This window comes from Ralstonia pickettii (genome assembly GCF_000607165.1).
Lineage (GTDB): Bacteria > Pseudomonadota > Gammaproteobacteria > Burkholderiales > Burkholderiaceae > Ralstonia > Ralstonia holmesii.
In genome coordinates, this window is record NZ_JFZG01000003.1 from 224793 (window position 1) to 340135 (window position 115343).

General features: G+C 63.1%; 92 protein-coding genes, 1 tRNA gene and 1 pseudogene (1 of these 94 only partly in view). 57 read left to right on the top strand and 37 right to left on the bottom strand.

What is annotated here, in order from left to right; translation table 11 throughout:
• Window positions 1-6: 6 nt before the first annotated feature.
• Window positions 7-564 carry a MerR family transcriptional regulator gene (locus BG83_RS0101745; RefSeq protein WP_024975107.1) on the top strand — a complete coding sequence of 186 codons (558 nt, stop codon included), beginning with the start codon at window positions 7-9 and terminating at the stop codon, window positions 562-564.
• Window positions 467-937: a carboxymuconolactone decarboxylase family protein gene (locus BG83_RS27545; protein ID WP_037031488.1), complete on the top strand. Its 471-nt coding sequence runs from the start codon at window positions 467-469 to the stop codon at window positions 935-937. Before BG83_RS0101745 ends, BG83_RS27545 begins: the two co-directional genes overlap by 98 nt.
• On the opposite strand, the gene BG83_RS0101755 is transcribed toward BG83_RS27545, so the two are convergent.
• Window positions 877-2193 carry a hemolysin family protein gene (locus BG83_RS0101755; protein ID WP_024975109.1) on the bottom strand — a complete coding sequence of 439 codons (1317 nt, stop codon included), beginning with the start codon at window positions 2191-2193 and terminating at the stop codon, window positions 877-879. The genes BG83_RS27545 and BG83_RS0101755 overlap by 61 nt on opposite strands.
• Window positions 2194-2677: 484 nt before the next feature.
• Here BG83_RS0101755 and BG83_RS0101760 point away from each other — a divergent pair, with 484 nt between their 5' ends.
• The 7 genes and pseudogenes from BG83_RS0101760 to pelG all read left to right on the top strand — a co-directional run bounded on the left by BG83_RS0101760 (window position 2678) and on the right by pelG (window position 15634).
• Window positions 2678-5515, top strand: a complete 2838-nt coding sequence (locus tag BG83_RS0101760) for a bifunctional glycoside hydrolase 114/ polysaccharide deacetylase family protein (RefSeq protein WP_051541433.1) — start codon at window positions 2678-2680, stop codon at window positions 5513-5515.
• The gene (locus tag BG83_RS0101765; RefSeq protein WP_024975111.1) at window positions 5502-9533 is read left to right on the top strand and encodes a tetratricopeptide repeat protein; all 4032 of its coding nucleotides are present in this window, start codon (window positions 5502-5504) and stop codon (window positions 9531-9533) included. Before BG83_RS0101760 ends, BG83_RS0101765 begins: the two co-directional genes overlap by 14 nt.
• Window positions 9534-9602: 69 nt before the next feature.
• Window positions 9603-10163, top strand: a pseudogene (locus BG83_RS27550) (penicillin-binding protein activator LpoB).
• Window positions 10163-11638 carry a PelD GGDEF domain-containing protein gene (locus BG83_RS0101775; RefSeq protein ID WP_024975112.1) on the top strand — a complete coding sequence of 492 codons (1476 nt, stop codon included), beginning with the start codon at window positions 10163-10165 and terminating at the stop codon, window positions 11636-11638. The pseudogene BG83_RS27550 and the gene BG83_RS0101775 overlap by 1 nt, the downstream one beginning before the upstream one ends.
• Before the next feature lie 29 nt (window positions 11639-11667).
• Window positions 11668-12654: a tetratricopeptide repeat protein gene (locus BG83_RS0101780; protein ID WP_024975113.1), complete on the top strand. Its 987-nt coding sequence runs from the start codon at window positions 11668-11670 to the stop codon at window positions 12652-12654.
• The gene (gene pelF, locus BG83_RS0101785; protein WP_024975114.1) at window positions 12651-14264 is read left to right on the top strand and encodes a GT4 family glycosyltransferase PelF; all 1614 of its coding nucleotides are present in this window, start codon (window positions 12651-12653) and stop codon (window positions 14262-14264) included. The genes BG83_RS0101780 and pelF overlap by 4 nt, the downstream gene beginning before the upstream one ends.
• Window positions 14264-15634: an exopolysaccharide Pel transporter PelG gene (gene pelG, locus BG83_RS0101790; RefSeq protein WP_024975115.1), complete on the top strand. Its 1371-nt coding sequence runs from the start codon at window positions 14264-14266 to the stop codon at window positions 15632-15634. The genes pelF and pelG overlap by 1 nt, the downstream gene beginning before the upstream one ends.
• 278 nt (window positions 15635-15912) lie before the next feature.
• On the opposite strand, the gene BG83_RS0101795 is transcribed toward pelG, so the two are convergent.
• Entirely contained in the window at window positions 15913-16656 is a 744-nt protein-coding gene (locus BG83_RS0101795; RefSeq protein WP_024975116.1) for an SDR family oxidoreductase, read from the bottom strand.
• A 182-nt stretch (window positions 16657-16838) separates the two neighbouring features.
• Entirely contained in the window at window positions 16839-17738 is a 900-nt protein-coding gene (locus BG83_RS0101800; RefSeq protein WP_024975117.1) for a LysR family transcriptional regulator, read from the bottom strand.
• A gap of 184 nt (window positions 17739-17922) precedes the next feature.
• Between BG83_RS0101800 and BG83_RS0101805 the strand changes: the two genes are divergently transcribed.
• From BG83_RS0101805 to BG83_RS0101820, 4 genes are all read left to right on the top strand, one after another.
• Window positions 17923-18384, top strand: coding sequence for a cupin domain-containing protein (locus tag BG83_RS0101805; protein WP_024975118.1), 462 nt, complete (start codon window positions 17923-17925; stop codon window positions 18382-18384).
• A gap of 37 nt (window positions 18385-18421) precedes the next feature.
• Complete coding sequence (locus tag BG83_RS0101810) at window positions 18422-18775, top strand: cyclophilin-like fold protein (protein ID WP_024975119.1); 354 nt, start codon at window positions 18422-18424, stop codon at window positions 18773-18775.
• Window positions 18776-19400: 625 nt separating this feature from the next.
• Window positions 19401-20669 (top strand): D-amino acid dehydrogenase, encoded by a 1269-nt coding sequence (locus BG83_RS0101815; protein ID WP_024975120.1) that lies wholly within the window; start codon window positions 19401-19403, stop codon window positions 20667-20669.
• 112 nt (window positions 20670-20781) lie between these two features.
• The gene (locus BG83_RS0101820) at window positions 20782-21705 is read left to right on the top strand and encodes a glutamate/aspartate ABC transporter substrate-binding protein (RefSeq protein WP_024975121.1); all 924 of its coding nucleotides are present in this window, start codon (window positions 20782-20784) and stop codon (window positions 21703-21705) included.
• A 183-nt stretch (window positions 21706-21888) separates the two neighbouring features.
• Here the strand turns inward: BG83_RS0101820 and BG83_RS0101825 are convergent, their stop codons facing one another.
• From BG83_RS0101825 to BG83_RS0101850, 6 genes are all read right to left on the bottom strand, one after another.
• Complete coding sequence (locus BG83_RS0101825; RefSeq protein WP_024975122.1) at window positions 21889-22638, bottom strand: amino acid ABC transporter ATP-binding protein; 750 nt, start codon at window positions 22636-22638, stop codon at window positions 21889-21891.
• A gap of 21 nt (window positions 22639-22659) precedes the next feature.
• The gene (locus tag BG83_RS27555) at window positions 22660-23343 is read right to left on the bottom strand and encodes an amino acid ABC transporter permease (RefSeq protein ID WP_037031491.1); all 684 of its coding nucleotides are present in this window, start codon (window positions 23341-23343) and stop codon (window positions 22660-22662) included.
• A gap of 2 nt (window positions 23344-23345) precedes the next feature.
• Window positions 23346-24041, bottom strand: coding sequence for an amino acid ABC transporter permease (locus BG83_RS0101835; RefSeq protein WP_024975123.1), 696 nt, complete (start codon window positions 24039-24041; stop codon window positions 23346-23348).
• Between the two features lie 48 nt (window positions 24042-24089).
• Complete coding sequence (locus BG83_RS0101840; RefSeq protein ID WP_024975124.1) at window positions 24090-24935, bottom strand: ABC transporter substrate-binding protein; 846 nt, start codon at window positions 24933-24935, stop codon at window positions 24090-24092.
• Between the two features lie 386 nt (window positions 24936-25321).
• Complete coding sequence (locus BG83_RS0101845) at window positions 25322-25900, bottom strand: hypothetical protein (protein WP_024975125.1); 579 nt, start codon at window positions 25898-25900, stop codon at window positions 25322-25324.
• 90 nt (window positions 25901-25990) lie between these two features.
• Window positions 25991-26782, bottom strand: a complete 792-nt coding sequence (locus BG83_RS0101850; RefSeq protein ID WP_024975126.1) for an IclR family transcriptional regulator — start codon at window positions 26780-26782, stop codon at window positions 25991-25993.
• A gap of 319 nt (window positions 26783-27101) precedes the next feature.
• On the opposite strand from BG83_RS0101850, the gene BG83_RS0101855 reads away from it, so the two are divergent.
• Genes BG83_RS0101855 through pcaC form a run of 6 tightly spaced genes read left to right on the top strand, consistent with a single transcriptional unit; the run spans window position 27102 to window position 32276 of the window.
• Entirely contained in the window at window positions 27102-27797 is a 696-nt protein-coding gene (locus BG83_RS0101855; protein ID WP_419177587.1) for a 3-oxoacid CoA-transferase subunit A, read from the top strand.
• The gene (locus tag BG83_RS0101860) at window positions 27794-28456 is read left to right on the top strand and encodes a CoA transferase subunit B (RefSeq protein WP_024975128.1); all 663 of its coding nucleotides are present in this window, start codon (window positions 27794-27796) and stop codon (window positions 28454-28456) included. The genes BG83_RS0101855 and BG83_RS0101860 overlap by 4 nt, the downstream gene beginning before the upstream one ends.
• 22 nt (window positions 28457-28478) lie before the next feature.
• A complete protein-coding gene (gene pcaF, locus BG83_RS0101865; RefSeq protein WP_024975129.1) occupies window positions 28479-29681 on the top strand; it encodes a 3-oxoadipyl-CoA thiolase in 1203 nt (400 codons plus the stop codon).
• Between the two features lie 7 nt (window positions 29682-29688).
• Window positions 29689-31050, top strand: coding sequence for a 3-carboxy-cis,cis-muconate cycloisomerase (locus BG83_RS0101870; RefSeq protein WP_024975130.1), 1362 nt, complete (start codon window positions 29689-29691; stop codon window positions 31048-31050).
• 22 nt (window positions 31051-31072) lie between these two features.
• Window positions 31073-31885 (top strand): 3-oxoadipate enol-lactonase, encoded by an 813-nt coding sequence (pcaD, locus tag BG83_RS0101875; protein ID WP_024975131.1) that lies wholly within the window; start codon window positions 31073-31075, stop codon window positions 31883-31885.
• Window positions 31878-32276, top strand: a complete 399-nt coding sequence (gene pcaC / locus BG83_RS0101880; RefSeq protein WP_024975132.1) for a 4-carboxymuconolactone decarboxylase — start codon at window positions 31878-31880, stop codon at window positions 32274-32276. Before pcaD ends, pcaC begins: the two co-directional genes overlap by 8 nt.
• 114 nt (window positions 32277-32390) lie before the next feature.
• On the opposite strand, the gene BG83_RS0101885 is transcribed toward pcaC, so the two are convergent.
• From BG83_RS0101885 to BG83_RS0101905, 6 genes are all read right to left on the bottom strand, one after another.
• Window positions 32391-33059, bottom strand: a complete 669-nt coding sequence (locus BG83_RS0101885; RefSeq protein ID WP_024975133.1) for a response regulator transcription factor — start codon at window positions 33057-33059, stop codon at window positions 32391-32393.
• A 324-nt stretch (window positions 33060-33383) separates the two neighbouring features.
• Window positions 33384-34496 (bottom strand): fimbrial protein, encoded by a 1113-nt coding sequence (locus BG83_RS28495; RefSeq protein ID WP_080693637.1) that lies wholly within the window; start codon window positions 34494-34496, stop codon window positions 33384-33386.
• A gap of 72 nt (window positions 34497-34568) precedes the next feature.
• Window positions 34569-37286 carry a fimbria/pilus outer membrane usher protein gene (locus tag BG83_RS0101890; protein WP_080693638.1) on the bottom strand — a complete coding sequence of 906 codons (2718 nt, stop codon included), beginning with the start codon at window positions 37284-37286 and terminating at the stop codon, window positions 34569-34571.
• A 476-nt stretch (window positions 37287-37762) separates the two neighbouring features.
• Window positions 37763-38506 (bottom strand): molecular chaperone, encoded by a 744-nt coding sequence (locus BG83_RS0101895; RefSeq protein WP_024975135.1) that lies wholly within the window; start codon window positions 38504-38506, stop codon window positions 37763-37765.
• A 51-nt stretch (window positions 38507-38557) separates the two neighbouring features.
• Window positions 38558-39094 (bottom strand): fimbrial protein, encoded by a 537-nt coding sequence (locus tag BG83_RS0101900; RefSeq protein ID WP_024975136.1) that lies wholly within the window; start codon window positions 39092-39094, stop codon window positions 38558-38560.
• A gap of 825 nt (window positions 39095-39919) precedes the next feature.
• The gene (locus tag BG83_RS0101905; protein WP_024975137.1) at window positions 39920-40897 is read right to left on the bottom strand and encodes a LysR family transcriptional regulator; all 978 of its coding nucleotides are present in this window, start codon (window positions 40895-40897) and stop codon (window positions 39920-39922) included.
• Between the two features lie 117 nt (window positions 40898-41014).
• Here BG83_RS0101905 and pobA point away from each other — a divergent pair, with 117 nt between their 5' ends.
• On the top strand, window positions 41015-42241 hold the full coding sequence (gene pobA, locus BG83_RS0101910) for a 4-hydroxybenzoate 3-monooxygenase (protein WP_024975138.1): 1227 nt from the start codon (window positions 41015-41017) through the stop codon (window positions 42239-42241).
• Here pobA and BG83_RS0101915 read toward each other — a convergent pair.
• Window positions 42219-43322 carry an endo alpha-1,4 polygalactosaminidase gene (locus tag BG83_RS0101915; protein ID WP_024975139.1) on the bottom strand — a complete coding sequence of 368 codons (1104 nt, stop codon included), beginning with the start codon at window positions 43320-43322 and terminating at the stop codon, window positions 42219-42221. The two genes, pobA and BG83_RS0101915, sit on opposite strands and share 23 nt — an antisense overlap.
• A 314-nt stretch (window positions 43323-43636) precedes the next feature.
• On the opposite strand from BG83_RS0101915, the gene BG83_RS0101920 reads away from it, so the two are divergent.
• The 3 genes from BG83_RS0101920 to BG83_RS0101930 all read left to right on the top strand — a co-directional run bounded on the left by BG83_RS0101920 (window position 43637) and on the right by BG83_RS0101930 (window position 45965).
• Window positions 43637-43930, top strand: a complete 294-nt coding sequence (locus BG83_RS0101920) for a hypothetical protein (protein ID WP_004631110.1) — start codon at window positions 43637-43639, stop codon at window positions 43928-43930.
• A 347-nt stretch (window positions 43931-44277) separates the two neighbouring features.
• A complete protein-coding gene (gene infA, locus BG83_RS0101925; protein ID WP_004631109.1) occupies window positions 44278-44496 on the top strand; it encodes a translation initiation factor IF-1 in 219 nt (72 codons plus the stop codon).
• Between the two features lie 473 nt (window positions 44497-44969).
• A complete protein-coding gene (locus tag BG83_RS0101930) occupies window positions 44970-45965 on the top strand; it encodes a hypothetical protein (RefSeq protein ID WP_024975140.1) in 996 nt (331 codons plus the stop codon).
• A 130-nt stretch (window positions 45966-46095) separates the two neighbouring features.
• Here BG83_RS0101930 and galU read toward each other — a convergent pair whose 3' ends face one another.
• Both galU and BG83_RS0101940 read right to left on the bottom strand, forming a co-directional pair.
• Complete coding sequence (gene galU / locus BG83_RS27560; protein ID WP_037031495.1) at window positions 46096-46968, bottom strand: UTP--glucose-1-phosphate uridylyltransferase GalU; 873 nt, start codon at window positions 46966-46968, stop codon at window positions 46096-46098.
• Between the two features lie 33 nt (window positions 46969-47001).
• Complete coding sequence (locus BG83_RS0101940) at window positions 47002-49878, bottom strand: valine--tRNA ligase (protein ID WP_024975141.1); 2877 nt, start codon at window positions 49876-49878, stop codon at window positions 47002-47004.
• 150 nt (window positions 49879-50028) lie between these two features.
• Between BG83_RS0101940 and BG83_RS0101945 the strand changes: the two genes are divergently transcribed.
• Window positions 50029-52389 carry a UvrD-helicase domain-containing protein gene (locus BG83_RS0101945; protein WP_024975142.1) on the top strand — a complete coding sequence of 787 codons (2361 nt, stop codon included), beginning with the start codon at window positions 50029-50031 and terminating at the stop codon, window positions 52387-52389.
• Between the two features lie 25 nt (window positions 52390-52414).
• Here the strand turns inward: BG83_RS0101945 and BG83_RS0101950 are convergent, their stop codons facing one another.
• The 4 genes from BG83_RS0101950 to BG83_RS0101965 form a co-directional block, all read right to left on the bottom strand.
• Complete coding sequence (locus tag BG83_RS0101950; RefSeq protein WP_024975143.1) at window positions 52415-53212, bottom strand: BPSS1780 family membrane protein; 798 nt, start codon at window positions 53210-53212, stop codon at window positions 52415-52417.
• Window positions 53203-54207, bottom strand: coding sequence for a homoserine kinase (locus BG83_RS0101955; RefSeq protein ID WP_024975144.1), 1005 nt, complete (start codon window positions 54205-54207; stop codon window positions 53203-53205). The genes BG83_RS0101950 and BG83_RS0101955 overlap by 10 nt, the downstream gene beginning before the upstream one ends.
• Before the next feature lie 85 nt (window positions 54208-54292).
• Entirely contained in the window at window positions 54293-54721 is a 429-nt protein-coding gene (locus tag BG83_RS0101960) for a hypothetical protein (protein ID WP_024975145.1), read from the bottom strand.
• A gap of 94 nt (window positions 54722-54815) precedes the next feature.
• Window positions 54816-55769: a TIGR00730 family Rossman fold protein gene (locus BG83_RS0101965; RefSeq protein WP_024975146.1), complete on the bottom strand. Its 954-nt coding sequence runs from the start codon at window positions 55767-55769 to the stop codon at window positions 54816-54818.
• Window positions 55770-55773: 4 nt separating this feature from the next.
• Here BG83_RS0101965 and polA point away from each other — a divergent pair, with 4 nt between their 5' ends.
• The 4 genes from polA (at window position 55774) to BG83_RS0101985 (ending at window position 62071) form a co-directional block, all read left to right on the top strand.
• Window positions 55774-58587 (top strand): DNA polymerase I, encoded by a 2814-nt coding sequence (polA, locus tag BG83_RS0101970; RefSeq protein ID WP_024975147.1) that lies wholly within the window; start codon window positions 55774-55776, stop codon window positions 58585-58587.
• A gap of 207 nt (window positions 58588-58794) precedes the next feature.
• Complete coding sequence (locus tag BG83_RS0101975; protein WP_024975148.1) at window positions 58795-60129, top strand: NAD(P)/FAD-dependent oxidoreductase; 1335 nt, start codon at window positions 58795-58797, stop codon at window positions 60127-60129.
• A 108-nt stretch (window positions 60130-60237) separates the two neighbouring features.
• Window positions 60238-61116 carry a dienelactone hydrolase family protein gene (locus tag BG83_RS0101980; protein ID WP_024975149.1) on the top strand — a complete coding sequence of 293 codons (879 nt, stop codon included), beginning with the start codon at window positions 60238-60240 and terminating at the stop codon, window positions 61114-61116.
• A 148-nt stretch (window positions 61117-61264) separates the two neighbouring features.
• Entirely contained in the window at window positions 61265-62071 is an 807-nt protein-coding gene (locus BG83_RS0101985; protein ID WP_024975150.1) for a ZIP family metal transporter, read from the top strand.
• A 70-nt stretch (window positions 62072-62141) separates the two neighbouring features.
• On the opposite strand, the gene BG83_RS0101990 is transcribed toward BG83_RS0101985, so the two are convergent.
• The 3 genes from BG83_RS0101990 to BG83_RS0102000 form a co-directional block, all read right to left on the bottom strand.
• Window positions 62142-63029, bottom strand: coding sequence for a sulfurtransferase (locus BG83_RS0101990; RefSeq protein ID WP_024975151.1), 888 nt, complete (start codon window positions 63027-63029; stop codon window positions 62142-62144).
• Between the two features lie 21 nt (window positions 63030-63050).
• The gene (locus BG83_RS0101995) at window positions 63051-64040 is read right to left on the bottom strand and encodes a DMT family transporter (RefSeq protein ID WP_024975152.1); all 990 of its coding nucleotides are present in this window, start codon (window positions 64038-64040) and stop codon (window positions 63051-63053) included.
• Window positions 64041-64140: 100 nt separating this feature from the next.
• Entirely contained in the window at window positions 64141-65238 is a 1098-nt protein-coding gene (locus BG83_RS0102000) for an aromatic ring-hydroxylating oxygenase subunit alpha (protein WP_024975153.1), read from the bottom strand.
• Window positions 65239-65652: 414 nt separating this feature from the next.
• Here BG83_RS0102000 and BG83_RS0102005 point away from each other — a divergent pair, with 414 nt between their 5' ends.
• The 4 genes from BG83_RS0102005 to folE2 all read left to right on the top strand — a co-directional run bounded on the left by BG83_RS0102005 (window position 65653) and on the right by folE2 (window position 69861).
• Window positions 65653-65940 carry an exodeoxyribonuclease VII small subunit gene (locus tag BG83_RS0102005; protein ID WP_024975154.1) on the top strand — a complete coding sequence of 96 codons (288 nt, stop codon included), beginning with the start codon at window positions 65653-65655 and terminating at the stop codon, window positions 65938-65940.
• Window positions 65937-66836, top strand: a complete 900-nt coding sequence (locus tag BG83_RS0102010) for a polyprenyl synthetase family protein (RefSeq protein ID WP_024975155.1) — start codon at window positions 65937-65939, stop codon at window positions 66834-66836. Before BG83_RS0102005 ends, BG83_RS0102010 begins: the two co-directional genes overlap by 4 nt.
• Before the next feature lie 56 nt (window positions 66837-66892).
• Entirely contained in the window at window positions 66893-68803 is a 1911-nt protein-coding gene (dxs, locus tag BG83_RS0102015) for a 1-deoxy-D-xylulose-5-phosphate synthase (RefSeq protein ID WP_024975156.1), read from the top strand.
• A gap of 251 nt (window positions 68804-69054) precedes the next feature.
• Entirely contained in the window at window positions 69055-69861 is an 807-nt protein-coding gene (gene folE2, locus BG83_RS0102020) for a GTP cyclohydrolase FolE2 (protein ID WP_024975157.1), read from the top strand.
• 46 nt (window positions 69862-69907) lie between these two features.
• On the opposite strand, the gene tsaD is transcribed toward folE2, so the two are convergent.
• Window positions 69908-70951 carry a tRNA (adenosine(37)-N6)-threonylcarbamoyltransferase complex transferase subunit TsaD gene (tsaD, locus tag BG83_RS0102025; RefSeq protein ID WP_024975158.1) on the bottom strand — a complete coding sequence of 348 codons (1044 nt, stop codon included), beginning with the start codon at window positions 70949-70951 and terminating at the stop codon, window positions 69908-69910.
• Window positions 70952-71046: 95 nt separating this feature from the next.
• Between tsaD and BG83_RS0102030 the strand changes: the two genes are divergently transcribed.
• The 3 genes from BG83_RS0102030 to dnaG all read left to right on the top strand — a co-directional run bounded on the left by BG83_RS0102030 (window position 71047) and on the right by dnaG (window position 74704).
• Entirely contained in the window at window positions 71047-72270 is a 1224-nt protein-coding gene (locus tag BG83_RS0102030) for an NAD(P)/FAD-dependent oxidoreductase (RefSeq protein WP_024975159.1), read from the top strand.
• Window positions 72271-72402: 132 nt separating this feature from the next.
• Window positions 72403-72852: a GatB/YqeY domain-containing protein gene (locus BG83_RS0102035; RefSeq protein ID WP_024975160.1), complete on the top strand. Its 450-nt coding sequence runs from the start codon at window positions 72403-72405 to the stop codon at window positions 72850-72852.
• Between the two features lie 40 nt (window positions 72853-72892).
• Complete coding sequence (gene dnaG / locus BG83_RS0102040) at window positions 72893-74704, top strand: DNA primase (protein WP_024975161.1); 1812 nt, start codon at window positions 72893-72895, stop codon at window positions 74702-74704.
• Window positions 74705-74812: 108 nt separating this feature from the next.
• Here dnaG and BG83_RS29785 read toward each other — a convergent pair whose 3' ends face one another.
• Window positions 74813-75193 carry a hypothetical protein gene (locus BG83_RS29785; RefSeq protein ID WP_235193144.1) on the bottom strand — a complete coding sequence of 127 codons (381 nt, stop codon included), beginning with the start codon at window positions 75191-75193 and terminating at the stop codon, window positions 74813-74815.
• On the opposite strand from BG83_RS29785, the gene rpoD reads away from it, so the two are divergent.
• The 7 genes from rpoD to BG83_RS0102075 all read left to right on the top strand — a co-directional run bounded on the left by rpoD (window position 75186) and on the right by BG83_RS0102075 (window position 84120).
• Complete coding sequence (rpoD, locus tag BG83_RS0102045; RefSeq protein ID WP_235193145.1) at window positions 75186-77510, top strand: RNA polymerase sigma factor RpoD; 2325 nt, start codon at window positions 75186-75188, stop codon at window positions 77508-77510. The two genes, BG83_RS29785 and rpoD, sit on opposite strands and share 8 nt — an antisense overlap.
• Window positions 77511-77618: 108 nt before the next feature.
• Window positions 77619-77703 (top strand) — tRNA-Ile (locus tag BG83_RS0102050).
• A 743-nt stretch (window positions 77704-78446) separates the two neighbouring features.
• Complete coding sequence (locus tag BG83_RS0102055; protein WP_024975163.1) at window positions 78447-80042, top strand: DUF2957 domain-containing protein; 1596 nt, start codon at window positions 78447-78449, stop codon at window positions 80040-80042.
• A gap of 90 nt (window positions 80043-80132) precedes the next feature.
• The gene (locus tag BG83_RS0102060) at window positions 80133-81392 is read left to right on the top strand and encodes a DUF2957 domain-containing protein (RefSeq protein ID WP_024975164.1); all 1260 of its coding nucleotides are present in this window, start codon (window positions 80133-80135) and stop codon (window positions 81390-81392) included.
• A gap of 74 nt (window positions 81393-81466) precedes the next feature.
• Window positions 81467-82291, top strand: a complete 825-nt coding sequence (locus BG83_RS0102065) for an OmpW/AlkL family protein (RefSeq protein ID WP_024975165.1) — start codon at window positions 81467-81469, stop codon at window positions 82289-82291.
• 112 nt (window positions 82292-82403) lie between these two features.
• The gene (locus BG83_RS0102070) at window positions 82404-82895 is read left to right on the top strand and encodes a hypothetical protein (RefSeq protein ID WP_024975166.1); all 492 of its coding nucleotides are present in this window, start codon (window positions 82404-82406) and stop codon (window positions 82893-82895) included.
• A 211-nt stretch (window positions 82896-83106) separates the two neighbouring features.
• Window positions 83107-84120 (top strand): MBL fold metallo-hydrolase, encoded by a 1014-nt coding sequence (locus BG83_RS0102075; protein ID WP_024975167.1) that lies wholly within the window; start codon window positions 83107-83109, stop codon window positions 84118-84120.
• A gap of 15 nt (window positions 84121-84135) precedes the next feature.
• Here the strand turns inward: BG83_RS0102075 and BG83_RS0102080 are convergent, their stop codons facing one another.
• From BG83_RS0102080 to BG83_RS0102090, 3 genes are read right to left on the bottom strand one after another with little or no spacing between them, the layout of a single operon-like run.
• Window positions 84136-85413 carry a branched-chain amino acid ABC transporter substrate-binding protein gene (locus BG83_RS0102080; protein ID WP_024975168.1) on the bottom strand — a complete coding sequence of 426 codons (1278 nt, stop codon included), beginning with the start codon at window positions 85411-85413 and terminating at the stop codon, window positions 84136-84138.
• Window positions 85414-85438: 25 nt separating this feature from the next.
• Window positions 85439-88762 (bottom strand): acetyl-CoA carboxylase family protein, encoded by a 3324-nt coding sequence (locus BG83_RS0102085; protein ID WP_024975169.1) that lies wholly within the window; start codon window positions 88760-88762, stop codon window positions 85439-85441.
• A 14-nt stretch (window positions 88763-88776) separates the two neighbouring features.
• Window positions 88777-90480, bottom strand: coding sequence for an AMP-binding protein (locus tag BG83_RS0102090; RefSeq protein WP_024975170.1), 1704 nt, complete (start codon window positions 90478-90480; stop codon window positions 88777-88779).
• A 201-nt stretch (window positions 90481-90681) separates the two neighbouring features.
• Between BG83_RS0102090 and BG83_RS0102095 the strand changes: the two genes are divergently transcribed.
• Window positions 90682-91392: a TetR/AcrR family transcriptional regulator gene (locus BG83_RS0102095; protein ID WP_024975171.1), complete on the top strand. Its 711-nt coding sequence runs from the start codon at window positions 90682-90684 to the stop codon at window positions 91390-91392.
• Here the strand turns inward: BG83_RS0102095 and BG83_RS0102100 are convergent.
• Complete coding sequence (locus BG83_RS0102100; protein ID WP_024975172.1) at window positions 91376-92191, bottom strand: MBL fold metallo-hydrolase; 816 nt, start codon at window positions 92189-92191, stop codon at window positions 91376-91378. The genes BG83_RS0102095 and BG83_RS0102100 overlap by 17 nt on opposite strands.
• A gap of 251 nt (window positions 92192-92442) precedes the next feature.
• Between BG83_RS0102100 and BG83_RS0102105 the strand changes: the two genes are divergently transcribed.
• Window positions 92443-93924 (top strand): DEAD/DEAH box helicase, encoded by a 1482-nt coding sequence (locus tag BG83_RS0102105; RefSeq protein WP_419177588.1) that lies wholly within the window; start codon window positions 92443-92445, stop codon window positions 93922-93924.
• Window positions 93925-93972: 48 nt separating this feature from the next.
• On the opposite strand, the gene gluQRS is transcribed toward BG83_RS0102105, so the two are convergent.
• Together gluQRS and BG83_RS0102115 are read right to left on the bottom strand one after the other, a co-directional pair.
• Entirely contained in the window at window positions 93973-94908 is a 936-nt protein-coding gene (gluQRS, locus tag BG83_RS0102110) for a tRNA glutamyl-Q(34) synthetase GluQRS (protein WP_024975174.1), read from the bottom strand.
• Between the two features lie 62 nt (window positions 94909-94970).
• Complete coding sequence (locus BG83_RS0102115) at window positions 94971-95873, bottom strand: LysR family transcriptional regulator (RefSeq protein ID WP_024975175.1); 903 nt, start codon at window positions 95871-95873, stop codon at window positions 94971-94973.
• Between the two features lie 106 nt (window positions 95874-95979).
• Here BG83_RS0102115 and BG83_RS0102120 point away from each other — a divergent pair, with 106 nt between their 5' ends.
• Both BG83_RS0102120 and BG83_RS0102125 read left to right on the top strand, forming a co-directional pair.
• Window positions 95980-96678, top strand: a complete 699-nt coding sequence (locus tag BG83_RS0102120; protein WP_024975176.1) for a pirin family protein — start codon at window positions 95980-95982, stop codon at window positions 96676-96678.
• Between the two features lie 76 nt (window positions 96679-96754).
• Complete coding sequence (locus tag BG83_RS0102125) at window positions 96755-97327, top strand: flavodoxin family protein (protein WP_004631035.1); 573 nt, start codon at window positions 96755-96757, stop codon at window positions 97325-97327.
• Between the two features lie 61 nt (window positions 97328-97388).
• On the opposite strand, the gene BG83_RS30025 is transcribed toward BG83_RS0102125, so the two are convergent.
• Window positions 97389-97514, bottom strand: a complete 126-nt coding sequence (locus BG83_RS30025) for a hypothetical protein (RefSeq protein WP_268747321.1) — start codon at window positions 97512-97514, stop codon at window positions 97389-97391.
• On the bottom strand, window positions 97511-98359 hold the full coding sequence (locus BG83_RS0102135; RefSeq protein WP_024975177.1) for a sulfurtransferase: 849 nt from the start codon (window positions 98357-98359) through the stop codon (window positions 97511-97513). Before BG83_RS0102135 ends, BG83_RS30025 begins: the two co-directional genes overlap by 4 nt.
• Before the next feature lie 150 nt (window positions 98360-98509).
• Between BG83_RS0102135 and dnaE the strand changes: the two genes are divergently transcribed.
• From dnaE to BG83_RS0102160, 5 genes are all read left to right on the top strand, one after another.
• Window positions 98510-102028, top strand: a complete 3519-nt coding sequence (dnaE, locus tag BG83_RS0102140; protein ID WP_024975178.1) for a DNA polymerase III subunit alpha — start codon at window positions 98510-98512, stop codon at window positions 102026-102028.
• 83 nt (window positions 102029-102111) lie between these two features.
• Window positions 102112-103179 (top strand): glycosyltransferase family 4 protein, encoded by a 1068-nt coding sequence (locus tag BG83_RS0102145; protein WP_024975179.1) that lies wholly within the window; start codon window positions 102112-102114, stop codon window positions 103177-103179.
• A complete protein-coding gene (locus BG83_RS0102150; protein WP_024975180.1) occupies window positions 103176-104456 on the top strand; it encodes an O-antigen ligase family protein in 1281 nt (426 codons plus the stop codon). Before BG83_RS0102145 ends, BG83_RS0102150 begins: the two co-directional genes overlap by 4 nt.
• Window positions 104457-104468: 12 nt before the next feature.
• A complete protein-coding gene (locus BG83_RS0102155; protein ID WP_024975181.1) occupies window positions 104469-105242 on the top strand; it encodes a glycosyltransferase family 2 protein in 774 nt (257 codons plus the stop codon).
• A complete protein-coding gene (locus BG83_RS0102160) occupies window positions 105229-106071 on the top strand; it encodes a glycosyltransferase family 2 protein (protein ID WP_024975182.1) in 843 nt (280 codons plus the stop codon). Before BG83_RS0102155 ends, BG83_RS0102160 begins: the two co-directional genes overlap by 14 nt.
• Before the next feature lie 15 nt (window positions 106072-106086).
• Here the strand turns inward: BG83_RS0102160 and BG83_RS0102165 are convergent, their stop codons facing one another.
• Window positions 106087-106869 (bottom strand): glycosyltransferase family 25 protein, encoded by a 783-nt coding sequence (locus BG83_RS0102165; RefSeq protein WP_024975183.1) that lies wholly within the window; start codon window positions 106867-106869, stop codon window positions 106087-106089.
• Window positions 106870-107102: 233 nt separating this feature from the next.
• On the opposite strand from BG83_RS0102165, the gene msbA reads away from it, so the two are divergent.
• Both msbA and BG83_RS0102175 read left to right on the top strand, forming a co-directional pair.
• Complete coding sequence (gene msbA, locus BG83_RS0102170) at window positions 107103-108827, top strand: lipid A export permease/ATP-binding protein MsbA (RefSeq protein WP_024975184.1); 1725 nt, start codon at window positions 107103-107105, stop codon at window positions 108825-108827.
• Between the two features lie 51 nt (window positions 108828-108878).
• Window positions 108879-109475: a peroxidase-related enzyme gene (locus tag BG83_RS0102175; protein WP_024975185.1), complete on the top strand. Its 597-nt coding sequence runs from the start codon at window positions 108879-108881 to the stop codon at window positions 109473-109475.
• A gap of 13 nt (window positions 109476-109488) precedes the next feature.
• Here the strand turns inward: BG83_RS0102175 and BG83_RS0102180 are convergent, their stop codons facing one another.
• Window positions 109489-110388: a LysR family transcriptional regulator gene (locus BG83_RS0102180; RefSeq protein ID WP_024975186.1), complete on the bottom strand. Its 900-nt coding sequence runs from the start codon at window positions 110386-110388 to the stop codon at window positions 109489-109491.
• Window positions 110389-110481: 93 nt separating this feature from the next.
• Between BG83_RS0102180 and mdlC the strand changes: the two genes are divergently transcribed.
• From mdlC to BG83_RS0102200, 4 genes are all read left to right on the top strand, one after another.
• Window positions 110482-112071 (top strand): benzoylformate decarboxylase, encoded by a 1590-nt coding sequence (gene mdlC, locus BG83_RS0102185; RefSeq protein ID WP_024975187.1) that lies wholly within the window; start codon window positions 110482-110484, stop codon window positions 112069-112071.
• A gap of 32 nt (window positions 112072-112103) precedes the next feature.
• On the top strand, window positions 112104-113555 hold the full coding sequence (locus BG83_RS0102190; RefSeq protein WP_024975188.1) for an aldehyde dehydrogenase: 1452 nt from the start codon (window positions 112104-112106) through the stop codon (window positions 113553-113555).
• A 6-nt stretch (window positions 113556-113561) separates the two neighbouring features.
• A complete protein-coding gene (locus BG83_RS0102195; protein WP_024975189.1) occupies window positions 113562-114503 on the top strand; it encodes a ketopantoate reductase family protein in 942 nt (313 codons plus the stop codon).
• Window positions 114504-114617: 114 nt separating this feature from the next.
• A protein-coding gene (locus BG83_RS0102200) for an MFS transporter (protein ID WP_051541436.1) crosses the window boundary here: on the top strand, window positions 114618-115343 show its 5' portion. It continues 666 nt past the right edge of the window; the window shows 726 of its 1392 coding nt (coding positions 1-726); it begins with the start codon at window positions 114618-114620; its stop codon lies beyond the right edge, outside the window.

The window sequence follows — 115343 nt, forward strand, 5'->3', positions numbered from 1 at the left end:
CCGTTCATGACCACATTCCTGACCATCGCCCAAGTTGCAGAAGCCAGCGGCCTGTCGACGCATACGCTGCGCTATTACGAGCGCATCGGCCTGCTCGACAGCGTGCAGCGACGCGATAACGGCCATCGTGTCTTCCGCACCGAAGACATGAGGTGGCTTGAGTTCCTGCTGCGCCTGCGCGATACCGGCATGCCGATCGCGCAGATGCAGGAGTACGCTGCGCTGCGGCGGCAGGGCGATAGTCTGGAGAGTGTGTCGGCGCGCCAACGCCTGCTGGAATCGCATGCCGCGGCGCTGGAAGCGGAGCTGCGCGCACGGGCCGAAACGCTGGCCGTGCTGCGCGTCAAACTCGTCGTCTACGACGGCATCCGGGCTCGGATTGCAGCCGTGGAAAACGCGTCAGGCTCCGCTTCCTCATCTTCCAAATCGAAACACCAGCCGAAACGCCAACCGAACGAGGACGCGCATGACACCGAACACGCACACAGCACAAGCCGCAAACCACGCCAACCTGCAGGACGACCGTTACGCACGCGGCTGGCAAAAGCTGAAGGAAGTCGATGATGTGGCTGGCGAACGCGTGGTCGAGGCCATGGCCGACATCTCGCCCGACCTCGGCCGCTACATCGTCGAATTCGGGTTTGGGGATGTTTACTGCCGCCCGGGCCTGACGCTGCGCGAGCGCGAGATCGCCACCATTGCCGCGCTCACGGCGCTGGGCAACGCGGCACCGCAGTTGAAGGTGCACATTGCGGCGGGGCTCAACGTCGGGCTCACGCGCACGGAGATCACCGAGACGATCCTGCAGATGGCGCTATACGCGGGCTTTCCGGCGGCGCTCAACGGTATGTTTGCCGCCAAGGAAGTCTTTGCCGCTCACGACGCCGAGGGCGCGGCCCCTGCCGGCGGATCGATGCGCCGCGAAACCAGCAACTGATCGATCCGGTGGTTGTCGATATCGAGCACTTCAATATGCAGTGGCCCGATGTCGACGGTTTCGCTCTTCTTGGGAATGCGCTTGAGCGCGTAGATGACTAGCCCGGCGAGGGTTTCGACGTGGTGTTCGCCGGGCAGGTCGTCGAGGTCGAAGGCGCGTTTGACGTCGCCCAGCGGCGTGACACCGTCGATCAGGCATGAGCCGTCATCGCGGCGCACGATCTGCTCGTCTTCGCCCAGGTACAGGATGTCGCCCATCACCGCGCCGACAATGTCGTCGAGTGTCACCACACCCACCACCAGCCCGTATTCGTTGACCACCGCGCCAAAGCGCTCGTGCATCTCGCGAAAGCGCGTGAGCGCCTGCGACAGGTTGAGCGTGTCGGGCAGCACCAGCAGATTCTTGTCGTAATGTTTGCTGATGTTGCGGATCACGGCGGACGACTCCTCCGACAGGATCTGCTGCAGGATGTCCTTGGACGCGATGAAGCCGAGCACCGAGTCGATGTCTTCGCGGCAGACGAGGTATTCCGCGTGCGGCTGCGCAATGATCTTCATCTTGATCGACTCCACCGGTTCGTCCACCGTGAAGTAGATCACCTCGTCGCGCACGGTCATCACTGAGGTGATCGTGCGTGATTCCAGCTCGAACACGTTTTCGATCATGGCCAGTTCGTGCTTGCGCAGCACGCCGGCTTGCGCACCTGCGCCCACCATGGCGGCGATGTCTTCGGTGGTGATCTGGTCGACACGGTGCGTCGGCACACCAAACAGCTTGAGGAACATGTCGGCTGCCCCATTGAACAGCCACACCACCGGCCTCAGCGCGCGCAGGCACGAGTGCATCGGGCCGATGATCGACATCGCGCAGCGCTCGGGGTAAAGCACGGCCAGGCGCTTGGGCAGCAGGTCGGCAAAAAGAATGAATAGCCCCGTCACGATGATGAAGCCAACGATGCTGCCGATCCGTTCAGCGCGGGCGGCCGGCAGCCAGTCACTCAACCACGCGGCCAACGGCCCCGAGATCTGGCTGTCGCCGATGACACCGGCCAGGATGGCCACCGCATTCACCCCGATCTGCACCACGGTGAAGAAGTTGCCGGGCATGTCCTTGAGTTGCAGCACGCGCAAGGCGCGGGTGTCCCCGTCGTCTGCCAGGGTTTGCAGGCGCGTGCGCCGCGAGGCCGTGAGGGCGATTTCGGAAGCAGAAAAAAAGGCGCTGATCAGGATCAGCAGGGCAAGGATGAGGGCGGACATGGTGGCGGGGGCCGTCGCGGCAAGTCGCGTCGTTGCGCAGCGACAACTGCACGGTCGCGTGGAATGTGGCTTCGAATGATCATGGTGCAGCCCCGATCGCTTTGTCAAACCACGGCGTGCGCGGGTGATCTCAAACAATTGTTTATGTCCGAGGAGGATAGACGGCCATCCAAAATGTGGTTTGCCGTGTACCCACGCCATCGGCGATACTTCACCTTCGGACACATTGTCTCGGTATGCCTTGCGGGGCCTGCGTTTGCGGGCGGCAGCCGTGAAGAAAAACAGCGGTTCCGGACGGCGTCATCACAGGCGCCGATCTTCAGTGCCGGCGCAGATCGGCCTAATTGATGCACATAGTTGCATAGCGGAGTGCCAGTTCATGTGGGTTCTCAGCCGTTTACAGCGGCGCACCGGGGGGAAACGGGGGAATACGGCGGGGACGATCGCACGGTTGGCTGGGCTTTTTGTCGCAGCCGCCGTATCGATGCCTTGTGTGACGCTTGCTCAACAAGCGCCTGCCACCACCGGCTCCGGTGCGTCAGGGGTAACAGCTTCAGTTCCGGTTAACGCGCCGAACATCGCGTGGTTCTACGGCGACAAGCCGCCCGTGGCGCAGTTGCGCGCCTTCGACGCGGTCGTTGTGGAGCCAGACCACGGGTTCGATCCATCGCAGTTCAAGACGCCCAAGACGCAGTGGTACGCCTACGTGAGCGTGGGCGAGGTCACGCCCCAGCGCAGTTGGTACAAGGACTTGCCCAAGGCCTGGCTGTTGGGCCGCAATGCGGCGTGGGCCTCGCGCGTGGTGGATCAGGCCCAGCCCGAGTGGCCGGCGTTTTATGTCGATCACGTCATCAAGCCGCTGTGGGAGAAGGGCTACCGTGGCTTCTTTCTCGATACGCTCGACTCGTATCAGTTGGTGGCCAAGGACGACGCCTCGCGAGCGGCGCAGGAAGCCGGCATGGTGCGTGTGATTCGCGCGATCAAGGCGCGCTATCCGGACGCCAAGCTGATCTTCAACCGCGGGTTTGAGATCCTGCCGCAGGTGCACGACCAGGCGTATGCGGTGGCGTTTGAATCGCTGTATCGCGGCTGGGACCAGGGCAGCAAGCAGTACAAGGAAGTGAGCGACGCGGACCGCGAATGGCTGATGGGCCATGTACGCAAGATTCGCGACGATTACCACCTGCCCGTCATCGCCATCGATTACTGCCCGCCCACCGACCGTGCCTGCGCACGCGAAACGGCCAAACGTATCAAGGCGCAGGGCGTGGTGCCCTACGTGACCGATCCAGACCTGTCGACCATTGGCGTGGGGCGCATCGAGGTGTTGCCGCGCAAGGTGTTGATCCTGCAGGACCGCGACCCGCGTACCACCATTGACACCAGCGAGGGCGTGCGCTTCGTGGCCACGCCACTCAACTTTCTCGGCTACGACGTCGAGTACGCCGACATCAACAAGCCGCTGCCCGCTTCAGTACCACCCGACAGCTACGCCGGCGTGGTGGTGTGGGTGAACACCAGTCCGGTCAAGCAGGTGGCGGCGCTGTCGTCGTGGGTGCGGCAACGTATTCATGACGGCGTGCACATCGCCTTCCTGAACCAGTTTGGCCTGCCGGTGGATGGCAGCATGGCCGACATGTTCAAGCTGCACCTTGTGCGTGGGCGTGCCAGCGGGCCGCTGTCGGTGGTGTCGCAAGACAAGATGATGGGTTTTGAGATGGCGCCGCAACCGGAGCGCCGCGAAGCCCAGCCGATTCAGGTGAGCGCGAACGGGCAGTCGCTGCTGCGGCTGAAGTCGGGCAACTTTGAGTTTGATGCCGCTGCCATTACCGATTGGGGCGGCTACGTACTGAATCCGTACGCGGTGTTCTCCATGGACACCGTTGAGCAGGCGCGTTGGGTTGTCCAGCCGATCGAGTTCCTGCGCCGCGCACTGGCGCTGCCAGACATGCCGATCCCCGACGTGACCTCTGAAAACGGCCGCCGACTCATGCTCGTGCATGTGGATGGCGACGGCTTTGCCTCGCGCGCCGAGTTTCCCGGCCCCGAATATTCCGGCGAGGTGCTGCTGCAGGACGTGTGGGAGAAGTACCGCATCCCGACAACGCTGTCGGTCATCGAGGGCGAGGTGGGCGCAAGCGGCCTTTACCCCAAGCTGACGCCGCGTCTGGAAACGATTGCGCGCCAGATGTTCGCGCTGCCGTACGTTGAACTGGGCACGCATACCTATTCGCACCCGTTCGATTGGAGCCGCACCGTGCCCGGCGCGGCCGCTGATCGGGCCAAGGAAGGCCCGGGTGCGGACAAGGGCGGTGGCGACACCGCATTCACGCTGTCCATTCCGGGCTACAAGTTCAGCCTCGACCGCGAGATAGCGGGCTCCATCAACTACATCAACGAGCGCCTGGCCCCGCCCGGCAAGCGCGTGAAGCTCCTGCAGTGGTCGGGCGACTGCCAGCCGCCCGAGATTGCCGTGCGCATGGCCTGGGACGCGGGCGTTCTCAATCTGAACGGCGGCGATACCACCATCACACGCAGCTCGCCATCGTGGACGGAGATTGCACCGCTGGGCATCGACAAGGGCCCAGGGGCTTACCAAGTGTTTGCGCCAAACCAGAACGAGAACGTCTACACAAACGATTGGACCGGGCCGTTCTATGGTTTCGATCGCCTGATTGAAACGCTGCAGTTGACGGACACTCCGTATCGCTTCAAGCCGATCAACATCTACTACCACATGTATTCGGGCACCAAGCTTGCGTCACTCAAGGCCTTGAAGAAGGTCTATGACTACGCGTTGTCGCAGCCCGTGTTCCCGATCTATTCGACCGAATATGTGGTCAAGGTGCTGGACTTCCGCAACATGGCCATCGCCCGAGAAGTCGGTGACGGCAACACCTGGGTGGTGCGCGGTGATGGCGATCTGCGCGAACTGCGCTGGATGGCGCGCGGTACGCCGCGCCTGGCGGATGCGCAGGGGGTGGTTGGGTATGACAAGGCGGCCGGCGGTATCTATATCCATCTTGATGACGGCGCCGCACGCTTTACGCTCGCACCTGAGGCGGAGTCGGCCAAGCCAGCGTACATTGCAGAAGCCGCTGCCTTTGTACGCAATTTCGCACGAAACGGTAATGAGTTGAGTTTCGAGGCGGGCGGCTATTACAAGCCGTTTGTTCGTCTGGCCAACGCAGGTGCTTGCCGCGTGAAGGTCAACGGCAACCCAGCGCGCACGGCCCGCGCACAAGACAACACCGTGCGCGTTGATCTGACAGGAGCTGCTGCGCAAACCGTGACCTACCAACGTATCGATGTGGTCTGCTGACCTGACTCCGCGTGAACGGCTGCTGCCAGCCTGGCTGATCGGTACCCTGGGTGCGCTGATCGGGCTGGCGCTCGCCTTGATGTTTCCCCGCGAACGTTTGGAGGCTCGCCTGCTGGAGGGCGGTAAGGTCGATGCGCTGTCGGTGGCCTACCTGGAAGCCTGGCTGCGCGTGCGCCCGAACGACGGCGAGTTCTTGAGCGTGCTGGCTGCCCAGTACGTGCGCACGGGCCGCCTGGCAGAAGCCGAAGCCATGGTCGCTCGCATGCGCGCGCTGCGCGACAAGACGCTCGACCGTGAAGCGCTGCTGCTTGATATCGCCATCCGAGAGCAACGCGCCTACGCGCTGCAACCGAAGGATCCGCAGCGCGCCGCCATGCTGGTCGACCTGCGTGGTCTGCTCAAGCAGGCGCTGGACTATCGCTGGACTGCGGCCGAGCTGGAGATTCTCGCCGCCAAGTCGCGTGCCTTGGATCAGGGCGCGATTGCCATCCAGTTCTATCAACGCCTGGCTAAACAGGACGTGGCGCGCGCCGCGCAATGGCAGGCGCGTACTGCTGAGATTGCGCTGGGCGTGGGCGAATACCGCGCCGCTGCCGCCGCCAACTTTGCCGCGCAGGCCACCGCCAAGTCGCTCGACGAACAGCGCCGCTACTTCATCGCCGGGTTGAAGGCCCTGCAGGCTGGCAACCTGCTCGACGACGCCATGACAGAAGCGCAACGCCGTGTTGGCCCGCTGATCGACGATACCGAAACGCTGCGCTTTCTCACGCGCCTGGCGATGGCATGTAACCGGCCGGATCTGGCAGACCAATACGCGCGGCGCCTGCTGCGGCTGTCGTGGCATCAGGCGGGCGAGGGCATTGCCTTGGCCTCCGGTGTCGCCCGGCATGACTGGGCATTCGCCGGCCGGCCGGAACCGCTGCCAAGCCCTGCAGACCTGGTGTTCATGGATGGCCCAGAAGGCCTGGCGCGTCGGCAGCGCCACACTGCGCGCATTCGCCCGGTGGCGGATAAGCAGAGCAAGGCTGACGATGCGGCTTCGTCCTCACAACCGTCGGGCGCACAGGCCATCGCACGCGGGATCGCCCCGTTCAATGCGGAAGACTACGATCTCGCATTCCAGGTTTTCATGGGCAGCGGCAATCTGAACGACGCCATGCGCGTGGCCGAGGCCGCCGTGCGTCAACGCCCCGATCTGAAAATCTGGACCGAACGTGCCGCGCAGGTGGCCGAGTGGAACCGCCAACCGATGGCGGCGTTGAACTACTGGCTCGCGTACGCGCAATCCACGGGGGACGATGCGGCCTGGCAGCATGTGCTGCGTCTGGCGCCTGCGCTCCACGAAGACCACGCCTATCTGGCCGGGCTGCGCTACCAGGCAAGCCGCACCCCGGGCGACATGAAGTTGCTCGACCAGGTCATCGCGGCGTACGAGCGTCTGGGCGAACCCGTGGAAGGGCTGGCGTATCTGAACAGCATCGCGCACGGGTCGCATCGTCAGGTGGTGCTGGAGCGCTATGCCAATCTGGCCGAGCGCGCCGGCAAAGACGATCAGGCTTACGACACCTACGTGCGTCTGCAAAAGGAGTTCGGCCCCAACGCGCAGTACGCGCTCAAGCTGGCGAACATCCTGTACGTGCGCGGGCAGTTTGCGCAGGCGCTTGCCGCCATGCAGGCTGCAGACAAGGCGGCCTTGCCAACCGATGACCTGTATTGGCGGACTTTCGCCCAGCTCGCGCGCCTGAACCAGCGTGATGATCTGTCGCGTGAGGCGTATCGGCAGTTGCTGATCGGCGGCAAGGCTGAGCCAGACGATCTGACAACGATGATCGATTTCTACGACGCCAGCCCCATCGATGCTGGCCGTCTGGCCGAACTCGCTTTCCGCAAAGATGGCACGATGGTTCACCTGCAGCAGGCCATCTACTACTACACGCGTGCGCGCGCCTTCCGCCGCATCGACGGGTTGCTGGCCTCGCTCACACCAGAACAGCGCAAAGCGGCCGAGCAATCCGCCGGCGTGCTGGGCGCGCGGGCCGAGTATTTCCGCCAGAGCGGCCAGTGGGATGCCGCCATGCGTGACCTGCGGCGCGCAGTCTCGCTGCCGGATGCGGGCAGCGATGTGAAGGCGGCCTTCCTGTGGGGCCTGCTGGATTCCGGACAGAACGCCGAGCTCAAGCGCGCATTGGCGCTTTGGCGTAGCGAGGCCGAAAACGATTCCGCGTACTGGGGTGCCTACGCTGCCGCCGGCCTGCAGTTGTTTGACGCCAACCTGGCGCTGCGCTTCCTGGGCCGCCAGGGCAAGTCGATGCAGACCGATCCGCTCTGGTTGCTGGCCTATGCCGATGCACGCGAAATGGCCGGTCAGGCCGATGCTGCCTGGGCGCTGCGCCGCGAGGCGTGGTGGTTGCTGTGGCGCGCTGAAGATACGCCAGGCAGCGACAAGACCAAGCTGCCAATTGGCCGCCGTGTAGGCACGCGCGTCACGGTGGGGGATGGCGATGCGGCGCCGCTGGAAGAAGATGCGCGCACCGAATTGCGTGCCCGGCGCGTCTCACTGGCTCAAACATTCGGGTCTGGCGACTTGGCGCAGCGTCTGTTGATCGAGCTGCTGCGCGATGATCGCCGCGCGACGAAGCAGGCCCGCGAAGGTGGCCGCTCGGCGATGGCTAAGTCCGAGCTGGGCGATATCGACACGTTGCCGCCGGAGCCGCCGCAGACCCCCACCGACAAACGCAAGCAGGCCCGCGTGAGCGATCAGCTCGTTTCCGCCGTGGCCAAGGAAGCGGCGCTGGGCTGGGCGCTCTCGCGGGAGGCGAATGATCTGGCGCGCGCGTGGTTGCTGCAGCAGTACACGCGCCGCATGACGCGCCCGGCCTATGCCGAGATCTCCATTGCCCTGGCCGAGCACGATCTGCAGACGCTCAACCGGCTGCTTGACGATACGCCTGACCGCATTCCGCTCTACAACCGCATCGATGCCAACGTGATGACGGACCGCCTCGGTGAGGCGCAGCGTCTGTCGTTTGAAGGGCTGACCACCGCACCCGATGACGAGCAACTGCACGAACGTGTGCAGGAGACGCTGCTGACCAATGCACAGGCGCTGGAGCCGCGCGAGACGTGGTTCAAGCAGGCGCCGCTGACGTACTTCGAGAGCAGCGCTGCCGCCGGTATCCGCCTGACCGATCACTACAGCATGCTCGTGCGCGCCACCCAGCGGAACCAGCGCTCGACCGACGATACGCAGTTGACCGGCGTGCCTGCGCAGGATCGGCAGGTGGATTGGATCTCGCAGTACCAGACGCAGAACACGCAGTGGAAGGGCACGGTGGGTTGGCGCCAGGGGCTGGGCTCGCTTTACGCCTTCCGGCTGGACGGCCTGCTGGGGCAGGTCGGGCCGGTGGGCACGGAGCTTTCGATCGGTCGCAACCAGCCGGCCAATGAAACGCCGCAACTGCGTGTGGGCGGCGTGAAGGATCTGTTCTCGATTGGCAACAACTGGCGCCTGACGCAAAACGAGTACGTGCGCGCCCGCGTGGAAGGCGACCGCTTCTACGGGCAGGACCGCTCGTTCCTGGGCAGCGGCATGGTGTTCGATGGCGAAATCGGGCACCGCTTCCGGGTGGAATATCCGGACTACACGATCCGCGTGGTTGGTACCGTCGCACGCTACAACGCGACGGGCACGGTCAGCCCATTGATGGCTCGCCTGCTTCCTTCGGGTGCCGCGCCGGACGTTGACCAGATCATGCCGCGCTCGTTCAACCAGTTCGGCATGCTGTTTGGTTTCGGCACGGATTATCTGGACCGCTACACGCGCGCCTGGCGGCCCTTTATGGATGCGGGCATGCTGCATGACAACCGCGAAGGGTGGGGCGTGCAGGCCCAGCTTGGCGTGGCAGGCAGCGTGTTTGGCAACGACCATCTGGCGCTGTACATCGAGCACCAGTCGATTACGCGCGCGGGGACATCGCCGCTGACAGAGATCGGCCTGCGCTACCGCTGGCTCTACTGACAAGCAAGAAAAAAGCAACGGGGAAAGAACGAGATGAAGCACACAACGGAAGACTCCAGGGAGAACGCGATGACACCCTTGATCAACAAGATGCATGCCGGCCGCCGGCGCTGGCTGGCCGTGGCAGCGGGCGTTGGTGCGGCGCTTGTGTTGTCCGCCTGCGCGGTGGTCGACAGCGCGCGTGCGCCGGCAACCAGCGCGTCTGATGCGTGGGTGGTCCTGCCCATCGCCAACTACACCGAAACGCCGCAGGCCGGCCTGCGTGCGGAGACGATTGCGGCCAGCATCCTCAAGGCGCGCGGCTTCTCCAACCTCAAGCAGTAACCAGCCAACCTGAACAGCGAGTCGCTGTTCGAGCCCGCCGAGCGCGAGGCCGTGGCGCGCGCACTGGATTGGGCACGTGGCGAGAAGGCCCGCTATGCCCTGACCGGCGCCGTGGATGAATGGCGCTACAAGGTCGGTGTGGATGGCGAGCCCGCGGTCGGCATCACGCTGCAAGTGATTGACGTGCAGACCGGCAACGTGATCTGGAGCGCGGCCGGTAGCCGCACCGGCTGGAGCCGCGATGCCGTGTCGGCGGTGGCGCAGAAGCTGCTGCGCGAGCTGCTCTCGCCGCTGGGCCGGGGCTGATGAAGACCGAGTCGGCAGGTTCCGCTCAATCGGCCGGCCGCGCCGCCGCCGATGGGCGCGGCCAGGGTGGAAGAACTGAGCGCCGGCGCAACGCGCAGGGGATTGGCGCGTCGACTTGGTATGGGCGCATGATTGCGCCCGCCGTGTCCAGCCCGAGCGCTGTGCTGGAAACGCTGGGTACGGTGGTGGTGGCCATTGGCGTCGTCTGGCTGTTCGCGCCGGACAACCCGCTGCTGCTCGGCTACGGCTTTCCGTGGATCTGGCTGGTGCCGCTCATCCTGGCGCTGCGCTACGGCACGCTGCTCGGCGCGCTTGCCGCGCTGGTGGTGCTGGGCGCCTGGGCCGTGTTCTACGGACAGACGGCCCAGGCCGGCAGCTTCCCGCGCATGTACTTCCTGGGCGGGCTGATGCTTGTGTTGGTCGGCGGGCAGTACGGCGATATCTGGGGCGCGCGGTTGTCGCGTGCCCGCACCGTCAACGGTTACCTGAACGACCGGCTGGCGGCGCTCACCAAAAACCACTTCCTGCTGCGCCTCTCGCACGAGCGCCTGGAAAACGACCTGCTGGCCAAGCCGACCACGCTGCGCGACACGCTCACGCAGTTGCGCAATATCGCGCTGGCCGCACGTGAACACGGCCTGGGTGACAACCAGCCTGACGTGGCGCAACTGCCCGGCGCCGAGCCCTTCCTGCAATGGACGGCGCAGGCCTGCCAACTGGAAGTGGCGGCCATGGTGCGCGTGACGGGCAACCGCGTCGACACCGAACCGGTGGCCCGCGTGGGCACGCCGTTCGACATCGTTGCCGATGATCCGTTGATCCGCCATTGCATCGACACCCACACGCTGGGCCACCCGCAGGCGCCCGAGCTGCGGAATGTGAACAACCCCGAAGACGGCTCGCGCTACGTGGCGTGCGCGCCGGTGCTCTCGGGGGCGGATGAGCTGATCGGCCTGGTGGTCGTACATCAGATGCCGTTCCTCTCGCTGTCGTACGAGAACCTGCAGTTCCTGCTCGTGCTGCTTGGCTACTACGCCGACGGCGTGCGCCATCTCACCGTCAGCTCCGAGATCCTGGATCTCGTGCCCGACGCGCCGTACGAGTTCGCGCTCGATCTCGGCCGGCTGGCACGCCTGCATCGCGATACCGGTATCGATTCGTCGGTGGTGGCGCTCATCTTCGATCAGGACGAGACCAGCGATGCGCTGTTCGAGAGCGTGGTGCGCAGCCGCCGTGCGCTCGACGTTGTCTGGCAGTCAAGCGGCAAGAACCGCCGCGCCATCATCACGCTGATGCCGCTGTCGGGCGCGGGTGCCGTGTCGGCCTATCTGGTGCGCATTGAAGACAGCCTGCGCGCGCAGTTTGGCGTGGATTTCGAGGGCGGGCACATCAGCGTGCAGACGTTGCATGTGACCGGCGAGCATCCGGGCGAAGCGCTGCAGCGCTTCCTCGCGCGCTGCCATCTCGATGCATAGGGGCGGCCAGGCCATGCTGCGGATTGACCATGTTTAAGCTCACGCTCGGCGGCATCTCGGCGCAGATCGCGGCAGTGGTGATGGCACTGCATGCTGGCAACAGCCTTGCGCTGCTGCTGTCGTGCCTGATGCTGCAGGGCACCGCCGCCGCACTGATCGGCCTGGCTGCGTGGCGCTTGCTGCCGCGCCGTTATCGCGTGCCGTTCGTGTGGACGTATGGCTACCTGACGGCGCTGTGCTTTTTTGTGCCGGTGGCGGGCGTCCTGCTGGTGCTGGGCAGCCTGCTGCTCGCCAAGCTGTTTCCCAAGCCCGAAGACGACAAGGACATCGCCGATGTTGGGCTGCCGGTGTTCGTGGCGCATTTGATCTCACGCGTGACGCATGGCGGCGGAGCGCGGCTGCGTGCGCAACTCAGCAATGAGCGCGCACCGGTACAAAGCCGCATGACCGCACTGGTGGCCATGCAGTCGATGCCCACGCGCACTGCCAGCCCCGTGCTGCGCGACCTGCTGGCCGATCCGGTGGACGATATCCGCCTGCTGGCCTACGGCATGCTCGACAACGCCGAGAAGGTGCTCACGCAAAAGATCCTGGCCGAGCTGCCGCGCCTGGAAGAAGCCACCACGCCCGAGGCGCGCTACGACATCAACAAGCGCCTGGCCGACCTGTATTGGGAACTGATCTACCAGAACCTCGTGCAGGGCGACGTGTACCGCTACACCGCCGAGCAGGTCGAGCGCTACGCCAGCGCCGCGCTCGACATCCAGCCCGACAACGCCGCGCTGTGGTACATGCGCGGCCGCCTTGCACTGTCGCGCCGCGAGCCCGATGTGGCCGAGTCCCATCTGCGCCGCGCTGAATCCCTCGGCTTCCAGCGTGACCGCCTGCTGCCCCCGCTGGCCGAAGCCTGCTACCTGCGCCGCGACTATGCCGGCGCGCGTGCGGCGCTGGCGCAGTTCTCCAGCCGTTCTCCGCTGCCGTTGCTGCGCCCGCTGTTGCGCTACTGGACATCATGAGCAACGACCACTTTCCGCGCGCCCAGTCCGCCGACGTTGCGCTGCTGCTCGAAGGGACCTTTCCCTACGTGAGCGGCGGGGTGTCGAGCTGGGTCAACCAGATGATCCGGGCGTTTCCGGACATCCGCTTTGCCATCGTCTTCATCGGCAGCCGCCGTGAGGATTACGGCAAGCCCGTCTACGCCATTCCCGACAACGTGGTGCACCTGGAGTGCCACTACCTGTACGACTTTCCGCCGCCGCCACTGGTGCAGGCCAGCGGCGGCGATGCCGCAGCGTTCGAGCGCTCGCGCAAGCTGCACGATGCGCTGCGCAATCCGGCAAACAAGGAAGAGACGGCCGAGTTGATCCGCGCCTCGATTGCCGACCTGCGCGACGATGGCCCGCTGGCCGAGGAACAGTTCCTCTACAGCCACCGCGCGTGGGACATGATGACGGACTACTACCGGCGCTACTGCACCGACCCGTCGTTCACGGACTACTTCTGGACCGTGCGCATCATGCACAAGCCGCTGTGGCAGCTCGTGCGCATTGCCGAAAACCTCATCCCGGTGAAGGTGTTCCACACCATCTCGACCGGCTATGCAGGCTTCCTGGGCGCGCTGCTGCGCTACAGGCGAGGGCGTCCGCTGCTGGTGTCCGAGCACGGTATCTACACCAAGGAACGGAAGATCGACCTGTTCCAGAGCCAGTGGATTCGTGACAACCGCAGCATCTTCGAGAAGGACATTGCGCAGATCAGCTACTTCCGCGATCTGTGGGTGCGCTTTTTTGAAACCATGGGCCGGGTCTGCTATGACGCGGCTGAAGACATCGTCGCGCTGTATGAAGGTAATCGGCAGCGCCAGGTCATTGACGGCGCGCCGGCCGAGAAGACGCGCAGCATCCCCAACGGCATCAACCTGCCGCGCCTGGCTGCGTTGCGCGAGAAGCGGCAAGCCAGCGTACCGCGCGTGATGTGCCTGATCGGCCGGGTGGTGCCGATCAAAGACGTGAAGACGTTCATTCGCGCCATGCTGACCATCACGCGCGAGATGCCCGATGCGGAAGGCTGGATTGCCGGCCCGGAAGACGAAGATCCGGAATACGCGCAGGAATGCCACAGCCTGGCTGAAAGCCTCGGCCTGGGCGACCGCATCAAGTTCCTGGGCTTCCAGAAGATCGACGACATCCTGCCGAAAGTGGGCGTGCTGGTGCTGAGTTCCATCAGTGAGGCGCTGCCGCTGGTGGTGCTGGAAGGGTTTGCCGCGGGCGTGCCGTCAGTCACGACGGATGTGGGTTCGTGCCGGCAACTGCTGTTCGGCCTGGAGGGCGAAGACGCGGCACTGGGCGCGGCTGGCGCCGTGGTGCGCATTGCCGACCCGGCTGCCCTGGCTGCCGAAGTGCTCACGCTGCTGCGCGATGAAACGCGCTGGCATGCGGCCCAGGCTGCTGGCATTGCCCGCGTCGAGCGCTATTACACGCAAGAGATGATGGTCGGCAGCTACCGCGAGCTGTATACGCGCCTGGAGACGTTGCCCGATCTGAGTACCGAGCACGGTGCGAAGGCCGCCGCCGCGGCCTGCCCGCACCACGCCCAGCAGAACAAGCCCCATGAGGGAGCCCGCTGATGGCCGGCATTGGTTTTGAGCTGCGCAAGATGCTCAAGCGCGACAGCCTGCTCGGGCTGATGCGCGCGTACACCTACGCCGGCATCATCAGCTCCGGGCCGTGGATTCTCTCCATCGTCGGGATTCTGCTGATCGGTATCCTGAGCCTGCCGTTCGTGATTCCCGGCTCGCTCATCACGCAGTTCCAGGTGTCGGTCACCTACCTGATTGCGGTCAGCCTGATCCTCACGGGGCCGCTGCAGCTTGCCTTCACGCGCTTTACGTCCGACCGCCTGTTCGAGAAGCGCGATGACCTGATCCTGCCCAACTACCACGCCGTGTCGCTCGTGATGACGCTGGTCGCGGGCGGGCTTGGGCTGCTCGTCATCGTGTTTGCGTTTCCGCAGCAGTCAGCCATCTACCGGCTGCTGATGCTGGCCGGTTTCGTGGTCATGGCCAACATCTGGATCGCAGTGATCTTCTTGTCGGGCATGAAGCAGTACAAGGCGATCGTGTGGATCTTTCTGGTCGGCTACACGCTCACCGTGCTGCTGGCGCTGCTGTTTAACCGGTTCGGGTTGGAAGGGCTGCTGCTGGGGTTCGTGACGGGGCAGCTCTTCTTGCTGATCGGCATGGCCGCGCTCATCTACCGCAACTTCAGCGGTCGGCGCTTCCTGTCGTTCGAGGTGTTCGACAAGCGGTTTGCGTATCCGTCGCTCATGTTGATCGGGCTGCTCTACAACCTCGGCATCTGGCTCGACAAGTTCATGTTCTGGTACGCACCGGGCACGGGGCAGCAGGTGATCGGGCCGCTGCACGCCTCGGTCATCTACGACATTCCGGTGTTCCTGGCGTACCTCGGCATCATCCCCGGCATGGCCGTGTTCCTGGTTCGTATCGAGACGGACTTTGTCGAGTACTACGACGCCTTCTATGACGCCGTGCGTGGCGGGGCATCGCTTGAGCACATCGAGGACATGCGCAACACGATGGTGCAGACCATTCGCGCCGGCCTGTACGAGATCGTGAAGATTCAGGCGATGGCCGCGCTGGTCCTGTTTGCCGTGGGCGCTGCGGTGCTGCGGGCGTTGCAGATTTCCGAGCTGTATCTGCCGCTGCTGTATGTCGACACCATTGCCGCCAGCTTGCAGGTGGTGTTTCTGGGCGTGGTGAATATCTTCTTCTACCTGGACCGGCGCCGCGTTGTGCTGGCGTTGACGGCCGCGTTCGTTGCGCTCAACGGCGTGTTGACGTGGATTACGTTGCAGCTCGGGCCGGCCTGGTACGGATACGGATTTGCCGTGTCACTGCTCTTGGTCGTGATGGCGAGCCTGGTGATCCTGGACCGGAAGCTGGATCGGCTGGAGTACGAGACGTTTATGTTGCAGTAAGGTCTGCCGACAGCCTCTGCTGGCATCCGGAGCCCCGCCCGCGACACCTCAACCCCCGTTCACGACCCTTCAAGCCTCGCGCACCGCGCCCCAAGCGCCAGCCGCGAGGCTTTTTGCTTGGCGGTTGCTGCTTTTTGCAGCGACCCCATGATGCTTTTTGCTCGGCCATTGGGACTTGAAGTGCTGAGCGCCGGGCTCTTCGCTCCATGGTTGGGGCTTCGAACTCGGCAACCGGCGCTTTTTGGTCGAAAGTTTGGAGCTCAGAACGCTGTTTCGTCTTACCAGGGTTGCGTGGTGGGCCCCACAGTGAACTCGCTCACCGTCGTGTCCGCCGGCTGCTCGATCGCGAACGCCACCACGCTGGCGATACGATCTGGAGAAATGCCGTGAGTCTCGTACAGCGCGTGCATGCCGGTCGAAGTAGCCTTGTCGCTGATCGTATTCAGCAGTTCGGTGTGGATTGCGGCAGGGTAGATGGTGGCGGTACGGATGTGCGTGCCCTCCATGGCCGACTCGATGCGCAGCACCTCCATGAAGTCGCGCACGAACCACTTCGTGCCGCCGTACACAGCGCTGCCTGGGTAAGCCTTGAGCCCCGCGACCGACGACGTGGCGATCACTTGCCCCGCTTTCTGGGCGGTAAAGGTGGGCAGTACCGCCGCCACGCCATTGAGCACGCCCTTGATGTTGATGTCGACCATCTCGTGCCAGTCGTCTGTTTTCAGCGCCGACAGGGGTGAACTCGGCATGATCCCCGCGTTCAGGAAGATCACGTCGACCTTTCCGAAGGTTTCCTTAGCCAGTTTGACGATGGCATCGTTGTCGGCCTGTTTCGTGACGTCGAGCACTTGGTAGGCGACCTCGCCACCGGCGGCGCGGATTTCGTCGGCCAGCGCCTCGAGCTTGTCCTGCCGCCGTGCGCCCAGCACGACCTTCGCTCCCCTGGACGCCAGGAGCTTGGCGGTGGCCGCGCCGATGCCCGACGAGGCGCCCGTGATGATGATGACTTTGCCTTCCACGATTCCTTGCTCCTGATGTGAGACCTCGGGCTCCATCCCAAGGCTAACCAGCAGGTTACGGCCGCAGGGCACTCAGGACTAGACGCCGCAGATCGCATGGCCTTATCGAGGTGGCCCATGAATCATGCGCAATCATTGTTGCGCGGCGATCAATGGCCGAACGCTGCGCGGCGCGTGGCGCCGAATCAGCCCGGCACCGCCGGACTGCGCAGGGCTTCGATTACCAGCTTGAGTGCGCGAGATGACTCGCGTCGGCTCGGGTAGTAGACATGCCAACCCGGCCAGGTCGGCCAGTGGTCCTCCATCACCCATGCCAAGCGCCCCGCGTCGACGTGGGGCTTGAGCGCATCCTCGGGCACGAACACCAGGCCGCAGCCGTCGATGGCGGCCTGAATCATCTGGTAGGCCCCGCTGAAGGTGGCCTGTCCGTCCACCTTGACGGCCAAGCCCTTGCCGTCGTCTACCAACTCCCAGGCGTAGACGGCGCCGTTGCTCAGCCGCAGCGTGATGCACTGGTGTCGGGCCAGGTCGTCGATGGTTCGTGGCGTTCCATGCTTGGCCAGGTACGCCGGTGAAGCCGCAATCGCCGCGCGCATGTTCGGGCTGATGCGTACAGCGACCATATCCTTTGCCACCTGGTCGCCCATGCGCACGCCGACGTCGAAGCGCTCAGTGACGACGTCCACCAATCGGTAGTCGGTAGCGATCTCGATTCTCAGGTCGGGATAGCTCTCGAGCAACGGCCGCAGCCGGGGCCACAGGTATAGGTCGGCCGCGATGTCGATCGCGGTGATGCGGATGGTGCCGGCAGGCTTGTCGCGGTATTCGCGCACGGCCGCGAGGTCGGCGGCGATCTCCTCGAGCTTGGGCCTCACGCTCTGCAGCAACTGTTCACCGGCTTCGGTCGGCGCCACGCTTCGCGTCGTGCGCGTCAGCAGCCGCACGCCCAGCCGTGTTTCCAGTCCTCTGACGGTATGGCTCAGAGTGGACTGCGACAGCCCAAGCTTGGCAGCGGCTTTGGTGAAGCTGCGCTCCTGCGCAACAGCGAGGAATGCGTACAGGTCGTTGAGGTTCTCGCTGTCCATTGATCGAAACGAGCCATAAGTCCATGCCGATTGTGCAGTCTAGTGCTGAATGGGCATGGCCGCTACAGTCGTTCCAAGGCCCGGAAGGGCGAAACAACGACCCGTAATCGCGGGCGGTATTGACGCGGGTGAACCGGCCGTGCGCCCCTGCCTTCGTCAGACCTCATGCCCGAGGAGTATCGATATGCACGACCCAATCACCACCAATGCTGGCTCGCCGGCCTCGGACGGGCAGACCCGTCAGCCAACCATTCAGGTCACCCCCGTCGGCGCGCGACCCTCGGCCCTCGGCGCGGCTGGACTCTTCACCGGCACCGTCGTGGTGGACGGGATGTTCGGGCCGAACTCACACTCACCGGGGTCTGGCGCTTTGGTCACCTTCACACCCGGCGCCCGCACAGCCTGGCATGCGCACCCCGTGGGTCAGATCCTGATCGTCACCGCCGGCCAGGGTTGGATCCAGGCTTGGGGCGAGGACCGGCGCGCCCTCCAACCTGGCGACGTTGCATGGGTTCCGCCGGGTGTGAAGCATTGGCATGGCGCCTCGGCCACTCATGCCATGGCGCACATCGCCATCCAAGAAGTGCGTGACGGATCGGCTGCCCAGTGGATGGAGCAGGTCGACGACCACCAGTACGCGGCGTGATATGGCCGGGCCTGCAATGCAGTCTGGAATGGCGCCCATGAGGATCCGCTTTCGGTTTTCTGCTGACGCGTTCACCGTCACCCTGATCGACCAGCCAGCGGCGTACGAGTTGGTATCCATGCTGCCGCTGCAACTGGAGGTGAGCGACTTCGGCTCGGCAGAAAAGATCGCCTACTTGCCCCACGAACTCACTGTGGATAGCGCGCCGGCGGGTACAGACGCCGATGCGGGCGACTTGGCTTACTACGCCCCGTGGGGCAACCTGGCCCTGTTCTACAAGACGGCGCCCTACGCGCGGGGACTGGTTCGCCTCGGGAGCATCGACAGCGCGATCGGCAAACTTGGCCAGCAGCGTGAAGGCGTCGTGACCATTGAGCTGATCGACGAGTGACCCATTCCGACGGGTGAATTTGGCCGCAGCGGCATGGCCCGGACCATGCGCGAGGCGCGCCATTGCTTGTATGCGTTTGCGACCGTCAGCTTTCGGTACGGCGATATCTGGACAGCGCGTGCCCCTTGAATGGCGGACGCGGCCTTTGGTGGAAAGGGTGCCTGCCTGCCGATATTGGTAGCCGCAACTGACATTGAGGGCGAAAGCCGCAATTCTTCCTTCGGCGTGCCGATCCGCTTCGCATCCCGCTTAAGCTGACTTGCGCACGGACCGCGGCCCACTGCCGGTTTGTCCGTTCCTGCCCTGGATGGCGCCTCTTGAATCTTTGTGTCAGCCGGCGGAAACAAGAAGGAGGCTGTCTGAGCGCAGCGAGTTTGTCTCCTTCCCCGCACGGTTACAGAAATTCAAGGGGAAGTCGCCATCTCGGGCGCGCCTTTCTTTGCTTACTTTCTTTGGCAAGACAAAGAAAGTGAGTCAGCCCCGGCAGGGGATGAAACAAGGGATGGACCACCAAGTCCAAAAAAAACCATAGCCCCACAACATCCCCCGCAACAACTCCGCATTTGCCCAACCACCGCTGGGCTCCTTAAGCTGCACCCGACATTTCAAATCTCGCAGCTTCTTCATGCAAATAGCAGTAGTCGGCGCCGGCATCATCGGCATCAGCACGGCCTATGCGCTGGCTCAGGAAGGCCATCAAGTCACCCTGGTCGAGCGGCATTCGGGCCCGGGCGAGGGCACCAGTTATGCCAACGGTGGTCAGTTGAGCTACAGCTATGTGGCGCCGCTGGCGGGCCCCGGTGTGCTTTCCCATGTGCCAGGCTGGCTGCTGCGCCGCGATTCGCCGCTGCGGCTGAAACCGTCGCTGGACCCGGCATTGCTGCGCTGGGGGCTGCGCTTTATCGCGGCCTGCAATCGTGATCGTGCCGATCGCACCACGCGTGAGTTGCTCGCACTGTCGTTCTACAGCCGCGCCCGCATGGAAGCGCTGCGGGAGGCGCTGCCGGATCTGGCATTCAGCTTTGCCCGGCGCGGCAAGCTGGTGGTGCATCGCGATGCTGCGGCGTTTGAATCTGCCCGCGCGCAGGTCGGCTATCAGGCCACGCTTGGGTGTGAGCAGCATGCGTTGTCTGCCGATGAGGCGGTCGCCCACGAGCCCGCGCTTGCCGGCGTGCGCGACCAGATTGTCGGCGCCATCTACACGCCAGACGAAGACGTGGCCGATTGCCACCAACTCTGCGTCGGCTTGTTCAACCGGCTGCGCGCGATGCCGAACGTGATGCTGCGCTTCAATACCGGTGTGGAAGCGTTGTGGACCGAAGGGCGCCGTGTGCGCGGCCTCAAACTGGACGATGGCGAGCAAGTTGCCGCCGATGCGGTGGTGATGGCTGCGGGCGTGACCAGCGCCAGCCTGCTCAGCCCATTGCGCATCGACCCGGGCCTGTATCCGCTGAAGGGTTACAGCATCAGCCTGCCGCTGGGCGAGGGCGATGTTGCCCCGGTGATCAGCGTGACGGATGCCGCGCGCAAGATCGTCTATGCACGCATCGGGCAGACCCTGCGTGTGGCGGGCATGGCTGATCTGGTGGGTTGGTCAACGGCGCTGGACACGCGCCGCGCGCAGACGCTGTATGACGAAACGCGCGCGCTGTTTCCGGGCGCCATGCGGGCGAATGATGCGGGTGCCGATGCCGCACCCTGGGCTGGCATGCGCCCTGCGACGCCAACGGGCGTGCCCGTGGTGGGCGCATCGCCGGTGGAAGGGTTGTGGTTGAACGTGGGCCACGGCGCACTCGGCTTTACGCTGGCGCTGGGCAGCGCAGGCTTGCTGACCGATCTGATTGCCGGCCGCAAGCCCGCGATTTCCCCAGTGCCGTATGCGCTGGCCGCGTGACACAAGAACGAGATTCAAAAGACCGAGCGCGCAGGCCCGATGATACGTATCTGGCCCGCGCCAATTGGTAACCCAAGTAGTCTGGAGCGAACACACCCATAGGAGGGGAAGCATGAAGACCTTGCATTCGACCAAACGTATTCTGTCCGGCCTGACACTGGCTGCGGCCGGCGCGCTGGTAGTGCTGTCGACCGGCGCGCAGGCGCAGTCGAACGACACGCTGGCCAAGATCAAGCAATCGGGCGTGATCTCGGTGGGCTATCGTGAGTCGTCGATTCCGTTCTCGTATCAGGCTGACGCGAATACCATCACCGGCTATTCGCAAGAGATCTCCAACATGATCATCGCGGGTGTGGAAAAGACGGTGGGCAAGAAGCTGCAGGTCAAGCTCACGCCGATCACGTCGCAGAACCGCATTTCGCTGCTGCAGAACGGCACGATCGACTTCGAGTGCGGCTCGACCACCAACAACCTTGAGCGCCAGAAGCAGGTGGCGTTCTCGAACAACATCTTCATCTACGGCATGCTGATGCTGGTGAAGAAGGACTCGGGCATCAAGGACTTTCCCGACCTGAAGGGCAAGACCGTGGTGACCACCGCGGGCACGACCGAAGACCGCATCCTGCAGAAGATGAACGGTGAAGCCAAGGATGCCGACAAGATGAACCTGATCCTCGCGAAGGATCATGGCCAGGCGTTCCTGACGCTGGAATCGGGCCGCGCTGTGGCCTTCGTGATGGATGAGCCGCTGCTGTATGGGGAGCGCACCAAGGCCAAGAACCAGGCTGACTGGGTTGTCACGGGCAAGCCGCTGCAGACCGAAACCTACGCTTGCATGATGCGCAAGGACGATCCGGCGTTCAAGAAAGTGGCCGACGACGTGATTGCCGACCTGATGAAGTCGGGCAAGGCGAACGATCTGTACAAGAAGTGGTTCCTGTCGCCGATTCCGCCGAAGGGCCTGAACCTGAACTACCCGATGACGGCCGGCATGAAGGAGCTGTACGCACACCCGAACGACAAGGCCATTCAATAACCCTGCCCACGATCCTACTGCGCGGTCCGATCTTGGCCCTGTGATGCTCGCCGTACCCATGTACGGCTGCGCTTCTCGGGCCAACCTCGGACCGCTCGCTACGGATCGTGAACAGGGTTAAGCAAACGGCAAAGAAAAGCGGGGGACATCGTCCCCCCTATTTTTTCTGCGCGCCGCCTTGGTTCAGGCCGGTTCGCTCCAGGGCGAGCGGATGTCGGCCAGGAAGCGTTGTGCGCGCGGGTGTTGCGGGCGCTGGAAGAAGTCTTCCGGCGTGGCGCGCTCCAGCACCTGGCCTTGGTCCATGAACAGGACGCGGTCTGCCACCTCGCGTGCGAAACCCATCTCGTGCGTGACGCAGACCATGGTCATGCCATCGCGGGCGAGGTCCTTCATCACCAGCAGCACCTCGTTCACCATTTCCGGGTCCAGCGCGGAGGTCGGCTCGTCGAACAGCATGACGGGCGGCTTCATGGCCAGGGCACGCGCGATGGCCACGCGCTGCTGCTGGCCGCCCGACAGCTCGCCGGGGTAGGCGCCGGCCTTGTGCGGCAGCCCCACGCGTTCGAGCAGACGCATCGCAAAGTCCTTTGCTTCCTGCGGCGCCATGCGCTTGAGTTGCACAGGCGCCAGCGTGCAGTTCTGCATGACGGTCAAGTGCGGAAACAGGTTGAACTGCTGGAACACGAAGCCGATGCCGCTGCGCAGTACGTTGACGTCCACGCCTGGCGCATGGACTTCGTGCCCGTTCACGACGATCCGGCCTTTCTGAATGGCTTCGAGCCGGTTCAACGTTCGGATGAGCGTCGACTTGCCAGAGCCCGACGGCCCGCAGACCACCACCACCTCACCCTTGGCAACGGTTTCGTTGATGTCGACCAGCGCGTGGTAGTCGCCGTACCACTTGTCGACGTGTTCGATCGTGATCATGTTCATGGTTTTGTGTTCCATCAGACCCTAACGCGTGCGCGCTGCAAGGCGGCGCTCCAGATAGAACGCCACGCGTGTCAGGCTGAAGCACATGATGAAGTAGCTGATGCCGAGCAGGCCGTACACCTCGGCGGACTTGACCATCACAGCGGTGCTGATCTGCCCAGCCACGAACGACACCTCGGGCAGGCTGATGATGTAGCCCAGCGAGGTTTCCTTGATGGTCGAGACAAGCTGGTTGACGAGCGACGGCAGCATGTTGCGCAGCGCCTGCGGCAGGATCACCCGCCGCATTGCCTGCATGTACGACAGACCGAGCGATCGGGCACTCTCCATTTGCCCGCGCGGCAACGCCTGGATGCCCGCGCGCACGATCTCCGCCAGATACGCACCGTCGAAAATCACCAGCGCGGTCAGCATGGTGCTGAACTGATCCGTGCGCTGGCCGGTGACGGAGGGCAGCAGGAAATACGCCCAGAAGATCACCATCAGCAGCGGCGTACCGCGCACGATATAGACCAGTGCGGTGGCAGGCCAGCGCAGCGCGGCGATCGGGCTCACGCGGCAGAGGCCCAGGATGATGCCCATCGGCAGTGCCAGCACGAGGCCGGCGGACGCCAGCAGGAACGTCAGCGCCAGCCCGCCCAGCGGCCCGTTCGGGTACTGGCCGATCAGGTAATAGATACCGTAGGTTTGAATGAGATCGAGCATGGCTACAGCGTCCGCACGGGGTAGCGATGCTGATACCAGGCAGAGAACACCGTGATCGCAATCGAGATGGTCAGATAGGCGGCGGTGGCAAACGCAAACGCTTCAAAGCCGCGGAAGGTGGCGGACTCCACCTGCTGTGCCTGGTACATCAGCTCGGCCACGCCGATGACCATGGCGATGCTCGAGTTCTTCCACAGGTTCAACGTTTGGCTGACCAGCGGTGGAACCGTCACGCGCAGCGATTGCGGCAGCACCACCAGGCGCATGGCCTGCAGGAATGAGAGCCCGAGCGCGCGGCTGGCTTCAAGCTGTTCCTTAGGGATCGAGCGGATGCCGCTGCGGATGTCCTCCGCCATGTAAGCGGCTGTGTAGAGCACGAGCGCAATGACGGCGCTCGCGGCCTCGTAGTTCATGCTGTAGAGCCAGTCCCGGATGAACTCTGGCAGCATCTGCGGCGCGCCGAAATACCAGAACAGCATGTGGGCGAGCAGCGGCACGTTGCGGATGGCTTCGACGAAAGTCTGGCCGATGCCGCGTAGCGGTGCGGCGGGCGCCAGGCGTAGCAGCGCCACCACGATGGCAAGCGGCAGCGCCAGCACGAAGGCCAGTACAGAGAGCTTGATCGACAGGAAGAAACCGCTGACGAGCCATTGGTGATACTGCCCAGAGAGCAGCATCGACAAATCAAAATGGGGCATGGAGATTCACCGCCCAGAACGGCGTCTGGGCGGCCCGACCTTTAACGATTAATCGATCTTGTCGGTGGAAATCTTGAAGGTGCGCTGCGGGAAGGCCATCTTTGTGTTCGGGCCGAACCACTTGTCGAACAGCTTCTGCGCCTCGCCGCTCTTTTCCATGCCGAGCAGCACGTCGTCGACCTGCTTCTTGAAGGCGGGCTCGCCCTTGCGGATGCCCAGTGCGAGGTGTTCGGTCGACAGGTTTTGCGGCAGGAGCGCGTAGTCCTTCGCTGCCGGACCCATCTTGGCCATGTTGCCGATCAGCGTGGTTTCGTCGTTCACGTAGGCGACGCCCTTGCCTTGCTGCAGGGCCAGCAGCGCCTGCGGGCTGTTGTCGAACGAGACAACGTCGGCGTTCTTGATGGTCTTGGCAATGTTGGCTTCCATGGTCGAACCCTTGACTGTCAGGAGCTTCTTGCCATCAAGCTGGGCGAGCGACGTGATGCCGCTGCTCTTCTTCACCATCGCCTTCTGGCCGGTGATGAAGGTCGACACCGAGAAGTCGATCTGCGCTTCGCGTTCCTTGTTGTGCGTGAGCGAGGCGGCCAGCAGATCGACGCGGCCTTGCTGCAGTTCAGGCAGGCGCGCGGCCACAGCCAATTGCTTGAGCACGGGCTTGACGCCCAGGCTCTTGGCGATGGCGTCGCACATGTCGACGTCATAGCCGACGATCTCGCGGCTCATCGGGTCTTTCAGGAAGCTGAATGGCTCGTCGGTGCCGAGCACGCCGCAGACAAGCTCGCCTTTCTTCTTGATGTCGGAAATTTGATCAGCGTGCGCGGTGGTGGCGACCAGGGTTGCCGCGGCCAGGATGGCGGCACCCGCAAATTGCGTCAGATGTCGGTTTGTTTTCATCGGATTTCCTCCTTGACGACTTGGGTGGTGAACAGCGTGCGAATCGGAATCGGGATCGCCCGCGAGCATACCGGCGTATGCGCGGTTTGCATGCGCGGACTTCGGATAACCATATGACGGCGAGCGGAATGCCCGCCCCAGGCTTGCGTGGAACGCCCAACTATAGTCCTTGCCGAAGTGGCACAGACCAGTTGTGGCAAGCAGGGCGGGGGTGCAGTGCACAGGCGGGACGTTGGGGATGCCGGGTTGCGCGCGTGCAGCCCGGTAAGGCTGGCACAGCAAGGCAGGGGGCCGGCAGACGTTGGATCAAATGAGACTTTGTCTGCCATTAATGACATGGCAGCCGACTGCGCTCCATCAGGGGATTCCCGGGGCAGAGCGTGGGCTTAGAGCGTGCCGCAGATCGATTCGTTGATGGGCACGTCGCCCACGGTCTCGTGATCGTTGCCGCGATAGCGGTAGACCAGGCTCAGGCCGAGGCGCGTGAGGATGCGCACGTCGCCGTTGTTGCAGATGTTCTTCTGCAGGATCGGCACGAAATTCAGCCGAAAGCCCTGCGATGCGGCCGAGTGCGCTGCGTAGTTGGTCAGCGTGATGACGAAGACGAGGTTTTTCTTCTGCGCCAGCGAGCATTGCGCCAGCGAGGTCTCGCGGTCGAGCGGGACCGGGGTGAAGCGGTTGATTTCGGCGCAGGCCTGGGCAAGGGCACGGTCTGCATTGCGGGCGGGGCCCGTGAGGGCCGGCACGCCGGCGGCGGCCGTGCTGCGACCCGTGGCGGCGCCCACCAGCATGCGGGCCAGCGGCGTCAATTCCTGCATGGCCGTCGCCAGCGTGGTCGATTGGGCCCACACAGGGCTGGACAGCAACGGCAGGGCAAGCGCCAGGATGCACGAAGCACGCGCCCGGCGTTGGCGGCCTTTCACATCCAGACCGGTGTGAATGGCGGTGTGTTGAGTCACAGACATCCTCTTTGCCCACGGAGCCACAATTTTATTGAAAAAACTGTCGGGATGCGAGGCGCGCAGCGCACTGGGCGCTGCCGCCTTTAACTCAGGTCAGGTCCGTACCCGCACCATGGCAGAAATGCGCTCGGCCGCCTGCTGCAGCGGACCAAGAAACTGCTTCGTCATCTGTTTGCCGGAAGTCCGGTTGGCCTGTCCGCTGATATTCATCGCGGCGATGATATCGCCTGCCCGATTGCGGATTGGCGCCGACAGCGAAATCAGCCCTTCCTCAAGCTCCTGGTCGACCAGCGCCCAACCCTGTTGGCGCACGCCGGTAATGATCTCCTTCAGTGCATCGACGTCTGTAATGGTGCGCTGCGTGCGTGCCCGCCGGTCCGACTCGCGCAGTGCAATGTCGAGCTGATCCTCGGGCAGGCCCGACAGCAGCACGCGGCCCATCGACGTACAGAACGCCGGCAGGCGGCTACCGACCGACAGGTTCAGCGCGATGATCTTCTGCGTCGGCACGCGCAGCACGTAGACGATTTCCGTCCCATCCAATACCGAGGCAGAGCAACTTTCGTGCACTGTCTGCACGAGTTCCTCCATCACCGGCTCGGCCAGGTTCCAGAACGGCATCGAGGTGAGGTAGGCGAACCCGAGATCCAGGATCTTGGGCGTGAGGCGGAAGAGGCGGCCTTCAAAGCTGACATAACCCAGGCTGACCAGCGTGAGCAGGATGCGGCGGGCGCCCGCGCGGGTCAGGCCAGTGGCCTCGGCGACTTCGGAGAGCGTTTGCTCGGGGCGTTCGGCATTGAACGCGCGAATGACCGACAGCCCCCGTGCAAAGGACTGGACGTAGGAATCGCTGGGTTTTTCGGTGGGCAGTTCGGTAGCAGACATGCAAAGAAAGGCGAAAGCGGCGCAGTGGCCTCAAGACTACTGGCATTGCCCCGGTTTCGCTACTCGAACGGCTGATCGGTATGCGTACGCCTTGACACGCTCGGGAATGGAGGCGTAGATTAGTTCTTGGATCGAACGTGAGTTCGTATAGCGAACAAATGCGGGTAAGCCAACGTGGGCCGGACAGCAAAGGCCTGTGTCGATCCAATCGCCAAACAGGAGACTCGCAGGCCGCCCGGTTGCGGCTCGGCCATGTCCGGCCCCAGCGATGCTCCGAACCGCGCCAGCCATCGAGAATGTGCGGCGCCCTTGCCGGAGAATGCACGTGATCAACAAGCTTTGTCCGTCTGTGGAGGCCGCCCTGGCCGATATCCCGGACGGTGCCACCATCATGATTGGCGGGTTCGGTACCGCCGGCATGCCATCGGAACTCATCGACGGGCTCATCGCGCATGGCGCGCGTGAACTGACCATCATCAACAACAACGCCGGCAATGGCGAGACGGGCCTGGCGGCGCTGCTCAAGGCGCGCCGCGTGCGCAAGATCGTCTGCTCGTTCCCGCGCCAAGCCGATTCGTATGTGTTCGATGCGCTCTACCGCGCCGGCGAAATCGAACTGGAGCTCGTGCCGCAAGGCAACCTGGCCGAGCGCATCCGCGCCGCGGGCGCCGGCATCGGCGGTTTTTTCTGCCCGACCGCCTATGGCACGCAATTGGCCGAAGGCAAGGAAACGCGCATCATCGACGGCAAGCCGTACGTGTTCGAGCTGCCGCTGACCGCTGACTACGCCCTCATCAAGGCCCTGCGCGCAGACCGCTGGGGCAACCTCGTTTATCGTAAGACGGCACGCAACTTCGGGCCGGTGATGGCGATGGCGGCCAAGTGCACCATTGCGCAGGTCAGCGAGACGGTGGAGCTTGGCGAGCTGGACCCGGAGCACATCGTCACGCCGGGCATTTTTGTGAAGCGCGTCGTGCAACTCGGCAACGCTGCGCAAGCCAAGGAGGCCGCATGAGCGCCGAAACTACCGCCAAGGTTCAGCGCTGGACGCGCGACCAGATCGCTACACGTGTGGCGCGTGATATTCCCGATGGCTCGGTCGTCAACCTGGGCATCGGCTTGCCGACGCTGGTGGCCAATCAGTTGCCGGCCGACCGCGAAATCATCCTGCACACCGAGAACGGCCTGTTGGGCATGGGCCCCGCGCCCGCGCCCGGGCAAGAAGACGAAGACCTCATCAACGCCGGCAAGCAGCCGGTCACCATCAAGCCCGGTGCATCGTTCTTCCATCACGCCGATTCGTTTGCCATGATGCGAGGCGGCCATCTCGACTATTGCGTGCTCGGCGCCTTCCAGGTGTCAGCCACGGGCGACCTGGCCAATTGGCACACCGGCGCACCCGATGCAATTCCTGCCGTGGGCGGAGCGATGGATCTGGCCATTGGTGCCAAGCGCGTCTTCGTCATGATGGAGCACCAGACCAAGCAGGGCGAAAGCAAGATCGTGCCGTCGTGCACGTACCCGCTGACGGGCATCGGCTGTGTCGATACCATCTACACCGACCTCGCCGTGATCGACATCACGCCCGAGGGGCTGGTGGTGCGGGAGATGGCCGACGGCCTCGATTTCGATACGCTGCAGACGATGACGGCGGCGCCGTTGCGTCGTGCCTAGAACTATTGGAGACAGAACAATCATGACCGAAGCCTTTATCTGCGACGCCATCCGGACCCCCATCGGCCGCTACGGCGGCAGCCTGTCTGCCGTGCGTGCGGATGATCTTGGCGCGGTGCCGCTCAAGGCGCTGATGGCGCGCAACCCGCAGGTCGACTGGTCGGCCATCGACGACGTGATTTTCGGCTGCGCCAACCAGGCCGGCGAAGACAACCGCAACGTGGCGCGCATGTCGCTGCTGCTGGCCGGGTTGCCGGACAGCGTGCCGGGTTCGACCATCAACCGCCTGTGCGGCTCGGGCATGGACGCGACCGGCACCGCTGCGCGCGCCATCCGCTCGGGTGAGACCTCGCTGATGATCGCGGGCGGCGTGGAGAGCATGAGCCGCGCGCCGTTCGTGATGGGCAAGGCCGCGAGCGCCTTCTCGCGCGATGCCGCCATCTACGACACCACCATCGGCTGGCGTTTCGTCAACCCGTTGATGAAGGCGCAATATGGTGTCGACTCGATGCCCGAAACCGCCGAGAACGTCGCCACCGACTACAAGGTCAACCGCGAAGACCAAGACCGCTTCGCGCTGCGCAGCCAGGCCAGCGCCGCGCGTGCGCAGGAAGACGGCACGCTCGCGCAGGAAATTACGCCCGTGACGATCCCGCAGAAGAAGGGCGACGCCATCGTGGTGGACCGGGATGAGCATCCTCGCGCGACGAGCATGGAAGCGCTCGCCAAGCTCAAGGGTGTGGTGCGTCCGGACGGCACCGTGACCGCCGGCAACGCTTCGGGCGTCAACGATGGCGCCTGTGCGCTGCTCCTCGCCAACGAAGACTCCGCCAAGCGCTTTGGCCTAACCCCGCGTGCGCGCATCGTCGGCATGGCGACCGCTGGCGTGCCACCGCGCGTGATGGGCATTGGCCCGGCACCGGCGTCGCAGAAGCTGCTCAAGCAGTTGGGCCTGACGATTGATCAGATGGACGTGATCGAACTGAACGAAGCCTTTGCTGCGCAGGGTTTGGCTGTGACGCGTCAACTGGGCCTGCGTGATGACGACCCGCGCGTCAACCCGAATGGCGGCGCCATCGCACTGGGCCACCCGCTCGGCATGAGCGGCGCACGCCTGGTGACGACGGCGATGTATCAGCTGCAACGCACGGGCGGACGCTATGCGCTGTGCACGATGTGCATCGGCGTGGGCCAGGGCATTGCGCTGGTGATCGAACGCGTTTGATACGACGATGACCAGCGGACTGCTCGATCGCGCATTCTCCACACCGGCCATGTTGGCGGTGTGGTCCGATGCGGCCACGGTGCGCGCGATGCTCGATGTGGAGGCCGCGCTCGCGCAGGCCGAGGGCGCGGTTGGCGTGATTCCGGCGCAAGCCGTTGCGCCGATTCGCGCGGTGTGCGCCAACGTCACGTTGGACTTGGACGCGCTGGGCACCGCCGCTGCCAGCGCTGGCAACCTGGCGATCCCACTGGTCAAGCAACTGACCGCCGCCGTCGCGCAGCACGATGAACACGCCGCGCGCTACGTGCATTGGGGCGCGACCAGCCAGGACATCATCGATACCGGTCTGATGCTGCAGTGGCGGCAATCGGCGGAGTTGATCGAAGCGGATTTGCAGAAGCTGGCGGACGCGCTGGCCGCGTTGGCGCAACGTCATCGCAATACGCCGATGGTGGCGCGCACGTGGTTGCAGCAAGCCCTGCCGACCACGTTCGGGCGCAAGGTTGCGGGCTGGCTGGACGCGGTGCATCGCGCGCAGGATCGCTTTGCCGCGCTGTGCGCGCATGTGCCCGCGCTGCAGTTTGGCGGCGCGGCGGGCACGCTTGCCAGCCTGAGCGAACATGCACGTGCCGTTGCTCAAACGCTGGCGCACGAACTTGATCTGCCGCTGCCTGCGCTGTCGTGGCACGGCGAGCAAGATCGAATCGCCGATATTGGCGCGACGCTTGCGCTGCTGACCGGCACGCTGGGTCACTGCGCGCGCGACCTGTCGCTAATGACGCAGACGGAGGTCGGCGAGGTTGCCGAGCCGTCCGGTGCGGGCAAGGGCGGATCTTCCACCATGCCGCATAAACGCAACCCGGTCGGTTGCGCGACGGTGCTTGCTGCGGCCACGCGCATGCCGGGGTTGGCGAGCACGCTGCTGTCTGCGTTGCCGCAGGAGCACGAACGCGCGCTCGGCGGTTGGCAGGCGCAATGGGCGACGTTGCGTGAGATGACCTGTCTTGCCGCCGGCGCGCTCGATCGCATGTGCGAGATTGTTGAAGGTTTGCATGTTGACGCCGCTCGCATGCGCGCGAATCTCGACCTCACGCACGGCCTGATCCTCGGTGAAGCCGTGATGCTGGCGCTCGGCGCAGATCTTGGTCGCCTGCAAGCACACCATGTGGTCGAAGCTGCCAGTCGCAAAGCCTTACAAGAGAGCAAAACGCTGTATGACGTGCTGGCCCAGGACGCCGACGTCCTGCGCATCTGGGGCACGGCCACGCCGCAACGGCTGAGCGCGCTGCTCGATCCCAATCATTACCTGGGCGATGCGGGCGCCGCAGTCGACCGCGTGCTTGCCGAACACGCTCGCCGCCATCCCTGAACACACATTCCACGGAGACACCATGCCCTGGCTTGAACACGACAATGTCCGCCTGTATCACGAATTCGATGATGGGCCCGCCACGGGTAAGCCGGTGCTGGTGCTGTCGAACTCCCTGGGCACGAACCTGGGCATGTGGGAGCCGCAGCTCGAAGCGCTGCGTCAGCACTTCCGCCTGTTGCGCTATGACCAGCGTGGCCACGGCCAGTCGAGCGTGCCCGACGCGCCGTTTGGCGTCGCCCAACTCGGCGGGGATGTGCTTGCACTGCTCGATCACTACAACATTGAGCTTGCGCTGTTCTGCGGCCTGTCGATGGGCGGCCTGACTGGCCTGTGGCTGGCCGCGTATCACGGCGAGCGCTTCCCGCGCATGGTGGTGACGAACACCGCCGCGCTGATCGGCACGCAGCAGAGCTGGAACACGCGCGTCGCGCAGGTCGAAGAGGGCGGTATGGCCAGCATTACGGAAACGGTGCTGGAGCGCTGGTTCACGCAGGGCTACCGCGATGCCAACGCAAGCCGCGTCGACATCGTCAAGGCGATGTTGCTGTCCACGCCGGACGCCGGCTACAACGGCAACTGCGGCGCGATTCGCGATGCGGATCTGCGTGCGCAACTGCCGAGCATCCGTGTGCCGATGCTGGTAATTGGCGGCACGCACGATATCTCCACGCCCGCCGCGCAGACCAAGCTCATTGCAGACGGCGTGCCGGGTGCGCAATACATCGAACTCTCCGCTGGCCACCTCTCCAACTGGGAGCAGGCTGACGGCTACACCGAAGCGCTGGTCAGCTTCTTGACGACGGGCGTTGCGCGCGAGGTCGCGCATGGATGATCGTGAACGCTACGCTGCGGGCATGGAAGTGCGGCGCGCTGTGCTTGGCGATGCGCACGTCGACCGTGCCAACGCCGCACAAACCGAGTTGACCGCGCCGTTCCAGGATCTCATCACGCGCTATGCCTGGGGCGAAATCTGGACGCGCCCTGGTTTGCCGCGCCACACGCGCAGTCTGCTGACGATTGCCATGATGGTCGCCCTCGGCCGCGACGGTGAGCTGCGTCTGCATCTGCGTGCCGCTGCCAACAACGGCGTCACGCGCGACGAGATTCAGGAAACGCTGCTGCAGACCGCCATCTACTGTGGCGTGCCGGCAGCCAACCATGCGTTCCATCTGGCGCAGACGGTGTTTGCGGAGATGGATGCCGAGGGCGCTGCCAGCAATTGATGCCGGTCGCCTTGGTGCGCGCTATGTAGTCCATCCAGAATCGCATCGCCGACGGCGCGCTTGACGATTGTCGGAGTGCGTCCGTCTGTGGGGCCCAGCGCGTGCAGGCGTGTCTTAGTTTGTCGCTGGAGGCTCGGCGTTGACGAACGGCCCGAGGGAATCCGCGTATTTGATCAAGTCGGCGTCACGCGTGATGCCGAGCTTGCGCATTGCCGCCAGTTTCTGTGCACTGATGGTCTTCTTGCTTCGATGCAGTTTCTCAGCGATTTCCGTCACCTTATAACCCTCGCGGAAGAGCCGGACGATCTCCGACTCTCGTTTCGACAGCGCGCTGCCGGAGCCAATATCCGCTTGGGTGACGAGTGAAGCGATCGCTGGCGACAGATAGCTGCCGTTAGCGTAAGCCGCGTGCACGGCGGCGACCATGTGTGAAATCGAGTCGGATTTGCTTGCGATGCAGTGCACGCCAAGCAGCTGCAGCGCGCGAAACACCGGGGGAGAACTGAGCATCGTGACCGTTACGATCCGCAATTGCGGGTAGCGTCGCCTGAGGAAGGCGATCAATGCTTGGCCGTCGCCGTACTGCCCCGCAGCCGCGGGCATCACGTAGTCGAGCATCAGCACGTCGCAAGGTGTGGTGTCCAGCTGGTTGACCAGGGCTTTGGCGTCCGACACCACCGCAACGACATCGATCGTGGGCATGCGGCTCAAACCATGCGCTATACCGTGCCCCGTCACTGGGTGATCGTCCGCGACGATCACACGAACCGAAAATTCATCCATCGCATCCTCGCCCCATCGAAGCTGGCACCAAGGGACGCCGTCTTGCGTCTGATGCGTACGGATTGTATCTCAATATATTTTCTATTCCGGAGGTTGCAGCCGTTTTAGGCGAGGTTCAAATCTAAAAATTTCGCTAATTGTTTCAAAACACGTAGCGCCTACAATTCGCATCGGGACGGGGCACTCAGCGTCATGGAAGGCGGTCCGTTTGCGCGGTGCGGCCCCGGATTTCGATGTGTATGTCTTCGGTCTCCAGCAATAGCCGGTCTGCTGTCGGAATCAGGAAATATCAATCAGGAAAAGATATATCCTCGATTTTCAGTGCTACTGATACGTCATTGTAAATTGCAAGAAGGTATTGGCCGGTCCCGGCGTAACGACGCTGCCAGTCTGATAATAGGCGGCGAGCAGAGGAATGGAAAAATTACCGCCACTTGAACTGTAGCTGGTGAAGGGAATTGGTTGACTCAGCTGAAGCCGCGTGCCATAGCTGTTCATCAACTGTAGTCCGACGCCGGTGGCGGTGGATGGCACCAATGCCACCACCGAATTGGCTGAATCCAAAATCGGAGTTACGGGGTCGATCTGGTACGAAACAGTTTTGATTCCGCTAGGGCAGTTGAGCAACGAGATGTTGAAGAGCTTTAGTGCCGCTTTACTTCCAATGCTAGTAAATAGCTTGGTCTGAACCGTACCCATAGCGACAGTGACATTCGGTGTTGAGCACGTTTGTGGGACGATCAACGTACTGCCGTTCTGATAATAATTTGGCGACCAAGTTCCGCCCAATTGACTTTGATGGTGCTGCGGAACCATATTCACTATTCTCTCTGACGTAATGTATCCGCCAGCCTGAATGGAGTCGTTCAGCTTAACGTAGGCAAAGGCAATCTGGCCACCATCGGGTTGGGTATTTCCATTGCAGGAATATGATGCAATATATGGGTAGATTTGACTATCAGCGCCAATAAATTTCGACCATGAAGTCCAGCCGCAGTTATTGGCATAGAGGCGAACGGATACGGCTAAACCGATTCCTTGTACGTTCGTTGTATAAACTCTGGCGCTTCCTTGCGTGCCTCCCGGGTCGGCTATCCGCATTCCTGTGTCGGTTCCCGAGCCGATGTACAGGACCCCTGCTCCCGAAGAGTTGATGTTCGTCGTATTGCATTTGAAGGCGGATGATTGCGACGGGCCCAATATCCAGCCGGTCAAGTTGGTGCCCGCTACAGCATCACGTGGGACTGAAATTGTGGCGGGCATACTTAACGTACTGGTGACGCCACCACCGCTGCATGTTGCCGCCGCCTGAGCGTTCATGCTCCAGAAGGCGGTGGTCATCCCAATGGCAAAATAGATAGCTTTTGCCAGGTTGGATGGATGTGTATAAGTTTTATGCAGATGCGAATTGCGTGATAGTTGCGCGGTCATTTTCATTGATTTCCACTTTTTCCAATCGATGCGATGTCGGCGGTGCGAGCGTATTCGGGTCGCGTTGGCATTGATTGCTTATCTTCTGGTTTTAGCGCCCGATTTCAGCGCCGCTGCTGCAATCGTCGGCAACTCGCATTTGACGCTCAGGCGCAAAGGGAGACTGTCCGGAAGTGGCGAGGCGGGGACGGCATAACCAAAGCTGCAGCGCTGGTCGGATCGCTCGCCCCATTTGGCTGTGAGCGTGCCTGAGTCGGCGGGCACGCGCGCATAGATCTGTCCGCCCTGGCCGACTGCACCAACGCTGCTGCCCGAGGGGTCAATCACATCAGCACCAAAGGGCAGCGGCTTGCCGTCAGGCAGGGTCGCATGCGCGAGCAAGGTACGTCCCCTGACGGTTTGATAGTGCAGCATGACGACGGACCCGAGATGTGGCGCCACCTTCTGCGACGTTTCCTTGATTTCGACGTCCGCTGGCGATCCCTTCGGATCGATTTCGACAGTGTTGAGGCTGTATGGCGTCAGGTACGGGACGATTGCATAGCCATGCCGGTCAACGCGTACACCCGGCGCATTCGTTAACGAGGCGCCTTTGGCACCCCGCGCCTCAACGATGGCGATCGTGTCGCCCAGCGACTGGCCCAACGTAATGCCGCCGGGGTGCGCCACGATAGAGCCCATCGCGCCGACGGACATTTGCCGGAAGTGCGAGCCTGTGCTGGCGCCGGCGCGCAGCTCCGTGAAGGGAGCGCGATATTGCAGGTTCGCGCCGCCACCAACGGCGGTGCCGGTGTTCGCACTATTGTTGGCGTCAAGGTGAAGGTTGTAGCTCAGCTGATTGAGATCGCCTGCCGTGCCGTTAAAGCTGGTTTGGGCTTGTGTGTTGCCCCGCGTATCGTGCGTCAAGTTGGTCGATACCGTGGCGATGGTGCGGCTGACACGGCCGAGGGGAATTGTGACGCCGACATAGAACTGGGAATACTGTCGACCGTCGTTGCCGCTGCGCATGCGCGACACGCTAAGGTTGTACGAGATGCTGCGCCAGCTGTTGGTATAGCCAATCTGAAACTGGACGTCGCTGCTGGGTCGGTTCCAGTAGTTCTGCGCTGAAGCGGAGACATACAGGTTGCCGCGACGGTCTCCAAGCGGCTGGTTGGCGGACACCAGGAAGCGGCTGCGCGCTTGCCAAACCGCGCTCGTGTCTTCGCCGGCGCGCGCGTAACTGCGCAGGCGCGCGGCGTCCTGCAAGCTTAGGTATCCGCTGGTCGAGTAGCGGTAGGCGGCTACTGTCAGGTTCGTGCTGGTCTGCTCGAGCAGCTTGCTATAACCGACACGATAGCTTTGCCCGCGCATCGATGATGCGCCCGGTACGGAGGTCTGGGCCGCAGTCGCATCTACCGAGATCGCGCCCGCCTTCGTGTTGATGGCGATGCCTGCCTGCGTTGCACCGTAGCCCTGCGCACCGAGCAGCCCGCCGTACAGTGTTATCTGGTCGGTGATGCCACGCTGCATGATGCCCTGCGCAAAGTAGGGGGCCTTGCCACGCAGGCTCGAGTCACGCAACTGGCCGACCGTCAACGCGTAGCGGGTGACTCCTGGGCGCAGTAGCTGAGAAACGGATGCGTACGGCACACTGAAAGTATTCCGGCGGCCATCGGCTTCCTGGACGGTGACATCAAGGTTGCCGCCATATCCTGTGGCGTACAGGTCATCAAGGACAAATGGCCCGGGCGCAACGGTCGTCTCATAGATGATGTTGCCGTTCTGGCGCACCGTTACCTTCGCGTTGGTCTGTGCCACTCCACGCACAATAGGTGCATAGCCGCGCTTTGATTCCGGCAGCATGCGGTCATCGCTGGCAATCTGCACGCCACGGAAACCCACGCTGTCGAACAACTCACCACTAGTAAAGCTCTCGCCGAGCGTGATGCGTGATCGCAGGCGTTTCAAGTCCCGCTGGACGTAAGTCGCTACGTTTTGCCACTGCATGCGGCTGCCGCCGCTGCCGGAATCCTGCCAGCTCAGCGACGAATTGGAGCGCAGTTGCCAGCCGGCCACATTGACGCCGGTGTTCAATCCCAGGAAGCCCTGAGTCTGCGCGGTACCGTAAGAGTCGGTGCTGTAGAGGTTCGCGTTGTAATCGATAAAGCCGGCATTCACACCACGATCCCAATATTTGGGATCGACATACCCGCGTGGTGTGCGGCGCATGTCAGCCTGCGGTACGGTGATGATCAAGCGGAGGTCCGCCGCATCGAAGCTGGCGGTCGCATTTGGCAAGAGCGCTTCCAGACGTTCGCACGCATTTGCCGCGGCGAGCGGTTTGAGCGCGTCCGGAGAGAGGCTTGCCACGTTCGCCCCATAACGCTCCAGCATCGCCGGCGTAAAGCACGGCTGCGCTGGTTCGCCGGCATGCGCCCGCAGCGTGATGTCCTCGCTGGTGACCCAATTTCCATTGACGTACACGTCGGCGCGGTAGACGCCGGGCATCGTTTGGCCGCCACGCTCGAACCGGGATAGATCGACGGCGTTGTCACGCCGACCTTTAAGGAACGTAGGATTGAAGATCACATCCCCGTCTGTCGGGGCGTTCGAGTCCTGCGCGGCGCCGTCAAGCTGGGCGGGTGCTTTGCCTTCCCCGTAGTCTGTTGGAGTGCTCGCTGTCCGTAGCTCCCTTGCATTCGACGCAGCCGCAAAACCGCCCATCAGTAGCGCCGCGATAAGCGCGCTTGCTGGGCGGACAGGTACCCCGTGTGCGGAAGCCGGCCGATGACGGTTGGTACGAGTTGCGGACATGGGAAATCTCTTTGTAAAGATTTATAAAGATGGCGTGTGTCGATAAAATCTATTCACGCGCTCATCACCGATGGGGATTGAATTTAAATTGACGAATTCGAATAAATTCGGCGATGTTATGTTGAAAATGTTTTTATTTTTGGATAGTATTTTTCTTAAAACTCAGCGTGCCTATATGCGATTATTTGCGCAGGCTGCGTCGGCGAATCCCGTCGGGGTTCAAGCGAATTGGTAGAAAAATTCGTATGTGGAATACCAGACGTCAGGACGAGCAGTGTGTCGTCAGTCAGCGGTACATTTTTGAGAACGGCTCCCACTTCCCGGATGTTTCGAGGGGATGCGGTTTGGCATTGGCAGAGGCGATTCGATGCGTTCCGAGGCTTTCTGATCGCGTATCGATATCGCCTGCTCCTCAGCAGGGGGGCCTGACTACGGGCGATATGGCGTGGCAGGCCTCCCATATCTTCGCCAGCCCTTTAAGGCATGATCTGCGTTTGATGCGGTACGCCGGCACCGTAATCGTTCATCGACGTGTAATGCAGTTCCAGCGGGCCTGTGGGCAACGTTGCCAAGCTCTTCAAGGCGAAACGAAAAGTGGCGTTAGGCGCAACCATTCCCACACCGCCTTCCTCTGTCCGTCCGTCGTGCTGCAATCGGACTTCAGTCAGCGACACATGGTATGGGCTGGTGTTCTGGCATTCGAGCGTATAGGCGCCGGAACTCTCGCGTATCAGCTTCCATGTGAGCTGTTCAGCGGCGCTATCCGGATCGCCGTGTAGACCGCTGGGCCGGAAAAAAATCTTGATGCGCGTGCGGAACGCGACTTGCAATTGATTGTGCTCGTCACCAGGGCGTGCACTGGGCGGAATATCCAGGACATTCAAATAGAACACGGATTCGCGGTCAACTGGCAGGGGCTCTTTCAGATAAACCAGACGGAGCGTCTGGCCCTTGCCCGGTTCGACGCGCGCGAGCGGGGGGGTCAGCATGAACGGCGCAGCGCTCTCTTCGGGCGATTCGTTGGCATTGCCGCTATCGATCCAAGCCTGCATCAGAGCGGGGCGATCTCCCTCGTTGGTGAGTTTGACGCTCACTTCACGCTGTTCGGCCGGGTAGATGACTCGCGTCCCGGAAATGACGACGTTGGCGTGGGCGCTTGCCGAAAGCAATGCACCGAGTAAATAAAGGGCCGCAAGAGAATGGCGCGTTAAAAAGTTCATGGTTTGAAATCGGTGTTTAAATGGCCGCGCAATAGCGCGGCCATCTGACGCTTAGTTGTAGTTCATCGAGAACGTGACCTGCGACGTCACTTGGCCCGCGTTAGCGGCTGCCTTGGCCGCCAGGTATTGCGCGTAGTACTGCATCGTTGCGGAACCATCCGTGATCGTTACCGTTTGCGAATTGGCATTGGTGGTGATGTTGATCGGCTGGTATTTGTCGTTCAGCAACTGAACTTGTGCATTGGAGCCACCGGCGGTCTGGTTGACCAGTGCGCCGGTAGCCGAATCGACCGTCGAACCGATCTCGAAGTGCGTTTGCGCAGATGCTCCCGAGCATGAGGTCAGGTTCAGTTGGAACGGCGTAACACCGGCGGTCGAGCCGACCGCGCGCAGTGCGGTGACCGACAGCGTCGGCAGCGTGACGTTGACGTTGGTTTGCGTGCCGCTGTCGTTGCCGTTGATCTTGCAGGTGGACCCGACCAGCTGGCCGGTGAACGAGATGGTGCCGTCAGTGGCGGAGGCTTGGGCCGAGGTGAGCGCCATGCCGAGAACAGCAGCGATGGAGAGTGAGAGTTTTGCCATTTTCATCTTGATTTTCCTTTGTAAAGAGTGTCTCGCTTTAAAGCGAGAAATGTGAGTGTTGATGGGTGCCGTAGAGATGAATATTCGAATGAATATATTCCCTATTTTTTATATTCTATGATTGCCCTCCAGACGAAATGCTGATTTGTTTTCCCCGTAGTCGTCGATGACGTCGCTGGGGCTCCATCGGCATAAGCGAAAAACATTGAGCCTAACGGAATTGCCTCAAATTTTTGAGCGAGAAAATGCGCTCTAGACGCCTAAATCGGGCGGCTAGATAAACAATCGGTTTAAATGGTGCTGAGCGGGTTATGTTAGGAACAACTTGCGGCTCGCGATATAGGACGAGCACCTGACCTGGGACTTCTTCCATAGGACGAATGCCTGACTGGTAGTTTTCCGCATGGGTCGAACGCTGGATCTATGGCTTGTTCAACGGCGCTGATCCAGCGTGAGATGTCGTTGTTGCACGAGACCGGCCGGTGGCCAGTGAGGCTGGCGCGAGATGGCCAACGGATCAACGCGTTGAAAGACGTGGTTCAAATGCGAAGGCCATGCGGGCCTTCGGATTGCCTCCAGCAGTTGCGATGAACGGCTGGCAACGGGCCGCAGATGTGCCTGGGCGTGTACTGCGAGATGGGACCGAGCCCCCGTGGGTGGACGAGGGCCGCGCACCATGGCGTGATCCGGTGCACAAAGAGGCCGGGCGCCTGGCCCATCAGGACAGGGTGCCGGACTTCATGCACCGCGGTCTACGACGAGGGCGCTCCCAGGCCTTAAAACGCATCGAGTGATCGTGTTGTGAACAACTGCGCAGATAACCTTCCTTGTCTATCTGGTGTGCTTGCGCTTGGCTGGAGCATGGCCGGGTTCGCGCCATTCGTCCGCTTCGTCGTTGAACAGCGACGTCACGAGGGCCCGGAGCCACTGACTGCGCGAGTCGTTATGAAACTTCCGGTGCCAGTGCTGCTTGAGATCGAAGCTGGGCAGTTCCAGGGGCGGCTCCATCACGCGGATGTTGGCGTGCGATTGCATGAACGACAGGCCCACCGCGTGCGGCACCGTCGCAATCAAGTCCGTGCGCGCCAGGATGAACGGAATGCTCATGAAATGCGGTGTAAGCAGCGACGGCTTACGTCGGATGCGCTTGCGTTCCAGAAACCGCTCGTACAGTTCCTGACTGCGCCCCTCGGCGCGCACCACGGCGTGCCCGTATTCCAGGAACTGCGCCATCGACAGCTTCGTATTGGCGCCGCGCGTGACAGGATGATCGGCGCGCACGATGCATGTGAAGTAGTGGGTAAACAGCCGCTGCTGGAAGAAGTTGTTCTTCTTCAAGTCGGGGAAGTAACCCACAGCCAGGTCGAGCGAACCGGTCTCAAGTGCGCGTTCGATCTGCGCCGGCGGTAGAGATACGGATTGCACCGACGCCCGCGGCGCCTGCCGCGCCATCGCCTCGACAATGCGCGGCAAAAACACCATCTCGCCCACGTCCGACAACGAGATCGAGAACGTGTGCGTGGTCGTGGCCGGATCGAACGCGCTGGTTTCCAGAATGCCCTGCTGCACACGCGCCAGCACATCGCGTGCTGCAGGAATGAGCGCCAGCGCTCGCGGCGTCGGCTCCATGCCGCGCGAGGTGCGTACGAACAGCGGGTCGTCAAACGCAGCACGCAGCTTTCCCAGCGCGGTGCTCACGCCAGGCTGGCTCATACCAAGCTGTTGCGCGGCCATGCTCACGCTGCGCGCGTCGTGCAGCGCCAGCAGGATCGGCAACAGGTTCAGGTCAAAGTCGGGCAGGGTAGACATGGCGGACGCACTATATGAATTGGCGATAAAGTTTATCGTCAATATTGCATTGTGCGATATCAAGGTGAGCACCAACAATGGTTGCCAGAACGATTCCAAATCCATCCGGAGACAACCATGCGCACCCAGGTCGCCATCATTGGCGCGGGCCCGGCAGGCCTTCTGCTCGGGCAGCTTCTGCACCGCAACGGCATCGACGCCGTCATCCTCGAAACCAAGAGCCGCGCCTACGTTGAAGAGCGCATCCGCGCCGGCGTGCTGGAGCAAGGCACGGTCGACGTGCTCAACGAAGCGGGTGTGGGCATGCGGATGCGCCGCGAAGGACTGGTGCACCATGGCATCGATCTGCTGTTTGGTGGCAAGCGCCATCGCATCGACCTGACCGCTATGTCGGGCGGCCGCTCGATCACCGTGTATGGGCAGCACGAGGTGGTAAAGGATCTGATTGCAGCGCGCGTGGAGCAGGGCGCACCGCTGCTGTTCGATGTGAGCGATGTGTCGGTGCACGACATCGAGTCGGCCACGCCTTCGGTGCAGTTCGTCCACGATGGCGTGCCGCAGACACTGCAATGCGATTACATCGCCGGATGCGATGGCTTTCACGGCATCTGCCGGCAAGCGATTCCGGCGCAGCGGCAAGCGGTGTTCGAGCGCGTGTATCCGTTTGCCTGGCTTGGCATCCTGGCGGAAGCCGAGCCCGCTGCGGAAGAGCTGATCTACGCGAGCCACGATCGCGGCTTTGCGCTGTTCAGCATGCGCTCACCCAAGATCACGCGGCTTTACCTGCAATGCAAGCCCGATGAAAACCTGGCCGAATGGTCCGATGTGCGCATCTGGGATGAACTCCACACGCGTCTGGAGAACAACGACGGCTGGCGCCTGAAGGAAGGTCTGATCCTGCAGAAGAGCGTCACGCCGATGCGTAGCTTTGTCTGCGAGACGATGCAGTACGGCCGCCTGTTCCTGGCGGGTGACGCCGCGCACATCGTGCCGCCCACCGGCGCGAAAGGCATGAACCTGGCTGTGGCTGACGTTCGCGTGCTGGCCCAGGCGCTCACCGCGCGCTACAAGCAGGACGACACCGCCCAGCTTGCAAGCTACTCCGAACGCTGCTTGCAACGCGTCTGGCGCGCCGAGCATTTCTCGTGGTGGATGACGTCGATGCTGCATCGCTTTGACGACCACACGCCGTTCATGCAAAGGCTGCAGCGCGCCGAGCTGGACTACGTGACCAGCTCGCCTGCCGGCGCCCGCGTGCTGGCCGAAAACTACGTCGGCCTGCCGTTTGCCGATACGTCTGCCGGTGCGTCGTTGAGCGTGGTCAGTAGTTCCAGGGCGGCGTAGTCGTCGGCTTGGACAGTGCGATGCGGGAGACCAGCGGGTGGAAGCCCAGCCCGCGCGAGGCCGTGTAGACCTTCTGCGCGTTGGCGGTCTTCAACGCGTAGTCGATCGTAAAGACGGGCACGTTCCCGGCACAGTATTTCTGCAGTTGGTCGATCGTCCATTGCGTGTCATCTGCACTGGCGGCCTTGTCGCCGCCGGAGGCGCTACCCCAAGCGGCGCCGGAACTGCCGCCGAACCACGTGTCTTCCTGCGAGATACCATCGATTGTTGCCAGCAGCGTTGATCCACCGCCGTCGTCAATCAATGAGGGTGCGTTTTGCTGGATCACCGCGAACTGTGGATTGATGGCGCGGCCCGCCGCACGGATCTTGGCGATGAAATCGATCATGGCCTGCGCTGGGTCGATGCCAGCCGCTTGGGCCGCGTCTGCCACAGAAGGCTCGGCGTACGCCTCGACCCAATCCAGATAGACGCCGTCGAACCCTTCGCGCGCCAGTTGCGCGACGGCGCCGTTTGGCCCGAGCCAGAGCGCTTGCCAGCGCGGGTCCCAGAACGCAACGGGGTAGTCACCGGCCCAGCCATCGGGGTCGGCCTTGATGATGAAGTCGGGCGTGCCGGGGCCGTCAGCTGTCGGTGCCTTCCAACTCGACGCCCAATAGGTGCGGAAGTCTTCGGCCTCGCCAATGTCTATGTAGGCGAGCACTTTGCGCGCGGAGCCGTCGGGCTTGGTGCGCAGGCGCGCCACCATGTCGACGGTGTTGAAGTTTTCCAGCCCCTTGATGGTGTTGTTGGCCTCGATCACCAGCATGTCGTACGGCTGCGCGTCCAGCGCGTCAATCTGCGCGCTGGTGGTCATGCCCTGCAACTGATACATCCACGTCTGCACTCCTGCCAGCGGCGAGGTGCCGTTGACTCCGCAAACGCGTGTGGTTGTTGCGGCGGCAATCGTTTTCGACTGGGCGTTCGCCGCATTGGACGCTGCGCTGGCTTGCGGGCTCAATGACGAACCACCATCGCCGCCACCACAGGCAGACAGCGTCAGCCCGGCACACGCCAGGGCAATCGGAGAGATCAGGCGCATTGTCACTCTTGAAAGGATTGGGAGGCGGTGCCGTGCTCCGAGCGTGCATATCCGTTTGAATGCCACGGCAGGCACCAATCAATCCAAGCTAGCACAATCGGATCGCGCCGCACCGTGCGGCGGGGGCGTGACGTTCTGAAACTTCTTTAGACCAGCGTTCGTCGTCGCTTCCGACCTCTTTGCCATGGCCGATGATTGGTCTGCGCATGCTGTGCCGTGCCCGAAGTCAAACGTTGCCGTCGCTTTCATCGCCATGCAAAACGCACGGGTGTATAGTCGGACAGCACTCGACGTTCAAGAAGGGGGCATTTCAGATGGACACTTCGCCGGCGGGCCAATACAAAGGCTTCGACATTTATCCGTTGGCTTTCCAACATGAACGCACGGCACGCTGGCCCGAGGCCAGGGAAGATCGCAGCTACAACGCAGCCGTGATGATCTGTCGGGCGGGGGAGTCGCCCGAACCCGGGCAGACCCAGGTCTTCCGCCTCTCGGGGGACCGGCAATTCAGCAATGTGGGTGCTGCGCGCATCGCAGCGCTGCGCTTTGCTGAGAGCATCATCGATGGTGACGTGCCTGAACTGTCGCTTCCCGCCGACGGCGCCTGAACCCGCAGAACCTGCCCGTGGTAGAATAGCAGGCGAATCCGGCTCGCCGCCGGGCCAATCATGGTCGGTGGCGGCTGAGTCCAGCACCGGGGAATACCCCGCGCCGAGTCGGGCGGCGCGCATCTGCGACCGCCACCCATCCTCGCTCTCGCTTGCACGAAACGGCGCGCGCCATTGGCGGGCGCGATTTGTGTTTCGTGCAGCTCGGTACCCCCCAAGCCCGCTGTCCGGGCAGATGATCGCGGCGTGCCGCTGCATGCTCCTCATGGCGTGTGGCGTGGTTCGGGTGGGTCATCACAACATTGCAACCATCGGCGCAGCCGCGTGCTGCATACAAAGGAACGAGTTTGGCCAAGGAAGAACTGATTGAATTTGAAGGGGTGGTGTCTGAAGCGCTACCCGACAATCGTTTTCGCGTGCAGTTGGAAAACGGCGTGGAAATCTGGGCTTATGCATCGGGCAAGATGCAGAAGCACCGCATCCGCATTCTCGCGGGCGACCGCGTGAAGCTGGAAATGTCGCCGTACGACCTCACGAAGGGTCGCATCAACTACCGGCACAAGTAAAAAACGGCTGTGCCGCCAAGACGTCCATCCCGTGGGCGTTTCGAAGAAACCGCGTGTCTGCCCGACTCGCGGTTTTTTTATTATTGCTGCGTAAGCAGTGTTAAATTTCGTTGATCTGCCGACAACATCCGGTATCATGCCGCTTGGCTGCCAACGGGGGGAACACAGTTGGCGGTCAACTGAAGTGCAGGGCTTGTCATATTTTTCAAGCCGCGTGCTGCCCTCGGGTGAGCTCGCGCCAGCTGTACCAGTCCACTCATAAGCGCACGGCCGTTGATCGATTCATCGACTCAGCAGGACCTCTAATCGCGCATCCATTCGCCGACCGGGGCGTCATCTGACGCTCGCACCCGTTCGGTGTTCAGTGTGTCAAAGGAGTCACACCACATCGGGATACCGCACAGGTAGGACGGCGCTTGTCCATCGCAGTACTGGGCGTAACGTTTTTGCGTCCGAGGGAATAGAAAATCACAATGTTGGAAACCAAGAAAGCAGCACAGAGGGCGGCGCGCATGAGCCTGCGCGCTTTGGTGGGTCTGGCGGCGGCAACAACGCTGACAGGCCTGGGAATACAAAATGCCTCGGCGCAGGCCACGCGCCCGAAGGCCCCCATCTATGGCGTCACGCTTGACGACGTCAGCAGCATCAACGCGATCGTGGCCTCGCTCACGCACCTGCCGTACAAGCCGACCGTGCGCGTGGTCTTTGACCCGGGTACATCGGCAGCCGACTATTACGCACCGCTGGTCAAGCTTCATCAAGTTGCCTACGTGATGGGCGAAGTGATGGATTCGTACTATTTCCCGGTCGACCCGACCACTTACAGCGCACGCACCAACGAGTTGGTGAGCACGCTGAAGGATGTCGTGGACGTATGGGAGATCGCCAATGAAATCAACGGCGAATGGTTGCGTGCCAATCCGAGCGGTCCGACCGCGACGGCAACGTCGCAGGAGCAGCAGATCGGTCAGATGGTCGGCAATGCCTACGACATCGTCAAGGGCGCGGGTGGCCTGGTGTCGGTGACGATGTACTACAACGACGATGGCAAGGGCACCAACTGCTACGAACTGTCGATGGACTCATGGCGTACCTGGGCGACCAACTTCCTGCCCTCCCGTGTGCTGCAAGGCGCGGACTACGCATTGTTCAGCTACTACCCGTACCAGGACTGCCCAGGTTTGAATCCGTCGTGGGCAAACGATTTCAAGTTGCTTGAAAGCATCTTCCCGGTCGCGAAGGTGGGGTTTGGTGAGATCGGTACGTCCAGTACGTCGGCGCCGCTGTCGGTGCAGCAGAATCTGATCAAGTCGTACTACCCGATGGGTACCACCCAGATGGCAGCCGACCCGCGCTTCATCGGTGGCTACTTCTGGTGGAACTACGTTGAGCAGATGCTGCCGTACAGCACCAGTTCGTACTGGAGCTTGCTGAACAACACCATCAAACCGCTGACGGCACCGCAATAAGAAGAGGCTGCAGCCTCTCCTCGCAAAAGGGTGGGACTCCGCGCCGGACGGACGGGACACGATCCGGCAACAAAAAACCCGCGCAGCGTGAGCTGACGCGGGTTTTTTCTATGGCGACGCGCGTATTAGCTCAGCCGCGTGCAGCCAGATAGGCGCGGAAGTCGTCAGCGACTTCCTTGTGCTTGAGCGCGAGTTCCACCGTTGCCTTCAGGTAGCCCAGCTTGCTGCCGCAGTCGTAGCGCACGCCTTTGTAGCGATAGGCTAGCACCTGCTCTGCGGACAGCAGCGACTGGATGGCGTCCGTCAGTTGCAGTTCACCGCCCGCGCCAGGCTTGAGGTTGCGGATGTGTTCGAAAATGCGCGGCGTGAGGATGTAGCGGCCGACCACGCCGAGGTTGGACGGAGCGTTCTCGGGTGCCGGCTTTTCGATGATGCCCGACATCTTGATGACGCTGCCGTCTTCTTCCCACGGGCGCCCATCGACCACACCGTACGAGCGGCTCTGCTCCCGGTCGATCTCTTCCACGCCGATCACCGAGCAGTTGTAGTGTTCGTACAGGTCGACCATCTGCTTCATGACGGGCGGGTCGCCGTCCAGCAGGTCGTCAGCCAGGATGACTGCGAAGGGCGCGTCGCCGACGAGCTTCTCAGCACATTGCACGGCATGGCCCAAGCCCAGCGCTTCAGGCTGGCGCACGTAGAAGCAATCCACATGCGACGGCTTGATGGAGCGCACGACCTCGAGCAGCGCGGTCTTGTGCTTGGCTTCAAGTTCTGCTTCCAGCTCGTAAGCCTTGTCAAAGTGATCTTCGATGGCGCGCTTGCTGCGGCCCGTGACGAAGATCATCTCGGTGATGCCGGCGGCCATGGCTTCTTCCACGGCGTACTGGATCAGCGGCTTGTCCACGACCGGCAGCATTTCCTTCGGGCTGGCCTTGGTGGCTGGCAGAAAGCGGGTTCCGAGCCCCGCGACGGGGAAAACGGCTTTGGTGACGCGTTGCATCGTGGTTTCCTTGATATCGATTGTTCTGGGCGCTCAGGCAGTCTGTACCGGCAGCCGTGCAATCTGGGCTTCCAGCTTGGCGAGCGTGGCTTTGAAATCCGTCACACGCTTTTGTTCCTGTTCCACCACGGCGGCCGGCGCGCGGGCAACGAACGATTCGTTGCCGAGCTTGGCTTCGCACTTGGTGATCTCGCCGCGCAGGCGGTCGATTTCCTTCGACAGACGCGCATGCTCGGCGGCCACGTCGATCTCGATCTTCAGCAGCAGCTTGTTTTCGCCGACGATGGCGACCGGTGCGCCGGCGCCGTCCTGCTCCATGGCAGCGGCATCCGTGTAGACCTTCACTTCAGAAAGCTTGCCCAGCGCTTGCACGTACGGCGCCGCCACCTGCAGGAACTCGGCTTCGCCATTGGCGTAGAGCGGCACGCGTTGCGCGGGGGAGATGTTCATCTCGCCGCGAAGATTGCGGCAGGCGTCCACCAGTGCCTTCAACTGCTGAACCCATTGCTCGGCCTGCTCGTCGATCTTGGACAGCACGGCGCGCGGGTATTCCTGCAGCGCGAGGCTTTCGGTGCCATCGCCCTTGGCGCGGCCGGCCATCGGCGCAACCTTCTGCCAGAGTTCTTCGGTAATGAACGGAATGATCGGATGGGCGAGGCGCAGCACCGTTTCCAGCACACGCAGCAGCGTGCGGCGCGTGGCGCGCTGCTGAGCCGGCGTGCCGGTCTGGATCTGCACCTTGGCGAGTTCCAGGTACCAGTCGCAGTATTCGTCCCAGACGAACTTGTAGATGGCGTTGGCGATGTTGTCGAAGCGGTAGTCGGCAAAGCCTTTTTCCACTTCGGTTTCCACGCGCTGCAGCAGCGAGACGATCCAGCGGTCGGCCTGCGAGAAGTGCAGCGTGCCTTCAGGGCCGCAATCACCGACGCATTCCTGCATGCCGCAGTCCTGGCCTTCAGTGTTCATCAGCACGAAGCGCGTGGCGTTCCAGAGTTTGTTGCAGAAGTTGCGATAGCCCTCGCAGCGGCCCGGGTCAAAGTTGATGCTGCGGCCAAGCGTGGCGAGCGAGGCGAACGTGAAGCGCAGCGCGTCGGCACCGAATGCGGGAATGCCTTCGGGGAATTCCTTGCGTGTGCGCTTCTCGACCTTGGGCGCGTCCTTCGGGCGGCGCAGGCCGGTCGTGCGCTTGGCGAGCAGCGGCTCCAGCGCGATGCCGTCGATCAGATCCACCGGGTCGAGCGTGTTGCCCTCGGACTTACTCATCTTCTTGCCTTCCGAGTCGCGCACGAGGCCGTGCACGTAGACGGTGTGGAAGGGCACTTCGCCGGTGAAGTGCAGGGTCATCATGACCATGCGCGCCACCCAGAAGAAGATGATGTCGTAGCCCGTGACCAGAACGGTGGACGGCAGGAAGTGCTTCAGTTCCGGCGTGTCAGCCGGCCAGCCCAGCGATGAGAACGGCACCAGCGCGGACGAGAACCATGTGTCCAGCACGTCGTCGTCACGCGTGAGCGTGCCGGTGTAGCCCTTGGCCGCCGCTTGGGCTTTGGCTTCCTCTTCCGTGCGGCCGACGTATACGTTGCCGGCTTCGTCGTACCACGCCGGAATTTGGTGACCCCACCACAGTTGACGCGAGATGCACCAGTCCTGGATGTTATTCAGCCACTGGTTGTACGTATTGACCCACTGCTCGGGCACGAGCTTGATCTTCCCGCTCTGTACGGCATCGAGCGCCACTTCGGCGATGGAGCGGCCCGGGAAGCGCGTGCCCTCCGGCGCCGGTTTGCTCATGGCAACGAACCACTGATCCGTCAGCATCGGTTCGATGACGACACCGGTACGGTCGCCACGCGGCACCATCAGCGTGTGCTTCTTGACTTCAGCCAGCAGGCCCTGCGCTTCGAGATCCTCGACCATCTTCTTGCGCGCGTCGAAGCGGTCCATGCCGGCATAGGCAGCCGGCGCATCGGCAACGATCTTCGCGTCGAGCGTCAGGATCGACAGCTGTGGCAGCTTGTGGCGCAGGCCCACGGCGTAGTCGTTGAAGTCGTGGCCCGGGGTGACCTTGACCACGCCGGTGCCGAACGCGCGGTCTACGTATTCGTCTGCAATCACCGGGATCTTGCGGTCGGTCAGCGGCAGGTGAACGAACTTGCCGATGAGGTGGGCGTAGCGCTCATCCTCGGGGTGCACCATCACGGCCGTGTCGCCGAGCATTGTCTCGGGGCGGGTGGTGGCAACCGTCAGGTGGGTCAAGCCGCGCACGGCGTCCGGTTCGGCCAGCGGATAGCGGATGTGCCACAGCGAGCCTTCTTCCTCTTCGCTCACCACTTCCAGGTCGGATACGGCGGTGCCGAGCACCGGGTCCCAGTTGACGAGGCGCTTGCCGCGGTAAATCAGGCCCTGCTCATACAAACGCACGAAGACGTCGCTGACCGCGCGCGACATCTTCGGGTCCATCGTGAAGTATTCGCGCTCCCAGTCGATCGAGGCACCCATGCGGCGCACCTGGCGCGTGATGGTCGAGCCCGATTGCTCCTTCCATTCCCAGATCTTCTCGACGAACTTCTCGCGGCCCATGTCGTGGCGCGACACGCCTTGGGCATCCAGCTGGCGCTCGACGACGATCTGCGTGGCGATGCCGGCGTGGTCGGTGCCCGGTACCCACAGCGTATTGGCGCCGGCCATGCGCGCGTGGCGCGTCAGGCCGTCCATGATGGTCTGGTTGAACGCGTGGCCCATGTGCAGCGTGCCCGTCACGTTCGGCGGCGGGAGCTGGATACAGAAGTCGGGCTTGCCGGCTTCGAGCGTCGCGCGGGAGACGCCCATCGCTTCCCAAGCCGCGCTCCACTTCTGCTCGATGGTGGCGGGTTCGAAACTCTTGGCGAGGGACTGGTTTTGATCGGTCATGCTGACGGGGCGCTATGGGCGCAAAAAGACGTTTGGCCCAGGAAAATGGCGGGCGAAAGCTTGGAATTATACGGCGTGTCGATGTGCGGCACGGGCGAAGCCGTGAATGCGGCCGGTATAATTTCAGGATTCTGCCGAGGCTCCTCCCGCATGTCCGACCTGCTCGCCAATCTGAACCCCGAACAACGCGCTGCCATCACGCTTCCCGATGAATCGGCGCTGATCCTGGCGGGGGCGGGCAGCGGCAAGACGCGTGTGTTGACCACCCGCATCGCGTGGCTGATCCAGAGCGCGCGGGTCTCGCCGGCAGGTGTGCTGGCCGTCACGTTTACGAACAAGGCGGCCAAGGAAATGACGGCCCGCCTGCAGGCCATGCTGCCGATCAACACGCGCGCCATGTGGATCGGCACGTTCCACGGTCTGTGCAACCGGTTGCTGCGCGCGCATTACCGTGATGCCGGCTTGCCGCAGACGTTCCAGATTCTGGATACGCAAGACCAGCTCTCTGCCGTCAAGCGTCTGCTCAAGTCGCTCAATATCGACGACGAGAAATTCCCGCCAAAGAACGTCCAGTACTTCATCAACGGCTCCAAGGAGCAGGGCTTGCGCGCGGGCGATCTGGAAATCGCCAACGAGTACGACCGCCGCATGGCCGACCTCTACGCCGCTTACGACGCGCAATGCCAGCGCGAAGGCGTGGTCGATTTTGCCGAACTGCTCCTGCGCTGCTACGAACTGCTGCGCTACAACGACGCTATCCGCGCGCACTACCAACGGCGCTTCAAGCACATCCTGGTTGACGAGTTCCAGGATACGAACAAGCTGCAATACGCCTGGCTGAAGATTCTGGCCGGCCTAGGCGAGCCTGGCGTCACGCCCAACGCCATCTTTGCCGTGGGCGACGATGACCAGAGCATCTACGCGTTTCGTGGTGCCAACGTTGGCAATATGGTCGACTTTGAACGCGAATTCCGCGTCGAGCACCGGATCAAGTTGGAGCAGAACTATCGCTCGCACGGCCACATCCTCGATACCGCCAACCACCTGATCTCGCACAACACGCGTCGGTTGGGAAAGAACCTGCGTACCGATGCCGGCCATGGTGAGCCGGTGCGTGTCTACCAGGCCGCGACGGACGGGCAGGAGGCCGGCTGGATCGTCGAAGAAATCCGCGACCGTATTGCCAGCGGCGCGGCGCGTTCGGAAATCGCCATCCTGTATCGCAGCAACGCGCAGTCACGGGTGATCGAGCACGCGCTGTTCTCGGCCGGCATCGCGTACAAGGTGTACGGCGGTCTGCGCTTCTTCGAGCGTGCGGAAATCAAGCACGCGTTGGCATATATCCAGTTGCTGGAAAACTCGGACAACGACGCTGCGTTCGGCCGTGTGGTGAACTTTCCGGCGCGCGGCGTTGGGGCGCGCTCCCTGGAGCAGTTGCAGGATGCGGCGCGGCTGTATGGCATCTCGCTCGCAGCGGCGGTGCCGTATCTCACGGGGGCGGCGGGCACCAAGTTGTCGGCGTTTGTGCGTCTGATCGAACAGATGCGTGCCGACACGCGCCAGATGACGCTGCCCGAAATTGTCCAGCATGTCATTCACGCCAGCGGCCTGATCACGCATTACCAGGGTGAGAAGGAGGGCCAGGACCGCATCGAGAACTTGCAGGAGTTGATAACCGCGGCGCAAGCCTTCGTTGCCGAAGAAGGTTACGGCGTCGACGCGATTGCAACCGCGCTGCCGGTGCGCCACGACGCCATGCTGCGCATCGAAGGCGGCGAGATCGATACCGCCTCTGAACTCGTGACCGACGAGACGCCCGCTGAGATGACGCCGCTGGTTGCGTTTCTCACGCACGCCTCGCTTGAAGCGGGCGACAACCAAGCCCAGGCCGGCCAGGATGCCGTGCAGATGATGACCGTGCATGCGGCCAAGGGGCTGGAATTCCACGTCGTCTTCATCACCGGGCTGGAAGAGGGCTTGTTCCCGCACGAAAACAGCCAGATGGAGAAGGACGGCCTGGAGGAAGAGCGCCGCCTGATGTATGTGGCGATCACCCGTGCGCGCGAGCGGTTGTATCTGTCATTCGCGCAAAGCCGGGTGCTGCATGGTCAAATCCGCTACCACATCCGCTCACGCTTCTTTGACGAACTACCCGAAGACACGCTGAAGTGGCTGACGCCGCAGCACTCGGGCTACCAGGCGACGCGCCGTGTGCAAGGCGATTCCGCCTGGGGGAAGGATTGGTTCAAGCGCCCCGAGCGCGGTGATGACGACGCTTACACCGGCCGCCCGACTGGCGGCATGGACACCGGCAAGAACTACGCCGATGCCAAGCGCGCGGAGGCCACGGGCTTCCGCGTCGGCCAGTCGGTGTTCCACAACAAGTTCGGGGAAGGCGTCATCACGACGCTGGAAGGCGAGGGCGCAGAGGCGCGTGCCCAGATCAAATTCAACCGCCACGGGGTGAAGACGCTGGCGCTGGGCATCGCCAAGCTGGACCCGATCAACTGAGCGCTGATCGGGTCGTCGGGCCCGATCAGGCGGTCGTGTCAGTCGTCTGGCCGGCCGCTTGCGTCACGTTGAAGCAGCCGCGGTACGTGGCGTAGAACGAGCAGTACAGCACCGCCATCACCAGAATCCGGTACGGCGTGGCGATGATCGGGGCGATGTTGTTGGCGCCGCTCGACGCGAACAGCGCATCGATGAACAGCGGCACGGCGATCAGCAAAATTGCGACCAGCACGCCGTACACGATGAAGGCTGCCCGGTTGCGCCACACGGACATCCAGCTGAAGAACAGCGCCTTGCCCACCGGAATGCCGTGCCATGCGACCAGCAACGGCGCAAACCAGAACAGCACCGCCACCGGGATGTACAGCACCGAGCCCATCACCATGGCAAGGTAGAACTCGCGGATGGCCTCAGTCGTGAGCGGCTTGTCGCTGACCACGGTCATGAGCGTGTCAACGTCCACCATCGTCATCAGCACGCCGCTGACTACAAGTACCGATACGCCATAGATGCCGCCAAGCTTGAGCAGGCTGCGCATTGCATCCTTGCCGTATGCGCGGAAGCCCGCGATGAGCGATGCCGGCCCGACGCGCTTGCCGGCTACCGTATCGCGGCAGGCCGACATGAAGCCCACGAAGATGGCCGGATTCACCAGCAGGATGGCAAAAACACCAATCGGCGGCACCAGCAGCATCAGCAGGTTGACCGCAAACAGGTAGATGAATAGCAGCAGCAAGAACCCGATCGGGTTCTTGCGAAACAGCCACGCACCCTGGCGCAGCCAGACGTAGCCTTGCTTGGCCGGTACTTCAATCAGTTGCATGGTTGGGGAAGATCCAGAGTCAGGGCGCTCGCGCCAACCCGCTCACGCAGTACGCGCTCGAAGTGGGTGGGGTCATGCGGCTTGAGCAGTTCGGCATCGCGCGGGAGATAGAAGTCCCACAGGCGCGAAACCCAGAAGCGGTACGCCGCTGCGCGCAGCATGTCTTGCCAGTGCCGTGCTTCGGCGTCGGTGAATGGGCGCACAGCGTGGTATGCGCGCAGCATCGCACGTGCCCGCTCGCCATCCAGCACGCCCGTGGCCAGGTCGATGCACCAGTCGTTCACGGTGACGGCCACGTCGAAAAGCCACTTGTCGACACCGGCAAAGTAAAAGTCGAAGAAGCCGCCCAGGCGTTCCGGCTGCCCATGGGCGGCCGGCTCGAACAGCACGTTGTCGCGGAAGAGGTCGCAATGGCACGGGCCTTCGGGCAGCGCGGCGTAGTCGGCGCTGGCGAAGAAGCGTTGCTGGTGCGCGAGTTCGCTTTCCAGCAGTGCGCGTGTGTCGCCGTGCACGAAGGGCACGACGTCTGGCACGACTTCGTTCCACCATGGCAGGCTGCGCAGGTTCGGCTGATGGCGTGGATAGTCGCGCCCGGCCAGATGCATGCGCGCGAGCATGTCGCCGACGATGCCGCATTCCGAGACCGTGGGCGCCAGATTCGAGCGGCCCGCCAGACGCGTCACGATGGTCGCCGGCTTGCCGTTGAGTGTGCGCAGGATCTCGCCGTCGCGCCCCGGAATCGGCGCCGGCACGCTGATGTCGTGCTGCGCCAGATGCCGCATCAGGTACAGGTAGAACGGCAGTTGCTCGAACGTCAGCCGCTCGAACAGGGTGACGACGTATTCGTGCGTCTGCCCATCCTTTTCCGTGGTCAGGAAGAAGTTGGAGTTTTCGATCCCGGACGGGATGCCGCGAAATGCGCGCACGGCGCCCACATCGTATTGATCCAGCCAGAGAGCGATCTCTGCGTCGGAGACCGGGGTGAAAACAGCCATGCTTCAGGAACGGGAAACGGGTGGAGGGAAAGCGGGCCAGCCCACCGAGGGGCCGGCCTGCAGGCGCCGCGGTTGCGGCACAGGCTTAGAACTTCAGGACGTTGACCGAGGGAACACGGTCGATATCGCCACGCTCGCGGATACGCGGCGAGCTGTCTTCCGGCTTGCTCAGGTTGTAGGACGTGCCCATGCCCGACTTGACATGGATATCCGGCGCCTGGCCCTTCTGGAAGCGGTATTCCTCCACCTGCGTACCGTCGTTGTCGCGGTAGTCGAAGCTGGGCTTGACGCGCTCGTTATGGATCGCGCCGTGGGTCGGCTTGGAAATCGGCTGATTGTTGATCGCCTTGACGTCGGGCAGGTCCAGTCCGGCGCTGTCGGATGTCACTTCGGCGTGCGCGGGCAGGGCGAGGCAGAAAACGGCGCCTGCCAGCAGCCCAGCGTGGCGCATCAGGCGCGCGGCATTGGCAAAACCGGAGTGGACGGGGGCGGACGGGTGAAGCAGCGAATCCATCATGGACTCCGGCGGGTGATCTGGGACCCTACATTCTAGCAGTCCAGCCTCCCGCCATCGTCCGTTCGCGTGGCGCCAAATGCCACACCCGAGATTACAGATAGAACATTTCTTCCTTGGGCGGAATCGGCGAGGTGCCTTCGCGCTTTTCGTAGAACTCGTAGACGGCATCGAGCGCGTCCTTGGGTTCGTCGACGATGCGCATGATGTCCAGGTCGTGCTCGGCAATCAGGCCCATCGGCAGCAGCGTAAAGCGGAACCAATCCAGCAGGCCCTTCCAGAAATGGCTGCCGAACATGACCACCGGCACACTGCGCGACTTGCCCGTCTGGACGAGCGTGAGCACTTCAGCCAGTTCATCGAGCGTGCCGAAACCGCCGGGCATGACGATGAACGCATCCGAGTTCTTCACGAAGGTGACCTTGCGCGTGAAGAAATGGCGGAAGCGCATCGAGATGTCCTGGTATCGATTGCCTTGCTGTTCGTGCGGCAGTTCGATGTTCAGGCCGACGCTGGCCGACTTGCCGGCGTGCGCGCCCTTGTTGGCCGCTTCCATGATGCCGGGGCCCCCGCCGGAGATGACGGCGAAGCCCGCATCCGAGAACAACCGGGCGATTTCGATGGTGCGTTCGTAGTATGGCGAATCCTCGCGCAGGCGCGCGCTGCCGTAGATCGAGACGGCCGGACGGATCTCCGAAAGGTACTCGGTCGCCTCGATGAACTCTGCCATAATCGTGAACATCTGCCAGGAGGCGCGCGCTTTCTTTGCGGTGGCGCGTTCTTCGTCGGCGAGTGCCCGCAGGCTGGGGATCATCTTGCGATCGGTACGGCCGTGTGACACGTCAGCTTGGGGCTCGTGTTCAACGCCCACTGTCACGTTGACGTCCATGTCGGCCGTGGTGGCCTGGCGCGAGGGGCTCACACCGGTCAGTTCAGCCGCCGAAACCTCCGTCGCGGAAGCACCAGCAACCTGCTTTGCCACGCCGCCTTCAGCAGAAGCGCCATTATCGGAAACGCCTTTTGGCGTTCCAGTCACTTTAGAGTCCATGGGAATGTCGGAAAGTCAAGAAACGCTGTTGCTCGTCGATGGCTCGAGTTATCTATACCGTGCCTATCACGCACTGCCCGACTTGCGAAACGGAGAAGGGTTTCCTACGGGGGCCATCTACGGCATCGTGAACATGCTGCGCAAACTGCGCAACGACTACCCGGCCAAGTATAGCGCTTGCATTTTCGACGCCAAAGGCAAGACCTTTCGCGACGACCTCTATCCGGCCTACAAGGAGCATCGCGCGCCCATGCCCGATGACCTGCGCGCGCAGATCGAACCGATCCACGAAGCCGTACGGGCATTGGGTTGGCCCATCCTGGTGGTGGAGGGCGTCGAGGCCGACGATGTGATCGGTACCCTGGCCGAACGGGCGGCTCGCGAAGGCGTCCGGACCATCGTCTCAACGGGTGATAAGGACCTGGCCCAACTGGTGAATGACCATGTCACGCTGGTCAACACCATGACCAACGAAACGCTTGATCCGGCTGGCGTGCAAGCCAAGTTCGGCGTGCCGCCCGAACGCATCGTCGACTATCTTTCGCTGATTGGCGACACCGTGGATAACGTGCCGGGGGTGCCCAAGGTCGGCCCGAAAACCGCGGTGAAATGGTTGTCGGAATTCGGCACGCTCGACAACGTCATGGCGCGCGCGGGCGAGATCAAGGGCGTGGTGGGCGACAACCTGCGCAACACGCTGGAGTGGCTGCCCAAGGGCCGCGAGCTGCTGACAGTGAAACTCGACTGTGACCTCAGCAAAGAAGTGCCGACATTCGATGCACTGATCGATGGCGGCGAAGACAAATCCAAGCTCGTCGATTTCTTCTCCCGATACGGCTTCAAGACGTGGCTGCGCGAGGCCTCCGGAGAAGCGCTGCCCGATACGCGCAGCGTGGGTGCCGCGCGCAAGGCCGCGACGCCAGTGAAGAACTACGCCGGCGAGGCTGCGCAACTGCAAGCCCAGGCCAACCTGTTCGACGTGGAAGCGCCGCCCGATGAGGTCAAGTATGAGACGGTGACGACTGAAGCGCAGCTCGAATCATGGATGCAGCGCCTGGATGAAGTGGACCTCGTCTGCATCGATACCGAGACGACGTCCATTGATCCGATGCTTGCGCAATTGGTTGGCATTTCGCTGTCGGTCAAGCCGGGCGAGGCTTGCTACATTCCGGTGGCGCATCGCGGCCCTGATGTGGCAGGGTTTGATGCTGCGGCGCAGCTCTCAAGAGACACCGTGCTCGCGCGCATGAAGTTGTGGATTGAAGATGAATCGCGCAAGAAGGTCGGCCAGCATCTGAAGTACGACGCGCATGTGTTTGCCAACCACGGCATCGCGCTGCGCGGTATCGAGCACGACACGATGCTCGAATCGTACGTGCTCGAATCCCACCGCAATCACGGCATGGACGCACTCGCCGAACGCGTGCTGCACTTGAAGACGATCACCTACGAAGCTGTGTGCGGCAAGGGTGCCTCGCAGATCGGCTTTGACGAGGTGCCCCTCGATCGCGCGACCGAATACGCGGCGGAGGACGCCGATATCACGCTGCGTCTGCATCGCACGCTGTTCCCCAAGGTGGCCGAAGACGACAAGCTGCGCTACGTCTACGAGCAGATCGAAATGCCGACCTCCATCGTGCTGCAGAAGATGGAACGCAATGGTGTGCTGATCGATGCCGACCGCCTGGCCAAGCAGAGCAACGAGCTGGGCTTGCGCCTGATCGATCTGGAGGCCGAGGCGCACAAGCTGGCGGGTCAGCCGTTCAACCTCGGCTCGCCCAAGCAGATTGGCGACATCTTCTTCAACCAGATGAAGCTGCCGATCATCAAGAAGACGGCGAGCGGCGCGCCCTCGACCGACGAAGAGGTGCTGCAGAAGCTGGCCGAAGACTATCCGCTGCCGAAGCTGCTGCTCGATTACCGGGGCCTGGCCAAGCTCAAGTCCACCTACACCGACAAGCTGCCGAAGATGGTCAACCCGCGCACTGGCCGGGTCCACACCACCTACGGTCAGGCGACGGCAGTGACCGGGCGCCTGGCCTCGACCGATCCGAACCTGCAGAACATTCCGGTCCGTACTGAAGAAGGGCGACGCATCCGCGAGGCGTTCATCGCGCCGGAGGGCAGCGTGATCGTGTCGGCCGACTACTCGCAGATCGAACTGCGCATCATGGCGCATCTGTCGCAGGACGAAGGCCTGATGCGTGCGTTCCGTGAGGGCCAGGACGTGCACCGGGCAACGGCCGCCGAAGTGTTCAACGTGACGCCGCTGGAGGTTTCACCCGACCAGCGCCGTGTGGCGAAGGTCATCAACTTCGGCCTGATCTACGGCATGAGCGCGTTTGGGTTGGCCAGCAATCTGGGCATTGGGCGGGACGCCGCCAAGCTCTATATCGACCGCTACTTCGCCCGCTACCCCGGTGCCGCAAGCTACATGGAAGAAACTCGCCAGAGCGCGCGCGAGCAAGGCTACGTGGAGACTGTTTTCGGACGTCGCCTGTGGCTGCCGGACATCAACGGCGGCAACGGCCCACGCCGTCAGGCTGCCGAGCGCGCCGCCATTAACGCGCCGATGCAAGGTACGGCGGCTGACCTGATCAAGCTGTCGATGCTGGCAGTGCAAGGCTGGCTCGAAGCCGAGGCAATGCGCTCGCGCCTGGTTATGCAGGTGCACGATGAACTGGTGCTGGAAGTTCCGCAGGACGAACTGGCCGTGGTGCGCGAGCGCCTGCCCGAGCTGATGTGCAGCGTCGCAACTTTGCGCGTGCCTTTGGTAGCCGAAGTTGGCGTGGGTACCAACTGGGAAGAGGCGCACTGACGCAATCGCTTGCCGCGTGAGCGCTACCCCGTGAAACAAGGCGTGGCGCGAGTTTGCCTGCCGAGGCAGCCTGCGGCGGGCCGTGGCATGCGGTTGTCATGATTCGCCATATCCATGCGTGCGGGGTTGCGGTGAATTTTGCGTTGCAGCAGACTGCACCTGACAGATCACGTGATCGACAAGATTCAACGGCTCCAGGAGAGGCACATGGCAGGGCAGACGGATGGCGCAGGCGGGGCGAACGGGCCGCGCATTGTGGTGGTCGGCGGGGGCGCTGGCGGGTTGGAACTCGCAACGCGGCTGGGCGACAAGCTCGGCAAGCGCGGCGCAGCCCAGGTGATTCTGGTCGACCGTAACCCCACACACATCTGGAAACCGCTGCTGCATGAAGTCGCCGCCGGCAGCATGGATCCGAACACCCATCAGCTCGAATACGCTGCACAGGCGCGCTGGCACGGCTTCGAATTCCAGCAGGGCGAGCTGAAGGGCCTCGATCGCGTCGCCAAATCCATCATTGTGTCCGGATGCGTTGACGCTGACGGCACCGAGGTGCTGCCCGAGCGCGCCATTTCGTACGACACGCTGGTGCTGTCCATCGGTAGCGTGACGCATTTCTTCGGCGTGCCGGGCACGGCCGAGCACGCCATCGCCCTCGACACCGCATGGCAGGCCGAGCGCTTCCGCCGCAGGCTCATCGCAGCGTGCATGCGCGCACAGAACGGCATGGGCGATGCTCGGCCGCAGGTGGACATCGCCATCGTCGGTGCGGGTGCCACGGGCGTGGAACTGTCGGCAGAGTTGCGCAATACCGCCCACGTGTTGGCCGCTTATGGGCTGCACAAGTTGGACCCGCGCCACGACATCCGCATCCATTTGATCGAGGGCGGCCCGCGCATTTTGCCGGTGCTCAAGGAGCGTATTTCGGCTGCGACCACCAAGCTGCTGCACAAGCTCGACGTGGATGTCATCACCAGCGAACGTGTGACGGAAGTCACCGCCAGCGCCGTCAACACGGCCAGCGGCAAGTCCATTCCGGCGGATCTGACCGTGTGGGCTGCTGGCATCCGTGCACCGTCAGTGCTGGGCGAGTTGGGGCTGCCGGTGAACAAGCTGGGTCAGATTGTCGTCTCGCGCACGCTGCAGGTGGAAGGCGACGACTCGATCTACGCCTTTGGCGATTGCGCAAGCTGCCCGTGGCCCGAGGCGTCGACCAGCGTGCCGCCGCGTGCGCAGGCCGCGCATCAGCAGGCCACCTATCTGTTCGACGCGCTGCGCAAGCGCATGGATGGCAAGCCGGTCCAGCCGTTCGCGTTCAAGGATCTTGGTTCGCTGGTGTCGCTCGGCCATTTCAGCGCGGTCGGCAGCCTGATGGGTGGGCTGATCGGCGGATCGATGTTCATCGAAGGCCTGATGGCGCGGCTGATGTACACGTCGCTATATCGCATGCACGTTCTGGCACTGCACGGTTGGGTGCGCATGTCGGTGGATACGGTCATGCACTGGCTGCGCAGCAAGACGAATCCGCGGGTCAAGCTGCACTAGGCGGTTCCTTGTGCTCGCACCGGATGCCTGGCTCGGCAGCAATGCATCCGCTTCGGTAGACTAGCCGCTTCGTTCACCGTAGCCGCCCGTGGGCGCGAGGAGAGTGCGATGCAGCTAGATGCAGAAGTGGAGAGCCTGGTACCCGGCCGCAGCTTTGACCGTCGCGGCTTCATGAAGACAGCACTGGGCTCGGCCTTTGCGGCGGCGGTGCTACCGGTGTCGGCGCAGACTATCCATACCGATTTCAATGGGCTGACGGCGGGCGAGGTGATCGTGCCCGTGGGCGATTTCAAGATGCCGGTCTATCGCGCTCAGCCAGAGGGCAAGACGAAGCTGCCGGTAGTCATCGTCGTCAGCGAAATCTTTGGCGTACACGAATACATTGCCGATATCTGCCGGCGCCTTGCAAAGGTGGGTTATCTGGCGATCGCGCCTGAGTTGTTTGTGCGCCAGGGCGACCCGCGTGCCTATGGCACGGTCCAGGAAACCGTCGCCAACGTGGTCTCCAAGGTGCCGGATTCCCAGGTGGCGGGCGATATCGACGCGACGATCGCCTGGGCCAAGGAGAACGGTGGCGACGCAGCGCGTATCGGCATCACCGGTTTCTGCTGGGGCGGGCGTCAGGTCTGGTTTGCCGCGGAGCGCAATCCCAGCATCAAGGCTGCAGTGGTGTGGTACGGGCCGCTGAAGGGCAATCCGAATCCGCTGCAACCTGTTTCGCCAATCGACAACGTCGACGAGTTGAAGGCGCCCGTGCTGGGCCTCTACGGCGCGAAGGACACCGTGATCACGGAAGATGTGCGCGACACGATGAAAACCGCGTTGGAAAAATCCAAGAACCCTAAGGCACACGCGTCGCGCATCATCGTGTACCCGAATTCCGGCCATGCGTTTCACGCCGATTACCGTCCGAGCTATGTGAAAGCCGACGCGGAAGATGGCTGGAAGAAGTGCCTCGCCTGGTTCAGGGATCACGGCGTGGTTTAGCACCTCAACGCGTCGAACACGAAAGGCCCCCAGTAACTACCTCGGGCTTTTTCTTTTGGCTGCGCTGGCAAAGGTCGATAAAGCGGCATACAATTCGCCCTTCTTGCAACTCTGTTGCGTTTATTGGCTCCCGCTGCGTCGCCCCTGCATGACCTTCGATACCACCCTGTTAGGCATTCTCTTGGCCACCGCGCTGTCTGGCATCGGCAGCATGGCAGGCGCCGCCGTGCTGTCATTGACGGTGCTGTCGCGCATGGTCGATCGGATGGTCAGTTTTTCGGTGGGCGTGCTGCTGGCCACGTCGTTGCTGCATTCGTTGCCGGAGGCGTTCGAAGTGCATCGCGGCATCGAGCCCAACACGCATGCATTGTTCGCCACGTTGCTGGCCGGGCTGCTGGGTTTCTTCCTGCTGGAAAAGATCTCGCTGATCCGCCATTCACACCACCACGAGGGCGATGGTCACGGCCATCACCACGGCCATGACCGGCAGGAAGCGGGCCGCAGCGGCCTGATGATCCTGGTGGGCGATGGCCTGCATAACTTTTCGGACGGCATCGTCATTGCCGCGGCGTTCCTGGCGGACACCAAGGTTGGCATCGTCACCGCGCTGGCGATTGCCGCACACGAGATTCCGCAAGAGATTGGCGATTTCATGGTGCTGCTCAACGCCGGATTTTCCAAGACGCGCGCCTTTGTCTACAACCTGCTCTGCAGTGTTTGCGCGCTGGTGGGCGCGGTGCTCGGCTATTACCTGCTGGACCGCCTGACGTCGTGGATTCCATACGTGCTGGTGGTGGCGTCGAGCAGCTTCATTTACATCGCCGTGTGCGATCTGATGCCGCAGATGAAGCGCCGGCCGCGCTGGCAGGAATCGGCGGTGCAGGTCGCTTTGATTGCGGCGGGCATCGCAATGATCTTTCTGCTGACCGAAGGTCTGCACGGTCACGCGCACTGAGGTGCCGCATTCGCTTCAAGAAAAAAGCCCGGTCGATGCCGGGCTTTTTGCTGTGCACCAGATTTGCAGATTACGGATTCGGCCCGGTTACCACGGGGCGCGATGGGTCGCTGCACCACTCGCTCCATGAGCCGGCGTAGAGCGCCGCGCCCGTCAGGCCGGCAATCTCCATGGCCAATGCGTTGTGGCAGGCCGTCACGCCGGAGCCACATTGCAGCGTCGCATCTTGCGGCCGGGCACCGGCCAGCACGCCGGTAAAGTCGGCGCGCAATTGTTCGGCAGGCTTGAAAGTGCCATCGGGCTGCAGGTTGTCGCGGAAGAAACGGTTGCGTGCACCCGGTATGTGCCCGCCGACGGGATCCAGCGTTTCGTTCTCGCCACGGTAGCGGTCGGGGGCGCGGGCATCGACGACGGGCTTGTCGGCGTGGCCCAGGTATTTCTGCACGATATCCGCAGTCACCATCTGTACGAGCGAGGGCTTGCGCGTGATGTTGCCGGGCGTGGCGTTGAGCTGCGGTTCTTCGGGCACGATCTGGTCGACAGGGAAGTGCGCAGCTTCCCAGGCCTGCAGGCCACCATCTAGCACGGCCGCATCGGCATGGCCGACCCAGCGCAGCAGCCACCACAGGCGCGCGGCGTACATGCTGCCCTGGCGGTCATACGCGACGACTTGTGTGTCGTCGTTGACGCCGAGCGCCTGCAGGCGCGCAACCAGCGCTTCTGCATCGGGCAGCGGGTGGCGGCCGTTGGTGCCGGTTTTCGGGCCCGACAGTTCGTTGTCGAGGTGCATGTAGAACGCGCCGGGCACATGGCTGGCGTGGTATGCATCACGCCCAGCGGCAGGGTCGGCGAGGTCAAAACTGCAGTCAATGACGACCACCGCTTCGGGCGCGCTGTGCTGCAGTGCGGCCAGTTGCGGTGCGGTGATGAGGGTGGCGTAGTGAGCGCGTTCGCTCATGGCGGCAATCTCCAGGGTCGATCAAACTTCCGGGTGAATCTCGGCTTCCGGGCCGGACACGGCTGTCTGCGGCGTCGGATGCTCGGTGCCCGACTGACGGGCGCGCATGACGGTCGTCACGATGCCGCTGCCGATGATGAGTGCCATGCCCGCCCACGACAGCGCGTTCAAGTGGTCATTCCACAGCAACATACCCCACCCACTCGCAAAGACGATGCCGGTGTATTGCAGGTTAGCAGTCAGCAGCGTGTTACCGCGCTTGTAGGCGCGGGTCATGGACGTCTGGCCGAGGGTCGCCAAGAGACCCACAGCCAGTAAGAGGCCCGCGCCAGACCATGTGTGAGGCTGTGCACCGCCGATGAGCATCCACACACCGCCGGCAATTGCGCTCAGCAACGAAAAATAGAACACGATGCGTGCTTCGTTCTCACCCAGGTCGCCCAGTTGACGGACCTCCACATAGGCGAGGGCCGTGAACACGCCGGAGACGAGCCCGATCATGCCGCCGGCCAGCGCAAGCTGCGATCCGCCCACGCTCGGTTGCAGCAGGCAGATCACCCCCACGAACGACATAACGATGGCCACCACCATGCGCCGGTCAGCACCACCGGGCTTGCCCGCCAGCGCTGCACCTGCGCCAATGATGAGCGCAATCCACACCGGCGACATGTAGTTCAACGTCATCGCGGTCGCCAGCGGCAGCAGGCTGATGGATGTGAACCACAGCAGCAGCGAAGTCACCCCGAACACGCTGCGCTTGATATGCGACAGGAAGTACGGCGTGCGTACGCCTTGCCCCGAGCGTTGGAGGATCGTGCCCATCAGCACGACGCCGATGATGCTGCGGTAGAACACGATCTCGCCGGTGCTGTAATGCGCCGAGGCCAGTTTTACGCACACGCCCATCGCCGAGAAGGCGAATGCGGCGAGGATCATCCACAGCGATTGGCGAGAGGAGCTCTCGGCCGTCTGGGCGGCAGTCTGAGCAGCGGTTGCAGTGTCGGCAGGCATGGTGAGAGGGCGAGGGCGAAAAAAAACGGTGCGGCCTGTGAGGGCTGCACCGTTCCTATTGTGACGCGGAAGGCGGCGGATGCCTACCTTCAGTCGTCGCCTAGTAGTCCATCACGCGCCGATACCACTCGTGGAAATGCTGCATGCCGTCCTCCATGGGCGACTGGTACGGGCCGACTTCGCTCGTGCCGCGCTTGAGCAGCGCCAGGCGCCCGGCGTCCATGCGCTCGGCAATCTCGTCGTCCTCGATGCACGTTTCCATGTAGGCAGCGCGCTCGGCTTCAACGAATTCGCGCTCAAACAGCACGATTTCTTCCGGATAGTAGAACTCGACCACGTTGCGCGTCTTGGTCGGGCCCATCGGATGCAGTGTCGAGACTACCAGCACGTTCGGATACCACTCGACCATCACGTTCGGGTAGTACGTGAGCCACACTGCGCCGTACTTCGGCATCTCGCCGTTGTTGAAGCGGAGCACGGCGTCATGCCACTTCTGGTAAGCCGGCGTGCCGGGTTTGCGCAAATTGGCGTGAATGCCGACCGTCTGCACGCTGTGCCACTCACCAAACTCCCATTCCAGGTCGTCGCACGAGACGAATTGGCCCAGGCCTGGGTGGAAGGGCACGACGTGGTAGTCCTCGAGGTACACCTCGATGAAGGTCTTCCAGTTGTAGTTGCAGTCGTGCACCTCGACGTGGTCGAGCATGTAGCCGGAAAAATCGAGATCACGCGCCACGCCCAGGCGCGCAAGGTCTTCGCGCACGTCGCGCTTACCCTCGAACAGCAGACCGTTCCAGTTCTGCAGCGGCGAGCGCGACAGATGCACGCATGGTTGCTTCTCGAAGTGCGGTGCGCCCAGCAGGTCGCCCTGCAGGTCGTATGTCCAGCGATGCAGCGGGCAGACGATGTTCTGGGCATTGCCGCGCCCATTGAGCATGATTGCCTGCCGATGCCGGCACACATTGGAGAGTAGTTCGACGCCGTTCGGATTGCGCACCAGCACGCGGCCTTCGGCCTCGGCGGCAAGCGTGTGATAGTCGCCAACTTCCGGGACCATCAGCTCATGGCCGACGTAACCGGGGCCATGTTTGAACAGACGTTCGATTTCAGTTTGATACAGCGCCTCGTCGAAGTAAGCAGAGACGGGCAACTGGGTTTCAGACGGCACTAGATTCAGTGCGGCGCTGAGATTGGACATTATCCCCACTCCCAATAACGGTGAAAGCAGTGAACAACCCAACCATCGACAAGATCGATTTGGGAAAGGACGCCATCGGCAGGTGGCCTAGGGTCTGTTGAGGTAGGAAACGAGCGCTTGCTGGCCCCCGCTTGGGCCAACGACCATACGTTCAATGGGCCAACAGACCCAAACCATCGTGCGGAGCGGCGTACACCGGCCCGGCCTTTGGAGGAAAGGGGGGGATTGTACCCCAGGGAAATTGATAAGTCCCTGATTTTCGAACCCTTTCCGCTTCCAGCCGCCCGACCGTCAGGCTGACGATGCCCCGCCTTGCCAGCGCAGACCGCTGTCCCGTGCCTTGCGGGATGTGCGCGGAACGCACGCGGAATTGCCGTAAAATGCCAGATTGTCCTTTTCTGATTCGCAATCGGCATGCCCCGTGCCTCAAACGACGCCTCCAGCAGCGCGTCCGCCACTCCCTCCGCTACGCCGGCTTCCTATGAAGCGGCCATGGCGGAACTCGAAACCCTCGTCGCCAGCATGGAATCCGGTGAATTGCCGCTGGAAGCCTCGCTTGCGGCGTATCGACGCGGGGCGGAGCTGGTCAAGTACTGCCAGCAGGTGCTGGAGCGCGTCGAGCAGCAGGTACGTGTGCTTGATGGCGATGCCCTGAAGCCGTTAGCCGACGACAGCAGCGCGAACGAGCAGGGCGATGCATGAGTGATTTCGCCCAATGGATGGCGTCCGTCGTTGCGCGGACGGAAGGCGCGCTTGAGCGCGCGCTGCCGGCCGAAACCGTCTCGCCGCAACGTCTGCATGCCGCCATGCGTTACGCCACGCTGGGTGCAGGCAAGCGTGTACGCCCATTGCTGGCGCACGCCGCTGGTGCGCTGGGTGACGCCTCGGCTGAGGCACTCGACGGAGTGAGCTGCGCGGTGGAGATGATCCACGCCTATTCGCTCGTTCACGACGATATGCCGTGCATGGACGACGACGACCTGCGCCGCGGCCGCCCCACCGTGCATCGCGCCTATGATGAAGCGACGGCCCTGCTGGTGGGTGATGCCTTGCAGACACAGGCGTTCATTGTGCTGGCTGAGTTGGGCGCGGTGAGCCCGGCGACGCGGGCAGTGCTGGTGGCTGAATTGGCACGCGCTTCCGGTTCGCTCGGCATGGCGGGCGGTCAGGCGATCGATCTGCAAAGCGTCGGCATAGCGCTGTCGCAGGATGAATTGGAGGCAATGCACCGCATGAAGACCGGTGCGTTGCTGCGGGCGAGTCTGCGGATGGGCGCGCTCTGTGCTGGCGTGAATGCCGCTGCGTTGGAGCAGGTTGATGCCTATGCGGGCGCGGTCGGTCTTGCGTTCCAGGTGGTCGATGACATCCTCGATGTGACCGCCGATACCGCCACGCTGGGCAAAACCGCCGGCAAGGACGAGGCCAACGACAAGCCGACCTACGTGTCCATCCTCGGGCTGGACAAGGCCAGGGCGCTGGCCGACGAGCTGCATGCCGCAGCGGGTGCGGCGGTCAAGCAACTTGCCCGCGAACTGGGCAAAGCCCGTACTGATCGATTGGTCGAAATGGCCGACCTGATCGTGCGGCGTGGCCACTGAACAACATTGCATAGACGGTAGAAGTCTTTGCCAAAACGCCTGAGCGGCGGTCCCACATGACGTACGAACTTCTGAACACCATCGACGATCCGGCCGACCTGCGCCGACTGGACCGCCGCCAACTCGGGCCGCTGGCCAACGAGCTGCGCGCCTTCGTGCTCGATTCCGTCTCTCAAACGGGCGGGCACCTGTCGTCGAATCTGGGCACGGTCGAACTGACCATCGCGCTGCACTACGTCTTCAACACGCCGGAAGACCGCATCGTGTGGGACGTCGGTCACCAGAGCTATCCGCACAAGATTCTGACTGGCCGCCGTGACCAGATGGGCTCGCTGCGCCAGTTGGACGGCATCTCCGGCTTCCCGCGCCGCAGCGAGAGCCCGTATGACACCTTCGGCACCGCGCACTCGTCCACGTCGATTTCGGCTGCGCTGGGCATGGCCCTGGGCGCCAAGACCAAGGGCGAAGACCGCGTCGCCATTGCCGTGATTGGCGATGGTGCGATGAGCGCCGGCATGGCCTTCGAGGCGATGAACAACGCGGGCGTCTATAAAGACCTGCCGCTGGTGGTCGTGCTGAACGACAACGACATGTCGATCTCGCCGCCGGTGGGGGCGTTGAACCGCTATCTGGCGCGCCTCATGAGCGGGCAGTTCTACGCGGCCACCAAGAAAGGCGTTGAGAAGCTGCTGTCGGTGGCGCCGCCGGTGCTCGAGTTTGCCAAGCGCTTCGAGGAACACACCAAAGGCATGTTCGTGCCGGCCACGATGTTTGAGGAGTTCGGCTTCAACTACATCGGCCCGATCGACGGACATGATCTCGAATCGCTCGTGCCGACGCTGCAGAACATCCGCCAGCGCGCGCGCGAAGGCGGTGGCCCGCAGTTCCTCCACGTCGTTACCAAGAAGGGCCAGGGCTACAAGCTGGCCGAGGCTGATCCGATCCTTTATCACGGCCCGGGCAAGTTCAATCCGCAAGAGGGCATCAAACCTTCCGGGCGCCCGGCAAAGGTGACTTACACACAAGTGTTCGGCCAATGGCTGTGCGATATGGCGGCGGCCGACAAGCGGCTGGTGGGTATCACGCCGGCCATGCGCGAAGGCTCCGGGATGGTGGAGTTCGAGCAGCGCTTTCCGGATCGCTATTACGACGTCGGCATCGCCGAGCAGCACGCCGTCACCTTTGCAGGCGGCTTGGCGTGCGAGGGGTTGAAGCCTGTTGTTGCCATCTATTCGACGTTCCTGCAGCGCGGCTATGACCAGTTGATCCACGACGTCGCACTGCAGAACCTGCCGGTGGTGTTTGCGCTGGACCGCGCCGGTCTGGTCGGTGCAGACGGCGCCACGCACGCAGGGGCTTATGACATTGCCTACCTGCGTTGTATCCCCAACATGATGGTGATGACGCCGGCCGACGAGAACGAATGCCGCCAGCTGTTGAGCACCGCGTTCGCGCAGGACTGCCCGACAGCAGTGCGCTATCCGCGTGGTGCCGGCACGGGCGTGGCGGTGCAGCCGACGCTGGAGCCGCTGCCGTTGGGCAAGGCTGAAGTGCGTCGCGCTTCCACGGCTCCGGCAGGCCAGCGCGTGGCGATTCTGGCGTTTGGTTCAATGGTTGCCCCGGCTTCGGCAGCGGCTGAGCGTTTGGACGCGACCGTCGTCAACATGCGCTTCGTCAAGCCGCTCGATGTGGCCTGCGTGCTGGAAATGGCCCGCACGCACGATTACGTGGTCACCGTGGAGGAAGGCTGCATGATGGGCGGTGCAGGCAGCGCCTGCCTGGAAGCGCTGGCTGCCGCAGGTGTCGCTACGCCGGTAATGCAGCTCGGCCTGCCCGACCGCTTTGTCGACCACGGCGATCACGCTGCGCTACTGGCGCAATGCGGGCTGGATGCCAACGGCATCCTCGCCTCCATCCGTGAGCGTTTTGCCGTACAACCGCGCGCTGCAGCCCCGCGCGTCGCCTGAGTCACCTTTGGCTTTCGACTCATAGGCAGAATCAATCACCCGTATTGCATCCACGGGTATGAGTAGTTGACTGCAGAGGTAGGAAATTTCTTTTACACTCCGCCAGTCTTATTTGTGAATTGTGTGCGCAGTCGCGGGATTGGCCGATTCGATCACTTGAGGGGTGGTCACCGTCAGCCAGGTTCCGCGGTTTCACACTCGTTGCGTGCCGGCCGACTGCGATGGCCGGGCGACCGTAAAGGAAACCGATCATGAACGATATGAACCCAGCTTTCGCGATGCCGGACGTGCAGTCCAGCCACGATACCCGCCAGATCCCCATTCAGCGCGTTGGCGTGCGCGGCGTGCGTTACCCGATGTCGCTGCAGACCCCCTCGGGCGTGCAGAACACCGTCGGCACGTACAACCTCGATGTGCATCTTCCGGCCGACCAGAAGGGCACGCACATGTCGCGCTTCGTCGCGCTGCTCGAAGAAGAGCGCGAGCCGCTGAATCTGGCACAGTTCCAGTTGCTGCTGGAAAAGATGCTGGAGAAGCTCGAAGCCGACGCCGGCCGCATCGAAGTCCACTTCCCGTATTTCGTCAGCAAGACCGCCCCGGTGTCGGGCGTGCAGTCGCTGATGGACTATGAAGTGACGATGATTGGCGAAGTGCGCGACGGCCACACCAAGGTCCGCGTCAAGGCGCTGGTGCCCGTGACGAGTCTGTGCCCGTGCTCGAAGAAGATCTCGCAGTACGGCGCGCACAACCAGCGCTCGCACATCACGATCGACGCCGAGCTGGCCGCCGATACGCCGGTCGAATCGCTCATTCGCATGGCCGAAGAAGAAGCATCGTGCGAACTGTGGGGCCTGCTCAAGCGCCCGGACGAGAAGTTCGTGACCGAGCGTGCATACGAAAACCCCAAGTTCGTGGAAGACCTTGTGCGCGATATCGCCATGCGCCTGAACCAGGACGACCGCATCGTCGCCTACACGCTGGAAGCCGAGAATTTCGAGTCGATCCACAACCACAGCGCCTATGCGCTGATCGAGCGCGACAAGCGCACCGATAAGTAATCGACGCTGCGTCCAAAGAAAAAGCCGCTCCACCGAGCGGCTTTTTTCATGCTTGCTGGATACGGATGTCTTCGAGGTCCCAGCGTGGTGTAACGCCGTAGCCGTAGCCGTCCTGCACCTGGGTGGGGTCAGCCTGCAGCCGCATTGCGCCGGCAAAAGCGATCATCGCGCCGTTGTCGGTGCAGAACTGCAGGTCGGGGTAATAGACGCGCAGGCCGCGCTTTTTGCCCTCGGCGTTCAGGCCATCGCGCAACTGGCGGTTGGCGCCCACGCCACCCGCCACGACAATGCGCTTGAGGCCATGTTCGCGTGCCGCGCGCAGCGTCTTCTTGACGAGCACTTCGACGATGGCGTCGACAAACGCGCGGGCAAGGTCGGCGCGCGGCTGGTAGCAGGTCTCGCTGTCGGTCAGGTTGAGCTTGCGCACTTGTGTGAGCACCGCGGTCTTGAGGCCCGCGAACGAGAAATCGAAGTTGCCCGAATGGAGCATCGGCCGAGGCAGGTCGAATACGCCCGGGTTGCCGAATTCGGCCAGGCGCGACACGGCCGGGCCGCCCGGATAGCCGAGGCCGAGCAGCTTGGCGGTCTTGTCGAAGGCTTCGCCCGCGGCGTCGTCGAGCGTCTCTCCAAGCAGCGTGTACTGGCCGACGGCATCAACGCGCATCAGCTGCGTATGCCCGCCCGAGACGAGCAGCGCCAGGAACGGAAACTCAGGCCGGTCTGCCTCCAGCAGGGGCGAAAGCAGATGCCCCTCCAGGTGATGCACGCCCACCAGCGGTTTGCCGAGCGCAAACGCCAGCGCATTCGCCACCGAGGCGCCCACCAGCAGCGCGCCGGCCAGCCCCGGGCCTTTTGTATAGGCAATGGCGTCAATGTCCGCGCGCGTGGCGCCGGCCTTGCCGAGCACCTCTTCCAGCAGCGGAATCACGCGGCGGATGTGATCGCGCGAGGCCAGCTCGGGCACTACACCGCCATATTCGCGGTGCATGGCGATCTGCGAATACAGCGCATGCGCGCGCAGGCCAGCCGCCGTGTCATACAGGGCGACGCCGGTTTCGTCACAGGAGGATTCGATGCCGAGGACCAGCATGGCAAGCGGGAGTGAGGAATTGCAATGGGAAGGCCGCCGAAGATAGCACAAGTTAAAATGCGCGGTTTCTTCAAGAATAGGGCGGCGCAGCCATCATGATGCGGTGCGATGTAGCGGTGATCGGCGCGGGCGCGGCCGGAATGATGTGCGCGGCGGTGGCCGGGCAGCGCGGCGCCCGCGTTGTGCTGATCGATCACGCGACGAAACTGGCCGAAAAGATTCGCATCTCCGGCGGTGGGCGCTGCAACTTCACGAACGTCAACGCGGGGCCGGCCAACTACCTGTCGAACAACCCGCATTTCAGCCGTTCGGCGCTGGCGCGGTACACGGCCCAGGACTTCATCAGCCTCGTTTCCAGCTACCGCATCCCGTATCACGAGAAGCACAAAGGCCAGCTCTTCTGCGACGACAGCGCCGAAGACATCATCCGTATGCTCGAAACGGAATGCGAGCGGGGCAATGTGATCTGGCGAACCGGTTGCTCCATCGCCGAAGTTGGCAAGGACGGCGAGGGCTATCGCCTGTCGACCAGCGCGGGCGAGATCGTCGCCAACAAGGTAGTGATTGCCACAGGCGGCCTGTCCATCCCCAAGATCGGCGCGACGGATTTTGGGTATCGCATTGCACGGCAGTTTGGGTTGAAGATCGTGGAGACGCATCCGGCGCTGGTGCCGCTCACCTTCAATGCCGAGCATTGGGCGCCGTTCTCGGTGTTGTCCGGTGTGTCGATGGAGGTGGACGTGTCCGTTGCGCAGCCTGCGGGCAAGGGCGGTCGCAAGGGCGGCGCCACGACGTTCCGCGAAGACTTGCTGCTTACCCATCGCGGGTTGTCCGGCCCAGCCGTGCTGCAGATCTCCAGCTTCTGGAATGCAGGTCAGCCGCTTGTCATCGATCTGCTGCCGGACGCTGACGCCGCGCAATGGCTGTGCGATGAGAAGTTGGGCTCACGCAAGCAGCTCGGGACGGTGCTGGCGCAGCGCTTGCCGGAACGCGTCGCGCAGGCGTGGTGCGCCACGCACGGTGCCAACCCGCAGGCGCCGATTGCCGAGTTGCCGGACAAGGTGCTGCGCGTGCTGGGCGGCGCGCTCAACCGCTGGGAGCTGACGCCTTCCGGCAGTGAGGGCTATCGCAAGGCCGAAGTGACGCGCGGTGGGGTCGATACGCGGGCGCTGTCCTCCGCCACCATGGAGGCGCAATCCGTACCCGGCCTGTACTTCATCGGCGAGGTGGTCGACGTGACGGGCTGGCTTGGCGGCTATAACTTCCAGTGGGCGTGGGCCTCGGCCGTGGCGGCGGGGGAGGCAGCCTCCGCCCGCTGATCCCCCACGGATCGGTCCTGGAACTGTTTGGGTTCTGTGCTACGATCAGTGATCCATTTTTCAAAGTTTGCAACCCGCTGGACCAGCCGTCCGAGCGGGTTTTGCCGTTTATCGGAGTTCGGAATGTCGCAGTTGTCGCTCAAGGCACAGATCACGGAAGACATGAAGGCCGCCATGCGCGCCAAGGAAACAGATCGTCTGGGCACGATCCGTCTGTTGCAGGCTGCCATCAAGCAGCGCGAGGTGGACGAACGCATCGAACTGGATGACGCCGCCGTGCTGGCTGTGATCGACAAGATGCTCAAGCAGCGCAAGGATTCCATCACCGCATTCGAGCAAGCCGGGCGTGACGATCTCGTCGCCAAGGAAACGGCGGAGGTGGCCGTGCTGCAGGTCTATATGCCCGCGCAACTGTCGGAAGCCGAAGTTGACGCCGCGGTGCGTGACGCCGTGGCCAAGGCTGGTGCAACTGGCCCGCAAGACATGGGCAAGGTGATGGGCATCCTGAAGCCGGCCCTGGCCGGCCGCGCCGACATGACGCAAGTCTCGGCACGCGTGAAGGCCGCCCTGGCGGGCGCCTGAATCCCCTCCACATTCGCAGCATCCAAGGGGCGCACCCCGCGTGATCCCGCAGCCGTTCATTGACGACCTGCTCAACCGCGTCGATATCGTCGACGTGGTGGGCCGTTACGTGCAGTTGAAGAAGGGCGGCGCCAACTTCATGGGGTTATGCCCCTTCCATAACGAGAAGTCGCCGTCGTTCTCGGTGTCGCCCACCAAGCAGTTCTATCACTGCTTCGGCTGCGGCGCGCACGGCTCGGCCATCGGTTTCCTGATGGAGTTTTCTGGGCAGTCGTACGTCGAGGCCATCAAGGACCTCGCGCAGTCCGTCGGCATGGTGGTACCTGAAGAGCGCGGTGGCATGCCGCCCGCCGCCCGCGCCGAGCAGCAAGCCAAGACCGTCGCGTTGGGTGACGTCATGGCCCGCGCCTGCGAGCACTACCGCAAGCAATTGCGCAGCGCACCCAACGCCATCCAATACCTCAAAGGCCGCGGCCTGACCGGCGAGATTGCTGCGCATTTCGGCCTCGGCTATGCGCCCGACGATTGGCAATCGCTCGAAGCCGTGTTCGGTCCGTATCGCGAAGACGCCACCGCAGCACCGCTCATCGAAGCCGGGCTCGTCATCGAAAGCGAGAAGACCAGCGCCGATGGCTCGCACCGCCGGTACGACCGCTTTCGCGATCGCATCATGTTCCCCATCCGCAATACCAAGGGCGTGGTGATCGGCTTCGGTGGCCGGGTACTAGGGCAGGGCGAACCGAAATATCTCAACTCCCCCGAAACGCCGCTGTTCAGCAAGGGAACCGAGCTGTACGGCCTGTTCGAGGCGCGCAACGCCATCCGCGAGTTCGACTACGTGCTGGTCGTGGAAGGCTACATGGACGTGGTCGCGCTGGCGCAACTCGGGTTTGCCAATGCGGTGGCAACGCTGGGCACGGCCTGTACACCGATCCACGTGCAGAAGCTGCTGCGGCAGGTCGATACCGTCATCTTTTCGTTTGACGGGGACAGTGCGGGGCGCCGGGCTGCACGCCGTGCGCTCGAAGCCTGCCTGCCGCACGCCACCGACAACAAGACCATCAAGTTCCTCTTTTTGCCCTCCGAGCACGATCCGGACAGTTTCGTGCGCGAAGAGGGCACCGAAGCCTTTGCCCGTGAAGTGCACAACGCCATGCCGCTGTCGCGCTTTCTGCTGCAGGCCGTGACCGAGGATCTCGACCTCCGTCAACCCGAGGGACGTGCCCGCGCGCAATACGAAGCCAAGCCGCTGCTGAGTGCCATGCCCGCCGGCGGCCTGCGCCTGCAGATCGTGCGCGGCCTGGCCGACATGACCGGTACCACGCCTGCCGACATCGAAGCGCTGTGTGGCCTTCGCAGCGACCCGGCCCAAGCGGGGCGCATGACGCAGAAGCGGCCCCGCGTGGCGCGCACTGCACCCACGGCGCTGGAGCAGAAGGTGCTGCGCTTGCTGATGCGCTATCCCGCGCTGGCGGCGCGGCTCGACACCGATGCCCGCACCCAGTTGACTGCGCCCCAATTGCCCCAAAGTGAGATCTTGGCAGGGTTGCTGGCCGAATGCGATGCCGTGGGTCCAGAGGTGCACTTTGGGGCCTTTGTCGAGCGTCTGGGTCAGACTCCCTATGCCGAAGCCTTTGCCGGGCTGCGTACCGCCGTGCTTCAGGACGACATCGAACTGGAGCCGGCCATTTCCGAATTTGATACCGCCGTACAAAAGATGCTCGCCGAGCCACTTAAGCGCGAGCTGGAGCTGTTACAGCGCAAGATGGAAGCCGGCCATGCTGGCGACGAAGACAAGGAGCGCATGCGCTGGTTGGTGGGCGAAATCAGCCGCCGTCGGCAGCTCGTGTAGCGCATAAGCCGCAGAGCCAAGCTCCAAGCGGGGCGGGCAATTGCGGGTAGCCCCTTGATTTTTCAGGCGAAAACCCGATTTTCGTTTAGACCGGCTTGGTCTGGCGTGCTAGAATAGCCGGTTTGGATTGCAAGTCCTTTTTCCCATTTTTGGGGGAGTGAGCGTGCCCATGGTGAAGGTGAAGACCTCCGCGAAGGCCGGTTCCAAGGCCAGTCCTGCTTCTGTTTCTGCCAAGCGATCCTCATCGGCGCGCGGCTCCGGAGGAGGAAAGACACCAGCGGGAACGGCGAAAGTCGCGAATGGTCGGACCCATATGGGGCAGGCAGCATCGACAGGGGTGAAGGCCACTGCGCCGGCAGAGACGGGGAAAACCCAGCCGCGCCAGACCGCCGATATCGCCGTCGCAGCCAAGACTGTCAAACCGACAGCGCGCACAAAGGGCGCGATCCAATCTTCAACCTCAGGCAAGGTCTCGACGTCGATGAGCACGAGCGCCAGACCTGGCGGCACAGCCGCTTCCGTCGCACTCAAGGGCAAGACAACCACCGTGGCGAAATCGAAAGTTACCGAAGTCGAGAGCAAGCAGACCACTGCCAGCGCAAGCGCAACCAAGACGGGTACCGCTCGTACCAGCACCGCAGCCAAGCCAGCTAAGGCAACCGCGGAAGACACCAAGCGCACCGCCCAGGCAGAGGCCACCCCCACAACTCCTCCTGCGCCCCGCGCCGAGGCAGCAGCCGAGCCCAAGAAGCGCGGCCGCAAGCCCAAGGCAGAGACGCAGGCAGACGACGACAGCAGCACGGACGTGACTGAAGAATTTGACACCCCCGCCGCTCCGGCACCGAAAACCGAAAAGCTGAAGGCCCGTGACCGCAAGGCCAAGGAAAAAGCCCTGCTCAAGGAATTCGCTGCCTCGCAGCAAGGCGGTTCGGAAGAAGAGCTCGAGGCCCGCCGCCAGAAGCTCAAGGCGCTGATCAAGCTGGGCAAATCGCGCGGCTACCTGACCTACGCTGAAATCAACGACCATCTCCCCGACGACATGGTCGACGTGGAGTCGCTGGAAACGTTGGTCGCCACGCTCAACGACATCGGCGTTGCCGTGTATGAGCAGGCGCCGGACGCTGAAACGCTGCTCCTGAACGACAACGCACCTTCCGTGACCACGGAAGAAGAGGCTGAAGAAGAAGCTGAAGCCGCGCTGTCGACGGTTGACTCCGAATTCGGCCGCACGACCGACCCGGTGCGCATGTACATGCGCGAAATGGGCACGGTCGAGCTGCTGACGCGCGAAGGCGAAATTGTGATCGCCAAGCGCATCGAAGCCGGCCTGAAGGACATGGTCATGGCGATCTCGGCGTGCCCGGTGACCATCTCCGAAATCCTCGCCATGGGCGAGCGCGTTGCCAACGACGAAGCCAAGATCGACGAGTACATCGATGGCTTGATCGACCCGAACGCTGAAGCCGATGCAGCCGCTGCTGCTGAGGAAGAAGAGGAATTCGAAGAAGAGGAGGCCGCAGAAGAGGGCGACGAAGAGGAAGACGAGGACGATGAAGGTGCTGGCGCTGCCGCAGCCTCGGCCCGTCAACTCGAAGAGCTCAAGCAGGCCGCGCTGGTCAAGTTTGGTGTGATCGGCGAGCAGTTCGACAAGATGCGTCGTGCTTTCGAGAAGGAAGGCTACAAGTCCAAGCCTTACGTGAAGGCACAGGAAGCCATCCAGGCCGAGCTGATGACGATCCGCTTCACGGCACGCAACGTCGAGCGCCTGTGCGACACGCTGCGCGGCCAGGTGGACGAAGTGCGCAAGCTCGAGCGCGCCATCCTGAACATCGTGGTCGACAAGTGTGGCATGCCGCGCGGCGATTTCGTTGCGCGCTTCCCGGGCAACGAGACCAACCTGAAGTGGATCGAGACCGTGGTGGCTGACGGTAAGCCGTACAGCACCATCGTCGAGCGTAATGTGCCGGCCGTGCACGAACTGCAGCAAAAGTTGATCGACCTGCAGGCGCGCGTGGTGCTGCCGCTGACCGAACTGAAGGACGTCAACCGCAAGATGTCGGAAGGCGAGCGCCGCGCCCGTGAGGCCAAGCGTGAAATGACCGAGGCCAACCTGCGTCTGGTGATCTCGATCGCCAAGAAGTACACGAACCGCGGTCTGCAGTTCCTCGACCTGATCCAGGAAGGCAACATCGGCCTGATGAAGGCAGTGGACAAGTTCGAATACCGTCGCGGCTACAAGTTCTCGACGTACGCCACGTGGTGGATCCGTCAGGCCATCACGCGTTCGATCGCCGACCAGGCGCGCACCATCCGTATTCCGGTGCACATGATCGAGACGATCAACAAGATGAACCGCATCTCGCGTCAGATCCTGCAGGAAACCGGCAACGAGCCGGATCCGGCAACGCTGGCCGAGAAGATGGAGATGCCGGAAGACAAGATCCGCAAGATCATGAAGATCGCGAAGGAGCCGATCTCCATGGAAACGCCGATCGGTGACGACGACGACTCCCATCTGGGCGATTTCATCGAGGACACGAACACGCTCGCCCCGGCCGAAGCGGCGCTGCATGGCTCCATGCGCGGCGTGGTGAAGGACGTGCTCGATTCGCTGACGCCGCGCGAAGCCAAGGTGCTGCGCATGCGCTTCGGTATCGAAATGAGCACCGACCACACGCTGGAAGAAGTCGGCAAGCAGTTCGACGTGACCCGCGAGCGTATCCGTCAGATCGAGGCGAAGGCACTGCGCAAGCTGCGCCATCCGAGCCGTTCCGACAAGCTGAAGAGCTTCCTCGAGGGCAGCTGATTCTGTAGCGAAGCAGGCGATTTTCCGAGTGGGCTCGCGCCCACTTTCAGGTAAAATCCCGCACCAGGCCCGGCCTAAGCGCCGGGTCTCTTTTTTTCCCGTTTCACAGGGCCGGACGCCGTGCTGGTTGCAGGCAGCGGACTCATAATCCGCCTCCGAAAGGACACCGTGGGTTCGAATCCCACCCGGCCCACTATCTTTTCCTCTCCCGCCTTTTTCCCTTCATCCGCGTTTGCATGCCGATTTTATCTGGCAGCTTTCTCTCGCCTTGCTTGCGTTATTGTCGCGGGATCGTATTTTGCTACCCCAGTGAGTCTTGGCGAAATATATTCATTTCGAAATAATTGAATAACACCGCATTGCGTTGGCATTCCCCCCGACCGGAGGGGGGAGTTTAAAACGCTTCAAACGAAACGGTTTCATTCCCTCGTTTGAAAAGCTGTCAAACCGCGCCGCGCCTGCTTGCGCGGGGGATTGCAGCCGCTGTTTTGAATGAAATCTCTATTTACTTCATACCCTGGGCAGACCATAGTTTCGGCCATAACGATAAGTAAATAGCCAGTAGCGTATCCTTCGGAGACACAGGATGTTACGCATTCAAAACGGGCCCTTCCGACATTCCGCTTCTGCGCGTGCCCCCGCGCGTCATCGCCATCGTCGTCACTGCAGCAGCGGTGGCGAGGCTCGTCCACGCTAGCAGCATTACCTCGATTGTTCTTGGGATCGGCACCCAGCCGATCTGCGTGATACCCGGCAAACCATCGGGTAACGCGGCCAAAGCTCGTCCGTCGTTTTTGTAGTTTGCAGGTCGATCTGCCGACGGGGCAGGTCGTGCGCTGTCGGCTGTCGTTTGCCGGCAGGCGGGGGTATTGACCGGCTGTTGCACACATTCGCCGGCCCAAAACACAACAAGTTCCAAAACGTGAGGAGACAACCATGGGTAGTCGACGTCATCTTTTTGTTGTCATGGCAACCAGTTGCATAGTGACCATGCCGTTTATCGGCGGGTGCGGTGGGGCGGATGACCCCGGCTCGTCGGATGTTGCACAGTGTTCGGGCAGCTCTTGCCCGCCTAGCGGAGCGAACACCACGCCCAGCACGCCGACCAGTCTGTGCCCGGCCGCGCTGGACTACACGACCACGTATACCGGCGGCTCGGGCAGCGGCGAGTACATCAAGGTCAAGTTCGACACGAGTAAGAACACGTACCAGATGCAGTTCCTGGAGTCGTCTGTGCCGACTTCGGCGGGCCAGGTCAACACGACCCGCAAGGGGTTGACCATCGATGGCACGTTCGTTCATCCGACCAACTTGCCGACCCCCGAGCAGAACCGCTGCGCTTTCGTGCTGCAGTCTGGCAAGACGGCGGACAGTAGCTACGCCATCACCGTCAATCCGCAAGACCCGCCGATGCTGTTTGTCGGCCAGGGCATCGTGGGGGGCGGCATTCCGGGAGCGACGATCCAATTTGCTGGCATCCAGCCGATTCCGGGCGTCGTGATTGGCGCAGTACCGTCGCGCACGTTCGATTTCTATCCTTTCCTGGGCTTCTCCGAGACGGTGACGGATTTCTCGCAGGTCGCGGGACGCTACAACCAGGTCGGCGTGCACGTCACGCCCACAGGATCGGGCAGCCAGACCTCGGCACCGCAAGGCTGGCAGCCTGACGCTGTCAACTGGACGCAAACGTTGAATGCCGACGGCACGTGTACCGCGGAAGGCATCGACTATTCGTGCCACACGACGGGTACGCCCTGGACGCTGCGTCAGAACACCGATGGCTCGCAGGACAATGTGTTCGTCAGCAACCCGACCAGCAGCAGCGTGCCGTATCCGTATGTCGGACAGGTCTCGCCGCTGGTGCTGCTGGCGCCAAGCCAGGCCAAGGGCATCCTCATCGCCGGCAAGCTCAACGGGCAAGTGGTGCCGGTGGTGATCCGTGTCGGCTACTCGCATAGCGATGCGACGAACTTGCTGGCTTCGGTGGCGGACGACCAGATCGGTATCTCGATCCTGTCACCGGCGACGGCGATCCCGGCCAACGCGCTCAAGGGTGGCTATGTTGGGGCGACCAGCGGCTCGGCTTGCGGCGTGGTCACCAACAACGGTCCGAGCGGTGCGCCTGCCAGTGGCAACGGCTTGAACGCGACGATCGATCACCCGGAACTGTCGGGCTCCTTTAGCGGTGGCTTCTTCCACGCCAATGCCGGCAACTGTAGCGACGGCACGGCCGTATCGACGCTGGCCGCCAACTACACCTCCACGCTGTTCCAGAACGGCACCGCGGCCTTCATCAACCCGCTCACCTCGCGTGTGACGGCGCAGTTCGGCCTGGACTACACGCAAAGCGCCCCGGGCAAGTTGATCGTGACCGCGCAGAACGACTTCAACGCGCAAGGCGCCAGCGGCAATGTTGCGCTGTTCAAGGCGGGCGACACCGGCGTGGCGGTCAAGGTGGGCAACGTGTACGCGATGCTCATGAACAACAACAAGTACAACCCGTTCTTCACGGTCGGCGCATTCGTCCAGTGAAGCGCGCAACAACGAAACCACATGCGGCGGCGTGCGTGACCTGTGCACGCAGCGCTGCCGCGGCTGAACAACAACATGGAGGAGACGCAAATGCAATGGCGTAAATGGTTGGTCGTGCTCGCGTGCGCGCCGATGGTGACAGCTTGCGGAGGTGGCGGAGATGACTCGCCGGCTCCGGTGATCCAGCGCCTGTGTCCGCAGGCCATCGACTTCAACACCGTGTTCACCGGTGGGTCGGGCTCGGGTGAACTGGTGAAGGTGCAGCTCGACACAACGAAGATGACGTACCAGATCACGTATCTGGCCTCGCCGATTCCGGTCAAGACGGGCACCGTTGCGCCCACGCGCGATACGGCCCCTAACAATGTGCAGACCGGCACGCTCACGCAGGAAACGGCGCTGCCGACCGAGAAGCTGAACCAGTGCGCATTCCGCCTGAATAACGCAAGCCTTGATCCGAGCCGGCCTGCGCGGTTCTTCCTCGGTCAGGGCGTGCTGGGCGGCACGATTCCAGGGGCGACGATCCAGTTCGACGGCATTGTTGGCGTGGGCAAGATTCCGCAGACCACGTTCCCGTACTACCCGTTCATCAGCTTCTCGAACACCGAGACCGATCTGAACAAGATTGCGGGCAACTACAACCAGCTCGGCTACCACCAGGTGCCGTCGCAGAACTTCTCGCAGCAGGCGGTCGATGCGCGTTTCACCATCAACGCGGACGGCACCTACACCGAGTGCGACAACCTGGGCGTGAAGAACGGCGGGGCCTGCCTGACGTCAAGCGCAACAGTCAACCAGAAGCTGACGCTGCGCAGCGATGCGCCGGCCTTCACCACGCTGAACTATCAGCCGCAGGTGCCGGCAACGGTGTCGTCGCTGGATCCGTCCAAGGCGGGCAAGGGCGTGATGATCGTGGGCAAGCTGTATGGCCAGCTTGTGCCGATCTTCATTCGCGTGGGCGCGGCCAACTCCGATCTGACGGCTGGCCCCCCGGTGGCGGATGACGAGTCCGGCATTTCGATGATGGCGCCGGTCGGCAACATCGCGCAGGGCTCGCAAGACGGCGAATACACGGGTGTGGACAGCACGTTCAACTACCGCGCCACGGCGCTGGTGGGTGCGCAGGCCACGATGCTCGATCCGTTCAATGCGTCGCAGGCAGCGCTGGCGCGACCGCTGAACCTCGACTTCACGCAGACCGTCCCGGGTGTGATCCGCACCACGCAGACGAGCGCCCCGGCCGGCTCGGCCCCCACGGGCAAGCTGATCTTCACCGGCAAAACCTTCGGCTTCCTGGACATGAGCGATACGAAGAACCCGTACTTCACGGTGGGCGCCTTCGTGCAGTGACGTTTCCGGAATAACACGCCACGGGGCGCGGCACAGACAACCGCGCTCCGCTCAGAACAACAGGAGGAAGCATCATGAAACAACTGACTGTCGCATTGGTGGCGGCCTGCGCATCCGCGGGTGCCATGGCGCAGCAGGCCGGTGACAACGTGGCGACGGTGGGCTGGTTCCACATCATGCCGCAGGACTCGAGCAACAACCTGACCACCAGCGTGATCAATGCGCCGATCAATGATCCGCTACGCTTGCCGGGCAGCTTTACGTCGCCCAACAGCGGGCTGCGCGTGAGCAACGCCAACACGCTCGGCCTGACGCTCACGCACTTCTTTACCGACAACATTGCGCTGACCACGATTGCCGGCGTGCCACCCGAGTTCAAGTTGACTGGGCATGGCGTGATCCGCGCGCCCGGGCCCGCAGGTGCACTCGGACACGTTGATCTGGACGATCCGTCCAATCAGCCGGCTGTGCGCAAGGCGCGCCAATGGAGCCCCGGGGTCATCCTGCAGTGGTACTTCGGGCATGCGCAATCGACGTTCCGTCCGTTCGTGGGTGTGGGCGTGGTCTACAGCTTCTTCACCAACATCGAGCTGAATCCGTACTTTGCGGCGGCGGTGAATCGCGAGCTGGGCAGCGTGCTGGCAGCGGGGGCGGGTAAGCCGGGGCCGACCTATGTCGAAGGGAAATCGTCCGCCTCGTGGGCGCCGATCTTCAACCTCGGGGCGAGCTACGCGATCAACAAGCAATGGGCCTTGACGGCAACGGTGTCGTACCTGCCGCTCAAGACCGAGGCGGCAACCGTCATCAAGGCGGCGGACGGTACCACGCTGGCTACCACCAAGACCACGCTCAAGGCCAATCCGATCATCACGTTCGTCGGGGTGTCGTACAAGTTTTAGCTGGGTGTCGGCTGTCTGCGCCTGGCTAATTGGCGCGGCGTGAATCGAGCGGGAACCGGTTTGCGCCGCATTCTTAAGGCGGTTTCTACCGTCAGTTCTAGTGAGGCAATAAATGAGCACACGTAAAGTCGTATCTCTTGCAGTTGCACTCGCACTTGCCACCGTAGCAGCCACACCCGCACTTGCCGTCACCGTTTCGCGTGTCGATGGTCAAGCCATGAACCCGAACGGCGAGCCGTTCTCGGTCACCGGTGCGACCACGTTGTCCAAGGGCTCCATCAGCGCCAATTGCACGGCGACCTTCACGGGGACGATCACGCCTACGGGCATCGTCAACATCACGTCCACATCGTTTACCGGCGGCGGGACGTGCGGCCTCATCTCGGGAACGACCCCGTGGACCGGCCAGGCCGACAGCGCCACCCAGCTGTCGATCAACAACGCAGGGGTCAGCGTGTTCCTGCTGGGTAACTGTGGCCCGAGCAAGGTCGTGACCACTTGGAACGATCCGAACTCGTCGCTCACGTTCACCAATGCACTGCTCACGCCGGACTGCACGGTGAGCGGCACGGTGGTATCGACGCCGAAGTTCCACGTGCAGTAAGCACGTTCCCGATTGACGGGCGGTTGCGCAGCCGCCGTCGATTGGTCTGAAGCATGGGCCCGGCATGTCGGGCCTTGTTTCTTTTCGCGGGCCGCTTTTCTGTCTGAGCAATACCCCTGTCGCCAATGGCGGCAACGTAATGTGCTGGGCGGTGGCATGATCCGGCTTTCGCCGCTGCACCGGGGCAGCGGTCTTTCCCAGGAGCCAAGACATGCGTTTGCTCACCTCTGCCGCCGTGGCCGCTGCGATGGCGGTGTCCGTCGGATTTGCCCACGCCCAAACCGCAGCATCAGCTGCAGCTGCCCCAGCGGTCAGCACCGCCGCTACGCAACAACGCACCCAGGTGCCCGGCTACTACCGCATGGCGCTGGGCGACGACGTTGTGACTGCCCTCTACGACGGCTATACCGATCTGCCCGCCAAAACTTTGCTTGGCCTGAATGCGCAATCGGTGCAGAGCCTGCTGGCGCGGATGTTCGTATCGAACACGCCGGGCATGCAGACGGCGGTGAACGGCTTCCTGATCGACACTGGAGCCAAGCGCATCCTCGTCGATACGGGTTCGGGCACCTGCTTTGGCCCGACGATGGGCGGCCTGGCTGGCAACGTTCGTGCGTCCGGTTACCAGCCCGAGCAGATTGACGCCGTGCTGCTGACGCACCTGCATCCGGACCACGCATGCGGCCTGTTGACGCCGCAAGGCCAACCGGCCTTTCCGAATGCGCAGGTGTATGTGGCCGCGCCAGAAGCCGGTTTTTGGTTGAGCGAAACGATTGCCGCTTCCAAACCGAGTGACATGCAGCCGTTCTTCAAAATGGCGCGCGACTCGGTCGCGCCGTATGCGGCCGCGGGCAAGCTCAAGCAATTCAAGCCGGGCGACGAGGTGGTGCCGGGCGTGCGCTCGGTGGTCGCCAACGGGCATACGCTGGGGCACAGCGGTTACCTGTTTGCATCGAAGGGACACAGCCTGCTGGTGTGGGGCGATATCGTGCACAGCCACGCGGTGCAGTTCCAGCACCCCGAGGTCGCGTTCGAATACGACGTCGACAAGAAGGCCGCCGTTGCCTCGCGACGCAAGCTGTTTGTGGAAGCCGCGCGGGACAAGCTCTGGGTGGCCGGCGCACATCTGCCGTTCCCGGGCCTGGGGCATGTGCGCCGCGACGGCAACGCCTTCGCCTGGGTGCCGATCGAGTACGGCCCGCTGCGCACGGACCGCGCTGATTGATCCCCGATTGGTCCGTCAAGCGCCTGCCGGTCGCTTCATCTTGCAAGTGGTCGGCAGATCCAGGTCTTTGGCCGGGGTCGTGCTCTCGGTCTTGTGACCCCATTGGGTGCCGTCGTAGCCGACCTTGACGGTCTTTCCGTCTACCGGTGCGATTGTCGATACCACTTGCGGCAGCAGCAACTGGTGGTCGACCTTGCGCATCGTGACGTCGCCCAGGAAGCTCTGTTTCTGCATGCCTTCCAGTGCCAGCGCAATCTTCAGCGGATCGGTGGAATTGGCTTTGCGGATGGCGTCTGTTACGAGTTCGACCGACAACACGGTGCGCGGCGCGAAGTGCTCGCCGGCGGGCGTCTGGCGCACGCGGGCATCCATCTGCATCAGTTGCGCGTTGCCGTTGCCGGGCGTCCATTCCGCAACCCAGGTCACCTTGCCGATCTTGGCCTGCGACACGGCCAGCACGGTGCCCGGGGCGCCTGCGCCGCTGTGGTTCAGATAGCGCATGTCATAGCTCATGTCGCCCGCAGCCTTGATGAGCAGGTTCAGGTCTTGCCCCCAGTTGCCGGTGAGCAGCGTGTCAGCGCCCGTCGCCTTGGCCTTCGAGACGTAAGGTGCGAAGTCCTTCACCTTGCCAATCGGGTGCAGCGTCTCTCCGGTGAACTGCACGTCGGGTCGCGCGGCCGAGATCATCTGCTTGCCCAATGACGCCCACAGCCGGCCGTGTGCGTAGTCCTGGTTCAGCGAGTAGACCTTGCGGATATCGGGCTGCGTTTTTACAAAATTGGCCAGCGCGCGCATCTTCATCGCGGTGTTGGCCTCGGTGGCGAAATGCCAGAAGCTGCAATGCGCGCCGGTCAGGTCGGGATCGATCGACGCGTAGTTGATGATCAGCACGCGCTTGGTCGGATTGCGCTCGTTGTGCTTGGTGGCCGCATCCACCATGGCGGCCACCACGGACGAGCCCGAGCCGCCGGTGAAGACGATCTTCGCCCCAGCATCGATGGCGCTTTGCAGCGCCGACAGACTGTCTTGTGCCGACAGCTTATTGTCATAGGTCGACAGCTCGTAGCGGGCGCCGTTCAGCACGCCTTGCGGTTGTGCGTTGGCGTCGTCGATGCCGAGTTTCAGATTCGCCAGAAACTGCTCGCCCACATTCGAGAGCGGCCCGCTCAACTGATCAATGAACGCCACCTTGATGGGCGCTGAGTCTGCGGCGTGCGCCAGCGGTGCGAACAACAGCGCCCCGGCACAAGCCAACGCGGACAAGGGACGGGCAAAGCGAATCACTGCGGGCATGTCTCCTCCTTGTGTGTGTTCTCGTCTACCACGTGTCGATGAAACGGCGCGTGGCTGGGTCGCGCGCGTGCCGCGGCTGCGCAGGCGGCGTTGATTGCAGCCCCCGCAACAACCAGCGGCGCGTATCGGCTGGGTCGATCACGGCGTCGATCTCGAGATAGCTGGCGATGTTGAGCGCGCGGCCTTCCTCGTAGGCGGCATCGACCATCTTGCGGAACAGCGCCTCGCGCTCGGCAAGGTCTTCCACCGCTTCCAGCTCTTTGCGATAACCCAGGCGGATGGCGCCTTCGATGCCCATGCCGCCAAACTCGCCGCTCGGCCACGACGCGGTGAAGAACGGCGCGTGGAAACCGCCCGCGGCCATGGCCATCGCCCCGAGGCCGTAGCCTTTGCGCAGCACGACGGTGAAGAAGGGCACGCGCAAGTTGCCCGCCGTCACGAACATGCGGCTGACGTGGCGCACGGTGGCGGTTTTCTCAGCTTCTGGCCCGACCATGAAACCCGGTGTGTCGCACAGCGAGACGATGGGCAGATCGAACGCGTTGCACAACTGCATGAAGCGTGACGCCTTATCCGCGGCCGCCGCATCGATGGCGCCGCCCAGGTGGCGCGGGTTGTTGGCGATGCAGCCGAAGGCGCGCCCTTCGATGCGGATCAGCGCGGTGATGATGCCCACGCCAAAGGCCTGCCGCAGCTCCAGCACGGAACCTGTATCGGCCAGCGCATCGATCACGGCGCGCATGTCATAGCTACGCATGCGGTTTTCGGGAATCGCGTGGCGCAGGTGGCGCACGTCGCCGGCTTCCCACTTGGTGAGCGGACCCTGGAAATAGCTCAGATAGCGGCGCGCGACATCCACGGCTTCGGTCTCGTCGTCGACCAGGACATCGATCACGCCATTGGGCGCCTGCACGCTCACGGGGCCGACCTCTTCGGGCGCGTATACGCCAAGGCCGCCGCCTTCAATCATGGCCGGGCCGCCCATACCGATGGTCGCGTCGCGTGTGGCGATGATCACGTCAGCGCAGCCCAGCAGCGCGGCATTGCCCGCAAAGCAGCGGCCTGACACGATGCCGACGGTCGGCACCAGCCCAGAGAGGCGCGCGAAGTGAATGAAGGTCGGGCAGTCCAGGCCGCTGACGCCGCGCTTTTCAGTGTCGCCCGGCCGGCCGCCGCCGCCTTCGGCGAACAGCACAACGGGCAGCTTCCATTGCTGCGCCAACTCCAGCGCGCGGTCGGTCTTCTTGTGGTTGAAGGTACCTTGTGTCCCGGCCAGCACGGTGTAGTCGTACGCGAGCACCATGAAGCGCGCATCCTGATCTGGAAAGTGCGCGCCGTTGACGGTGCCAATGCCGGTGATGATGCCGTCAGCCGGTGTCGAGCGAATCAAGTCATCGAGCGCGCGCCGTTGGCGTTGCGCCGCAATGGCCAGCGCGCCGTACTCGATGAATGAGCCAGCGTCGCACAGGTGGTCGATGTTCTCGCGCGCGGTGCGCTGGCCGGTCTTGCGGCGGCGGGCAATGGCTTCCGGGCGGTTTGCATCGAGGCCGAATGCATGGCGGTCGATGACGGCCTGCAGGTCGGGGCGAATATGGTCGAGGGCGATCTCGGTGTCGGCGGTTGCGTGGTCGTGTTGCGCGTCGCTGGGCTGCAGCACGGCCAGCGGCTGGCCCTCGCGCACCGTTGCGCCTGCCTGAGCGCAGACCTGCAGCACGCGTCCGGCCGCGGGCGCGATGACGACGTGCTCCATCTTCATCGCTTCAATCACAGCGAGCACCTCGCCGCGTACGACCGTGGCACCGGCTTCTGCGTGGATCTGAATGAGCGCGCCATCCATTGGCGCGGTGAGGACTTCGGCGTCGTCAGGAAGCTCGTCGACGAATGCTGTTGCAGGCGTGACGTCAGTGGCTGCGATCGACGTGGCGTGCAGCGCGGGATGGGCTTCGCCATTGCCAGCGGCCAGCTCGGCGAGCTTCGCATCGAGGAACTGCGTGTGCACGGCGTTGGCTTGCACGTCGGCATTGTGCAGCAGGTCTTGCAGCAGCCGCTTGTTGGTGGCCAGTCCTTCGATGCGGAACTCACACAGCGCGCGGTACGTCTGTGCCAGCGTCTGCGCATACGTGCCGTGCGGCGCGTGGACGATCAATTTGGCCAGCAGCGAATCAAAGCGCGGGTTCGGACGGTAGCCCGCATAACCGCAGGTGTCGACGCGCACGCCGGGGCCGTTGGGTGGTTCGAATGCGGTGAGCGTGCCGGTGGATGGATGCGGTTGTCCGGACGCATCGATGGTCTCGGCATTGATGCGCACTTGCACGGCATGGCCGCGCGGTGCGATTGGCCGAGCAAGCCCCAGGTCGGTGAGCGAGGCACCTTGCGCCAGGGCCAGTTGCGTCATCACCAAGTCAACGCCCGTCACCATTTCCGTGACGGTGTGCTCGACTTGCACGCGCGGGTTGGCTTCCATGAAGTAGAACGTGGCGTGCGGCGTGCCCGCGCCTTCCACGAGGAACTCGAACGTGCCGATGCCGCTGTAGCCCGCCGCTTTGGCGAGTGTGACGGCAGCGTCAGCGATGCGCGTGCGCAGGGCGTCGTCCAACGCGGGGCTGGGCGCGATCTCGATCAGTTTCTGGTGACGGCGCTGCAGGCTGCATTCACGCTCGCCGAGATGCATCACGTGGCCATGTGCGTCTGAAACGATCTGGATTTCGATATGGCGCGGCGCAGGCACCAGCGCTTCCACATAGACGTCTCCGCTGCCCGGTTGGCCGCCACCGGCGGTGGTGGCTTCAGAGACGCAACGCGCATACGCGTCGGCAATCGCCTGCGCATCGTGCACCGCGCGCATACCGCGTCCGCCGCCGCCGGCCACGGCCTTGATCATCATGCCGTGCGAGGGCGGCAGCGCGGCGAAGAAGGCGCGCGCATCTTCAAGCGCGGTCGCGCCTTGCGTCCCGCTGACGATGGGAATGCCAGCCTCGTGCGCAAGTGCCCGCGCACGTGCCTTGTCGCCGAAGAGGTCGAGCACGCGCGGTGACGGTCCGATGAACTGCACTCCGGCCTGTGCGCACTGGCGGGCGAAGGCGGCGTTCTCGCTCAGGAAGCCATAGCCGGGATGAACGGCATCGGCGCCGACGGCGCGTGCAGCCGCGAGGATGGCTGCACCGTCGAGATAGGCGCGCGGGCCGGTGCCAGGCAAGGGCACGGCTTCATCGGCGCGTAGTGGGTGCAGCGCGTCGCAATCGTCTTCGGAATAGACGGCGACCGAGGGCAAGCCCATCGTGGCGGCTGCGCGGGCAATGCGAATGGCGATCTCGCCGCGATTGGCGATCAGCAGTTTGCGAAACGTCATGGAGCAGGCGTGGGTTAGAGCTGTTCAGCGAGTGGTGCAAGATCCTGTTTGCGCACCTTGCCGGTGGCCGTGAGCGGCAGCGTGTCGACGATGCGCACGACGGGCACCTTGTAGATAGCCATGTTCTCGCGACACCAATTGGTAAGGGCGGCGTCATCCAATGTGCCGACGGCCTCGGGCCGCAGCATCACGAAGGCGACGGGAAGCTGGCCGCGTTGTTCGTCGGCGCGGCCCACGACGGCAGAACCGAGGATGGCCGGATGCTTGCCGAGCATGGCTTCGATCTCCGCCGGGAAGACGCTCATGCCGTTGACCTTGAGCATCTCCTTGCGGCGGCCGAGATAGTGGACGTAACCCTGTTCGTCAATGCAGCCGATGTCGCCGGTGTGGAACCAGCCGTTGCGCAGGGTTTGCGCGGTGGCGTCTGGCTTGTTCCAATAGCCTTTGAGCAGCGTCGGCGTGCGCACGCAGAGTTCGCCTTCGGCGCCGATCGGCATCAGTTCGTGCGTGTCGAAATCGCAGATCTTGAAATCGGTGCCCGGCACCGGCAACCCGACGAAAATCGGTTGCGATCGCAGGTCGAAATCGTCGTCCTGCATGCCGACCGTGAAGCTGTTGCAGGTCTGCGTTTCTGTCATGCCCCAGGCGCTCTCGGCCATCATCGAGCCGGTCAGTTCGCGCCATGCACGGCGGTACTCGGGGTTCAGCTTTTTCACGAACGACGACACGCCCGTATGCCGCAGCGAACGTAAGTCGTACGCATGCACACGAGGATGCGCCATCACCTCGGCCGCGCTGTCGACAAGCATCGAGCCGTTGGTCACGCAGTAGCGCTGCACGCCAGCCATGAAGGCCTCCGCATCCCAGCGAGCGAGCAGCACAAGCGGCACGCCAAGGAAGGCTGGGAAGATCAGGCCGGTGTTTTCGCCGGCAATCCAGAACTGCGGATAGAAGCTGAGCATGACGGTGTCGGCATCCGCGCGCAGCGATACGGCCGAGAACGCGGCAGCCATGTCCACCATGTCGCCCTGCGTGTGGATGCAGCCCTTAGGCAGCCCCGTCGTGCCGCCGGTGTAGTTGAGCGCAGCAACCGCATCAAGCGAACCAGGCGGAAGAGGGATCGGCGTGGTCTGAGCCAATGCGGGCAACAAGTCGATTGCATCGCCGCAGGCCAGCGGCGGCTCGGTCAGCATTGCCGGGAGCGGCAGCGTCGGCTGTGCGGGGAGCACGTCTGCGTAACGGGTGACGAAGACGTGCTCGATCGATGTTTCGGCCCGCACGTCACGCACCAGCGGCATAAGGCGATCCAGCGTGACGATGGCCCGCGGTGTGGCGTCGCTCAGCGCATGCATCAACTCCGCTCGCTGCGATAGCGGGCTGATCGGCACATACACGGCGCCCAGCTTGAGAATGCCGAAGAACACCGCATTGAATTGCGGGCAGTTCGACAGGAACACCGCAACGCGGTCGCCCGCGCCAATGCCGTGTTGCGTGAGCAGCGCGGCGAAGCGGTCGGAGAGATCGTCAAGCTGGGCGAACGTCGTGTCGTGCCCGTAAAAGTGGATGGCCGGCTTGTCTGGCGTGGTGCGCGCCCAGTGCCGCAGATAGTCTGTGAGGGCAGCGCGCCCGATCGGGTAATGCGGCTCGCGGGGGGTATCGACCGGCCATGCGCGCGCCCAGAGCGCGCGAACGCGGCCGAGATACTCGGACTCGTCCATCGACAAAGCTTGTCTCCGTTGGATTGTGCAGTGCGTGCGCACGGCGGCGCCGCACTATCTATACTGGAAAGTAATTTTTTATACCAACGGGTAAGAATATAGAAAGCGTTCTTTGATGCGTCAAGCATTTGAGCGCGATGATGTCGCCAAGATGCGCGTATGCCACGGCGCATACGCGGGCGACATGCGAAAATATGCGCCATGTCCACCGTCCGCAAATCCGCCGTTTCCGACGTGCAACCGTCTGCTGAAACCGAGGCGCCCGAAGCCCCCGGCGTCGCACCGCCGGCCACGCGCCCGCACATCGCCGAGCGGCAGGAGGCCCGCCGCCGGCAGATTCTCGACACAGCCGCGCAGCTCTTCTTCACCAAAGGCTATGCCGGCATGACGATGAGCGACCTGTGCAACGCGCTGGGCGTGACCAAACCGGCGGTGTACTACTACTTCACCGACAAGTACGAGATTTTCGACATTCTGTGCCGCGAGGCCGCGCAGGACTGTCTGTCGGCGATCCGGGAAACGGCCGATCAGGCCCTACCCGTGCGGGAGCGCCTGCAGGCGTGTCTGCTGGAAATGGCTCGCCGTTGCATCGACTGCCACTACGCCGCAGCACTGACGTATCGCGATCGGCAATACCTGCGCCCCGAAACGGTGGAATGGCTGCACGGCATGTCGCGGGCGTATTACCGCGATCTCTATGCGCTGCTCGATGAGGGCAAGCGCGCCGGCGTGTTCGACTTTGGCGATGCGCGCGTCGCCGCGCACTCGATGGGCGGTGTGATGGGCTTCATGTACACGTGGCACGATCCATCGCGCATTGACGCCGGCGTGCTGGCGCACGAGTTGTCGAGCGCCATGATGAAGATCATTCTGCCGGCCGCCCCAGGCCCAGCAACTAAACCCGCGTCCTGAGCGCCGCGCTAGCAGTTGCGCTCGGCAAGACGGGGAGGCGGAAGATCTCCGGCGTCATCAGGTCGATGCCGCAATCGAGCGTTTCCACCCAATCGATGAACCGCTTGACCATGGCTGGCCCGCGAAACGGCTGGCCGTGCTGCGGCACGATCCATTCGATGTCCAGCCCGCGCACCATCTGCGCCCATAGCCGGCACACCCGGTTGCCGCTCATGTAGCGGCGGTGGAAGGGCGCCATCAGCGGCAGGTGCGCGTCAAAATCTTCCACGGGCTTGGCGGCCACGTTGGCGTGCACCATCGACGCCCCCAGATCGCCCGAGAACAGGATGCGCGATACCGGATCGTAGAACTGGAAGTTGCCCTCGGAATGCAGGAAATGCGCCGGCACCGCCAGCAGATGTGATTGCCCCAGCGGAATCGCCATGCCCGTATCCGGGATCGGCACGATGCGGCCCTCGGTTTTGCCGACCGTGCAGAAATGCGGCAGAAAACGCTCCCACACGCGCGAGATCAGGATGTCGCAGCTCGAGCTCGTCAGCCACCGTCCCGCCGAGGCGACGATATCTGGATCTGCATGCGAGGCCAGCACGTAGTCGAGCTGCTTGGGCGAAAAGTACCGGTTCATCGCCAAAAACAGCGCGTTGTAGGTCATCTGACCCCCTGGGTCGATCAGCGCGCCGTGGCCGTGATCGACGATCAGGAATTGGTTTGTCTGCACCGGCAGGTCGTCGTGATCGTCGACCAGGTCGGAAAACATCAGGCAGACATGCTCGGGCGTTTCGTAGAGCGTCGTGACCATGGGAGAGGGCGGGCGCGGTTGGAATGCTCCGATGGTCGCGCAGGGCGTGGCCGCCACACTTGATCCGTGTCAAGGCCGGTGTGACGTCGGCATTGGCCTGGGTGGCCGATCATCCGGCCCCGGCTGGGTCTCACGTGATAAACTCTTGATCTTTAACGCTTTGCGCGAGCCGCACGCGGGTTTTCCGCTTGGGTCTGGCGCGCCGCCATGCCAACCGGCATGCCGCATCTCCCCCTATGAATACTGCAACGATGTCTGAAGCGTCAGAAGCGCCGGCCAATGAATCGGTGACATTCGACAGCTTCGGCCTGCATCCGGACGTCCTCCGCGCGCTGACCGAAAGCGGTTACACCAAGCCCACGCCCATCCAGGCTGCCGCCATCCCGGTGGTGACTGCCGGCTGCGACGTCATGGGCGCCGCACAAACCGGCACCGGCAAGACCGCCGGTTTCTCGCTGCCGATCATCCACAACCTGCTGCCCGACGCCAACACGAGCGCATCGCCTGCGCGCCACCCGGTGCGAGCGCTGATCCTCACGCCCACGCGCGAGCTGGCCGACCAGGTGTACGACAACGTTGCCAAGTACGCGAAGTACACGGCGCTGCGTAGCGCGGTCGTTTTCGGCGGTGTCGACATGAACCCGCAGACGGAGCAACTGCGCCGCGGCGTGGAAATCCTCGTTGCCACGCCGGGCCGTCTGCTCGATCACGTGCAGCAGCGCAGCGTGAACCTGTCGCAGGTGCGCATGCTGGTGCTGGACGAAGCCGACCGCATGCTCGACATGGGCTTCCTGCCCGACCTGCAGCGCATCATCAATCTGCTGCCGGCGCACCGCCAGACGCTGCTGTTCTCGGCCACGTTCTCGCCCGAGATCAAGAAGCTGGCCGCCAGCTACCTGCGTCATCCGCAAACCATTGAAGTGGCGCGCAGCAACGCCACTGCAGAAAACGTCCGCCAGGTCATCTACACCGTGCCGGACAACCACAAGCAGGCCGCGCTCGTGCACCTGCTGCGTCAGCGAGCAGAGCAAGGCCTGCCACGCCAGTGCATCGTGTTCTCCAACAGCAAGATCGGCTGCTCACGCCTGGCGCGAGCCCTGGAGCGCGAAGGCATCAACGCCAACGCCATCCACGGCGACAAGACGCAGACCGAGCGCATGCAAACGCTCGAAGCGTTCAAGCAAGGTACCGTGGATGTGCTGGTCGCCACCGACGTGGCGGCGCGCGGTCTCGACATCTCGCAGATGCCGTGCGTGATCAACTTCGACCTGCCGTTCAACGCAGAAGACTACGTGCACCGTATCGGCCGCACGGGTCGTGCAGGCGCTTCCGGTGACGCTCTGTCGCTGTTCGCCCCGGGCGATGAACGTCTGCTGGCGGACATCGAAAAGCTGATTAAGCGCAATTTGCCGCGCGAGCAACTAGCCGATTTCGATCCGACCGGTGAACAGGCTCGTGACCGTGAACGCCGCGAGCGCGACGAAAAGCGTGCCCGCAGCGAAGTCCGCCGCTCCCGCGAGCGTGAAGACCGCAACGGTGCCCGCGTGTTGGATCACACGATCGTGCGCCCGCCTTTCCGCCCATCGGACGACCCGTTCTTCAATCGCCCGTACGAATCGTCTCTGCCAGCGGAATCGGCAGAAACTGCCAAGCCAGCGCAAGCGACCGGGCATCCGCGTACCGCCAAGCGCCCAATCGCGGCGCTGCTCGGTGGCGTGCCGCGCAAGCGTTAAGTCAGTCGACTGAAAACGGCGGCGCTCCTGCCGCCAGGGTCAATTGCCTCAGGCCGTTTGTGCCAGGCGATTGGCCCATGCCGGGACGGCGTCTCGGTAAAACCCCTCTACATCCCCCGCACGAATCTCCAGCCCCAGGTGCTGCGCCGCTTCTGTTAGCGCGGCCAGCGGTTGACTGCGGTTGATGGCGCGCGCGCCCGTCTGCTTGCTGAGTTTCTCGCCGTCGGCGTTCACCACCACGGGCACGTGCAGGTAGCGCAACGCCGGCAGCCCGAGCAAGCGCTGCAGGTAGATCTGGCGCGGCGTCGAGTCGAGCAGGTCGGCGCCGCGCACGACGTCCGTGATGCCTTGGGTGGCATCGTCCACCACCACCGCAATCTGGTACGCCCACATGCCGTCGGCGCGCTTGAGCACGAAGTCGCCTACGGCTTCAGCCAGGTTCTGGCATTGCGTGCCTTGCCAGCGGTCGTTGAAGCAGATGGTAGCGGCGTCGGCATCCGGCACCCGCACGCGCCAAGCGCGCGGCGGGCGGCCGTGGAGCCCGTTGCGGCACGTGCCGGGATAGATCAGGGTCTGGTGACGCACGTGCCCATTGGCGTCAATGCTGGTGACGGAATCCGCAATCTCGCGGCGCGTGCAGCCGCACGGGTAGAGGCTCCCGATTGCTTGCAGTTGCTCGAGCGCCTGTTCAAAGCGTGACAGGTGCGCGCTTTGCCACTGTGGGACCTCGTCGGGAATGAGCCCGAGTGTATCCAGTGTGGCGAGGATGTCGCGGTCGGCGCCGGGCACGTTGCGCTGAAAATCGATGTCTTCAATGCGCACGAGCCACGTGCCGCCGTGTACGCGTGCATCCAGCCAGCTTGCCAGCGCGGTGACCAGCGAGCCGATATGCAACGGCCCCGTGGGCGATGGCGCAAAGCGGCCGCGGTATTGGCCGCGCGACGACGTGGTGGATTCCGGAAAATCGAGATTGGCTTGGGACAACGCAACGCTCCAGGCGCAGAAGTCGATGGCGCTATTGTGCGCGATTTGTCCGCACGAGGCGGCTACTGCATCATCAGGGCCTGCCCCAGGCGCGGGTCTTCCAGCTTGTCGACCCACCATTGCAGCGCCTTGCCGCGCATGTTGTTGCGCCAGGCAACCTGAAACGTGCCGGCACGCTTGTCTTCGGTGGTTTCCTTGGCGATCAGCACGCCGGAATCCAGATACGGTTGCGCCAGCGGCACCGGCAACCAGCCGCAGCCCAGGCCACGAATCTGCGCCTGCACCTTGTCAGCCATGGACGGCACCACCAGCGTGTCCTGTCCGGCCATCACGCCGATGGTGCGTGCGGGCAGATTGCGTGACGTATCTCCGACGGCAACGATGCGATGCCGCGTGATGGCGGTTGCAGGCAAAGGCTCCTCCATGTGCGCCAGCGGATGATGTGCCGCCACCGCAAACACAAAGGGAATGTTGCCCACCGTGCGTGTCTGAATGCCCTGTACCTGCATCACCTGCGCCGGCCCGATCAGCAGATCCGCGCGGCCTGAGAGCAGTGCGTCCCACGTGCCGGCCAGAACCTCACGGCTGAAGCGCAGTCGCGTGGCGGTGTTCTCCGCGTAGAAATCCTGGATGACTGGCATAAGTGCGCGAAAGTGCACGAGATCGTCGACTACGATGGTCAGTGTGGCTTCCCACCCGGTGGCGAGGCGTTTGACGCGGCGCGCGAGTTCGTCGGCGGCCTGCAGCAGGTGACGGCCTTCGTCGAGCAATGCGCGGCCAGCGGGCGTGAGTTCCGCCCGATGGCGGCGGCGGTCAAACAGCAGGACATCGAGATCGTCTTCCAGCTTGCGCACCACATATGTCAGCGCCGACGGCACTTTGCCCAGTTCGTGCGCGGCGGCGGCAAAGCTGCCCTTGCGTTCGATCGCGTCCAGCACTTCCAGAGATTCCAGTGATAGCGCCATGTTCAGAATTTTTGATGTATTGAGTCAAAGCCATACCGCGAAACTATAGCCAATCTGCGTACCATTCACACATCGACGCAGTAATTTGGATAGGAGATTCATCAAAATGATTGAAATCCGCCCCTCTCAAGATCGCGGTTACGCAGATCACGGCTGGCTCAAGTCGTATCACAGCTTCTCGTTTGCCGATTACATGGACCCGGAACACGTTCAGTTCGGGCCGTTGCGCGTCATCAATGAAGACCGCGTCGCCGCCGGTATGGGCTTTGGCACCCACGGCCACCGCGACATGGAAATCATCAGCTACGTGCTGGATGGTGAACTGGCGCACAAGGACAGCATGGGCAACGGCAGCGTGCTGCGCCCGGGCGACGTGCAACGCATGACGGCTGGGACAGGCGTGCGTCACTCCGAGTTCAACCACGCGCAGGATCAGACCACGCATTTCCTGCAGATCTGGGTGCTTCCCGCGCAGTTGAACCTCACGCCGGGCTACGAAGAACGCCATTTCGACGAGGCTGCCAAGCGCGGCAAGCTCGCCCTGATCGCGAGCACCGATGGTCGTGACGGTTCGGTGAAGGTGCATCAGGACATGGTGCTCTACGCCGGCAAGTTTGATGGCGCAGAAACTGCGTCCTTGCCCATTGCCGAAGGCCGCCGTGCTTACGTGCACGTGGTTCGCGGCAAGGTGAGCATCAACGGTCGCACGCTGGTTGGCGGCGACGCAGCCAAGCTGACGCAAGAAGAGGCCGTGACGCTCTCTGGCGGCGAAGACAGCGAAGTGCTGGTGTTCGATCTGCCGTAATGTTCGTGGCGCACGCTGTGTGCGCCATTTTTCTTTTCCGTTGTCCCCCGCGATACCCAACCCCAAGAGGATTCCCATGGCACGAGTTGCAGTCGTTTATCACAGCGGTTATGGCCACACCAAGAAGCAGGCAGAGGCCGTGTTTGCAGGCGTGCAAGGCGCCGGCGCCGAAGCGCACCTGATTTCGGTCACAGACGTCAACGACGACACGTGGGCGCTGCTGGCCGGCGTCGATACGATCGTCTTTGGCGCGCCGACCTACATGGGCGGCGTTTCGGGCGACTTCAAGAAGTTTGCCGATGCATCGTCCAAGGCATGGTTCACGGGCGCGTGGAAGGACAAGATCGCCGCGGGGTTCACGAATTCCGCATCGATGAATGGAGACAAGTACGCGTCGATCCAGTACCTGTGGACGCTGTCGCAGCAGCACGGAATGATCTGGGTCGGCACGGGCATGATGCCGGCCAACAGCAAGGCCGCCACGCGCAACGACGTGAATTACCTGGCGGGCTTTGGCGGCGCGCTGGCGCAATCGCCGTCTGATGCGAGCCCTGAAGAGGGTCCGTTGCCGGGCGACCTGGAAACCGCCAAGCTGTTCGGTGAGCGCATTGTTGCCATCACCAATCAGTTCGTGCGCGGCCGTCAGTAAAGCGGATCGCTCAAAGAAAAAACGCCGGCATGTCCGGCGTTTTTTTGTGCGCTGTTAAGGGTCAGAAGCGCGTGCCGGCGCCGCAGAACACGCCGCGGTTGGAGCCACCCTCGCAGCTCGTTGCGCAGCCGGCCAATGCTGCCAGGCACACCGTGCTGATGAAGAGGAGGGCGGCGAAGCGCTTCATGCAGCGGCCCGCGTTTGGCTGCCCGCGCAATGCGGGCAGCGCTGGCCGGGGATGTAGTCGGCGGATTGCTGTTCTTCCGGCGTCACCACGGCGCGGCAGGCGAAGCATTGTTTCGGCCCTGCTGGCAGCAGCTCAGCATTGAGAGCCGTGCGGTGGTCGAACACGAAGCAGTCGCCGTCGTAATGGGCGCCGCCCACTTCCTCGAAATACTTGAGGATGCCGCCTTCGAGCTGATACACGCGCTCGACGCCGATCTCCTGCATGTGGATTGCCGCCTTTTCGCACCGGATGCCGCCGGTGCAGAAGGACACGACCGTCTTGCCGGCAAAGTCGTCTTTGTGCGCGGCAATGGCGGGCGGGAATTCGGTGAATTTCTTGAGGTTGTATTCGACGACGTTTTTGAATGTGCCGACGGCAACTTCATAGTCATTGCGCGTGTCGAGCATCACCACTGGGCGGCCCTCGTCGTCGTGGCCCTGGTCGAGCCAGCGCTTGAGATCGGGCGGCGCAACCGACGGCGCGCGGCCGTCTTCCGGGCGGATCAGCGGGTGGCGCATGGTGATGATTTCTTTCTTCATGCGCACCAGCAAGCGGCGGAACGGCTGGTGGTCGGACAGGCTTTCCTTCGGTGCCAGGTCAGCAAAACGGGCGTCGGCGCGCAGCCAGCCGACGATGCCGTCAATGGCTTCACGCGAGCCGGCCAGAAAGATGTTGATGCCCTCGGGCGCCAGTAGAACGGTGCCCCTCAGCTCGCGCGCCTGGCATTCGGCCAGCAGGGCGGCGCGCAAGGTCTCGCGGTCATCGAGGGTGACGAATTTGTAAGCGGAAATATTGACGATCTGCATGTGCTGCCGCGCCATTTTTTGGCGCTTTGGGTAACCCGTTGATTCGTAAGCCGAAATTATAGCCGCCCGAGCAGCCGCGCGGGGTTGTCGATGATCAACCGGACACGCCCCGAATGCTTTACGGAAGATGTCACCCGGTACAATACGCGGATGAATTCGCCGCGCTTCGTCCACCTCCGCCTCCACTCCGAATACTCCGTCGTCGATGGCAACGTCCGTCTGGACGATGCCGTCAAGGCCGCAGCCAAAGACGGCATGGGCGCCTTGGCGCTGACCGATCTCGCCAACGCCTTCGGGCTGGTGCGCTTCTACAAGGAGGCGCGCGGCAAGGGCGTCAAGCCTATCGTCGGCGCCGACGTGTGGATCACCAATCACGATGAGCGCGACAAACCGGCACGCCTTCTGTTGTTGGTCCGTGACAAGCAGGGTTACCTGAACCTGTGCCAGTTGCTGGCCCGTGCTTGGCTCTCCAACCAACATCGCGGCCGCGCGGAAATCGCCCCCGAATGGTTCGACGAGCCGGGCGTGGAAAATGCCCCATTGGCCACGGGCCTGCTGGCGCTCTCAGGCGCCATGGGCGGCGATATTGGCATGGCGCTGGCCAACGGAAACGAGGCGCTGGCGCGCAAGCTGGCGACGAACTGGTCGCGCGTGTTTCCGGGCGCCTTCTACATCGAACTGCAACGCGCCGGGCAGACTGGTACCGAGGCCTACATCCAGCAAGCCGTGAAGCTCGCATCGGCCATGCAGTTGCCGGTGGTTGCCACGCATCCGGTGCAGTTCATGACCCCGGACGATTTCACGGCCCACGAAGCGCGCACCTGTATTGCGGAGGGCGAACTGCTCGCCAATCCACGCCGTGCCCGTCGTTTCACGACCGAACAGTATTTCAAGACGCAGGACGAGATGTGCGCGCTGTTTGCCGACATCCCGTCCGCGCTGGCCAACGCAGTGCAGATCGCGCAGCGCTGCAACCTCAAGCTGGAACTGGGCAAGCCCAAGCTGCCGCTGTTCCCGACGCCCGATGGCATGTCGCTGGATGACTATCTCGTCCAGCTTGCCAAGGAAGGGCTGGAAAAGCGCATGGAAGTGCTGTTCCCCGACGAGGCCGTGCGCGAATCCAAACGCGCCGAGTATTACGCTCGCCTGGAATTCGAGACCGGCACCATCATCAAGATGGGCTTCCCGGGCTATTTCCTGATCGTTGCGGACTTCATCAACTGGGCCAAGAACAATGGCGTGCCGGTGGGGCCGGGCCGGGGTTCCGGTGCCGGTTCGCTGGTGGCATACGCGCTGGGCATTACCGATCTGGATCCGCTCAAATACAACCTGCTGTTCGAGCGTTTCCTGAACCCGGAACGTGTGTCGATGCCCGACTTCGACATCGACTTCTGCCAGCACGGCCGCGACCGCGTCATCCAGTACGTGAAGGAAAAATACGGCAAGGACGCCGTCTCGCAGATCGCCACCTTTGGCACCATGGCCGCCAAGGCCGCGGTGCGTGACGTGGGCCGCGTGCTCGATCTCGGCTACAACTTCGTTGACGGCGTGGCCAAGCTGATCCCGTTCAAGCCGGGCAAGCTCGTCACACTGGAAGAAGCCAAGAAGGAAGAGCCGCTGCTGGCCGAGCGCGAAGCCAACGAAGAAGAGGTCAAGCAGCTCCTGGAACTCGCACAGCGTGTGGAAGGCATGACGCGTAACGTCGGCATGCACGCGGGCGGTGTGCTGATCGCCCCGGGCAAGCTGACCGACTTCTGCCCGCTCTACACGCAAGGCGGCGAAGATGCGGGCGTCGTCAGTCAGTACGACAAGGACGACGTGGAAGCCGTCGGCCTGGTCAAGTTCGACTTCTTGGGCTTGACCACGCTCACGATCCTCGACTGGGCCGAGCGCTACATCCGCATGCTCGATCCGTCCAAGGCAGATTGGAACTGCAGCCACATTCCGCTGACGGACAAGAAGGCGTTCGACATCCTGAAGTCGGCCAACACGGTGGCTGTGTTCCAGCTGGAAAGCCGCGGCATGCAGGGCATGCTGAAGGACGCCAAACCTGACCGCTTTGAGGACATCATCGCCCTGGTGGCGTTGTATCGCCCAGGCCCGATGGACCTGATTCCGAGCTTCTGCGCGCGTAAGCACGGCCGCGAGAAGGTCGAGTACCCCGACCCGCGCGTTGAGCCGGTGCTCAAGGAGACCTACGGCATCATGGTCTACCAGGAGCAGGTGATGCAGATGGCGCAGATCGTGGGCGGTTACTCGCTCGGCGGCGCTGACTTGCTGCGCCGAGCGATGGGTAAGAAGAAGGCCGAAGAAATGGCCGAGCACCGCGCGCTGTTCCGCGCGGGGGCGGCCAAGGACGGGCTCTCCACCGAAAAGGCCGATGAAATCTTCGACCTGATGGAGAAGTTCGCGGGCTACGGCTTCAACAAGTCGCACGCGGCTGCCTATGCGCTGCTGGCGTACTACACGGCTTGGCTCAAGGCGCATCACCCGGCCGAATTCATGGCAGCCAACATGTCGCTCGCCATGGACGACACCGACAAGGTGAAGATCCTCTACGACGATGCCCGAGGCAAGAACGGACTGACCGTGCTGCCGCCGGATATCAACGCGAGCCAGTATCGCTTTGCGCCGACCGACGCCAAGACCATCCGCTACGGCTTGGGCGGCGTGAAGGGCAGCGGTCAGGGTGCGATCGAAGACATCCTGCGGGCACGCGAAGATGGCCCGTTCAAGGACTTGTTCGACTTCTGCGAGCGTGTTGACCGGCGCCAGGTCAATCGCCGCACGATCGAAGCGCTGGTGCGTGCCGGCGCCTTCGACAGCCTCCACGATAACCGCGCACAGCTGCTCGCCTCGATCGGCCTGGCCATGGAAGCCGCCGAGCAGAAGGCAGCGGCCGCCAACCAGGTGTCGCTGTTCGATTTGATGAGCTGCGACGATGCCGAGCAGCATCGCCCCGAACTGGTCGACGAGCCGGCGTGGTCGACCAAGCGCAAGCTGCAGGAAGAAAAGCAGGCGCTGGGTTTCTACCTTTCCGGCCACCTGTTCGATGAATGCCGTGACGAGGTGCGCCGCTTTGCGCGTACGACGCTGGCCGATCTGGCCCGCGAAGTGACCGACAAGGGCAATGGCGGCGGCTACGGCAACCGCGATGCGCGTAACAAGACGGTGGCAGGCGTGATCGTCGGCCAGCGCACACAGATGACGCAGCGCGGCAAGATGCTGATCGTCATGCTCGACGACGGCTCTGCCAGCGAAGCCACCGAAGTGACGGTCTTCAACGAAGTGTTTGAAGCCAATCGCGCGCTGTTCAAGGAAGACGAAGTGCTGATCGTGCAGGGCAGTGCCCGGCACGACATGTTCACTGGCGGCGTGCGCGTGACAGCCGAATCTGTCATGGACATGACCCAGGCGCGTGCCAAGTTTGCGCGGGCGATTCGTTTGTCGATGAATGGCGATTCAACTGCGGCCAAGCTGCGCGACTTGCTCTCGCCGCATGTCGCGGCGGATGGCAATGGCGTCTCGGTGCGCATCAGCTACGTCTGCGAACAGGCCCGCTGCGAAGCGGTGCTCGGCGACGCTTGGCGCATCGTGCCGAGCGAAGCGGCAATCGCCGCACTGCGTCAGGCGCTGGACGCCGAGAACGTGGCAACGGTGTACGAGTAGTTCGAAGATGGCGCGGGGGGCGTCATCGCCGGGCGCTGGCTCGGCACGACTGCAGTCTCAATACGATTATTACTAGAGCATCCATGAACGTCGGAATCTCGTGCAACGCGCTGGGCTACAGCGGCGGCAGCGAGCGCTACGCGATGGACCTGGTGCGCGGCTTGCATGAGCGCGACATCCGTCCCGTGTTCTTCGCCAAGATGGTGGACAAGGCGCTTCCCGAATATCGCCAGGTCAAGGCCGTTGCATTGCCCACACGCAAGCTGCCAGGCAAATTGAACGACCACGCGTTCGGCTGGCTGGTGCGCTATCTGGCCAAGCGTGAGCACATCGATCTGATGATCGGCTGCAACCGTACAGGGGCATCGGATATCGCCATTTGCGGTGGCACGCACGTCGGCTATCTCAAGAGCTTTTCCAAAGAGGCTGCCTTCTGGGACCGCCAGCAGATCGCGCTGGAACGCCGGGACTACGTACGCTCGCATGTTGTCGTTGCACACTCGAGGTTGATGGCGCAGGAGGTGCTCGACTATTACGACATTCCGGCGGCCAAGGTGAAGACGGTGTACCCGCCGGTGAGCGAGACGAAGTTCTCGCCGGTGGACGAGACCGAGCGTCAGCGCCTGCGCGATGAGCTGGGCTTTGCGAAGGATCGCATCACGTTTGTGTTCCCGTCGTCGAGCCACAAGCGCAAGGGCTATCCGCTGCTTGAGGCGTTCTTCTCCAAGACGGATTTGCCGGTGCAACTGGCGGTGATCGGGCGGCCGGTGTCTTCGTCCTCGCCCAACATCCGCTACCTGGGATACCGCAAGGACATCGAGAATGTCTACCGCGCAGCGGACTACACGATCCTGGCTTCGCACTACGAGCCGTTCGGGCTGATCGGGGTGGAGTCCGTGCTGTGCGGCACACCTGCCGTACTGGCAGCCAATATCGCCTGCACCGAGGTGATCTCGGAAGAAGGTGCGCCCACCTTCGATCTGAACGATCCAGCCACGCTGGCGCGCACGATCGAGGCGGCTGTTGCCCGTGCGCAGGCTGGCCAGGCGCGCCTGGCGAATCCGCGTGAACACCTGCGCTATGACCCGAGCATCGCTGCGCACATCGATGCGCTCCTGGCGCTTGCCCCTGGCGCGGGGACATTGCGATGAGCGGTTTGATGCAACGTGGCCGGACGCTGATATCCAGTGCGCCGGCGGCTCTGGCCGTGTTTGGAATCGCCATCCTCCCGGCCTTCATGCTGTCGCTGCGCGGCGCAGCGTTCCTGTCGTTCCTGCTGCTACTGGTTGCGGCGTTCTGGTCGATGCTGGCCGCGCCTGCAGAAATCATGAACCGACTGCGAGCGATGTGGCGCGAACATCGCTGGCTGATTCTGGCAATGGCCGCCATGCCGACTGCGATGCTGATCAGTGCGCAGCTGAACCCGGCCGCGCCGCGCACTGTGCCGTTTGCCTATGGCCGGCTCTGGCTGTTCGGATTGGCGCTGTTTGCGTTGCTGCAACTGCGTCCTAAACAGTTGGAGAGTGTGCAGTGGGGCTGCGTTGCCGGGGCCCTCGGTTCGGCGGTGTGGTCGTATTTTGAGTTGCGAGCGGGAAGAACCGGCACTGTAGGCGCGTTTTCCAACGCCATTCCGTTCGGCAACTTATCGTTGTTGATGGGATTGTTCTCACTGATATCGATCGGTTGGGCGAAAAATGACGGTTGGCCTCTGATTGGACTGCGTCTGGCAGCGGGAGGCGCTGGGCTCTATGCGTCGTACCTGTCCCAGGCGCGCGGTGGATGGATTGCAATCCCCGTACTACTGCTGATCGCCGTGGCGACGCTACGGCATGTGAGCTGGAAGAAGCGAGCGACTGCCTTGCTGGTGTTCTTCGCGCTGTTGGCGGCGATATGCGTGTCGTCGAGTATGGTGCGAACCCGCTTTGATCAGGCGATGGGGGACATTCATGCCTATCAGGCTGGTCAGACCAACACCTCGGTCGGCATCCGCTTCCAACTCTGGAAAGCGGCTACGCTGATGTTGACGCGCCATCCAATAGCCGGGGTGGGAAGAGGCCAATTCGAGCCCGCTCTCAAGGCGATCCACGCGGAGGGCTTGATTACACAGGAAGCGACTGCCTTCGAGCATGCCCACAACGAGTTTCTATACAATGGCGCCACGCTTGGCGTGCTGGGCATCGGCGCATTGTTGGCGCTGTATCTGGTGCCTGCCGCGTACTTCGTGCGCGCCGCCTTGTGCGACGATCGCATCCTACGCACCACGGGGGCGATGGGCCTCACGTTATGTGTCGGCTTCGTACTGTTCGGGCTGACCGAGGTGATGCTGATCATCGCGCAGACGGTTGTGTTCTACAGCGTGATGGTGGCCGTATTCACCGCGCATATTCATCGGCGCCGGCAGCAGCTTGGCGCCGCTCCTGTTCTCTGAGATCGCTTTCGCATGTCCGTATCCAATCGAGCCACGCTCGCCGTCATCATCGTCGCCAAGAACGAAGTCGCTGATATCGGCGACTGCATCCGTTCGGTGCGCGAATGGGCGGACGATGTCATCGTCTTCGACTCGGGTAGCACGGACGGCACGCAGGATATCTGCCGCCAACTTGGTGCGCGCGTGTTCGAGACCGACTGGCCCGGCTACGGCGAACAATCCAACCGTGCTCTGCGCGAAGCCCGTACCGACTGGGTGCTCTCGCTGGATGCCGACGAGCGCATCAGCCCCGAATTGCGCGCCGAGATGATCGCCGTACTCGAATCGGGCAGTTCGCACACTGTCTACTCGATGCCGCGCAGCTCCAGCTTTTGCGGCCGCTTCATGAAACACTCGGGCTGGTGGCCGGACCGCATTCGTCGCTTTTTCAAACGCGAGCAGGTGACATTCTTCGATGCACCGGTGCACTCGCACCTGGTCTTTGAGGGGACGGTGGGCGACTTCCGCGCGCCGATCATTCACTACTCGATTCCCGACCTGAAGGCTGCGCTCGACAAGGCCAACGATTATTCGACCGCCGGTGCGGCCGCAGCCTATGCCAAGGGCAAACGCGCCTCGCTGGGCAGCGCGATCGGCCACGGGCTGTGGGCGTTCATCCGCACGTACATCATCCAGCGGGGCTTCCTTGATGGCGCGGAGGGCTTCATGCTCGCCGTGTCGAACGCCGAAGGCACGTATTACCGCTACATCAAACTGATGATGTTGCATCGTCATGGCAAGCGCTGAGCCGCCGCGTCGCATCGCCCTCATCGTTACGACGTATAACCGCCCGGACGCGCTCGCCCGCGTACTGGCTGGGTGTGGCGCACAGACCGACCACGCATTCGACGTCATCGTCGCCGACGACGGTTCGCGCGATGACACACGCGTAGCGGTCGAAATGGCAGCCAAGACCGCACCGTATCCGTTGCGCCATGTCTGGCACCCAGACGATGGCTTTCGTGCTGGTGAGATACGCAACCGCGGCGTGCTGGCGACGGATGCCGACTACCTTGTTTTTCTCGATGGCGATTGCGTGCCGCGTCCGGATTTTGTGGCCCGGCACCGCGCGTTGGCCGAGCAGGGGCGCCTGCTGTCTGGCAGCCGCATCCTGCTGAATGAAGCGATGACGCGTGAGGTCGTCGCCCAGCAGATCGATATCCACCTGAAGGACTGCGCGTATTGGTTTGCCGCCTGGCGCGCGGGCCGCATCAACAAATTCCTGCCGCTCATGGTGCCGGGTTTGCCGTTGCCGCGCACGTTCAAGGGCACCAGCCTGCGCGGCATCAAAAGCTGCAACCTCGGCGTGTGGCGCAGCGATTTCGAGTGTGTGAACGGCTTCGATCAGAGCTTCGTCGGGTGGGGTCATGAAGACGCCGATCTGGTTGTGCGCCTGTACAACGCCGGGGTGCGGCGCAAGCGCGGCTTCTGCGCGACCGAAGTCTTCCACCTATGGCATCGCGAACAATCGCGCGCGCAGGAGAGCCCCAACTATCAACGCATGATGGCCCGCCGGAATACCGACATCATCCGCGCGGAAGTCGGGCTTGCGGAACTGCGAGAGCAAGGCGCCTGAGCGGCGCCGTCATGCTCACCAAGTCTTCTTCTGCTTGGCGATGCCGAGGAATGGCCGCACGAAGATCTGATAGAGGAACTTGCGCACGAAGATCTGGTGCAGATGATGGCCGACACCGAGCCGGTTGTCGGCTTCACGGCTTTTGATGGCGCGATCGGCTTCCAGGTTGGAACCGCTATCGAAGTTCTGCACGCCAATCACATAAGGCACGACCGCACGCATCTGCACGATGCCTTCACGCTCGAACTTGTACCAATAGTCCGCTGCCAGCCACACGGGATAGAGCTGCTCGACCATGCGCTTGGCCGCAGCGCGCGTGACGAAATAGCCATGCGCGAGCCACTGGTAGTTGGCGAGTTTGACCGTGCGGTGGTCAGCTGTGAGCGATTCGGCGCCGCCCTTGTAGTAACGGTCGATGTGCGTGAGCAGGATGACGACCGGTTCGTCCGGTGGCACGCTCTGAGCCAGCGCATCGAGCACGGCGGGCACATCGGGCCCGAGTTTGGCGTCGTCTTCGAGGATGAGCGCGTAGGGCAGGTTTTGTTCGATGATTGCCCGGTAGACGCCAAGGTGGCTTAGTGCGCAGCCGACTTCGCCGACGGTCAATTCTCGGCTCTGGCCAATAGCGCGCGCATGGTCATAGTGGCGCGCAAGTTCGTCGGCGGGAAGTGTCTTGCCGTACACACCCGGGAAGCGGCTATGCGGCAGGCCAAGCGCATCGAGCTGGCGTTCCAGCGCCTCGCGGCGACCGGCGTCGTGGTCGAGATTGATGAAAAACGTGGGAACGCGCGAACTCATTGCGGAAGCGTCAGATGATGCGTCGGTCCGTCTTGACCGGGGATTGCGCAGCAGGATGGGCCGGGTGGTGGATTGCCGCTAAAATGCCGGGTCGCCCGTCTGTCGGATGACAGCCGCTGCAACGCACTTGATGTCGGCAGAGCCGATCGCCATGCGACGCAAGCTGCCCACCCTCATTTGAAAACGCCGTGAGTATACAAGCAAAGTCTGATCACCCAGCGCCCGCCAAGCCGATGCTCAAGCGGCTGTGGGGCTACCTGCGCCCCGAATTGACCGCTTTCATCCTGGCAATGGTTGCCATGGGCGTGGTGGCAGCCACGGAGGGGATCATCCCGAAAGTCGTGAAGGATTTGCTGGATCAGGGCTTCGGCGGTGAATACGTCGGCAGGCTGTGGCAGGTGCCGGCCATGTTGGTGGGCATTGCCGTGGTGCGTGGGATCGCGCAATTTGCATCGACGTATCTGTTGAGCCTGGTGTCGAACAAGGTGCTGCTGAATCTGCGGATGAAGATGTTCGAGCGCCTGCTGCAGGCGCCGGCTTCGTACTATCAGCGCAATACGGCGGCGTCGATCATCAACGCGGTCATCTTTGAAGTGAACCAGGTGCTGCAGGTGCTGACCGGCGTGTTCATCACGCTGGTACGCGATTCAATGACGGTGCTGGCGCTGTTGATCTTCCTCTTCTACACCAACTGGCGCCTGACGCTGGTGGTGGCGGTGATCCTGCCGATCATCGGGCTGCTGATGTCGCGTATCAACCGCCGCCTGCGCTCGCTCAACCGCGAGAGCCAAAACCTTACCAACCAGGCCGCCTATGTGGTGGAAGAGGCCGTGGGCGGTTACAAGGTCGTCAAGCTGCACGGCGGCGAAGCGTACGAATCGCTGCGCTTCAATGCCATGACGAACCGTCTGCGTGGTTACGCCATGCGCGTGGCCGTGGCCGGTGGCCTGAACCAGCCGGTGACGCAGTTTCTGGCGGCGCTGGCGCTGTCGATCATCCTGGCCATTGCCATGATGCAGGCACAGGCCAACCAGACTACGGTCGGCGGCTTTACCGGCTTTGTGATGGCGATGCTGTTGCTGATCTCGCCGCTCAAGCACCTGACCGATGTGAATCAGCCGCTGCAGCGCGGCCTGACCGCCGCTGAGTTCATCTTCGGCCTCATCGACACGCCAATCGAACCGCAAGAAGGCGGCAAGAAGATCGATCGTGCCCGCGGCGATGTCCGCTTCGACAACGTCACCTTCCGCTATGGTGAAGATGGTCGGGCGGCGCTCGACAACGTGAATCTGCACGTCAAGCCGGGCGAGGTCGTCGCGCTGGTCGGACCGTCGGGCAGCGGCAAGACCACGTTGGTGAATCTGCTCCCGCGCTTCTTCGATCCGACCTCTGGCACGATTTCGCTCGATGGCGATGCGCTGGCGGATCTGGCGCTGTATGACCTGCGCCGCCAGATCGCTTTCGTGAGCCAAGATGTGGTGCTGTTCAACGACACCATCGCTGCCAACGTCGCCTATGGCGCGCGCGACGCCTCCGAGATCGACATGGCCCGCGTGCGCCGTGCGCTGGAAGCGGCTTACCTGACCGATGTGGTCGACAACCTGCCCGAGGGCATCGATACCAATGTCGGCGACAACGGTTCGAAGCTGTCCGGTGGCCAGCGCCAGCGCCTGGCGATTGCCCGTGCGATCTACAAGGACGCGCCGATCCTGATCCTGGATGAAGCGACTTCCGCACTGGATTCCGAGTCTGAGCGCCAGGTGCAGGCCGCGCTCGAACGGCTGATGGAAGGCCGCACGACGCTGGTGATCGCGCACCGGCTGTCGACCATCGAAAATGCCGACCGCATCATCGTGCTGGAGCACGGCAAGATTGCCGAAGCCGGAACGCACCGCGAACTCATCGAGCGCGATGGGTTGTATGCTGGACTCCATCGCATCCAGTTCGCTACCCAGTAAGTCTTGCCTTCAGGGCGGCGTGCTCAGGATGCTCAAATCAAAGGAGACATCGTGACGACCACCACGCCGCCCATCAGCCGGTTCCCCGTTCCTGAGCTGGCCGACATTCCCGAAGATATCCGTGCGCGCATCCTGGAGGTGCAGGAGAAGAGCGGCTTTGTGCCGAACGTCTTCCTGGCGCTGTCACATCGGCCGGACGAGTGCCGTGCGTTCTTTGCGTACCACGACGCCCTGATGCTGCGCGAAGGCAGCAGCCTCACCAAGGGCGAGCGCGAGATGATCGTGGTCGCCACGTCCGCCGCCAACCAGTGCCTGTATTGCGTGGTCGCGCACGGCGCCATTCTGCGCATCTACGAGAAGAAGCCGTTGGTGGCCGACCAGGTTGCCGTCAATTACCGCAAGGCCGACATCACGCCGCGCCAGCGCGCCATGCTCGACTTCGCGATGAAGGTCTGCACCGCTTCACACACCGTCAACGACGCCGACTATGAAGCGTTGCGCGCGCACGGTTTCGATGACGAGGACATCTGGGACATCACCGGCATCACCGCGTTCTTTGGCCTGTCCAACCGCATGGCGAATGTGATTTCGATGCGGCCCAATGACGAATTCTTCCTGCTCGGCCGCTTGCCGCGCGAGAAGAAATAGGGCGCCAGGGTGCCTACGCCGTCAGCTCGCGCAGCGCTTCGAGCAGCTTGACGGCGGGGCTCGGCAGAATGCCGTGGCGGCGCCGGAACGCTGTGAGCGTGCGGCGCGCGACCAGGCCGGGAATCGGCAGCGGCTCGATCACGCCGGCACGGCGCTCCGCATCGATCATCGGTTCTGCCATCCAGCTCAGGAAACCGGAGCGCGCCACGAGGCTCTTGAGTGCCGTCACCGAGCGCGTTTCCACCACGATGTTCGGCAAGCCATGTCCGGCTGCTTCGAATACCTGGCGCATGTGCTCGTACGGGCCGGTACCGCGCGGTGGAACGGCCCAGAATGCATCCAGCGTATCGGCCAATGTCAGGCCAGGGCGATGGCGTAGCGAATGCTCCGGTGACGCGACCACGAAACTCGCATCCTCCCAGCGGCAATCCGCGATGGCGATGATCTCGTCGGTATCCGGCATCGCCATCGACAGCGCGAGATCGATCTCGTGCTTGACCAACCCTTCGGCCAGCCGGTCCCATACGCCTTCCAGTATCTCCACGCGCAGGTTCGGCCAGCGGGCTACCACAGTGCCCACGGCCAACGGCAAGACATAGCTTGCGATGCTGCCGACTGCGCCCACGCGGATCGTGCCCTTGGCAAGCCCGCGCATCGCATCGATCTCTTCCTGTGCGTAATCGGCCTCGCGCTGAAGCAGCGAGGCGTGTGGCAGGAGTGCCTGCCCGATCGCGGTGAGCTGCATTCCCTTGGAGTGCCGCTCGAACAGCGGCGCGCCCACCTCGTCTTCCAATCGCTTGACGATGCGGCTGAGTGCCGGCTGCGTGACGTGCAGGACCTCCGCCGCACGCCCAAGGCTGCCGGCGGAGACGATAGTGGTGAAGGCGCGTAGCTGGCGTAGATCGAAAGTCATGCCAAAAGGTAATGACTTTGACGAAATAATTCAATATCGCGTTAATCGCTACGGATTCCATACTGGCAGCCTGTTTCAAGGAGGACTGCCTGTATGACCCGCACTTCGCTCGCGCTGATCACCGTGCGCGACGCCACGATCGACCTGCTGCGCCGGCTCGGCATGACCCACGTGTTCGGCAATCCGGGCTCCACCGAGCTGCCGATGTTTCGCGATTTTCCGGAGGATTTCCGCTACATCCTGGGCTTGCAGGAAGCCGTGGTGGTCGGCATGGCGGACGGCTTTGCGCAGGCAACGGGCAATGCCGCGCTGGTGAACCTGCATTCGGCGGCCGGTGTCGGCAATGCCATGGGCAACATCTTCACGGCCTTCAAGAACCGCACGCCGCTCGTGATTACCGCCGGGCAGCAGGCACGATCCATTCTGCCGTTCGATCCGTTCCTCGCTTCCAACCAGGCGACGGAGTTGCCCAAGCCGTATGTGAAGTGGAGCATCGAGCCCGCGCGTGCGCAAGATGTGCCGCTGGCGCTGGCCCGCGCGTATCACATCGCCATGCAGGAGCCCCGGGGCCCCGTTCTGGTGTCGATTCCGGTGGATGACTGGGACCAGACGACAGAGCCCGTTGCCGTGCATGAAGTGGCCACCGCGGTGCGGCCCGATCCGGTCACGCTGGCGCGCATCGGCGACCTGCTCGACGCGGCGCAGCGGCCGGCGTTCGTGGTTGGGGCCGCGGTCGATCGCGCTGGCGCGTGGGATACCGTCGTGCAACTCGCCGAGGCGCACAACGCGCGCGTGTTCACCGCACCAATGGCTGGGCGTGGCGCGTTTCCGGAAGACCATCGGCTGTTTGCGGGTTTCCTGCCCGCCATGCGTGAAAAGATCGTCAGCCTGCTGCAGGGGCACGACGTGGTGTTCGCGCTCGGCGCACCGGCGTTTACGTACCACGTGGAAGGCCATGGGCCGCATGTGCCGGTCGGGGCGAGGCTCGTGCAGTTGATCGACGATCCAGCGACCGCTGCCTGGACGCCGGAGGGCATTTCCGCCGTTGGCAACATCCGCCTGGGCGTGCTGGATCTGCTCGCCCGCCCCGCGCCACCGGCACGGCCGCTGCCCGCGCCACGCGTCAAATCGCCGCGAGCTGAGCCGGGTTCGCCCATGTCGGTTGCGTTTGCGTTGCAGACGCTCGATGCCGTGCGCGGCCCGGCAGACATCGTCGTCGAAGAGGCTCCGAGTGCACGCTCGACCATGCAGGCCTACTTGCCGATGCGCCGCTCCGGCGCCTTCTACACCATGGACAGCGGCGGCTTGGGCTACGGCATGCCGGCGGCAGTCGGCGTGGCACTCGCCAAACCGGGCACACGCGTGATTGGTCTGATTGGCGACGGATCGAGCATGTATTCGATCCAGGCGCTGTGGAGCGCTGCGCTCCTCGAGTTGCCCATGACGTTCGTGATCCTGAACAACCGCCGCTATGCTGCCCTGCAGGATTTCGCGCCGGTGTTCGGCTTTGCCCCAACCGACGCAGTGCAGGGCACGGATCTGCACGGCATCGATTTTGTCGGCCTGGCCAGTGCGATGGGCTGCACAGGCCAGCGCGTGAGCGACCCGCATGCGCTGGAAGCCGTACTGCGTACAGCGCTGCAATCCGCCGGACCAACCTTGATTGAAGTGGAGATCGCCTGATGACGAATACGAACATTGCCCCGCCGGACGCGGTGCAGACCATCTCGATGCTCATCAACGGCGAGCGCGTGCAAGCTGCCAAGGGTGCGGTGTTCGAGCGGCGGAATCCGCTTGACGGCACCGTGGCCACGAGGGCACCAGCCGCTACCGTGGACGATGCGCGTCGCGCTGTTGATGCTGCAGCGGCAGCATTCCCCGCCTGGGCCGCGATCAGCCCGAGCGAGCGCCGCGCGTTGTTGATGCGCGCTGCACAGGCGTTGGAAGCCAAGGGCGAGGCTTTTGCCGTCGCGATGGCCGCAGAGACCGGCGCCTCCGCGCTGTGGGCGGGCTTCAACGTGCATCTCGCTGCGAGCGGTTTGCAGGAAGCCGCCGCCATGGTCACGCAGATTGCGGGCGAGATCATTCCATCTGACGTGCCGGGCAGCCTCGCCATGGGCGTGCGCCAGCCGGCAGGCGTGGTGCTGGGTATTGCGCCGTGGAATGCGCCGGTCATCCTGGCGGTGCGCGCGATTGCGTTGCCACTGGCGTGCGGCAACACCGTCGTGTTGAAAGGCTCCGAGATTTCGCCGGCGACGCACGGGTTCATCATCGAAGCCTTGCAGGAGGCGGGCTTGCCAAATGGCGTCGTCAATTTCGTGACGAATGCTCCGGCCGATGCGGGCGCGGTGGTGGAGGCGATGATTGCGCACCCAGCGGTGCGTCGCGTCAACTTTACGGGCTCCACGCGCGTGGGCCGCATCATCGCGCAGACTTGCGCGACGTATCTGAAACCCGTCGTGCTGGAGCTGGGCGGCAAGGCGCCGCTGCTGGTGCTGGCGGATGCGGATATCGACGCCGCCGTCGATGGTGCGGCCTTCGGCGCGTTCGCCAATTCTGGCCAGATCTGCATGTCCACCGAGCGCATCATCGTCGACGAATCTATCGCCGACGCGTTTGTCGGCAAGCTGGCTGCCAAGGCTGCAGCGCTGCCGCTGGGCGATCCGCGCAAGGGGCCGGCGGTGCTCGGCTCAGTGGTCGACATGAGCACAGTCGAACGCTGCAATCACCTCATCGACGACGCCCTCGCCAAAGGCGCGAAGCTGCTGTGCGGCGGCAAGGCCGACAGCACGCTGATGCCTGCCACGCTGCTCGACCACGTCACGCCCGATATGCTGATCTACTCGGAAGAATCGTTCGGCCCGGTCAAGGGCATCGTGCGTGTGAGCGGCGACGATGCCGCCGTCGCCTGTGCGAATGACAACGCATACGGTTTGTCGTCCGCCGTGTTCAGTCGCGATGTAGCGCGCGCGATGAACGTCGCGCGCCGCATCGAATCGGGCATCTGCCATATCAATGGCCCCACGGTGCACGACGAGGCACAAATGCCGTTTGGCGGCGTCAAGGCAAGCGGTTTTGGGCGCTTCGGCGGTCGCGCTGGTGTGGCGGAGTTCACCGAGCTGCGCTGGATGACGGTACAGACCACGCCGCGCCATTACCCGTTCTGAGCCGAGATGCCGACGAAGATCTCAATCCTCGGCGCGGGCGCGATGGGGTCGTTGTTCGGCGGGCTGCTCGCCGAAGCCAACCAGCATGTCACGCTGCTCGACATCAACGATGCGCATCTGCATGCGATTGCCGCGCACGGTTTGCGGCTGGAAACCGACACTGGCGATCGCCACGTCCGCAACCTGCAGGCCCTGCGCCCGGGCGACGCGACGGACGTACCCGACTTGCTGATCGTCTTCACCAAGGCGATGCATACGCGTGCGGCACTCGCGAGCGTGCGTCACCTGCTTGGCCCGGCAACGCATGTGCTGACGCTGCAGAACGGGCTGGGCAACGTGGAGGCGCTGGCTTCGATGGTGCCGCCGGAACGTATCTTCGTTGGCGTGACCACGTGGCCGGCGGACCTTGCTGGCCCAGGCCACGTGCGCTCACATGGCGCAGGTGCGATCCGCCTGATGAGCGCAGACGGCGAGCGGCTCCCGATGCTGGCACGTGTGGTGGACGTGCTGTCCGCCGCCGGCCTGAACTGCCAGGCGGATGCGAACGTATGGGGCGCCGTGTGGGAGAAGGTCGCCTTCAATGCCGCGCTCAATCCGCTGTGCACAGTGCTGAAGCAGTCCGTCGATGCGCTGGGCGCGGTGGAAGACGGCCCGACGTTGGCGCTGAACATCGTGGACGAGGTGCTGGCCGTGGCGCGCGCCAGCGGCATTTCAGTTGATGCCGCAAAGGTGAACGACAACGTGCGGCACGCCATCGTCGCGCATCGGGGGCACAAGCCGTCGATGCTGCAGGACGTGCTGGCTGGACGCCCCACCGAGATCGAATCCATCAACGGCGCCGTGGTGGCAGCGGCGCGCCGGCATGGCGTGCCTGTGCCCCACACCGAGACGTTGATGCAATTGGTGCGATTGGTGCAGGCGAGCACCGTGCACCAGCAGGCGCCTTAGCAGGCCGGGATACGCAGGGTTTCATTCGATGGCGCGCAGACGCCACCTCAACGGAGACAACCACATGAAGTGCAATTGCAGATTGCCGAGCGCGGCGTCCAAACGGGGGCCGGTATGAACGGAAACCAGACCACGATCGATATCGGTACGGTCCTCGACGATGGGCCGTTTTCCCTCGCGCAGAAGTTGGCGGTGCTGCTTGCGGCCTTCGCCATCGTCATGGACGGCTTTGACGGTCAGTTGATCGGCTTTGCCATTCCCGTGCTCATCAAGGAGTGGGGTATCACGCGCAACGCGTTCGCCCCGGCAGTGGCCGCCGGCCTGGTCGGTATGGGGCTGGGCAGCGCGTTGGCGGGCCTGTTTGCCGATCGCTTCGGGCGACGCTGGGCGTTGATCGGGAGCGTGTTCGTGTTTGGCGTAGCGACATGCTCGATCGGTTTTGCACCCAATGTGGCGACGATTGCCGCGCTGCGATTTATCGCCGGCCTGGGCATTGGTGGCGCGCTGCCGAGCTCCACGACGATGACGGCGGAGTTCACGCCTGCGCGTCGCCGCACGTTGGCGGTGACGGCCACCATCGTATGCGTGCCTCTGGGCGGGATGCTGGCAGGCTTGTTTGCCGGCCACGTGCTGCCGCTTTATGGCTGGCGCGGGCTGTTCTGGATTGGCGGTGCGCTGCCGCTCGTGCTTGGATTTGTGCTGGTGGTCGCGCTGCCTGAATCGCCGCGCTTCCTGGCGCGTCGCCAATCGCACTGGCCGCAGCTTGCACATTTGCTGTCGAGGATGGGGCGCGATGTGCCCGCCAATACGGCGTTTGCCGATGTGGCTGGCCAGAAGGTC

Bases quoted from the DNA above. Each gene is read 5' to 3' on its own strand.
- BG83_RS0101745 (WP_024975107.1), top strand. From the start codon at position 7: ATGACCACATTCCTGACCATCGCCCAAGTTGCAGAAGCCAGCGGCCTG.
- BG83_RS27545 (WP_037031488.1), top strand. From the start codon at position 467: ATGACACCGAACACGCACACAGCACAAGCCGCAAACCACGCCAACCTG.
- BG83_RS0101755 (WP_024975109.1), bottom strand. From the start codon at position 2,193: ATGTCCGCCCTCATCCTTGCCCTGCTGATCCTGATCAGCGCCTTTTTT.
- BG83_RS0101760 (WP_051541433.1), top strand. From the start codon at position 2,678: ATGCCTTGTGTGACGCTTGCTCAACAAGCGCCTGCCACCACCGGCTCC.
- BG83_RS0101765 (WP_024975111.1), top strand. From the start codon at position 5,502: ATGTGGTCTGCTGACCTGACTCCGCGTGAACGGCTGCTGCCAGCCTGG.
- BG83_RS0101775 (WP_024975112.1), top strand. From the start codon at position 10,163: ATGAAGACCGAGTCGGCAGGTTCCGCTCAATCGGCCGGCCGCGCCGCC.
- BG83_RS0101780 (WP_024975113.1), top strand. From the start codon at position 11,668: ATGTTTAAGCTCACGCTCGGCGGCATCTCGGCGCAGATCGCGGCAGTG.
- pelF (WP_024975114.1), top strand. From the start codon at position 12,651: ATGAGCAACGACCACTTTCCGCGCGCCCAGTCCGCCGACGTTGCGCTG.
- pelG (WP_024975115.1), top strand. From the start codon at position 14,264: ATGGCCGGCATTGGTTTTGAGCTGCGCAAGATGCTCAAGCGCGACAGC.
- BG83_RS0101800 (WP_024975117.1), bottom strand. From the start codon at position 17,738: ATGGACAGCGAGAACCTCAACGACCTGTACGCATTCCTCGCTGTTGCG.
- BG83_RS0101805 (WP_024975118.1), top strand. From the start codon at position 17,923: ATGCACGACCCAATCACCACCAATGCTGGCTCGCCGGCCTCGGACGGG.
- BG83_RS0101810 (WP_024975119.1), top strand. From the start codon at position 18,422: ATGAGGATCCGCTTTCGGTTTTCTGCTGACGCGTTCACCGTCACCCTG.
- BG83_RS0101815 (WP_024975120.1), top strand. From the start codon at position 19,401: ATGCAAATAGCAGTAGTCGGCGCCGGCATCATCGGCATCAGCACGGCC.
- BG83_RS0101820 (WP_024975121.1), top strand. From the start codon at position 20,782: ATGAAGACCTTGCATTCGACCAAACGTATTCTGTCCGGCCTGACACTG.
- BG83_RS0101825 (WP_024975122.1), bottom strand. From the start codon at position 22,638: ATGAACATGATCACGATCGAACACGTCGACAAGTGGTACGGCGACTAC.
- BG83_RS27555 (WP_037031491.1), bottom strand. From the start codon at position 23,343: ATGCTCGATCTCATTCAAACCTACGGTATCTATTACCTGATCGGCCAG.
- BG83_RS0101835 (WP_024975123.1), bottom strand. From the start codon at position 24,041: ATGCCCCATTTTGATTTGTCGATGCTGCTCTCTGGGCAGTATCACCAA.
- BG83_RS0101840 (WP_024975124.1), bottom strand. From the start codon at position 24,935: ATGAAAACAAACCGACATCTGACGCAATTTGCGGGTGCCGCCATCCTG.
- BG83_RS0101845 (WP_024975125.1), bottom strand. From the start codon at position 25,900: ATGTCTGTGACTCAACACACCGCCATTCACACCGGTCTGGATGTGAAA.
- BG83_RS0101850 (WP_024975126.1), bottom strand. From the start codon at position 26,782: ATGTCTGCTACCGAACTGCCCACCGAAAAACCCAGCGATTCCTACGTC.
- BG83_RS0101855 (WP_419177587.1), top strand. From the start codon at position 27,102: ATGCACGTGATCAACAAGCTTTGTCCGTCTGTGGAGGCCGCCCTGGCC.
- BG83_RS0101860 (WP_024975128.1), top strand. From the start codon at position 27,794: ATGAGCGCCGAAACTACCGCCAAGGTTCAGCGCTGGACGCGCGACCAG.
- pcaF (WP_024975129.1), top strand. From the start codon at position 28,479: ATGACCGAAGCCTTTATCTGCGACGCCATCCGGACCCCCATCGGCCGC.
- BG83_RS0101870 (WP_024975130.1), top strand. From the start codon at position 29,689: ATGACCAGCGGACTGCTCGATCGCGCATTCTCCACACCGGCCATGTTG.
- pcaD (WP_024975131.1), top strand. From the start codon at position 31,073: ATGCCCTGGCTTGAACACGACAATGTCCGCCTGTATCACGAATTCGAT.
- pcaC (WP_024975132.1), top strand. From the start codon at position 31,878: ATGGATGATCGTGAACGCTACGCTGCGGGCATGGAAGTGCGGCGCGCT.
- BG83_RS0101885 (WP_024975133.1), bottom strand. From the start codon at position 33,059: ATGGATGAATTTTCGGTTCGTGTGATCGTCGCGGACGATCACCCAGTG.
- BG83_RS28495 (WP_080693637.1), bottom strand. From the start codon at position 34,496: ATGAAAATGACCGCGCAACTATCACGCAATTCGCATCTGCATAAAACT.
- BG83_RS0101890 (WP_080693638.1), bottom strand. From the start codon at position 37,286: ATGTCCGCAACTCGTACCAACCGTCATCGGCCGGCTTCCGCACACGGG.
- BG83_RS0101895 (WP_024975135.1), bottom strand. From the start codon at position 38,506: ATGAACTTTTTAACGCGCCATTCTCTTGCGGCCCTTTATTTACTCGGT.
- BG83_RS0101900 (WP_024975136.1), bottom strand. From the start codon at position 39,094: ATGAAAATGGCAAAACTCTCACTCTCCATCGCTGCTGTTCTCGGCATG.
- BG83_RS0101905 (WP_024975137.1), bottom strand. From the start codon at position 40,897: ATGTCTACCCTGCCCGACTTTGACCTGAACCTGTTGCCGATCCTGCTG.
- pobA (WP_024975138.1), top strand. From the start codon at position 41,015: ATGCGCACCCAGGTCGCCATCATTGGCGCGGGCCCGGCAGGCCTTCTG.
- BG83_RS0101915 (WP_024975139.1), bottom strand. From the start codon at position 43,322: ATGCGCCTGATCTCTCCGATTGCCCTGGCGTGTGCCGGGCTGACGCTG.
- BG83_RS0101920 (WP_004631110.1), top strand. From the start codon at position 43,637: ATGGACACTTCGCCGGCGGGCCAATACAAAGGCTTCGACATTTATCCG.
- BG83_RS0101930 (WP_024975140.1), top strand. From the start codon at position 44,970: ATGTTGGAAACCAAGAAAGCAGCACAGAGGGCGGCGCGCATGAGCCTG.
- galU (WP_037031495.1), bottom strand. From the start codon at position 46,968: ATGCAACGCGTCACCAAAGCCGTTTTCCCCGTCGCGGGGCTCGGAACC.
- BG83_RS0101940 (WP_024975141.1), bottom strand. From the start codon at position 49,878: ATGACCGATCAAAACCAGTCCCTCGCCAAGAGTTTCGAACCCGCCACC.
- BG83_RS0101945 (WP_024975142.1), top strand. From the start codon at position 50,029: ATGTCCGACCTGCTCGCCAATCTGAACCCCGAACAACGCGCTGCCATC.
- BG83_RS0101950 (WP_024975143.1), bottom strand. From the start codon at position 53,212: ATGCAACTGATTGAAGTACCGGCCAAGCAAGGCTACGTCTGGCTGCGC.
- BG83_RS0101955 (WP_024975144.1), bottom strand. From the start codon at position 54,207: ATGGCTGTTTTCACCCCGGTCTCCGACGCAGAGATCGCTCTCTGGCTG.
- BG83_RS0101960 (WP_024975145.1), bottom strand. From the start codon at position 54,721: ATGGATTCGCTGCTTCACCCGTCCGCCCCCGTCCACTCCGGTTTTGCC.
- BG83_RS0101965 (WP_024975146.1), bottom strand. From the start codon at position 55,769: ATGGACTCTAAAGTGACTGGAACGCCAAAAGGCGTTTCCGATAATGGC.
- polA (WP_024975147.1), top strand. From the start codon at position 55,774: ATGTCGGAAAGTCAAGAAACGCTGTTGCTCGTCGATGGCTCGAGTTAT.
- BG83_RS0101975 (WP_024975148.1), top strand. From the start codon at position 58,795: ATGGCAGGGCAGACGGATGGCGCAGGCGGGGCGAACGGGCCGCGCATT.
- BG83_RS0101980 (WP_024975149.1), top strand. From the start codon at position 60,238: ATGCAGCTAGATGCAGAAGTGGAGAGCCTGGTACCCGGCCGCAGCTTT.
- BG83_RS0101985 (WP_024975150.1), top strand. From the start codon at position 61,265: ATGACCTTCGATACCACCCTGTTAGGCATTCTCTTGGCCACCGCGCTG.
- BG83_RS0101990 (WP_024975151.1), bottom strand. From the start codon at position 63,029: ATGAGCGAACGCGCTCACTACGCCACCCTCATCACCGCACCGCAACTG.
- BG83_RS0101995 (WP_024975152.1), bottom strand. From the start codon at position 64,040: ATGCCTGCCGACACTGCAACCGCTGCTCAGACTGCCGCCCAGACGGCC.
- BG83_RS0102000 (WP_024975153.1), bottom strand. From the start codon at position 65,238: ATGTCCAATCTCAGCGCCGCACTGAATCTAGTGCCGTCTGAAACCCAG.
- BG83_RS0102005 (WP_024975154.1), top strand. From the start codon at position 65,653: ATGCCCCGTGCCTCAAACGACGCCTCCAGCAGCGCGTCCGCCACTCCC.
- BG83_RS0102010 (WP_024975155.1), top strand. From the start codon at position 65,937: ATGAGTGATTTCGCCCAATGGATGGCGTCCGTCGTTGCGCGGACGGAA.
- dxs (WP_024975156.1), top strand. From the start codon at position 66,893: ATGACGTACGAACTTCTGAACACCATCGACGATCCGGCCGACCTGCGC.
- folE2 (WP_024975157.1), top strand. From the start codon at position 69,055: ATGAACGATATGAACCCAGCTTTCGCGATGCCGGACGTGCAGTCCAGC.
- tsaD (WP_024975158.1), bottom strand. From the start codon at position 70,951: ATGCTGGTCCTCGGCATCGAATCCTCCTGTGACGAAACCGGCGTCGCC.
- BG83_RS0102030 (WP_024975159.1), top strand. From the start codon at position 71,047: ATGATGCGGTGCGATGTAGCGGTGATCGGCGCGGGCGCGGCCGGAATG.
- rpoD (WP_235193145.1), top strand. From the start codon at position 75,186: ATGAGCACGAGCGCCAGACCTGGCGGCACAGCCGCTTCCGTCGCACTC.
- BG83_RS0102055 (WP_024975163.1), top strand. From the start codon at position 78,447: ATGGGTAGTCGACGTCATCTTTTTGTTGTCATGGCAACCAGTTGCATA.
- BG83_RS0102060 (WP_024975164.1), top strand. From the start codon at position 80,133: ATGCAATGGCGTAAATGGTTGGTCGTGCTCGCGTGCGCGCCGATGGTG.
- BG83_RS0102065 (WP_024975165.1), top strand. From the start codon at position 81,467: ATGAAACAACTGACTGTCGCATTGGTGGCGGCCTGCGCATCCGCGGGT.
- BG83_RS0102070 (WP_024975166.1), top strand. From the start codon at position 82,404: ATGAGCACACGTAAAGTCGTATCTCTTGCAGTTGCACTCGCACTTGCC.
- BG83_RS0102075 (WP_024975167.1), top strand. From the start codon at position 83,107: ATGCGTTTGCTCACCTCTGCCGCCGTGGCCGCTGCGATGGCGGTGTCC.
- BG83_RS0102080 (WP_024975168.1), bottom strand. From the start codon at position 85,413: ATGCCCGCAGTGATTCGCTTTGCCCGTCCCTTGTCCGCGTTGGCTTGT.
- BG83_RS0102085 (WP_024975169.1), bottom strand. From the start codon at position 88,762: ATGACGTTTCGCAAACTGCTGATCGCCAATCGCGGCGAGATCGCCATT.
- BG83_RS0102090 (WP_024975170.1), bottom strand. From the start codon at position 90,480: ATGGACGAGTCCGAGTATCTCGGCCGCGTTCGCGCGCTCTGGGCGCGC.
- BG83_RS0102095 (WP_024975171.1), top strand. From the start codon at position 90,682: ATGTCCACCGTCCGCAAATCCGCCGTTTCCGACGTGCAACCGTCTGCT.
- BG83_RS0102100 (WP_024975172.1), bottom strand. From the start codon at position 92,191: ATGGTCACGACGCTCTACGAAACGCCCGAGCATGTCTGCCTGATGTTT.
- BG83_RS0102105 (WP_419177588.1), top strand. From the start codon at position 92,443: ATGTCTGAAGCGTCAGAAGCGCCGGCCAATGAATCGGTGACATTCGAC.
- BG83_RS0102115 (WP_024975175.1), bottom strand. From the start codon at position 95,873: ATGGCGCTATCACTGGAATCTCTGGAAGTGCTGGACGCGATCGAACGC.
- BG83_RS0102120 (WP_024975176.1), top strand. From the start codon at position 95,980: ATGATTGAAATCCGCCCCTCTCAAGATCGCGGTTACGCAGATCACGGC.
- BG83_RS0102125 (WP_004631035.1), top strand. From the start codon at position 96,755: ATGGCACGAGTTGCAGTCGTTTATCACAGCGGTTATGGCCACACCAAG.
- BG83_RS30025 (WP_268747321.1), bottom strand. From the start codon at position 97,514: ATGAAGCGCTTCGCCGCCCTCCTCTTCATCAGCACGGTGTGCCTGGCA.
- BG83_RS0102135 (WP_024975177.1), bottom strand. From the start codon at position 98,359: ATGCAGATCGTCAATATTTCCGCTTACAAATTCGTCACCCTCGATGAC.
- dnaE (WP_024975178.1), top strand. From the start codon at position 98,510: ATGAATTCGCCGCGCTTCGTCCACCTCCGCCTCCACTCCGAATACTCC.
- BG83_RS0102145 (WP_024975179.1), top strand. From the start codon at position 102,112: ATGAACGTCGGAATCTCGTGCAACGCGCTGGGCTACAGCGGCGGCAGC.
- BG83_RS0102150 (WP_024975180.1), top strand. From the start codon at position 103,176: ATGAGCGGTTTGATGCAACGTGGCCGGACGCTGATATCCAGTGCGCCG.
- BG83_RS0102155 (WP_024975181.1), top strand. From the start codon at position 104,469: ATGTCCGTATCCAATCGAGCCACGCTCGCCGTCATCATCGTCGCCAAG.
- BG83_RS0102160 (WP_024975182.1), top strand. From the start codon at position 105,229: ATGGCAAGCGCTGAGCCGCCGCGTCGCATCGCCCTCATCGTTACGACG.
- BG83_RS0102165 (WP_024975183.1), bottom strand. From the start codon at position 106,869: ATGAGTTCGCGCGTTCCCACGTTTTTCATCAATCTCGACCACGACGCC.
- msbA (WP_024975184.1), top strand. From the start codon at position 107,103: ATGCTCAAGCGGCTGTGGGGCTACCTGCGCCCCGAATTGACCGCTTTC.
- BG83_RS0102180 (WP_024975186.1), bottom strand. From the start codon at position 110,388: ATGACTTTCGATCTACGCCAGCTACGCGCCTTCACCACTATCGTCTCC.
- mdlC (WP_024975187.1), top strand. From the start codon at position 110,482: ATGACCCGCACTTCGCTCGCGCTGATCACCGTGCGCGACGCCACGATC.
- BG83_RS0102195 (WP_024975189.1), top strand. From the start codon at position 113,562: ATGCCGACGAAGATCTCAATCCTCGGCGCGGGCGCGATGGGGTCGTTG.